Annotated in this window: 107 protein-coding genes, 1 tRNA gene and 1 pseudogene (2 of these 109 only partly in view); 40 read left to right on the top strand and 69 right to left on the bottom strand. The window is 74.8% G+C overall.

The genetic code is table 11. The annotated features are described in order from the left end of the window. The 5 genes from BMY88_RS14360 to purS all read right to left on the bottom strand — a co-directional run. Positions 1 to 41, bottom strand: the start of a protein-coding gene (locus tag BMY88_RS14360) for an acyl-CoA thioesterase domain-containing protein (RefSeq protein ID WP_091944557.1). 733 nt of this gene lie to the left of the window's left edge; 41 of the gene's 774 nt are visible here — the first part of the coding sequence; its start codon is at positions 39 to 41; the stop codon falls past the left edge of the window. A gap of 161 nt (positions 42 to 202) precedes the next feature. After that, complete coding sequence (locus tag BMY88_RS14355) at positions 203 to 592, bottom strand: sterol carrier family protein (RefSeq protein ID WP_091944554.1); 390 nt, start codon at positions 590 to 592, stop codon at positions 203 to 205. Further along, positions 592 to 2895 carry a phosphoribosylformylglycinamidine synthase subunit PurL gene (gene purL / locus BMY88_RS14350; protein ID WP_091944550.1) on the bottom strand — a complete coding sequence of 768 codons (2304 nt, stop codon included), beginning with the start codon at positions 2893 to 2895 and terminating at the stop codon, positions 592 to 594. The genes BMY88_RS14355 and purL overlap by 1 nt, the downstream gene beginning before the upstream one ends. Continuing rightward, the gene (gene purQ, locus BMY88_RS14345) at positions 2892 to 3563 is read right to left on the bottom strand and encodes a phosphoribosylformylglycinamidine synthase subunit PurQ (RefSeq protein WP_091944546.1); all 672 of its coding nucleotides are present in this window, start codon (positions 3561 to 3563) and stop codon (positions 2892 to 2894) included. Before purQ ends, purL begins: the two co-directional genes overlap by 4 nt. Positions 3564 to 3574: 11 nt before the next feature. Continuing rightward, positions 3575 to 3814, bottom strand: coding sequence for a phosphoribosylformylglycinamidine synthase subunit PurS (gene purS, locus BMY88_RS14340; protein ID WP_091944543.1), 240 nt, complete (start codon positions 3812 to 3814; stop codon positions 3575 to 3577). Positions 3815 to 3956: 142 nt separating this feature from the next. Between purS and BMY88_RS14335 the strand changes: the two genes are divergently transcribed. Continuing rightward, entirely contained in the window at positions 3957 to 4616 is a 660-nt protein-coding gene (locus BMY88_RS14335) for a flagellar brake protein (RefSeq protein WP_091944540.1), read from the top strand. A 101-nt stretch (positions 4617 to 4717) separates the two neighbouring features. On the opposite strand, the gene BMY88_RS14330 is transcribed toward BMY88_RS14335, so the two are convergent. From BMY88_RS14330 to purB, 3 genes are all read right to left on the bottom strand, one after another. Next, complete coding sequence (locus BMY88_RS14330; RefSeq protein ID WP_170861113.1) at positions 4718 to 5593, bottom strand: DUF559 domain-containing protein; 876 nt, start codon at positions 5591 to 5593, stop codon at positions 4718 to 4720. A gap of 164 nt (positions 5594 to 5757) precedes the next feature. After that, positions 5758 to 6618, bottom strand: coding sequence for a phosphoribosylaminoimidazolesuccinocarboxamide synthase (locus tag BMY88_RS14325; protein ID WP_170861112.1), 861 nt, complete (start codon positions 6616 to 6618; stop codon positions 5758 to 5760). After that, entirely contained in the window at positions 6618 to 7925 is a 1308-nt protein-coding gene (purB, locus tag BMY88_RS14320) for an adenylosuccinate lyase (RefSeq protein WP_091944533.1), read from the bottom strand. The genes BMY88_RS14325 and purB overlap by 1 nt, the downstream gene beginning before the upstream one ends. 106 nt (positions 7926 to 8031) lie before the next feature. Between purB and BMY88_RS14315 the strand changes: the two genes are divergently transcribed. Then, positions 8032 to 9435 (top strand): AI-2E family transporter, encoded by a 1404-nt coding sequence (locus tag BMY88_RS14315; protein ID WP_091944532.1) that lies wholly within the window; start codon positions 8032 to 8034, stop codon positions 9433 to 9435. 121 nt (positions 9436 to 9556) lie between these two features. On the opposite strand, the gene purD is transcribed toward BMY88_RS14315, so the two are convergent. Continuing rightward, the gene (gene purD, locus BMY88_RS14310; protein ID WP_091944530.1) at positions 9557 to 10828 is read right to left on the bottom strand and encodes a phosphoribosylamine--glycine ligase; all 1272 of its coding nucleotides are present in this window, start codon (positions 10826 to 10828) and stop codon (positions 9557 to 9559) included. Positions 10829 to 10876: 48 nt separating this feature from the next. Beyond that, positions 10877 to 11899, bottom strand: a complete 1023-nt coding sequence (gene rsgA, locus BMY88_RS14305; protein WP_091944526.1) for a ribosome small subunit-dependent GTPase A — start codon at positions 11897 to 11899, stop codon at positions 10877 to 10879. A gap of 254 nt (positions 11900 to 12153) precedes the next feature. Between rsgA and BMY88_RS14300 the strand changes: the two genes are divergently transcribed. Then, positions 12154 to 13185, top strand: coding sequence for a glycerophosphodiester phosphodiesterase family protein (locus tag BMY88_RS14300; protein WP_091944523.1), 1032 nt, complete (start codon positions 12154 to 12156; stop codon positions 13183 to 13185). A 43-nt stretch (positions 13186 to 13228) separates the two neighbouring features. Here BMY88_RS14300 and BMY88_RS14295 read toward each other — a convergent pair whose 3' ends face one another. Further along, positions 13229 to 14518, bottom strand: a complete 1290-nt coding sequence (locus tag BMY88_RS14295; RefSeq protein WP_091944520.1) for an adenylosuccinate synthase — start codon at positions 14516 to 14518, stop codon at positions 13229 to 13231. Between the two features lie 67 nt (positions 14519 to 14585). Here BMY88_RS14295 and BMY88_RS14290 point away from each other — a divergent pair, with 67 nt between their 5' ends. The 3 genes from BMY88_RS14290 to BMY88_RS14280 all read left to right on the top strand — a co-directional run bounded on the left by BMY88_RS14290 (position 14586) and on the right by BMY88_RS14280 (position 17231). Next, positions 14586 to 15203 (top strand): hypothetical protein, encoded by a 618-nt coding sequence (locus tag BMY88_RS14290; protein WP_091944516.1) that lies wholly within the window; start codon positions 14586 to 14588, stop codon positions 15201 to 15203. 130 nt (positions 15204 to 15333) lie between these two features. Further along, positions 15334 to 16392 (top strand): ABC transporter permease, encoded by a 1059-nt coding sequence (locus tag BMY88_RS14285; RefSeq protein ID WP_211435656.1) that lies wholly within the window; start codon positions 15334 to 15336, stop codon positions 16390 to 16392. Next, on the top strand, positions 16389 to 17231 hold the full coding sequence (locus tag BMY88_RS14280) for an ATP-binding cassette domain-containing protein (RefSeq protein WP_091944513.1): 843 nt from the start codon (positions 16389 to 16391) through the stop codon (positions 17229 to 17231). The genes BMY88_RS14285 and BMY88_RS14280 overlap by 4 nt, the downstream gene beginning before the upstream one ends. 54 nt (positions 17232 to 17285) lie before the next feature. Here the strand turns inward: BMY88_RS14280 and BMY88_RS23880 are convergent, their stop codons facing one another. From BMY88_RS23880 to clpB, 10 genes are all read right to left on the bottom strand, one after another. Next, entirely contained in the window at positions 17286 to 17432 is a 147-nt protein-coding gene (locus BMY88_RS23880; protein WP_170861110.1) for a GPGG-motif small membrane protein, read from the bottom strand. A 103-nt stretch (positions 17433 to 17535) separates the two neighbouring features. Beyond that, positions 17536 to 17943, bottom strand: coding sequence for a DUF3151 domain-containing protein (locus BMY88_RS14270; RefSeq protein WP_091944507.1), 408 nt, complete (start codon positions 17941 to 17943; stop codon positions 17536 to 17538). Next, positions 17940 to 18974, bottom strand: a complete 1035-nt coding sequence (fbaA, locus tag BMY88_RS14265; RefSeq protein ID WP_091944505.1) for a class II fructose-bisphosphate aldolase — start codon at positions 18972 to 18974, stop codon at positions 17940 to 17942. The genes BMY88_RS14270 and fbaA overlap by 4 nt, the downstream gene beginning before the upstream one ends. Positions 18975 to 19132: 158 nt before the next feature. Next, complete coding sequence (locus tag BMY88_RS14260; protein ID WP_091944503.1) at positions 19133 to 20479, bottom strand: FAD-dependent oxidoreductase; 1347 nt, start codon at positions 20477 to 20479, stop codon at positions 19133 to 19135. A 13-nt stretch (positions 20480 to 20492) separates the two neighbouring features. Beyond that, positions 20493 to 21887, bottom strand: a complete 1395-nt coding sequence (locus BMY88_RS14255) for an FAD-binding oxidoreductase (protein ID WP_170861109.1) — start codon at positions 21885 to 21887, stop codon at positions 20493 to 20495. Between the two features lie 118 nt (positions 21888 to 22005). Beyond that, positions 22006 to 22563, bottom strand: coding sequence for an orotate phosphoribosyltransferase (gene pyrE / locus BMY88_RS14250; protein WP_211435655.1), 558 nt, complete (start codon positions 22561 to 22563; stop codon positions 22006 to 22008). 109 nt (positions 22564 to 22672) lie between these two features. Then, positions 22673 to 23344, bottom strand: a complete 672-nt coding sequence (locus BMY88_RS14245; protein ID WP_211435654.1) for a fasciclin domain-containing protein — start codon at positions 23342 to 23344, stop codon at positions 22673 to 22675. Positions 23345 to 23497: 153 nt separating this feature from the next. Then, positions 23498 to 25198: a molybdopterin-dependent oxidoreductase gene (locus BMY88_RS14240; RefSeq protein WP_211435653.1), complete on the bottom strand. Its 1701-nt coding sequence runs from the start codon at positions 25196 to 25198 to the stop codon at positions 23498 to 23500. Between the two features lie 81 nt (positions 25199 to 25279). Further along, positions 25280 to 25843 carry a hypothetical protein gene (locus BMY88_RS14235; RefSeq protein ID WP_139220477.1) on the bottom strand — a complete coding sequence of 188 codons (564 nt, stop codon included), beginning with the start codon at positions 25841 to 25843 and terminating at the stop codon, positions 25280 to 25282. Between the two features lie 93 nt (positions 25844 to 25936). Next, positions 25937 to 28525, bottom strand: coding sequence for an ATP-dependent chaperone ClpB (gene clpB / locus BMY88_RS14230; protein ID WP_091944493.1), 2589 nt, complete (start codon positions 28523 to 28525; stop codon positions 25937 to 25939). Between the two features lie 214 nt (positions 28526 to 28739). On the opposite strand from clpB, the gene BMY88_RS14225 reads away from it, so the two are divergent. Then, positions 28740 to 29198: a MarR family winged helix-turn-helix transcriptional regulator gene (locus BMY88_RS14225; protein WP_091944490.1), complete on the top strand. Its 459-nt coding sequence runs from the start codon at positions 28740 to 28742 to the stop codon at positions 29196 to 29198. 54 nt (positions 29199 to 29252) lie between these two features. After that, entirely contained in the window at positions 29253 to 29693 is a 441-nt protein-coding gene (locus BMY88_RS14220; RefSeq protein ID WP_091944486.1) for an OsmC family peroxiredoxin, read from the top strand. Between the two features lie 66 nt (positions 29694 to 29759). Here the strand turns inward: BMY88_RS14220 and BMY88_RS14215 are convergent, their stop codons facing one another. The 7 genes from BMY88_RS14215 to dnaK form a co-directional block, all read right to left on the bottom strand. Next, on the bottom strand, positions 29760 to 31355 hold the full coding sequence (locus tag BMY88_RS14215; RefSeq protein WP_244524692.1) for an MFS transporter: 1596 nt from the start codon (positions 31353 to 31355) through the stop codon (positions 29760 to 29762). Between the two features lie 47 nt (positions 31356 to 31402). Continuing rightward, complete coding sequence (locus BMY88_RS14210; protein WP_091944483.1) at positions 31403 to 31888, bottom strand: MarR family winged helix-turn-helix transcriptional regulator; 486 nt, start codon at positions 31886 to 31888, stop codon at positions 31403 to 31405. Positions 31889 to 32077: 189 nt separating this feature from the next. Further along, complete coding sequence (locus BMY88_RS14205; RefSeq protein ID WP_091944480.1) at positions 32078 to 32563, bottom strand: MarR family winged helix-turn-helix transcriptional regulator; 486 nt, start codon at positions 32561 to 32563, stop codon at positions 32078 to 32080. Further along, on the bottom strand, positions 32560 to 33036 hold the full coding sequence (locus tag BMY88_RS14200; protein WP_091944477.1) for a heat shock protein transcriptional repressor HspR: 477 nt from the start codon (positions 33034 to 33036) through the stop codon (positions 32560 to 32562). The genes BMY88_RS14205 and BMY88_RS14200 overlap by 4 nt, the downstream gene beginning before the upstream one ends. Continuing rightward, on the bottom strand, positions 33033 to 34250 hold the full coding sequence (gene dnaJ / locus BMY88_RS14195) for a molecular chaperone DnaJ (protein ID WP_091944474.1): 1218 nt from the start codon (positions 34248 to 34250) through the stop codon (positions 33033 to 33035). Before dnaJ ends, BMY88_RS14200 begins: the two co-directional genes overlap by 4 nt. A gap of 19 nt (positions 34251 to 34269) precedes the next feature. Then, positions 34270 to 34986 (bottom strand): nucleotide exchange factor GrpE, encoded by a 717-nt coding sequence (gene grpE / locus BMY88_RS14190; RefSeq protein WP_091944470.1) that lies wholly within the window; start codon positions 34984 to 34986, stop codon positions 34270 to 34272. Then, the gene (gene dnaK, locus BMY88_RS14185; protein WP_091944467.1) at positions 34983 to 36845 is read right to left on the bottom strand and encodes a molecular chaperone DnaK; all 1863 of its coding nucleotides are present in this window, start codon (positions 36843 to 36845) and stop codon (positions 34983 to 34985) included. The genes grpE and dnaK overlap by 4 nt, the downstream gene beginning before the upstream one ends. A 326-nt stretch (positions 36846 to 37171) precedes the next feature. Here dnaK and BMY88_RS24455 point away from each other — a divergent pair. The 4 genes and pseudogenes from BMY88_RS24455 to BMY88_RS14170 form a co-directional block, all read left to right on the top strand. Next, positions 37172 to 37372: pseudogene (locus tag BMY88_RS24455) on the top strand (type IV toxin-antitoxin system AbiEi family antitoxin domain-containing protein); the annotation flags it as partial. A 219-nt stretch (positions 37373 to 37591) separates the two neighbouring features. Further along, a complete protein-coding gene (locus tag BMY88_RS24450; RefSeq protein WP_244524695.1) occupies positions 37592 to 38230 on the top strand; it encodes a hypothetical protein in 639 nt (212 codons plus the stop codon). 364 nt (positions 38231 to 38594) lie between these two features. Further along, complete coding sequence (locus tag BMY88_RS14175; protein WP_091944464.1) at positions 38595 to 40880, top strand: (Fe-S)-binding protein; 2286 nt, start codon at positions 38595 to 38597, stop codon at positions 40878 to 40880. Positions 40881 to 41057: 177 nt separating this feature from the next. Next, the gene (locus tag BMY88_RS14170) at positions 41058 to 42386 is read left to right on the top strand and encodes a CynX/NimT family MFS transporter (RefSeq protein ID WP_091944460.1); all 1329 of its coding nucleotides are present in this window, start codon (positions 41058 to 41060) and stop codon (positions 42384 to 42386) included. Here the strand turns inward: BMY88_RS14170 and dcd are convergent. Further along, positions 42352 to 42942, bottom strand: a complete 591-nt coding sequence (gene dcd, locus BMY88_RS14165; protein ID WP_091944457.1) for a dCTP deaminase — start codon at positions 42940 to 42942, stop codon at positions 42352 to 42354. The two genes, BMY88_RS14170 and dcd, sit on opposite strands and share 35 nt — an antisense overlap. Before the next feature lie 154 nt (positions 42943 to 43096). Between dcd and BMY88_RS14160 the strand changes: the two genes are divergently transcribed. The 8 genes from BMY88_RS14160 to BMY88_RS14125 all read left to right on the top strand — a co-directional run bounded on the left by BMY88_RS14160 (position 43097) and on the right by BMY88_RS14125 (position 53566). Continuing rightward, a complete protein-coding gene (locus BMY88_RS14160; protein WP_091944454.1) occupies positions 43097 to 45853 on the top strand; it encodes a S8 family serine peptidase in 2757 nt (918 codons plus the stop codon). 160 nt (positions 45854 to 46013) lie between these two features. Next, on the top strand, positions 46014 to 46592 hold the full coding sequence (locus tag BMY88_RS14155; RefSeq protein ID WP_091944451.1) for a PAS domain-containing protein: 579 nt from the start codon (positions 46014 to 46016) through the stop codon (positions 46590 to 46592). Position 46593: 1 nt separating this feature from the next. Continuing rightward, positions 46594 to 47550: a methyl-accepting chemotaxis protein gene (locus BMY88_RS24680; protein WP_280138721.1), complete on the top strand. Its 957-nt coding sequence runs from the start codon at positions 46594 to 46596 to the stop codon at positions 47548 to 47550. A gap of 185 nt (positions 47551 to 47735) precedes the next feature. Beyond that, the gene (locus tag BMY88_RS14145) at positions 47736 to 50396 is read left to right on the top strand and encodes an ATP-binding protein (RefSeq protein ID WP_244524691.1); all 2661 of its coding nucleotides are present in this window, start codon (positions 47736 to 47738) and stop codon (positions 50394 to 50396) included. 46 nt (positions 50397 to 50442) lie between these two features. Continuing rightward, a tRNA-Gly gene (locus BMY88_RS14140) sits at positions 50443 to 50513 on the top strand. A gap of 41 nt (positions 50514 to 50554) precedes the next feature. Further along, complete coding sequence (locus BMY88_RS14135; protein WP_091944446.1) at positions 50555 to 51340, top strand: putative protein N(5)-glutamine methyltransferase; 786 nt, start codon at positions 50555 to 50557, stop codon at positions 51338 to 51340. Positions 51341 to 51456: 116 nt separating this feature from the next. Then, the gene (locus tag BMY88_RS14130; protein ID WP_139220476.1) at positions 51457 to 51879 is read left to right on the top strand and encodes a universal stress protein; all 423 of its coding nucleotides are present in this window, start codon (positions 51457 to 51459) and stop codon (positions 51877 to 51879) included. A gap of 43 nt (positions 51880 to 51922) precedes the next feature. Further along, on the top strand, positions 51923 to 53566 hold the full coding sequence (locus BMY88_RS14125; protein ID WP_170861108.1) for a sensor histidine kinase: 1644 nt from the start codon (positions 51923 to 51925) through the stop codon (positions 53564 to 53566). A gap of 6 nt (positions 53567 to 53572) precedes the next feature. Here BMY88_RS14125 and BMY88_RS14120 read toward each other — a convergent pair whose 3' ends face one another. The 4 genes from BMY88_RS14120 to BMY88_RS14105 form a co-directional block, all read right to left on the bottom strand. Then, positions 53573 to 54220: a response regulator transcription factor gene (locus tag BMY88_RS14120; RefSeq protein WP_091944751.1), complete on the bottom strand. Its 648-nt coding sequence runs from the start codon at positions 54218 to 54220 to the stop codon at positions 53573 to 53575. Positions 54221 to 54310: 90 nt separating this feature from the next. After that, entirely contained in the window at positions 54311 to 55339 is a 1029-nt protein-coding gene (locus BMY88_RS14115) for a type III polyketide synthase (RefSeq protein ID WP_091944438.1), read from the bottom strand. A 40-nt stretch (positions 55340 to 55379) separates the two neighbouring features. Continuing rightward, entirely contained in the window at positions 55380 to 56156 is a 777-nt protein-coding gene (locus BMY88_RS14110; protein ID WP_091944435.1) for a methyltransferase domain-containing protein, read from the bottom strand. Positions 56157 to 56162: 6 nt separating this feature from the next. Further along, positions 56163 to 56504, bottom strand: coding sequence for a DUF3140 domain-containing protein (locus tag BMY88_RS14105; RefSeq protein ID WP_091944431.1), 342 nt, complete (start codon positions 56502 to 56504; stop codon positions 56163 to 56165). Positions 56505 to 56596: 92 nt separating this feature from the next. On the opposite strand from BMY88_RS14105, the gene BMY88_RS14100 reads away from it, so the two are divergent. From BMY88_RS14100 to BMY88_RS14090, 3 genes are all read left to right on the top strand, one after another. Further along, complete coding sequence (locus BMY88_RS14100; protein ID WP_091944748.1) at positions 56597 to 57157, top strand: DUF6328 family protein; 561 nt, start codon at positions 56597 to 56599, stop codon at positions 57155 to 57157. A 280-nt stretch (positions 57158 to 57437) separates the two neighbouring features. Continuing rightward, the gene (locus BMY88_RS14095; protein WP_091944428.1) at positions 57438 to 58517 is read left to right on the top strand and encodes a TauD/TfdA family dioxygenase; all 1080 of its coding nucleotides are present in this window, start codon (positions 57438 to 57440) and stop codon (positions 58515 to 58517) included. A 104-nt stretch (positions 58518 to 58621) separates the two neighbouring features. Beyond that, positions 58622 to 59563: a ribokinase gene (locus BMY88_RS14090; RefSeq protein WP_091944425.1), complete on the top strand. Its 942-nt coding sequence runs from the start codon at positions 58622 to 58624 to the stop codon at positions 59561 to 59563. 46 nt (positions 59564 to 59609) lie between these two features. Here BMY88_RS14090 and BMY88_RS14085 read toward each other — a convergent pair whose 3' ends face one another. The 4 genes from BMY88_RS14085 to BMY88_RS14070 are packed head-to-tail and all read right to left on the bottom strand — an operon-like array spanning position 59610 to position 64063. Further along, positions 59610 to 60881: a zinc-binding metallopeptidase family protein gene (locus BMY88_RS14085; protein ID WP_091944422.1), complete on the bottom strand. Its 1272-nt coding sequence runs from the start codon at positions 60879 to 60881 to the stop codon at positions 59610 to 59612. Between the two features lie 8 nt (positions 60882 to 60889). Further along, positions 60890 to 62095 (bottom strand): Dabb family protein, encoded by a 1206-nt coding sequence (locus tag BMY88_RS14080; protein WP_091944419.1) that lies wholly within the window; start codon positions 62093 to 62095, stop codon positions 60890 to 60892. A 10-nt stretch (positions 62096 to 62105) separates the two neighbouring features. Further along, a complete protein-coding gene (locus BMY88_RS14075; RefSeq protein ID WP_091944416.1) occupies positions 62106 to 62633 on the bottom strand; it encodes an aromatic-ring-hydroxylating dioxygenase subunit beta in 528 nt (175 codons plus the stop codon). Then, entirely contained in the window at positions 62630 to 64063 is a 1434-nt protein-coding gene (locus BMY88_RS14070) for an aromatic ring-hydroxylating oxygenase subunit alpha (RefSeq protein ID WP_091944413.1), read from the bottom strand. The genes BMY88_RS14075 and BMY88_RS14070 overlap by 4 nt, the downstream gene beginning before the upstream one ends. 272 nt (positions 64064 to 64335) lie before the next feature. Between BMY88_RS14070 and BMY88_RS14065 the strand changes: the two genes are divergently transcribed. Next, complete coding sequence (locus tag BMY88_RS14065) at positions 64336 to 65121, top strand: IclR family transcriptional regulator (RefSeq protein WP_091944410.1); 786 nt, start codon at positions 64336 to 64338, stop codon at positions 65119 to 65121. A gap of 53 nt (positions 65122 to 65174) precedes the next feature. Here BMY88_RS14065 and BMY88_RS14060 read toward each other — a convergent pair whose 3' ends face one another. From BMY88_RS14060 to BMY88_RS13970, 19 genes are all read right to left on the bottom strand, one after another. Next, a complete protein-coding gene (locus BMY88_RS14060; RefSeq protein WP_091944407.1) occupies positions 65175 to 65582 on the bottom strand; it encodes an AraC family ligand binding domain-containing protein in 408 nt (135 codons plus the stop codon). Continuing rightward, positions 65582 to 66370 carry an aldolase/citrate lyase family protein gene (locus BMY88_RS14055; protein WP_091944403.1) on the bottom strand — a complete coding sequence of 263 codons (789 nt, stop codon included), beginning with the start codon at positions 66368 to 66370 and terminating at the stop codon, positions 65582 to 65584. The genes BMY88_RS14060 and BMY88_RS14055 overlap by 1 nt, the downstream gene beginning before the upstream one ends. 52 nt (positions 66371 to 66422) lie before the next feature. Beyond that, the gene (locus BMY88_RS14050) at positions 66423 to 67607 is read right to left on the bottom strand and encodes a hypothetical protein (RefSeq protein ID WP_091944400.1); all 1185 of its coding nucleotides are present in this window, start codon (positions 67605 to 67607) and stop codon (positions 66423 to 66425) included. 46 nt (positions 67608 to 67653) lie between these two features. Next, positions 67654 to 68526: a fumarylacetoacetate hydrolase family protein gene (locus tag BMY88_RS14045; protein ID WP_091944397.1), complete on the bottom strand. Its 873-nt coding sequence runs from the start codon at positions 68524 to 68526 to the stop codon at positions 67654 to 67656. Positions 68527 to 68606: 80 nt separating this feature from the next. Next, on the bottom strand, positions 68607 to 69494 hold the full coding sequence (locus tag BMY88_RS14040; protein ID WP_091944394.1) for an aldo/keto reductase: 888 nt from the start codon (positions 69492 to 69494) through the stop codon (positions 68607 to 68609). A gap of 288 nt (positions 69495 to 69782) precedes the next feature. After that, complete coding sequence (locus BMY88_RS14035) at positions 69783 to 70250, bottom strand: VOC family protein (protein WP_211435652.1); 468 nt, start codon at positions 70248 to 70250, stop codon at positions 69783 to 69785. Positions 70251 to 70279: 29 nt separating this feature from the next. Next, the gene (locus BMY88_RS14030) at positions 70280 to 71692 is read right to left on the bottom strand and encodes an amidohydrolase family protein (protein ID WP_091944391.1); all 1413 of its coding nucleotides are present in this window, start codon (positions 71690 to 71692) and stop codon (positions 70280 to 70282) included. A 2-nt stretch (positions 71693 to 71694) separates the two neighbouring features. Further along, the gene (locus BMY88_RS14025) at positions 71695 to 72783 is read right to left on the bottom strand and encodes a class I SAM-dependent methyltransferase (protein ID WP_091944388.1); all 1089 of its coding nucleotides are present in this window, start codon (positions 72781 to 72783) and stop codon (positions 71695 to 71697) included. Beyond that, on the bottom strand, positions 72780 to 73826 hold the full coding sequence (locus BMY88_RS14020; RefSeq protein WP_211435651.1) for a zinc-binding dehydrogenase: 1047 nt from the start codon (positions 73824 to 73826) through the stop codon (positions 72780 to 72782). The genes BMY88_RS14025 and BMY88_RS14020 overlap by 4 nt, the downstream gene beginning before the upstream one ends. A 180-nt stretch (positions 73827 to 74006) precedes the next feature. Continuing rightward, positions 74007 to 74396, bottom strand: a complete 390-nt coding sequence (locus BMY88_RS14015) for a nuclear transport factor 2 family protein (protein ID WP_091944384.1) — start codon at positions 74394 to 74396, stop codon at positions 74007 to 74009. Between the two features lie 13 nt (positions 74397 to 74409). Beyond that, positions 74410 to 74868: a VOC family protein gene (locus BMY88_RS14010; protein WP_091944381.1), complete on the bottom strand. Its 459-nt coding sequence runs from the start codon at positions 74866 to 74868 to the stop codon at positions 74410 to 74412. A 64-nt stretch (positions 74869 to 74932) separates the two neighbouring features. Next, positions 74933 to 75841 carry an ABC transporter permease gene (locus BMY88_RS14005; RefSeq protein ID WP_091944378.1) on the bottom strand — a complete coding sequence of 303 codons (909 nt, stop codon included), beginning with the start codon at positions 75839 to 75841 and terminating at the stop codon, positions 74933 to 74935. Then, positions 75841 to 77043 (bottom strand): ABC transporter permease, encoded by a 1203-nt coding sequence (locus BMY88_RS14000; protein WP_091944375.1) that lies wholly within the window; start codon positions 77041 to 77043, stop codon positions 75841 to 75843. The genes BMY88_RS14005 and BMY88_RS14000 overlap by 1 nt, the downstream gene beginning before the upstream one ends. Then, entirely contained in the window at positions 77040 to 78668 is a 1629-nt protein-coding gene (locus BMY88_RS13995) for an ABC transporter ATP-binding protein (RefSeq protein WP_091944372.1), read from the bottom strand. The genes BMY88_RS14000 and BMY88_RS13995 overlap by 4 nt, the downstream gene beginning before the upstream one ends. A gap of 3 nt (positions 78669 to 78671) precedes the next feature. Next, complete coding sequence (locus BMY88_RS13990; protein ID WP_091944369.1) at positions 78672 to 79763, bottom strand: BMP family lipoprotein; 1092 nt, start codon at positions 79761 to 79763, stop codon at positions 78672 to 78674. Positions 79764 to 79846: 83 nt separating this feature from the next. Further along, positions 79847 to 80521 (bottom strand): flavin reductase family protein, encoded by a 675-nt coding sequence (locus tag BMY88_RS13985; RefSeq protein WP_091944366.1) that lies wholly within the window; start codon positions 80519 to 80521, stop codon positions 79847 to 79849. After that, on the bottom strand, positions 80518 to 81918 hold the full coding sequence (locus tag BMY88_RS13980; protein WP_211435650.1) for an amidohydrolase family protein: 1401 nt from the start codon (positions 81916 to 81918) through the stop codon (positions 80518 to 80520). The genes BMY88_RS13985 and BMY88_RS13980 overlap by 4 nt, the downstream gene beginning before the upstream one ends. Continuing rightward, entirely contained in the window at positions 81915 to 82943 is a 1029-nt protein-coding gene (locus BMY88_RS13975; protein ID WP_211435649.1) for a zinc-binding dehydrogenase, read from the bottom strand. The genes BMY88_RS13980 and BMY88_RS13975 overlap by 4 nt, the downstream gene beginning before the upstream one ends. Positions 82944 to 83166: 223 nt before the next feature. Then, entirely contained in the window at positions 83167 to 84273 is a 1107-nt protein-coding gene (locus BMY88_RS13970) for an NAD(P)-dependent alcohol dehydrogenase (protein ID WP_091944363.1), read from the bottom strand. A 60-nt stretch (positions 84274 to 84333) separates the two neighbouring features. On the opposite strand from BMY88_RS13970, the gene BMY88_RS13965 reads away from it, so the two are divergent. Together BMY88_RS13965 and BMY88_RS13960 are read left to right on the top strand one after the other, a co-directional pair. Next, positions 84334 to 85794 (top strand): aldehyde dehydrogenase family protein, encoded by a 1461-nt coding sequence (locus BMY88_RS13965; RefSeq protein WP_091944360.1) that lies wholly within the window; start codon positions 84334 to 84336, stop codon positions 85792 to 85794. A 69-nt stretch (positions 85795 to 85863) separates the two neighbouring features. Next, on the top strand, positions 85864 to 88077 hold the full coding sequence (locus tag BMY88_RS13960) for a cytochrome P450/oxidoreductase (RefSeq protein WP_091944357.1): 2214 nt from the start codon (positions 85864 to 85866) through the stop codon (positions 88075 to 88077). 109 nt (positions 88078 to 88186) lie between these two features. On the opposite strand, the gene BMY88_RS13955 is transcribed toward BMY88_RS13960, so the two are convergent. Further along, on the bottom strand, positions 88187 to 89296 hold the full coding sequence (locus tag BMY88_RS13955; RefSeq protein ID WP_091944354.1) for an acetamidase/formamidase family protein: 1110 nt from the start codon (positions 89294 to 89296) through the stop codon (positions 88187 to 88189). Positions 89297 to 89467: 171 nt separating this feature from the next. Here BMY88_RS13955 and BMY88_RS13950 point away from each other — a divergent pair, with 171 nt between their 5' ends. From BMY88_RS13950 to BMY88_RS13910, 10 genes are all read left to right on the top strand, one after another. Further along, positions 89468 to 90391 carry a metal ABC transporter solute-binding protein, Zn/Mn family gene (locus tag BMY88_RS13950; protein WP_211435648.1) on the top strand — a complete coding sequence of 308 codons (924 nt, stop codon included), beginning with the start codon at positions 89468 to 89470 and terminating at the stop codon, positions 90389 to 90391. Beyond that, on the top strand, positions 90388 to 91182 hold the full coding sequence (locus tag BMY88_RS13945) for a metal ABC transporter ATP-binding protein (protein ID WP_091944351.1): 795 nt from the start codon (positions 90388 to 90390) through the stop codon (positions 91180 to 91182). The genes BMY88_RS13950 and BMY88_RS13945 overlap by 4 nt, the downstream gene beginning before the upstream one ends. After that, positions 91179 to 92105, top strand: a complete 927-nt coding sequence (locus BMY88_RS13940) for a metal ABC transporter permease (RefSeq protein WP_211435647.1) — start codon at positions 91179 to 91181, stop codon at positions 92103 to 92105. The genes BMY88_RS13945 and BMY88_RS13940 overlap by 4 nt, the downstream gene beginning before the upstream one ends. A 79-nt stretch (positions 92106 to 92184) precedes the next feature. Continuing rightward, the gene (locus BMY88_RS23875) at positions 92185 to 92325 is read left to right on the top strand and encodes a hypothetical protein (protein WP_170861107.1); all 141 of its coding nucleotides are present in this window, start codon (positions 92185 to 92187) and stop codon (positions 92323 to 92325) included. A gap of 203 nt (positions 92326 to 92528) precedes the next feature. Further along, positions 92529 to 93176, top strand: a complete 648-nt coding sequence (locus BMY88_RS13935; RefSeq protein WP_091944348.1) for a TetR/AcrR family transcriptional regulator — start codon at positions 92529 to 92531, stop codon at positions 93174 to 93176. A gap of 57 nt (positions 93177 to 93233) precedes the next feature. Further along, complete coding sequence (locus BMY88_RS13930) at positions 93234 to 93659, top strand: hypothetical protein (RefSeq protein WP_091944345.1); 426 nt, start codon at positions 93234 to 93236, stop codon at positions 93657 to 93659. A 165-nt stretch (positions 93660 to 93824) separates the two neighbouring features. Beyond that, complete coding sequence (locus BMY88_RS13925) at positions 93825 to 94190, top strand: LapA family protein (protein WP_244524690.1); 366 nt, start codon at positions 93825 to 93827, stop codon at positions 94188 to 94190. Between the two features lie 283 nt (positions 94191 to 94473). Further along, positions 94474 to 96318, top strand: coding sequence for an acyl-CoA dehydrogenase (locus BMY88_RS13920; protein WP_091944339.1), 1845 nt, complete (start codon positions 94474 to 94476; stop codon positions 96316 to 96318). Positions 96319 to 96434: 116 nt separating this feature from the next. Further along, a complete protein-coding gene (locus BMY88_RS13915) occupies positions 96435 to 96620 on the top strand; it encodes a hypothetical protein (RefSeq protein WP_091944333.1) in 186 nt (61 codons plus the stop codon). Positions 96621 to 96715: 95 nt separating this feature from the next. Further along, entirely contained in the window at positions 96716 to 97600 is an 885-nt protein-coding gene (locus BMY88_RS13910) for a 3-methyladenine DNA glycosylase (protein WP_091944331.1), read from the top strand. A 42-nt stretch (positions 97601 to 97642) separates the two neighbouring features. On the opposite strand, the gene BMY88_RS13905 is transcribed toward BMY88_RS13910, so the two are convergent. Continuing rightward, positions 97643 to 100738: a glycosyltransferase family 2 protein gene (locus tag BMY88_RS13905; protein ID WP_091944328.1), complete on the bottom strand. Its 3096-nt coding sequence runs from the start codon at positions 100736 to 100738 to the stop codon at positions 97643 to 97645. Between the two features lie 238 nt (positions 100739 to 100976). Here BMY88_RS13905 and BMY88_RS13900 point away from each other — a divergent pair, with 238 nt between their 5' ends. Both BMY88_RS13900 and BMY88_RS13895 read left to right on the top strand, forming a co-directional pair. After that, a complete protein-coding gene (locus BMY88_RS13900; RefSeq protein WP_170861106.1) occupies positions 100977 to 102557 on the top strand; it encodes a chitinase in 1581 nt (526 codons plus the stop codon). A 68-nt stretch (positions 102558 to 102625) separates the two neighbouring features. Beyond that, positions 102626 to 103459, top strand: a complete 834-nt coding sequence (locus BMY88_RS13895; protein WP_091944322.1) for a tyrosine-protein phosphatase — start codon at positions 102626 to 102628, stop codon at positions 103457 to 103459. Between the two features lie 80 nt (positions 103460 to 103539). On the opposite strand, the gene BMY88_RS13890 is transcribed toward BMY88_RS13895, so the two are convergent. The 7 genes from BMY88_RS13890 to pdhA all read right to left on the bottom strand — a co-directional run bounded on the left by BMY88_RS13890 (position 103540) and on the right by pdhA (position 110801). Further along, on the bottom strand, positions 103540 to 105030 hold the full coding sequence (locus BMY88_RS13890) for a sensor domain-containing diguanylate cyclase (protein WP_139220474.1): 1491 nt from the start codon (positions 105028 to 105030) through the stop codon (positions 103540 to 103542). 193 nt (positions 105031 to 105223) lie between these two features. Then, the gene (locus BMY88_RS24675; protein ID WP_280138720.1) at positions 105224 to 105355 is read right to left on the bottom strand and encodes a hypothetical protein; all 132 of its coding nucleotides are present in this window, start codon (positions 105353 to 105355) and stop codon (positions 105224 to 105226) included. Between the two features lie 235 nt (positions 105356 to 105590). Then, positions 105591 to 106058, bottom strand: coding sequence for an SRPBCC family protein (locus tag BMY88_RS13885; protein ID WP_091944316.1), 468 nt, complete (start codon positions 106056 to 106058; stop codon positions 105591 to 105593). Between the two features lie 80 nt (positions 106059 to 106138). Beyond that, positions 106139 to 107335, bottom strand: a complete 1197-nt coding sequence (locus BMY88_RS13880; protein WP_091944313.1) for an AGE family epimerase/isomerase — start codon at positions 107333 to 107335, stop codon at positions 106139 to 106141. A gap of 6 nt (positions 107336 to 107341) precedes the next feature. Continuing rightward, on the bottom strand, positions 107342 to 108688 hold the full coding sequence (locus tag BMY88_RS13875; RefSeq protein WP_091944309.1) for a dihydrolipoamide acetyltransferase family protein: 1347 nt from the start codon (positions 108686 to 108688) through the stop codon (positions 107342 to 107344). Beyond that, positions 108688 to 109668 (bottom strand): alpha-ketoacid dehydrogenase subunit beta, encoded by a 981-nt coding sequence (locus BMY88_RS13870; RefSeq protein ID WP_091944305.1) that lies wholly within the window; start codon positions 109666 to 109668, stop codon positions 108688 to 108690. Before BMY88_RS13870 ends, BMY88_RS13875 begins: the two co-directional genes overlap by 1 nt. Continuing rightward, positions 109665 to 110801, bottom strand: coding sequence for a pyruvate dehydrogenase (acetyl-transferring) E1 component subunit alpha (pdhA, locus tag BMY88_RS13865; RefSeq protein WP_091944302.1), 1137 nt, complete (start codon positions 110799 to 110801; stop codon positions 109665 to 109667). The genes BMY88_RS13870 and pdhA overlap by 4 nt, the downstream gene beginning before the upstream one ends. Positions 110802 to 111018: 217 nt before the next feature. On the opposite strand from pdhA, the gene BMY88_RS13860 reads away from it, so the two are divergent. Then, positions 111019 to 111525 carry an Lrp/AsnC family transcriptional regulator gene (locus BMY88_RS13860; RefSeq protein ID WP_211435646.1) on the top strand — a complete coding sequence of 169 codons (507 nt, stop codon included), beginning with the start codon at positions 111019 to 111021 and terminating at the stop codon, positions 111523 to 111525. Positions 111526 to 111557: 32 nt separating this feature from the next. On the opposite strand, the gene BMY88_RS13855 is transcribed toward BMY88_RS13860, so the two are convergent. The 3 genes from BMY88_RS13855 to BMY88_RS13845 are packed head-to-tail and all read right to left on the bottom strand — an operon-like array spanning position 111558 to position 113553. Continuing rightward, positions 111558 to 111869, bottom strand: a complete 312-nt coding sequence (locus BMY88_RS13855; RefSeq protein ID WP_091944722.1) for a DUF3253 domain-containing protein — start codon at positions 111867 to 111869, stop codon at positions 111558 to 111560. Continuing rightward, the gene (locus BMY88_RS13850; protein WP_091944297.1) at positions 111869 to 113197 is read right to left on the bottom strand and encodes a serine hydrolase domain-containing protein; all 1329 of its coding nucleotides are present in this window, start codon (positions 113195 to 113197) and stop codon (positions 111869 to 111871) included. Before BMY88_RS13850 ends, BMY88_RS13855 begins: the two co-directional genes overlap by 1 nt. A 38-nt stretch (positions 113198 to 113235) precedes the next feature. Further along, the gene (locus tag BMY88_RS13845) at positions 113236 to 113553 is read right to left on the bottom strand and encodes a DUF3817 domain-containing protein (RefSeq protein ID WP_091944294.1); all 318 of its coding nucleotides are present in this window, start codon (positions 113551 to 113553) and stop codon (positions 113236 to 113238) included. A 110-nt stretch (positions 113554 to 113663) separates the two neighbouring features. Between BMY88_RS13845 and BMY88_RS13840 the strand changes: the two genes are divergently transcribed. Continuing rightward, the gene (locus BMY88_RS13840; protein ID WP_211435645.1) at positions 113664 to 114194 is read left to right on the top strand and encodes a hypothetical protein; all 531 of its coding nucleotides are present in this window, start codon (positions 113664 to 113666) and stop codon (positions 114192 to 114194) included. 21 nt (positions 114195 to 114215) lie between these two features. On the opposite strand, the gene BMY88_RS13835 is transcribed toward BMY88_RS13840, so the two are convergent. After that, positions 114216 to 114245, bottom strand: the end of a protein-coding gene (locus BMY88_RS13835; protein ID WP_091944289.1) for a C40 family peptidase. The gene runs 1074 nt beyond the window's last position; 30 of the gene's 1104 nt are visible here — the last part of the coding sequence; its start codon lies off the right edge, out of view — the gene reads right to left on this strand; its stop codon occupies positions 114216 to 114218.

The raw sequence follows: 114245 nt of genomic DNA, 5'->3' as shown, positions 1-114245 counted from the left end.
GGCACCAGCGCGTCGCCGTCCGCCGTGAACGACGGTTCCATGACACCTCCGAGGGGGACGACCCGGGCAATTCCGCACTTCTGCCCCGGGCAACTCCGCACTATTGCGCGGCGCAATTCCGCACTTCTGCCCCGGGCAACTCCGCACTATTGCGCGGCGCGGTTCCGCACTGTCGCGCGGGGCAGGTTCGCGCTCCTGGCCGTCAGGGGCGGGTCAGGGGGCGCAGGGGGAGGAACTCGCCGAGGTCGGCGCGGTTGCCGCTTGCCGAGACCCGCCCCTCGGCAACGGCGTCGGCCCAGCTCACGGCACCGGTCGCCAGCCGCAACCAGGTGGCCGCGTCAGTCTCGACGACGTTGGGCGGGGTGCCGCGGGTGTGCCGCGGCCCCGGCACCAGCTGGACGGCGACGTGCGGGGGCACCCGCAGCTCCACGGACCGGCCGGGCACCTGCTGGGCCAGCCAGCGCGTGCTGGTCTTCACCGCCGCGCCCAGCACCGCCCGCGGGGGCTGCTCGGCGGCGCCGTCCAGCCAGGGGCGCACCGCGTCGACGGCGGCGCGCAGCTCCTCGGCGGGGATCGGCGCCGTGCCGGCCATCAGCTGGTGGGGACGGTCCCCGCGGGAACGACGCCGGCCGCCCGGCCGGTGAGGTCCTCCGGGTGCCCGAACAGCGCCGGCAGGGTCGCCTCCCACACCGCGCGGACCTCGGCCAGCGGCAGCTCCGGCAGACCGTCGACGGCGAGGGACTCCCCGCCCGTCGTGCCCAGCGCGGTCACCGGCACGCCGGCCCGCTCCGCCGCGGCACGCACCGCGTCGGGGTCGGTCGTCGTCACCACCGCGCGGGCCGCCGACTCGCTGAACAGGGCTACGAACGCGTCGCCGTCCACCGTCAGCCGCGCGCCGACGCCGTACCGCAGCGCCGACTCGGTCACGGCCTGCGCGAGGCCGCCGTCGGCCAGGTCGTGGGCGCTGGTGACCCGTCCCTCCCGCGACAGCGCGGCCAGGAGCTCGCCCAGCGCCCGCTCGGCCGCCAGGTCGACCACCGGCGGCCGCCCGCCCAGGTGGCCGTGGACGACGCTCGCCCACGCCGACCCGCCGAGCTCCTCGCGGGTGGTGCCGAACAGCAGCACCGTCTCCCTCGCGGCACGCCAGCCCGCGGGCACCCGGCGGCGGACGTCGTCGTGCACGCCGAGCACGCCGATGACCGGCGTCGGGTTGATCGCGACGTCCCCGGTCTGGTTGTAGAGGCTGACGTTGCCCCCGGTGACCGGCAGCCCGAGCTCCCGGCAGCCGTCGGCCAGACCGCGCACGGCCTCCGCGAACTGCCACATGACCTCGGGGTTCTCCGGGGAGCCGAAGTTCAGGCAGTTGGTGACCGCCAGTGGCGTCGCGCCGGAGACGGCGACGTTGCGGTAGGCCTCGGCCAGGTTCAGCTGCGCCCCGGCGTAGGGGTCGAGCCGCGCGAAGCGGGCGTTGCCGTCGAGCGCGAGGGCGATCCCGCGGTGGGACTCCTCGTCGATGCGGATGACGCCGGCGTCCTCGGGCTGGGCCAGCACGGTGTTGCCGCGCACGTAGCGGTCGTACTGCTCGGTGACCCAGCTCTTGTCGGCGCCGTCGGGACTAGCGACCACGGCCAGCCAGTGCGCCTGCAGCTCCGCGGGCGTCGAGGGCCGGGGCAGCCGGGCAGCGTCGTCGGCCTGCAGCCCGTCCAGGTCGGCCGGGCGGGCCATCGGCCGCTCGTAGACCGGCCCCTCGTGGGCGACCGTGCGCGGCGGGACGTCGACGATCCGCTCGCCGTGCCAGTCCACCGTCAGCCGCTCGCCGTCGGTGACCTCACCGATGACGGCGGCGAGCACGTCCCACTTGCGGCAGACGGCGAGGAAGGCGTCGACCTTGGCCGGCTCGACGATCGCGCACATGCGCTCCTGCGACTCGCTCATCAGGATCTCGGCCGGGGTGAGCGTGCTGTCGCGCAGCGGCACCCGCTCGAGGTCGACGTGCATGCCGCCGGCGCCGGCGCTCGCCAGCTCGCTGGTGGCGCAGGACAGGCCCGCTCCGCCGAGGTCCTGGATGCCGGTGACCAGGTCGGCCGCGAACAGTTCCAGGCAGGCCTCGATGAGCAGCTTCTCCATGAACGGGTCGCCGACCTGCACCGCGGGGCGCTTGGCCGGGCCGGTCTCGTCGAAGGTCTCGCTGGCGAGCACGCTGACGCCGCCGATGCCGTCCCCGCCGGTGCGGGCGCCGAACAGGACGACCTTGTTGCCGACGCCCTCGGCCTTGGCCAGGTGCACGTCCTCGTGCCGCATCACGCCCACGCACAACGCGTTGACCAGGGGGTTCCCGGCGTAGCAGTCGTCGAAGAGCAGCTCGCCGCCGATGTTGGGCAGGCCGAGGCAGTTGCCGTAGCCGCCGACCCCGGCGACGACGCCCGGCAGCAGCCGCGCGGTGTCGGGGGCATCGGCGCGGCCGAAGCGCAGCGAGTCCATGACCGCGACCGGGCGGGCGCCCATCGTGAGGATGTCGCGGACGATCCCGCCCACGCCGGTGGCCGCGCCCTGGTAGGGCTCGACGTAGCTGGGGTGGTTGTGCGACTCGACCTTGAAGGTGACCGCGTAGCCGTCGCCGACGTCGACCACGCCGGCGTTCTCGCCGATGCCCACCAGCACGGCCTCGCTGGGCGGCAGGTCGCCGAACCGGCGCAGGTGCACCTTCGAGCTCTTGTAGGAGCAGTGCTCGCTCCACATCACCGAGTACATGGCCAGCTCGGCGGTGGTGGGCCGCCGGCCGAGGATCTCGCGGATCCGGGCGTACTCGTCGGCCTTGAGGCCGAGCTCGGCGTACGGCTGAGCGTCGTCCGGCGTCCGGCCGGCGAGCTCGACGGTGTCGACCCTCGTCGTCACGCGGCCACGACCGCCGTCAGGACGCTGGTGAAGAAGCCCAGCCCGTCGGTGCTCGGGCCCGTGAGGGCCTCCACGGCGTGCTCGGGGTGCGGCATCAGGCCCACGATCCGACCGTTCTCGCTGGTCACGCCGGCGATGTCGTTGAGGCTGCCGTTGGGATTGCCGCCGACGTAGCGGACCGCGACCCGCCCCTCGCCCTCGATCCGCTCGAGGTCCGCCGGCGCTGCCACGTACCGGCCCTCGCCGTTCTTGACCGGGACGGTGATCACCTGACCGCCCTCGTAGGACGACGTCCAGGTGGTGTCGGCGCGCTCGACCCGCAACTGCTGGTCGCGGTTGCGGAAGTGCAGGTGCGCGTTGCGGTGCAGGGCACCCGGGAGGAGGCCGGCCTCGCACAGCACCTGGAAGCCGTTGCAGATGCCGAGCACGGGCAGCCCGGTTCCCGCGGCCGCGACGACGTCCTGCATCAGGGGCGAGCGGGCCGCGATCGCGCCGGCGCGCAGGTAGTCGCCGTAGGAGAAGCCGCCGGGCAGGACGACCGCGTCGACGCCCCGGAGGTCGTGGTCGCCGTGCCAGAGGGCGACGGCCTCGCCGCCGGCCAGGCGGACCGCGCGGGCGGCGTCGACGTCGTCCAGGGAGCCCGGGAAGGTGATGACACCGATGCGCAAGGGGGACTTCCTCAGTCGGTCGGGAGGTGCAGCTCGACGTCCTCGATGACGGGGTTGGCCAGCAGCGTCTCGGCGATCTGCTGCAGCTCCGCCTCGTTCGGCGTCCCGTCCACCTCGAGGACGAAGTGCTTGCCCTGGCGGACGCTGGTCACCCCGATGTGACCCAGGCGGCCGAGCGCCCCGAGCACCGCCTGCCCCTGGGGGTCGGAGATCTCCGGCTTGAGGACGACGTCGACGACCACCTGCGGCACCCGCCCAGCCTACCGACCCCGGATCTGGGCGTGTCGGCGCGGTCCCGAGGTGACTCCTCCCACTATCTTGCCTGCGAAACCGATCGGACTCGTTATCGAAACGAGTTCGGCCGTCAGCGTTCCGCGCGAGAGGTGGATCCCCATGGGTGCTGGCCAGGTCCTCGAGTTCCCGACGGTCCGGGAGATCGTCGACGTGCAGGCCGAGGGGGTGGACGAGGGCGCGACGGCAACGGTCCTCGACGTGGCCGGGGGGACCGTGCACGTCACGGTCGCCCGGACCATGTCCGGCCGGCCCATCCGGCTCGAGCCGGGCGCGCGGCTGCGCTTCACCTGGCGCGACGGCCGCACGATGGTCGCCGCCCCGGGCGAGCTGGTCGCCGTCGAGCTCGGCGAGGAACCCCGGTGGGAGGTGCGCGTCCTCGGCCCGGTCGAGCAGACCCAGCGCCGCAACGCCGTCCGCGCCGACCTCCGCCTGCCCGTCATCGTGACCACGGGCGGCATCGAGCGGACCGGGACGACCCTGGACCTCAGCGAGGGCGGCGCACGCCTGCTGCTGGAGGAGGAGCCGGCGGATCGGGACGGCCGGCCCGTCCGAGCGTCCGGCGACGCCATGCGGCTGGCCCTGGACCTCGACGGCGAGACCATGACCGACGAGGTCCGGCTCGTCCGCCGCTATCCGCGCGAGGACGGCCGATGGGAGGCGTCGGTGCGCTTCACCGCGCTGACCGAGCGCCAGGAGGACGCGGTCCGGCGCCGGGTGTTCGCCGAGCTCCGGGCCCAGGCGGCCAGCGGCGTGAGCTGACACCCACTCGCGGCCGGGCCCCCACCCTGCGCCTCGACTCATGCGAACTCGTGGCCATCACCGCCTGATCGCCACGAGTTCGTACGACTCGCGCGGGCGCGTCACAGGCCGAGCGCGGTGCGGATCGCCGCGACGACCTCCCCGGGGCGCCCCACGACATCGGCCGAGCTGAACCGCAGGATCGTCCAGCCGGCCAGGACCAGGCCGTTCTGCCGACGCAGGTCCCGCACGAACACCTCCCGTTCTCGGTGGACCTCGCCGTCGAACTCGACGAGGACCCGCTGGTCGGGCCAGGCCATGTCCACCCTGCCGAGGAAGCCGGAACCGTCCCGGACGACCTGCTGCAGGACGGGACTCGGCAGGTCTGCCTCGTGCAGCAACCAGCGGAGCACCGATTCCATGGGTGAACCCGCGAGCGGATCGGCCAGCGGGAGCACCGCGCGCGCCGTCCGCACGCCCCGTCGCCCGTCGGCCTCTCCGAGCAGCCGGAGCAGCCAGCTGCGGGGATACCTCCGGCGCAGCATCTGGTCGGTCACCGCGAGCAGAGCGGCGGGCTCGAGGCATGCCGCCAGGTCGAGCCACGTCCGCCCGGGCGAGGTGACCGGGAGGCCGGAGATGCCGAACACCTGCGCCGGCGGGACCGCCGAGACGTGGATCCGCCGGTCGGCACGGTGCCGCACCCGCGTGGGCGGCGGAGCGGTGAGGTGGATCCGCGGGTCCGGCCGCTGCAGGGGGATCTCCAGCTCCCACAGGTCCGCGGCCGTCCAGTGGCTCAGCACGGCACCCGACGGGGCCCCGAGCAGCACGGCGGCGGCCCGGCCGCGTACGTCGCCCGTCGCGTCCCGCGGCAGGTAGGTGTCCCGTGACGTCCGGACCACGTCCCGGTGGCGCAGTTGCCAGTCGCTGACGCCGGCGTCACGAGCGCTGCGCCGGGTACTGGGACGGCGGATCCGGGCCGGGACGGGCGGCGTGGGCACCGGCAGAGGCTGGACCAGATCCGCGGAGCTCGCTGCCGCCGTCCACAGCCGCCCCGAGTCCTGCGACGTCGTGGCCATCGGGCCGCGATGGCCACGCGTTCGCAGGACTCGGCGAGGAAGGGCGCAGCCGCGCCTGGGGACGGCGGGACGACGGGCAGCCGGGCTCAGGCGAAGCGGCGGCCGGTCAGCTGCTCGTAGGCCGTCACGTAGCGCTCGCGGGTGGCGGCGACCACGTCGTCGGGCAGCTCCGGCGGCGGGGAGACGCGGTCCCAGCCGGACGACGTCAGCCAGTCCCGCACGTACTGCTTGTCGTACGACGGCTGGGCCGCGCCCGGCGACCAGGTCACGGCCGGCCAGAAGCGCGAGGAGTCCGGGGTGAGCACCTCGTCGCCGAGGGTCAGCCGACCCTCGGTCGAGAGGCCGAACTCGACCTTGGTGTCGGCGAGCACGATGCCCGCGTCGAGCGCGATCTCCGCCCCGCGCCGGTACAGCGCGAGGGTGAGCTCCCGCAGCTCCTCGGCCCGGGCCTGCCCGACCAGCCCGACGACGGCGGCGAAGTCGATCGCCTCGTCGTGCTCGCCGACCTCGGCCTTGGTGGACGGCGTGAACACCGGCTCGGGCAGCCGCGAGCCCTCGACCAGCCCGGCGGGCAGCGGGACGTCGCGGATCGAGCCGGTCCGCGAGTACTCCACCGTGCCCGAGCCGGACAGGTAGCCACGGGCCACGCACTCGACGGGCAGCATCGTCAGCCGCCGGACCAGCATCGCCCGGCCGGCCACCTCCGCGGGCACGTCCGTGACCGAGAGCAGGTGGTGCCCCGCGCCGAACTCGTCCAGCACCGGGGTGAGCTGCTCGAACCACCACACGCTCAGCGCGGTGAGCACCCGCCCCTTGTCCGGGATGGGCGTGGGGAGCACGTGGTCGTAGGCCGAGATCCGGTCGGACGCCACGAGCAGCAGCCGGTCGGCGCCGGCGTCGTAGACCTCGCGCACCTTGCCCCGGGCGACGAGTGGGAGATCCAACATCAGGTCAGCGCCGCGACGCGGTCGAACAGCGGGCCGAGCTGCTCGACGTACCGCTCCGGCCGGCAGATCTCGTCCAGCCGGGCCTCGTCGAGGGTCACCCCGGCGGCCGCGGCGCGGGACCGCAGGGTCTGCCGGAACGGCGTCCCGGTGTTCCAGGTCTCCATCGCCGCGCCCTGCACCAGCGCGTAGGCGTCCTCACGGGAGAGCCCGCTCTCCACGACCTCCAGCAGCACCGACGAGGTGTAGATCAGCCCGCCGGTCAGGTCCAGGTTCGCCCGCATCCGCTCGACGTCGACGACGAGGTTCTCCACCAGCCCGGTGGTCAGGTGCAGCAGGTAGTCGGTCGTGATCGCCGCGTCGGGCAGGAACACCCGCTCGGTCGAGGAGTGCGAGATGTCCCGCTCGTGCCACAGCGGGATGCCCTCCATGACCGGGACGACGGCGGCGCGCACCACCCGCGCGAGCCCCGCGATCCGCTCCGAGCGGATGGGGTTCTTCTTGTGCGGCATCGCGCTGGAGCCCTTCTGGCCCGAGCCGAACGCCTCCGACAGCTCCCGCACCTCGGTGCGCTGCCCGTGCCGCACCTCGAGGGCCACCGTCTCGCAGACCGTCGCGATGATCGCCAGCGCCGCGATCCACTCGCTGATCGAGTCGCGCAGCACCACCTGGGTGGACGCGTCGGCCGCCGTCAGCCCCAGCGCCTCGGCGACCGTCCGCTCCACGGCCGGGTCGATGAGGGAGTAGGTGCCGACGGCGCCCGAGATCGCCACCACCCCGACCCGCTCGCGGGCGGCGCGCAGCCGGTCGCGCGAGCGCGCGGCGGCGAAGGCGAGGTCGGCGACCCGGTGGCCCCACACGTCGGGTTCGGCGTGCACGCCGTGGGTGCGCCCGACCTTGATCGTGGCCCGGTGGGCCAGCGCGTGGTCGCGCAGGACGGCGACGAACCGGTCCATGCGGGCCAGCAGCAGGTCGGTGGCCTCGGTCAGCTGCACCGCGAGCGAGGTGTCGAGCAGGTCCGAGGACGTCATGCCGTGGTGCACGTAGGCCGCTGCCGAGCGCGGCTCGGTGTTGTCGGCCCAGGCGGAGAGGAACGCGATGACGTCGTGCTGGGTCGTCTCCTCGATCTCGGCGACCCGCTGCGCCGTGGGCGGCGGAGCGTCGCGGACCGGCGCCACGACGTCGGCCGGCACGCGCCCGGCCGCGGCGTGCGCCTCGAGCACGAGGGTCTCCACGCGGCACCAGAGCTCGTACTTGTGCTCGTCGCTCCAGACCCGCCCCATCTCCGGCAGCGTGTAACGGTCGATCATGCGGGTACCCGGGCGATCCGGTCAGCTCGTCGCAGCACGGCACCAGTCTCCCGCAGCGCTAGCGTGATCATGGACGCCGCCCCCCAACGCCCGACGGGAGAACTCGATGCTCCGACGCGCCGGCGTGCTGGTGGGCCGCGCCCGCGAGCGGATCCGCGCCGCCGCGGAGGCCGATCCGCACGGCTGGCACGCCCGGGACGAGGACCGCTCCATCCTGGTCCGGGACGACGAGCCCACCCCGGCGCCCGCGGTGGCCCCGGACGCCACAGCCGCCGGCTCGACCGCTCCGCCGCTGGGCAGCCCCGAGCCCGGTGCGCCGGACCTGGACGGCGCGACGGGCCCGGCCGGGGTGAGCGGTCCGCCGGCGCCGGGTGGCGCTCCGCACCGGCGCTCCCCGCGCCGGCCGGTCGGCGACGCGAGCGTGCCCACCGGCCTGCAGACCGCCGCGGCGTGGTCCTGGCGGCTGATCGTGGTGCTGGTCGGCGGGTACGTGCTGATCACGGCCGCGGCCTCTGTCGCGGTCGTCATCGTCCCCGTCATCATCGCGCTGATGCTGGCCGCGCTCCTGCAACCCGGCGCCGCGGCCCTGGTGCGGCGCGGCTGGCCGCGGTCGCTGGGCGCCATCGCGATGCTCCTGGTGGGCCTGGGCGTCGTCGCCGGGATCATCACGCTGGTCGTCGAGCGGTTCATCGCCGGCTTCGAGGACCTGTCCGAACAGGTCAGCGCGGGCCTGGAGCAGGTCCGCGACTACATCGTCGACACGTTCCCGGTGACCGAGAGCCAGCTCGACCAGGCCCTCGAGCAGGCCCAGGACTTCTTCGCCGGCAACTCCGAGCAGATCGCCTCGGGCGCGATCGACACGGCCGCCACGGTCGGCGAGGTGTTCACCGGGTTCGTCCTCGCGCTGTTCACGCTGTTCTTCTTCCTCAAGGACGGCCGCTCCATCTGGCTGTGGCTGGTCGGCCTGCTGCCCACCGATGCCCGGGCCTTCACCGACGAGGCCGCCCGCCGCGCGTGGCGCACGCTCATCTCCTACACGCGCGCCACGGTGATCGTCGCGCTGGTCGACGCGGTCGGCATCGGCATCGGGCTGGCGATCCTCCAGGTGCCCCTGGTCATCCCGCTGGCCGCGCTGGTGTTCCTCGGCGCGTTCATCCCGATCATCGGCTCGTTCCTGGCCGGCTCGGTGGCGGTGCTGGTCGCGCTGGTCGCGGTGGGGCCGGTCAAGGCGCTCATCGCGCTCGCGATCGTCGTGCTGGTCATGCAGGTGGAGGGGCACATCCTGCAGCCGCTCCTGCTGGGCCGCGCCGTGCACGTGCACCCGCTGGCCGTCGTCCTCGCCATCGCTGCGGGCCTGCTCATCGCCGGCATCTTCGGCGCGCTCATCGCCGTCCCGGTGGTCGCCTGCGCGAACGTCGCCGGCACCTACCTCGCCCGCCGGCACGACGGTCCCCGGCCGCCCGAGCCACGGCCCGAACGCGGCAAGCCGGCGGTCGGCGTCCGCGGCTGAGCCCGTCGGGGATCAGGGAACCTGATCCCGCGGCGTCCTCCCCCGCGGTGTGCGGTGAGGGAGGACGCGCTGCGGTGAGGGAGGACGGCGGCCCCGCAGGCCCCTCAGCCCCGGACCATGACTAGGGGACGGCGATGCGGCCCTCGACGGCGGCCAGGCCGATGTCGGTGCGCCAGTGCGCGCCGGCCAGCCGCACGGCGGCGACCCGCTCGTACGCCGTCCGCCGGGCCGCGGCGAGGTCCGCGCCGGTCGCGGTGACCGCCAGAACCCGGCCGCCCGCCGACCGCACCGTGCCGTCGGCGGACACGGCCGTGCCGGCGTGCAGCACGCCCTCACCGTCGGCCCCGGCGACCGGGTCCCCGGTGCGCGGCCGTTCGGGGTAGCCCTCGGCGGCGACGACGACGGTCACCGCGGCGCCCTCCCGCCACTGCAGCGGCGGGTGGTCGGCGAGCATGCCGGTGGCGGCGGCGTGCAGCAGCCCACCCAGCGGCGTGGCGAGCAGCGGCAGCACGACCTGCGTCTCCGGATCGCCGAAGCGGGCGTTGAACTCGACGACGCGCACGCCGCGCGAGGTCAGCGCCAGCCCGGCGTAGAGCAACCCGGAGAACGGCTCCCCGCGGCGGGCCATCTCGTCGACCGTCGGCTGCAGCACCGAGGCCAGCACCTCGTCGACGAGGCCGGCCGGCGCCCACGGCAGCGGCGCGTAGGCACCCATGCCACCGGTGTTGGGGCCGGCGTCGCCGTCGTCGCGGCGCTTGTGGTCCTGGGCCGGCACCAGCGGCAGCACCGTCGTCCCGTCGGTGACGGCGAACAGCGACACCTCCGGGCCGTCGAGGTACTCCTCGACGAGGACGGCGCCACCGGCCTCGAGCACCCCGGTGCCGTGGGCGAGCGCGGCCGCCCGGTCCGGGGTGACGACGACGCCCTTGCCCGCGGCCAGCCCGTCGTCCTTGACCACGTACGGGACGCCGGGGGCGAGCGCGGCCACCTCGTCGAGGGCGGTCCGCAGCTCCGCCGGCCCCCCGACCGCCCAGGCGCGGGCCGTGGGCACCCCGGCGGCGGCCATGACGTGCTTGGCGAAGGACTTGCTGCCCTCGAGCTGCGCGGCCTGCGCCGACGGGCCGAAGCAGGCGATGCCGGCGTCGCGGACGGCGTCGGCGACCCCGGCGACCAGCGGCACCTCGGGCCCGATCACCACCAGGTCGGCGCCCCAGCCGGTGGCCAGCGCGGCGACCGCGACCGGATCGGCGGGGTCGACCGCCGCCGGCTCGGCGATCCGCCGGGTGCCCGCGTTGCCCGGCGCGCAGGCCAGGGCGGTCACCGCGGGGTCGGACTGCAGAGCGACGCACAGGGCGTGCTCCCGGGCACCGGAGCCGATCACGAGCACGCGCACGGACGGCGACCCTACCGATGGGGCCCGGGGCGGCGGCCCGGGTGGCGGCTAGCGCATCCGGTTCGGCTGCGAGCGCATCGCCTTGTGCAGCGCGCGCACCCGGGCGTGCTCCGCGGCGCGGGCGCGGGCGTCCGAGCGCAGCGCCTGCCGGTGCGCCTCGGCCTGCAGCTTGCGCCACCCGGCGAGCCGGCCCAGGTCGAGCGTGCCCGCGGCGATCGCGGCGGTGACCGCGCAGCCCGGCTCCGTGCGGTGCCCGCAGTCGCGGAAGCGGCAGGCGGCGGCCAGGTCCGCGACGTCGGCGTAGGCGACGTCGATGCCCTCGTCGTCGGCCAGGGCGAGCTCCCGCATGCCCGGGGTGTCGACCAGCAGTCCCCCGCCGGGCAGCCGGTGCAGCTCGCGGGCGGTCGTGGTGTGCCGGCCCCGGCCGTCGACCTCGCGCACCGGCCCGGTCGCCACCAGCGGCTCCCCGAGCAGGGCGTTGACCAGGCTGGACTTGCCGACGCCGGAGGGGCCGACCAGCGCGGCCGTCCGGCCGGGTCCCAGCCGGGCCGACAGCTCGTCCAGGCCCTCCTCCGTCACCGCGCTCACCGCGACGACGTCCACCCCGAGCAGCGCCTCGGCCACCTCGGCGGCGGTCGCCGGGGCGTCGTCGCAGAGGTCGGCCTTGGTGAGCACGACGACCGGCGTGGCCCCGCTGCTCCAGGCCACGGCCAGGTATCGCTCCACCCGGCGCAACCGCACCGGCCCGCCGAGCGCGTCGACCACCAGCACCGTGTCGAGATTCGCCGCGACCACCTGCTCCGCCGAGCCCCGGCCGGCCGCCGTCCGCACGAACGCCGTCCGCCGGGGCAGCAGCGACACCGCCAGGTCCCCGCGCAGCGCCACCCAGTCGCCCACCGCCGGGCCGGTGCCCCCGTGCAGCGCCGGCGCGGGGTGCACCCGGCGTTCCCCGTCGGAGGCGAGGACGGTCAGCAGGCCCCGGTCGACCCGTCCGATCCGCGCGGGCGCGGTGCCGGCCGGGAGCTCGGGCGCCCGCTCGTCGTCCCAGCCGAGCAGTGCGAGGTCGTCCACGCCGACGATGGTGGCGCCGCACGGCAGGACTGTCGCCCGAGTTTTCGCGCCCGCGGACTCAAGATCGACACCCGCCCGGCCGATCCAGGGATATGCCGCGCCGCCGGGCCACGCCGCCCCGGTCCACCTCCGAAGGCGATTTCCGCCACAGCGGACACAGCTGTGGCCCGATGACCTGCACGTCTGCCGAATTGTGCGCAACGCGCCGTTCGGCGTTCGCGTCATGGACACCCGGTCACGGTGTTGTAGGGGACATGCAGGCCATCCTGTCGCCGGCGGTGCCCCGGGCGAGCCGCCTCCCCCGTCCCGTGATCGTCGGTCACCGCGGCGCCCCGGCCTACCGGCCCGAGCACACCGCCGCGAGCTACGACCTCGCCATCGACCTCGGCGCCGACCTCGTCGAGCCCGACGTGGTGGTCACCCGCGACGGCGCCCTCGTCGTCCGGCACGAGAACGAGCTCTCCCGGACCACGGACGTCGCCGCGCGGCCCGAGTTCGCCGGCCGGCGCACCACCCGGGTCGTGGGCGGCAAGGAGCGCACCGGCTGGTTCGCCGAGGACCTCACCCTGGCCGAGATCCGGACGCTGCGGGCGATCGAGCGCATGCCCGAGCTGCGCCCGCTCAACACCGCCTACGACGGCACGTTCGAGATCCTCACCCTCGCCGAGGTCGTCGAGCTGGCCCGCCGGCGGTCGACCCCCGAGCGCCCGATCCGCGTGCTCGCCGAGTTGAAGAAGCCGAGCTGGTCGGCCGAGCACGGCCTGCCCATGGCCGAGCTCGTGGCCGCGGAGCTGCATCGGCTGGACGCCGTCTCCCCGGACGGAACCGTCGTCGTGCAGTCCTTCGACGCCGCGGGCCTGCAGGAGCTGCGTGGCCTGGTCGGCGACGGCGGCCCGACGATGTTCCAGCTCGTCGACGACGCCCCCGAGGACGACCCGCTGCTCACCAACGCGGGCCTGCGCGGCATCTCCACCTACGCGCAGGGCATCGCGCCCAGCCGGCACCGGATCCTGCCGCGCAACGCCGGCGGCCAGCTGACCGGCCCGACCGACCTGGTCACCCGCGCCCACCACGCCGGACTGAGCGTCGTCCCGTGGACGCTGCGCGCCGAGAACGCCTTCCTTCCCCGGCACCTGCAGATCGGCGACGACCCGAGCGCCCTCGGCGACGCCGCCGGGGAGGCCCGCCTGCTGCTCGGCCTCGGGGTGGACGGCCTGATCACCGATCACCCCGAGATCGCCGTCTCCGTGCGCGAGGAGTTCGCCCCGGTCTGCGCCGCGGCATGACAGGTCTGCGGTCCGCCGGACCGCACCCGGAACCGCCGAGCGTCTAGCCCAGCAGGTCGTGCAGGACCACGTTCTCGTCGCGGCCCGGGCCCACCCCGATCACGCTGACCCGCGCGCCGGCCAGCTGCTCCAGCCGCCGCACGTAGGCCTGGGCGTTGGCCGGCAGCTCGTCGAAGGACCGGCAGTGCCGGATGTCTTCGAACCAGCCCGGCATCTCCTCGTAGATCGGCGTCGCGTGGTGGAAGTCGGTCTGCGTCATCGGCATCTCGTCGTGCCGGACGCCGTCGATCTCGTAGGCCACGCAGATCGGCACCGTCGCGAGCCCCGAGAGGACGTCGAGCTTGGTGAGGAAGTAGTCGGTGATGCCGTTGACCCGGCTGGCGTAGCGCGCGATGACCGCGTCGAACCAGCCGCAGCGGCGGTCGCGACCCGTGGTCACGCCCACCTCGCCGCCGTGCTTGCGCAGGTACTCGCCGTTGGCGTCGTGCAGCTCGGTCGGGAAGGGCCCCGAGCCCACCCGGGTCGTGTAGGCCTTCAGGATGCCGATCACCCGCGTGATGCGGGTCGGGCCGATACCGCTGCCCACCGCGGCGCCGCCCGCGGTCGGGTTGGACGACGTCACGAACGGATACGTGCCGTGGTCGACGTCGAGCAGCGTGCCCTGCGACCCCTCCAGCAGCACGTACTCGCCGGCGTCGAGGGCGTTGCCCAGCAGCAGCCGGGTGTCGGCGATCCGGGCCTTGAGGACCTCCGCGTACCCCGCGTACTCCTCCACGACCTCGTCGACGTCGATCGCCTTGCGGTTGTAGACCTTGACGAGGACCTGGTTCTTCTCCTGCAGCGTGCCCTCGAGCTTCTGGCGCAGGATCGACAGGTCGAGCAGGTCGGCCACGCGGATGCCGGTGCGGGCCACCTTGTCGCCGTAGGCGGGGCCGATGCCGCGACCGGTCGTGCCGATCTTCCGCGTGCCCAGGAACCGCTCGGTGACCTTATCCAGGGCCCGGTGGTGCGGCATGATCAGGTGCGCGTCGGCGGAGATGACCAGCCGCGAGGTGTCGACGCCGCGCTCCTCCAGCCCCGTCAGCTCGCGGATGAGGACCTCGGGGTCCACCACCACACCGTTGCCGATGACCGGGGTGCAGCCGGGCGTGAGGATGCCCGACGGGATCAGGTGCAGCGCGTACCGCTCGCCGTCGGGCGTGATCACCGTGTGCCCGGCGTTGTTCCCGCCCTGGTAACGGACCACGTAGGGCACGCGGCCACCGAGCAGGTCGGTCGCCTTGCCCTTGCCCTCGTCGCCCCACTGGGCACCGATCAGCACCACAGCCGGCATCGCTCGTCAGATCCCCTCGCGCATCGACACCGGTGATGACCGGCCTGCCAGGTGGCAGGGTAATCGCATGCCCCTGCTCGAGGTGGACCTACGCGGCCTCGCCCCGGATCAGGCACCGACCCCCGACGCCGTGGCCGGCGCCGGTGAGGGGTCCTCGGTGCTGGTCCGGGGCCCGGTTCCCGCGCTCGCCGGCGTGCTCGCCGCCCTCAACCGCGCGTCCCGCACCGCCGACGTCGCCGTCTCCTGGGAGCCGGCCGACGACAAGCTCTCCCGCGGGCTGGCCCGCGACCTCGGCATCGGCGGCGGCGCCGAGCGCGAGATGACGCTGGTGCGCGACGACCACGGCGGGGTCCTGCTGCACACCGGCCGCGTCGAGCCCGCCGCCGACGGCATCCGCCCCCGGCTCGCCCGGCGGTTCGGCGCCCAGGCCCACCACGACGACGTCAAGGTCGCCGACGGGCTGATCAGCCGCATCACCGCCCGGCCGGAGTGGCGCGCCGTGGACACCCTCCGCGTCGTCGTGTCGGTCCTGCCCATGCGGCCGCCGCGGCTGTCCACCGGCCGGGCGCTGCAGATCGCCTGCGACCCGGCCCGGGTGACCCGCGACGGCGTCGTCCTCCCCCGCCTCGTGAGCCGCTGGACCTGGTACGCCGACGACCGGGTGCGCTGGCGCCTGCAGCCCTGACGGAGGCTCCCGACCGCCCCCGCGCCCGGCGCGGGACCCCGTCGGGAGGCCGGACGCGGGTCATGGACACTGACCCCCTCTCCCCAGCCGTCGAGGAGGCCCCCCTGCCGTCGTCCCCGAGCCGGCCCACGTGACCGCCGGCCAGCTGCCCGGGTCCCGGTCGGCCCTCGCCGGCCCGGTCCCCGGAGGTCGCCTCCTCGGCCGGACGCTGGTCCGTCCGAGCACGGCCGCCTGGATCGGGCTCGTGGTCGTCACGGTGTTCTTCGCGGTCGCGGCGCCCGCCCTGGTGAGCGCGGGCGGCCTGGCGGGCGTGCTGGACAGCGCCTCGCTGCTGGGCATCGGCGCGCTGGCGGTGGGCCTGCTCCTGATCGCCGGCCACATCGACCTCTCGATCGGCATGGTGGCGGCGTCCAGTTCCCTGCTCACCGGGCTCCTGGTCGCCGAGGCGGGCTGGGGCATCTGGCCGGCGCTGGCCGTCTCGCTGGCCGCCTCCCTCGTCGTCGGCCTGCTCAACGGCTGGCTCGTCGTCCGCACCGGGCTGCCCAGCTTCCTGGTGACCCTCGCCGCGCACCTCGTGCTGCAGGGCACCTCCCTCGCGCTGACCCGCGCGATCGCCGGGACGACGGTGTTGCAGAACCTCGACGAGGCGCCCGGATGGTCCTCGGCGCGCACGGTCTTCCAGTCCACCGCGGAGTGGGGCGAGGGCGTCTTCAGCATCTCGATCGTGTGGTGGCTCGGGTTGACGGCCTGGGCGGCGTGGCTGCTGTGGCGCACCCCGTTCGGCAACGGCGTCCTCGCCGTCGGCGGGGCCCGGCGCGCCGCCCGCGAGCTCGGCGTCCCGGTCCGGCGGACCACGCTGACCCTGTTCTGCTGCACCGCTGCTGCCGGGTGGCTGATCGGCACCCTGGTGCTGGTCCGGCTGGGCACCGCGGAGGGCGGCTCGACGCTGATGCCGTCGATCGACTTCCTCGTCGCCGCGGTCATCGGCGGTTGCCTGCTCACCGGCGGCTACGGCTCCGCGGTGGGCGCGGCGGTCGGCGCCCTGATCTACGCCGTCGCCCAGTTCGGGATCACGCTGGCGGGCTGGGACTCGCTGTGGTTCCAGGCGTTCCTCGGCGTGCTGCTGATCGTCGCGCTGCTCGCCAGCGGCGTGGTGCGCAGCCGGCTGCGGGAGGTGCCCCGGTCGTGAGCGCCGACGACGTCCCCGGCGGGCCCGGCCCCGTCGTCCCCGGTCCGCCCCCGGTGCTGGCGCTGGGCCAGGTGACGGTGCGCCACGGCAGCGTGGCGGCGCTGTCCCGGGTGTCCGCGGAGTTCGCGCCCGGCACGATCACCTGCGTCCTCGGCGAGAACGGTTCCGGCAAGTCGACGCTGGTGTCGGTGCTCTCGGGGCTGACCCGGCCGGACGAGGGGAGCCTGCTCCTCGACGGCCGCCCGGCACGGTTCCGGTCAGCCCGGGACGCGCGCGCGGCCGGCATCGCCACCGTCTGGAACGACCTCTCCGTGGCCCCGCTGATGTCGGTGTGGCGGAACTTCTGCCTCGGCGCCGAGCCCACGGCCGGGATGTGGCCGCTGCGCCGGGTGGACCTGGCCGCGGCGCGCGAGCTCACGGCGCGCGAACTGGCGAAGGTCGGCATGGCCGGCGTGGACCCCGACCAGCCGGCCAGCGGGCTGCGCCCCGGGGAGCGGCAGAGCCTGGCGATCGCCCGCGCGCTGCACTTCGGGTCGCGGGCCCTGCTCGTCGACGAGCCGATCGCGCCGCGCAGCGTCGCCGGGGCCACCCAGGCGGGGCAGGCGCTGCTCGCGGCCCGGGCGCGCGGGCTCGCCGTCGTCGTCGTGACCGCCAACCCGCGCTACGCCCACCTGATCGGCGACCGGTTCCTGCTCCTGGCCGGCGGCCAGGTCGCGGGCCGGCTCACCCGGGAGGACGTCGACGCCGACAGCCTGACCCGGCTGATGGCGGGCGACGACGAGCTCACGGCGCTCACCGACGAGATCGAGCGGACGCACCCGGACTGGAACGCGCGCTGACGGGAACGCCGGAGCCCTCCCGGCGGGGTGTGGTCCACCCGCCGGGAGGGCCGGTCAGACGTTGAAGATGCTCACTCCGCCCGGGCCCACGAGCAGCCCGACCACGATGAGCACGATGCCCCACAGCAGCTGACGGCGGACGATCGCGACGATGCCGGCGATCACCAGGACGACGGCGATGATCCAGAGCAGTGTTGCCATGACCGCACCCCACTTCGTGTCGCGGTGCCCGAACGGCACCGTGGAACACGCAGTGTGAGCGAGGACCGGCCGTTCCGCCTGCCGAGATGACCGAGGGTGAGCGTCAGGCCCCGAGGCTGGGGTCGCAGTCGCGCAGCAGCTGGGTGCAGCGTTCCTGCTCGGCGGTCTCGCCGATCGCCTCGGCGGCCCGCGCCAGCACCGTGACGCAGCGCAGGAAGCCGCGGTTGGGCTCGTGCGACCACGGCACCGGACCGAAGCCCTTCCAGCCGTTGCGGCGCAGCGCGTCCAGCCCGCGGTGGTAGCCGGTGCGGGCGTAGGCGTAGGCCTCGATCACCCGGCCACCCTCGACGGCCTCCTCTGCCAGCGCCGCCCAGGCCGCGCTGTACGTGGGGTGGTGTGCCGCCACCTCCGCGGCGGCGACGCCCTCGGCGAGCTCTCGCTCGGCCTCCGGGGACGGCGGGAGGAGGGTGGCCGGCGGCTCGCCCAGCAGGTTCCCGTGCGAGTGCGTCATGCGCTCGTGGACTGGCCGGCCGACAGCAGGTCCTCGCAGGCCTGCACGACGCGCGCCGCCATGCTCGTCTCGGCGGCCTTGAGGTAGCTGCGCGGGTCGTAGGCCTTCTTGTTGCCCACCTCGCCGTCGATCTTCAGCACGCCGTCGTAGTTGCCGAACATGTGCCCGGCGATCGGCCGGGTGAAGGCGTACTGGGTGTCGGTGTCGACGTTCATCTTCACCACGCCGTAGGACAGCGCCTCGCGGATCTCCGACTGCAGCGAGCCCGAGCCGCCGTGGAAGACGAAGTTGAACGGCTTGCTGCCCTCGGGCAGGCCCAGCTCGGCGGTGACGACCTCCTGGCCCTGCTTGAGGATCTCCGGCCGCAGCTGGACGTTGCCGGGCTTGTAGACGCCGTGCACGTTGCCGAACGTCGCGGCGAGCAGGTAGACGCCCTTCTCGCCCAGGCCGAGCGCCTTGGCGGTGGCGATGTAGTCACCGGGGGCGGTGTAGAGCTTGTCGTTGATGTCGTGGCTGACGCCGTCCTCCTCGCCGCCGACGACGCCGATCTCGATCTCCAGCACGATCTTCGCGGCGGAACACCGGGCGATGAGCTCCTCGGCGATCTGCAGGTTCTCGTCGAGGTCGACGGCCGAGCCGTCCCACATGTGCGACTGGAACAGCGGCGCCTGGCCGGCGTCCACGCGGTCCTGGGAGACGGCGATCAGCGGCCGGACGTAGGAGTCCAGCTTGTCCTTGGGGCAGTGGTCGGTGTGCAGCGCCACGTTGACCGGGTACTTCTCGGCGACGACGTGGGCGAACTCCGCCAGCGCGACCGCCCCGGTGACCATGTCCTTGACCTTGGTGCCGGAGCCGAACTCCGCGCCGCCGGTGGAGAACTGGATGATGCCGTCGCTGCCCGCATCGGCGAACCCGCGCAGCGCCGCGTTGATCGTCTCCGAGGAGGTGCAGTTGATCGCCGGGTAGGCGAAGCCGCCCTCCTTCGCCCGGCTGATCATGTCGGCGTAGACCTCGGGGGTCGCGATGGGCATGCGGGGCACTCCTGTCGTCGGCGACTGCGCGCTGGTCGGGCCCCAGTATCCCGCCTCGATGCCGCGGTGACGCACCCCGCTCCCCCGTCGGGTGACGTTCTCGACCCCGGCGCGGGGGCCTCCGCCGTGCCGAGCGCCATGGGGAGGGCGGCGGGTCCCTATCCCTGCTCGATCCGGCTGGACACCCGGGCTGCCACCAGCACCGGGTCGTAGGTGGGCGAGAACGGGGGCGCGTAGGAGAGGTCGGAGCCGGCGAGCTCCTCGGCGGTGAGCCCCGCCCAGATCGCGGTGGCGAACACGTCGATCCGCTTGCCGCTGCCCGGGCCGCCGACGATCTGCGCGCCCAGCAGCGCACCGGACCCGCGCTCGCTGATCAGCTTGACCGTGATCTCCTCCGCGCCCGGGTAGTAGCCGGCGCGCGTGGTGGCGGAGATGGTCTCCGCCCGGCACGCGTACCCCGCCTCCTCCGCGGCCGCCGAGCTCAGCCCGGTGAGCGCGACCTCGGTGTCGCCGACCTTGGTGAGCGCCGTCCCCAGGACGCCGGCGAAGCGGGCCGGCGTGCCGGCGATGACCGAGCCGGCCACGCGGCCCTGCTTGTTGGCGTGCGTGCCGAGCGCGACGTGCATCGCCGCGCCGGTGATCCGCGACCAGGTCTGCGAGCAGTCCCCGGCGGCGGAGACCTCGGGATGGGAGACGCTGCGCTGGGTGCGGTCCACCTCGACCGCCCCGGTGCTGCCCAGCTGCAGGCCCGCGTCTGCGGCCAGCGCCGCCTCCGGCCCCATGCCCAGGCCCAGCACCACGAGGTCGGCCTCGTAGGCCCCCGCGTCGGTGCGGACGGCCCGGGCGACGCCGTCGGCGTCGGTCTCGACCTCGCGCACGGGCTCGCCGGGCCGGACGTCGATGCCCATGGCGCCCATCGCCGCGCAGACCCGCTCCCCCATGTCCGGATCCAGCTGCGCCATGGGCAGCGGGTCGGCGAGGACGACGGTCACCTCCAGACCACGGGCGCGCAGGACCTCGGCCATCTCCAGCCCGATGTAGCCGCCGCCGAGCACGACCGCGCGCTTCGCCCCCGCGGCGATGGCGGCGCGCATGTCGGCGCCGTCGGCCAGCCGATGGACCCCGTGCACGCCCTCGGCGTCCAGCCCCGGCACCGGCGGGCGGGCGGGACGGCCCCCCGTGGCGACGACGAGCCGGTCGTAGCCCAGCGTCTCGCCGGTTCCCGTGCGCACCGTGCCCGCGCCGAGGTCGATGCCCTCGGCGCGGGTGCCCGTCCGCACGTCGATGTCCTGGGCGGCGAACTGCGCGGGCGTGCGGGCGATGAGCAGGTCGCGGTCGGCGACGACGCCGCCGACCCAGTAGGGGATGCCACAGGCGGAGAAGGAGACGTCGGGGCCCTGCTCCAGCACGGTGATCCGCATCTCCGGGCGGAGGCGGCGGGCCTGCGCCGCGGCGGACATTCCGGCGGCGTCGCCGCCGATGACGAGCAGCCGGTCGCGTCCCATGCAGGTCAGCGTGTCAGCCGCGCCGGCGGAACACCTTTCCGGGGTTGAGCAGGCCCGCGGGATCCAAGGCGTCCTTGATCGAGCGGTGCACGTCCAGCGACACGGGACCGATCTCGCGCTCCAGCCAGTCGACCTTCAGCGAGCCGACGCCGTGCTCCCCGGTGATGGTGCCGCCGAGGGACAGGCCCAGCTCGAGGATGTCGTCGAACGCGGCGAAGGCGCGTTCCCGCTGGCCGGGGTCGGCCGGGTCGAAGCAGATCGTCGGGTGCATGTTGCCGTCACCGACGTGCCCGAGGACGCCGATGGTCAGCTCCCGGCGGGCGGCGATGGCGTCGCAGCCGTCCAGGAACCTGGCGATCGCCGAGCGGGGGACGGCGACGTCGTCGAGCAGCGTCGCGCCCAGCTGCGCGAGCGCGGGGATCGCCATCCGCCGCGCGGCCAGCAGCAGGTCGCCCTCGGCCGGGTCGTCGGTGGTGTGCACCAGGTCCGCGCCGGCCTCCCGGCAGAGCGCGGCCAGCGCCTCGATCTCGGCGAGCGCCGCGGCGCCCCCGGCGTCGGACTGCGCGACGAGCAGGGCGGAGGCGCTGCGGTCCAGGTCGGCGTGCAGCAGGTCGTCGACGGCGCAGATGCAGGTGTTGTCGATGACCTCGAGCAGGCTGGGCACCAGCCCGGTGGTGACCACCCGCTCGGCCACCTGCCCGGTCTGCGCGGTGGTACCGAAGGTCGCGACCAGCGTCACCGGCCGCTGCGGCGCCGGCCGCAGCGCGAGGGTCGCCTCGGTGATGACGCCGAGCGTCCCCTCCGAGCCGACGAACAGCCGGGCCAGGTCGTAGCCCGCGACGCCCTTCACGGTCCGCCGGCCGGTCCGCAGCACCCGCCCGTCGGCGAGCACCACCTCGAGGCCGAGCACGTAGTCGGTGGTGACGCCGTACTTGACGCAGCACAGCCCGCCGGAGTTGGTGGACAGGTTGCCGCCGATCGTGCACCAGTCGTAGCTGGAGGGGTCCGGCGGATAGAACAGCCCGTGCGCGGCGACGGCGTCGCGCAGCTGCTTGTTCACCACGCCGGGCTGGACGACGGCGAGCCGGTCGGCCGGTGACACCTCCAGGACGGCGTCCATGCGGGTCGTCACCAGGGTGATGGCGCCGTCCAAGGCGTTGCTGCCCCCCGCCAGCCCGGACCCGGCGCCGCGCGGGACCACCGGGACGCCGTGCCGGTGCGCGACCTTCATCACCGCCACGACGTCGGTGGTGCTCCGCGGGAGCACCACGGCGGCCGGCGTGCCGGCCCCGGCGAGCATCGCCTCGTCGCGCGCGTAGGAGGCGGTGACGTCCGGGTCGACCAGGACGCCGCCTGTCCCCAACGCGTCGACGAGCTCGGCCACCCACGCGGTCGTCACCGTGGTCACCGCTCCACCGTACGGCCGCCCGTGGGCAGTTCCGCGCGACTGCACCGCGCAGAAGCGCGAAGTTGCCCCCGGGCAGAAGCGCGGAATTGCACCGCGCAGAAGCGCGAAGTTGCCCCGATCAGGCCAGGTCGAGGTCCGCCAGCGTGTACGCGGCGCGGTACTCCAGGCCCGCGGCCTCCACCGCGGCCCGGCCGCCGCGGTCGACGATCACCGCGACCGCGACCGGCTCCGCTCCGGCCTCGCGCAATGCCTCGACCGCGGTGAGCGGGCTGCCACCGGTCGTGGAGACGTCCTCGACGACGAGGACCGCGCGGCCCTCGACGTCCGGTCCCTCGATCCGCCGCTGCAGCCCGTGCGCCTTGCCCGCCTTGCGGACGACGCAGGCGTCGAGGAACCCCTGCCCCTGCGCGGCGGCGTGCAGCATCGCCGTGGCGACGGGGTCCGCGCCGAGGGTCAGCCCGCCGACGACGTCGTAGCGCAGGTCGCCGGTGAGCTGCCGCATCACGCGGCCGACCAGCGGGGCGCCCTCGTGGTGCAGGGTCAGCCGCCGCATGTCGATGTACCAGTCGGCCTCGCGGCCGGAGGAGAGCGTCACCTTCCCGTGGACGACGGCGAGCTCGACGATCAGCTCCAGCAGGCGTTCACGGTCGGGCAGGCCGGCGGCGGGCGACTCCATGAGGGCGACCCTACGCAGCACGGCGGCCCGACTCCGCGGGGAGCCGGGCCGCACGGCCCCCGTCCCGAGGCTCGCGCCGCGCGGGGCGTGCGCCTCGGGACGGGCCTCCTCAGCCCGCGGCCGGGGCCAGCACCTGGTCGATGATGTAGACGGTGGCGTTGGCGGTCTGGACGTTGCCGCAGATGACCGACGCCTGGACCTCGGTGAGGGTGCCGTCGACGGTGAACGCCTCGCCCGAGCCCTCGATCGTGACCTGGTCGCCGTTGAGCGTGGTGTGCGTGCCGGCCAGCTCGTCGGGCGCGAGCCGCCCGTCGATGACGTGGTGGGTCAGGATCGTGGTCAGCTGGGGCACGTCGGCGAGCACGGCGTTCAGGGCGTCGGCCGGCACGGCCTCGAACGCGGGGTTCGCCGGGGCGAGGACGGTGATCTCCTCCTGGCCGTTCAGCGTGTCGACCAGGTTCGCGGCGGTCACGGCCTGCACCAGGGTGGACAGCGCCGGGTTGTTGCTGGCCGCGGTCGCCACCGGGTCGTCGGTCATGCCGGTGAAGCTGCCCTCGCCGTCGGCCGGGACGGCGGCGCAGCCGGCTCCGAACGGCTCCTCGGTCATCGAGTCGCCCGAGGCGGGGGCGCTGCTCTCCATGCCGGAGTCCGAGGTGCTGCTGCTCGACGACCCGCTGTCCGACGCGGTGTCGTCGGAGTCGTCCGAGCCGCAGGCGCTCAGGGTCACGGCCAGCACGGAGGCCGCCGCCAGCATCACGCCACGGGTCAGGGTGCTCTTCACGAAGTGCTCCATCTCTCTTACGTGCGGCGCCGGGGTCACGGGCGCCGCGGGTGTGGGGTGGTGCTGTCCCGACCGGTGCAGGCGTCGGGACACGCGCCTGCGGCCGGGTGGCCGAGACGGGTCTGGGGGTCCGCCCGGTGCGGGCGGGATCCGCTAGGTGGCGATCACCCGGATCGAGTGCAGGCCGGACGCTCCGTCGGGTATCGGTCTGGCCCGCTCGGCGGTCTGGACCTCGCCGTCGGCGGTGGTCGCGCGCACGGTCACCTGGTGGCTGCCTGCCGCGAAGTCGTGGGGCAGCACCCACTGCCGCCAGATGTCGGCGTCCACCTCGGGGCCGAGGTCGGCGTCCAGCCACTCGCCCTCGTCGATCTGCACCTCGACCCGGCCGATGCCCCGGGTCTGCGCCCAGGCCACGCCGGCGATCGCCCGGCGGCCGGCGGGGAACTCCCGCAGCGGAGCCGGGGTGTCGATGCGCGAGGCGACCTTGATCGGCCCCTCCTGCGCCCAGCCGCGCTGGGCCCAGAAGGCGTCGTAGGCGTCGAACGTCGTGGCCTCGATGCCGACGAGCCACTTGCACGCGGACACGTAGCCGTACAGCCCGGGGATGATCATCCGGACCGGGAAGCCGTGCTCGATCGGCAGGGGCTCGCCGTTCATGGCGACCGCGAGCATGGCGTCCTCGACCTGCAGGGCCGAGCGGGTGGGCGCTCCGATCGTCATCCCGTCACCGGAGCGGCAGACCAGCTGGGTGGAGCCGGAGGCGACGCCGTTCTCCCGGAGGAAGGTCCCGAGCGGGACGCCGATCCACCGGGCGGTGCCGGCGAGCTTCCCGCCGACCTCGTTGGAGACGCAGGTGAGCGTGATGTCCCGCTCGATGAGGTCGGACCGGCCGTAGAGGTCGTCGAGGGAGTGCGACGACGGGGAGTCGAACGAGCCGGTGAGCTCCAGCCGGTAGGACCCGGGCTGGATCTGCGGAACGGTGATCGCCGTGTCCACCCGGTAGAAGTCCCGGTTGCGGGTGAACAGGGGGGTGAGCCCGTCGACGCGCTCGGCGAGGTCCGCGCCGGCCGGCAGTGCCGGGGCGCGCGACGCGGGGGTGGGCAGCGTCAGGGCGGCGCGCTCGTCGCTGACGTCGAAGCGGCGCTGGAGCAGGTACCCGCCTCCGCCGGTGACCGCGGCGACGCCCACCGCGACCCCGCCGGCGACGAAGAAGCCGCGCCGATCCAGCCCCTTGCGGTCCCCGGTGGCGCCCAGCGCGGCGCGCAGGCGGTCGACGGCGCCCTCGTCGGCGGGCGGGACCGCGTGCCGGCCCACCGCCGCGGTCGCGTCGGCCGGTGGCCGGGAGCGCGGCAGCACCGGGGTCCCCGTCAACGGGCGCAGGAGGAACAGCAGCGCCACGACACCCGCGGCCGCGCCCACCACGGACGGCAGCCAGGCGAGCTGCTCGGCGGCCGGGCGGGAGGTCGCGGCCAGCGCGCCGAGGACGCCGAACAGCGCGATGCCGACGACCCCGACCGCACGCCACCGCAGCGCCAGCACCCCGATGACGAGGGCGAAGACCCCGACGAGCACCAGCGTGCCGGCGACCAGGGCGATCTTGTCGTTCTCGCCGAAGTTCCGGATCGCGAACTGCTTGACGCCCTCGGGGACCAGCGTGATCACGGTGTCGCCGACGGCGACCACCGGCGCGGAGGAGGGCCCGGTCAGCGCCGACACGAGCTGGGCGACCCCGAGGGCGACGGCGGCGGCGAGCAGGCCACCGAGCGCCGCGAGCAGGCGCCGGACCAGCCGCCCACCGCGCCGCCCGGGAGCGGCGTCGGCGGCGGGCGCGGGGGCCTGCTCGGTGGTGGTCACGGAAGGTCTTCGTGCCGGAGGGCCCTGTTGGATCGTCACGGTTGGGTCACGATGCCGGGGCGGCGTCGTCCGGGCCAGGCCTCAGCGCACGGCGGCGCGCCGTCGTCCCTCGTTCTGGTACCACTCGGCCGAGGGCCGCAGGGCCAGCGCGACGACCCCGGCCAGGGTCGCGGCCAGGGTGAACGCCGACATCGAGGTGAGGAAGCCGGAGCCGGTGGTGGGGGCGCCCGCCCCCGACACCCCCGCCAGTCCGCTCACCGCGGCCAGGACCCCCAGGATCAGCAGCACCGTGCGGGCCCAGCCCCGCCCCGTCCAGGCGAACCAGATCACCAGCGCCTGCACCGCGTACAGCGCCAGGGTGAGGGCCAGCACGACGGTGAACAGCGTGCGGGCGGTGTCCTCGGAGAGGTTGTCGTCCATCGCCCGCAGTTCGTCGACGACGGCGTCGGGGTCGGCGAACTGGACGCCGAGGGCGATCAGCCCGAGGACCAGCGTCGCCACGAAGGCGCCGAGCCCGATCCGCACGCTCAGCGGCCGCTCCGTCGGCTCCGGCGGGGCGCCCTGCCCCGGCGGTGGGGGCGCGGGTGCGTAGCCGTACGGCTGGGGCGGGCCCTGCTGGTCGGGGCCACCCTGTGCTGCCGTCATGTCCACTCCCTGTCGCGCCGTGAGGCCACGATCATGACGGACGGCCGGGACGACGGATCACCGTCGTCCCGGCCCCGCGGCCGGCGTCCCTCGTCACGCGCGGCGGACGACCAGCCCCTCGACGGAGAGGTCCTCCGGCGCATCGACCAGCACCTGGTCACCGTCGCGGATGTCGCCGGACAGCAGCGCGCGGGCCAGCTGGTCGCCGATCGCAGACTGCACCAGCCGGCGCAGCGGGCGGGCCCCGTAGACCGGGTCGAACCCGTTGAGCGCCAGCCAGTCCCGGGCGGCGTCGGTGACGGTGAGCGTCAGCCGCCGGGCGGCCAGGCGCCGCGCCAGGACGTCGACCTGGATGTCGACGATGCCGGTCAGCTCCTCGCTGCCCAGGGCGCGGAACACGACGACGTCGTCCAGGCGGTTGAGGAACTCGGGCTTGAAGTGCCCGCGCACGACCTGCATCACCGCCTCCCGCCGGCGGTCCTCGGGCACCGACTGGTCGGCGATCAACTGGGAGCCGAGGTTCGACGTCAGGATCAGGATGGTGTTCCGGAAGTCGACCGTGCGGCCCTGCCCGTCGGTGAGGCGGCCGTCGTCGAGCACCTGCAGCAGCACGTCGAAGACGTCGGGGTGCGCCTTCTCCACCTCGTCGAGCAGGACGACCGTGTAGGGGCGCCGCCGGACCGCCTCGGTGAGCTGGCCGCCGGCCTCGTAGCCGACGTAGCCGGGCGGGGCGCCGACGAGGCGGGCGACCGAGTGCTTCTCGGAGTACTCGCTCATGTCGACGCGGACCATCGCCCGCTCGTCGTCGAACAGGAACTCCGCGAGCGCCTTGGCCAGCTCGGTCTTGCCGACGCCGGTGGGGCCGAGGAAGAGGAAGGAACCGGTGGGCCGGTCGGGGTCCGCGACGCCCGAGCGGGCCCGGCGGACGGCGTCGGACACCGCCCTGACCGCATCCGGCTGCCCGACGACGCGGCCCGCGAGCCCGTCCTCCATCCGCAGCAGCTTCTGGGTCTCGCCCTCGAGCAGCCGGCCGGCGGGGATCCCGGTCCAGGCCTGCACGACCTCGGCGATGTCGTCCGGGCCCACCTCCTCCTTGAGCATCGAGTCGCCGGTCTCCACCGACGTCTCCGCCTCGGTCAGCGCCTTCTCCAGCTGCGGGATGCGGCCGTAGCGCAGCTCCGCGACGTGGGCGAGGTCGCCGTCGCGCTCGGCGCGCTCGGCGTCGGTCCGCAGCCGCTCGAGCTCCTCCTTGATCTGCTGGATGCGGACGATGGCGCCCTTGTCCTGCTGCCAGCGAGCGGTCAGCTCGTCGAGCTCCTGGCGCCGGTCGGCGAGGTCGGCTCGGAGGGCCGCCAGTCGCTCCATCGAGGAGGGGTCGTCCTCCTTGGCGAGGGCCATCTCCTCGATCTCCAGCCGGCGGACGGCGCGCTCGACCTCGTCGACCTCGACCGGCCGGCTGTCGATCTCCATGCGCAGCCGGCTGGCCGCCTCGTCGATCAGGTCGATCGCCTTGTCCGGGAGGAAGCGGGCCGTGACGTACCGGTCCGACAGCGTGGCGGCGGCGACGATCGCGGTGTCGGTGATGCGGACGCCGTGGTGCACCTCGTAGCGCTCCTTGAGCCCGCGGAGGATGCCGATGGTGTCCTCGACCGAGGGCTCGCCGACCAGCACCTGCTGGAAGCGCCGCTCCAGCGCCGGGTCCTTCTCGATGTGCTCGCGGTACTCGTCCAGCGTCGTCGCGCCGACCATGCGCAGCTCACCGCGGGCGAGCATCGGCTTGATCATGTTGCCGGCGTCCATCGCGGACTCGCCGGTCGCGCCCGCACCCACGATGGTGTGCAGCTCGTCGATGAAGGTGATGACCTGGCCCTCGGCCTCGGTGATCTCCTGCAGCACGGCCTTGAGCCGCTCCTCGAACTCGCCGCGGTACTTGGCGCCCGCGACCATCGCGGCCAGGTCCAGCGCCATCAGCCGCTTGCCCTTGAGGCTCTCGGGGACGTCGCCGGCGACGATCCGCTGGGCCAGGCCCTCGACGATCGCCGTCTTGCCGACGCCGGGCTCGCCGATGAGCACGGGGTTGTTCTTGGTCCGGCGGGAGAGCACCTGGACGACGCGGCGGATCTCGGTGTCACGGCCGATGACCGGGTCCATCTTCCCGTCGCGGGCGCGCTCGGTGAGGTCGACCGCGAACTTCTCCAGCGCCTGGAAGGTGCTCTCGGGGTCGGCCGTCGTGACCTTCCGGTTGCCGCGGACGGTGCGGAAGGCGGCGAGCAGGGCGTCGCGGGTGGCGCCGGCGCTGGTCAGCACGGTGGCCGCCTCGCCGTCGGACGCGGCGAGGCCCACGAGCAGGTGCTCGGTGGAGACGAACTCGTCCCCGAGCGCCCCCGCCTGCTCGCCGGCGGCGTTGAGGGCGCGGAGGAACTCCCGCGACGGCGAGGGGGCGGACACGGTGGCGCCGCTGACGCTGGGCAGCCGCTTCACGGCGGCCTCGGCCTTGGCCCGGACGTCGGCGGGGTCGGCGCCGGTGGCCTTCAGCAGCGGCACCGCGATGCCGTCGGACTGCTCGAGGAGCGCGACCAGGAGGTGCAGGGGCTCGAGCGCGGCCTGGCCGCGGTCGACGGCCAGCCGCTGCGCGGCGGTCACGGCCTCCTGCGAACGGGTGGTGAGCTTGCTCTGCGCCATCGGTGGCGGGGCTCCCTCTTCGGTGTGGGGCCGGTGGGTCCCGGCCGGTCGATCGATCCAACGTGCCTGAGGTTGAGTCTGTTCCACTCAACCCTGGTGCGTCCACCTGCCGCACCCGTCCCGTCGATCGGACGCGAGCGACCCCTCACCCGGCTACCGCATCCGGTCCCGACCTCCGGGACGAAGTGCTCTTTTGCGCCCGTAGACTCCGGGCATGACGCGCCTGCCGGCCCCGAGCGTCCTCCTGGAGGACCAGCTCTGCTTCGCGCTGTACGCCGCGTCCCGCGCCCTCACCGCGCGCTACCGGCCGCAGCTCGACGAGATCGGGCTGACCTATCCGCAGTACCTGGTCATGATGCTGCTCTGGGAGCAGGACAACCAGACGGTCGGCCAGCTCGGCGCGCGGCTCAACCTCGACAGCGGCACCCTCTCCCCGCTGCTCAAGCGGCTCACCGCGGCGGGCCTGGTGAGCCGGCACCGCCGGGTGGAGGACGAGCGGTCGGTCGCCATCGCGCTCACCGAGGAGGGCCGCGCGCTCCGCGGGCGCGGGCTGGCCATCTCCGAGGACATGATCTGCGCGCTGCAGCTCGACGTCGCCGACTTCGACAGCCTCAAGTCCCAGCTCGAGACGCTCATCCAGCGGGTGGGCGCGGTCGAGCAGCCGCGCGGCTGAAGGGCCCGCCACGGATCGTCGTCCGCCCGTCCCCCCGTCGAACAGGAGCACCCCATGCCCTCCCGCACCGCACGTACGGCCTGGAACGGCACCCTGCAGGAAGGGTCCGGACAGGTCGAGCTGTCCAGCTCGAAGGTCGGCACCTTCGAGGTCAGCTTCCCCAAGCGGACCGCCGACGAGGCCGCCGGCACCACCAGCCCGGAGGAGCTCATCGCGGCGGCGCACTCGTCGTGCTTCGCGATGGCGCTGTCCAGCCAGATCGGCAAGGCCGGCGGCACGCCCCAGTCGCTGGAGATCAGCGCCGACGTGACGCTCGGCCAGGTCGACGGCGCCCCGACCATCACCGCGATCCACCTCACCGTGCGCGGCGAGGTCGAGGGGCTCGACGCGGCCGGCTTCGAGCAGGCCGCCCAGGCGGCGAAGGCCGGCTGCCCGGTCAGCAAGGCCCTCGCCGGCGTCGGTGAGATCACGCTGGACGCCGCGCTCGAGAGCTGAGGCCGCACGCGACGGTGGCCCAGGACCCGACGGGTCCTGGGCCACTCGCGTCCGGCGGTCGGCCGATCAGCGGCGGGCGAGCACCGGCTCCCCGGCCTTCGCGGCCGCCTCGGAGCGCAGCCGCTCCTCGCCGCTCTCGCCGCTCAGGGCGACCTCCCGGATGAAGGCGATGGCGACGACCGCGGCCACCGCCACGAGGCCGGAGATCAGGAAGACGCGCCCGGTCCCGTCCCCGTAGGAGACGGTGATCAGCTCCCGGATCGCCGGCGGGGCGTCGGCGAGGTCGGCCAGGCCGACGCTGCCGGAGCCGGAGGACGCCGCCCCCGCGGGGAGACCGGCGGTGATCAGCGTGCCGACCCGGGCGCTGAGGACGGCGCCCAGGACCGAGACGCCGACCGTGCCGCCGAGGCTGCGGAAGAAGGCCACCGCGGAGCTCGCCGCACCCAGGTCCTGAGCCGCGACCGTGTTCTGCACGGCCAGGACCAGGTTCTGCATGGTCATGCCGATGCCGGTGCCGAGCACGAAGAGGAAGACGCCCAGGAGGGGCATCGGCGTCTCGTGGTCGATGGTGGAGAGCAGCCCGAACCCGACGACGACGGCCAGCGAGCCGCCCACCAGGAAGGCCTTCCACCGGCCGTACCGGCTGATCAGGATGCCGGAGGCGGTGGAGGAGACGAGCAGCCCGGCCACCATGGGGACGGTGAGCAGGCCGGCCGCCGTCGGCGAGTAGCCGCGGGAGATCTGCAGGTACTGACCGAGGAAGACCGAGGCCCCGAACATCGCCACACCGATCGCGATGCTGGCGATGATCGCCAGGGTCGTCGTCCGGTCGCGGAACAGCCGCAGCGGCACGATCGGCTCCTTCGCGCGGGTCTCGGTGACCAGGAAGGCGATCACCGACAGGCCGCCCCCGGCGAGGAACAGCGCCGACTCCGTCGACGACCAGGCGAAGGTGTTCCCGGCCAGGGTCACCCAGATCAGCAGCGACGAGACGGCGGCGGCCAGGAACGCGACGCCGAGGTAGTCGATGTGCACGTCCCGCTTGGTCACCGGCAGGTGGAGGGTGCGCTGGAGCAGCACGAGCGCGACCGCGGCGAAGGGGACGCCGACGTAGAAGCACCAGCGCCAGCCCAGCCAGCTCGTGTCGACCAGGAGGCCACCGAGCAGCGGCCCGCCGACCGTGGCGACGGCCATGACGCCGCCGAGCAGGCCGGAGTACCGGCCACGCTCGCGGGGGCTGATCATCGCGGCCATGGCGATCTGCACGAGCGCCTGCAGGCCACCGAGGCCCAGGCCCTGGAGCACGCGCCAGGCGATCAGTGTCTCGACCGACTGGGAGAGCCCGGCGAGCATCGAGCCGGCGATGAAGATGACGATCGACAGCTGGATGAGCAGCTTCTTGCTGAACAGGTCGGCGAGCTTGCCCCAGACGGGCGTGGAGGCGGTCGAGGCGAGCAGCGTCGCGGTGATCACCCACGTGTACTGGCTCTGGGAGCCGCGCAGGTCGGTGATGATCGTCGGCAGGGCGTTGGAGACGACGGTCGAGGACAGCATCGCCACGAACATCGCCAGCAACATGCCGGAGAGCGCCTCGAGGATCTGGCGGTGACTCATCCCGCCCTGCTGCTCCACGGGCGCGGGTGCGTCGACTGTGGTGGTCACGGTTCTCCTGGTCGGTGCGGAGGGCGAGGGGCGCTCGGACGCGGCGGTCACGAGGCGGCCCGGGTGGAGGCGAGACGACCGGGGTCGCGGACGGCGGCCTCCAGGTCGTCGAGGAGGCGTTCGACGAGCTCGGACAGGCGGACGGCGTCGTCCTCGTCCCATCCGGCGAGTGCAGAGGCGGCCCAGTCGTTGCGGAGCGCGCGGGTCGTGGCCAGCGCGCCCGCGCCGGCCTCGGTCAGCCGCAGCAGGCTGGCGCGCCCGTCGCGGGGATCGGCACGGCGCTCGAGGTAGCCCGCCCGCTCGAGCGCGCCGACCTGCCGGCTGGCGACGGAGACGTCGATGCCCGCCGTCGCGGCCAGCTCGCTGCACCGCTGCTCGCCGCCTCGCTGGAGGGGGACGAGCAGGGCCCAGGCGTAGGAGGGCAGGTCGCCGTAGAGCACGTCCGCGGCGCGGGCCCCCAGGTGGCGACCGGTGCGCAGCAGCCGGGAGAGGCCGGCGGTGAGCCGGTCACGGGTGTCGCGGGTGGTGGGCATGGCGTCCTCGGCAGATCATGTGCTTGCAGACGCCAACCATATATCCGGTTGGTTGGAGTCTGCAACGACATCTGCCGTGGTGTCCGCCACTCGCCCGGACGCCGTCGATCATCGGCGGGTGGCTGCCCGCCACGCCGGTGGGAGCAGCCACCCGCCGATGATCAACAGGGGACGGGGCGGCCGGGTGCCTCAGCCGGTGGGGGCGGCCGTCCCGCGGATCTGGGCCTCGCCGAGCCGGTTGAACCGGCCGAGCAGCTCACCGAGCCGGGCGACGTCGGCCACCGGCCAGTGCGACAGGTCCTCCTCCCAGCGCGCCCGCCGGGCCTCGCGGATGGCGGTCAGCTGCCGGGCCCCCTCGGCCGAGGGGGTGAGCACCTGGGCGCGCCCGTCGGTGGGGTCGGCCTCGCGGCTGACCAGCCCGAGGTCGACCAGGGAGGACACCTGGCGGCTGACCGTGCTCTTGTCCAGCCCCAGCCGCACGACCAGGTCGGTGGCGCGCAGCGGGCCGGCGTCGGCGAGCAGTGCCAGCAGGCCGTAGGCGGCGCCGTCCAGGTCCGGGTGGAGCTCGCGGGCCAGCCGGGTGGACATCGCCCGCGATCGGCGCAGCAGCAGCCCGATCTCGCGCTCGACGACGACGTAGGCCTCGTGCGTGTCGATCGGCCGGTCCACGCTCATCGGCTGTCCCGCGGGCGCCAGACGACCAGCGCCGAGGTGGAGGGCCGCAGCGGCACCAGTGCGCTGCCGTAGCGGGGATGGCCGCCGTAGCCCGCGCGCGCGGCCGACTCCGCGGCGATCCGGCCCCGCTCGGCGACCTCGAGCTCGTCGAGGAGCTCGCGCACCCGGTGCTGCAGCGCCTCGACCTGCGACTCGAGCTCGATGATCCGCTTGATCCCGGCGAGGTTGACGCCGTCCTCCTGGGACAGCCGCTGGACCTCCCGCAGCAGGGCGACGTCGCGCGGGCTGTAGCGGCGCCCCCCGCCCGCCGTCCGGCCGGGCCGCACCAGGCCGAGCCGGTCGTACTGGCGCAGGGTCTGGGCGTGCATGCCCGCGAGCTCGGCGGCCACGGAGATCACGAAGACGGGCGCGTCCTCGGCAACGGCGCGGCCGGCGTCCGCCCGGCCGCGGTCGCCGTGGATCGGGGCACTCATCGCCCGCCCCCGGCGGAGACGGCCGCGGTGATCGACGGCCGCGGGTCGCCGAGCTCGGCCTCGAGCGCCTTGATGGCCTGCTCCGCGGCCGGCGACACCCGCTTGGGCACGGCGACCTCGACGGTGACCAGCAGGTCACCGGCCCGGCTCTTGCCCGGGACGCCGCGCCCGCGCACCCGCAGCGTCTGACCGCTGGCGGTCCCGGCGGGCACCCGCAGCGACACGTTGCCGTCGAGCGTCGGCACGGTCAGCGTCGTGCCGAGCGTCGCCTCGCCGAAGGTGATCGGCACCGTCAGGGTGAGGTCGCTCCCCGTACGCCCGAACAGCTCGTGCGGCGAGACGTGGACGACGACGAACAGATCGCCGGCCGGTCCGCCCCGCCGTCCCGGCGCGCCCTTGCCGGCGAGCCGGATGCGCTGACCGTCCTTGACACCGGCGGGGATGCGCACGGTGATCGTCCGGGTCTGCGTGGTCACGCCGCTGCCCGTGCAGGTCGGGCAGGGGTCGTCGACCACCGATCCGCTGCCCCGGCAGTTGCGGCAGGGCTCGGAGAAGGCGAACGCCCCCTGGCTGCGACTGGTCACCCCGGCGCCGGAGCACACGGGGCAGGTGTGCGGGGAGGTCCCGGGCCGCGCCCCGCTGCCGGCGCAGGTCGGGCAGGTGCCCGGGCTCTGCATGCGCAGCGGCACGGTCACGCCGAGGACGGCCTCCTCGAAGGAGAGGGTCGCCTCGGTCTCGACGTCCTGGCCGCGGGCCGGCCCGGAGGCCGCCTGGCTGCGCGCGCGGGCGCTCCCCGGGGCCGCCCCGCCGCCGAAGAGGCCGCCGAGCAGGTCACCGAGGCCGCCGGCGCCGGACGCCCGGCCACCCCCGGGCGCGCCCGCCGCGCCGAAGAGGTCGCCGAGGTCGAAGGGCTGGCCGGTGCCGGCGTTGTTCGGGAAGCCGCCGGGGAAGCCGGCCCGCGCGCCCGCACCGCCGGCGCCGAACAGGCGCCGGGCCTCGTCGTACTCGGCCCGGCGCTTGGGGTCGGACAGGACGTCGTAGGCCTCGGAGACGTCCTTGAACCGGGCCTCCGCCTCCGCGTTGCCCGGGTTCTTGTCCGGGTGCAGGTCGCGGGCGAGCTGGCGGTAGGCCTTCTTGATCGCCGCCGCGTCGGCGTCCTGGGCGACGCCCAGCGCGGCGTAGTAGTCCTTCTCGATGAAGTCCCTGGTGCTCATCGGACGCCCCCTCTCCCGCTCAGTCGGACGCCGGGAAGCCGGGAGCCGGCTCCTCCGCCGTCGCCGCGGCCTGCTCGCTCCCGGCCGGCGGGGGGTTCTCGGGATCGGTGACGGCGACCATCGCCGTGCGCAGCACCCGGTCGCCGCGGCGGAAGCCCTGCCGCAGCACCGTGGTCGCGGTCGGCTCGCTCACCTCGGGAGAGGTGTCGTGCATGACCGCCTCGTGCAGCGCCGGGTCGAAGGGGTCGCCGGGCGCCCCGAACGCCTCCACGCCCAGGCCGTCGAGCACGCCGAGGACCCGGTCGGCGACGACCTTGAACGCCCCGGTCAGGTCGCCGTGGTCCCGTGCCCGCTCGATGTCGTCGACGATCGGGAAGAGGCCGGTGGCGAACCGCTCCGCGGCCTGGTCGACGACCAGCGTGCGGTCGCGGTCGACCCGACGGCGGTAGTTGGCGTACTCGGCGGTGACCCGCTGGAGGTCCTCGGTGCGCTCGGCCAGCCGACTGTCCAGGTCGCCGTCCCCGGACCGGACGTCCCCGGCCTGCTCCGGCGCCGGCCGCGCCGCGTCCGCCGTCTCGTTCTCGCTCATCTGCTCCCCTGCTCGACGACTCGTGGAGGCGCCCGGCGGGGAGCCGGCCGGCTGCTCGCCGGCCGGCTCCCGCACCGCGCCGCTGGTGGGGTCGATCCGCCGCTTGTCACGGATCACGACCCGCGGCTGCTCGTCCCCCGTACTCATCGGCGGGTGTCGTCCTCGTCGACGATCTCCGCGTCGACGACGTCGTCGTCCGCCGCCGTGGCACCGCCCGGGGCCCCGGCCTCGGGGCCGGCCTCGGCACCCGCGGCACCGCCCTCGGCCTGCTGGGCGTAGAGCGCGCCGCCGACCTCCTGCGAGACGCGGGCGACCTTCTCCTGCGCGGCCTTGATGGCGGCGATGTCGGAGCCGCCGAGGGAGGACCGCAGCTCGGAGAGCGCCTCGCCGAGCTCCTCCTTCTTGTCGGCCGGGATCCGCTCGCCGTTCTCGGCCAGGAACTTCTCGGTCTGGTACTGCAGCGACTCGGCCAGGTTGCGGGTCTCGGCCTCGTCCCGGCGCTTCTTGTCCTCCTCGGCGTGCGCCTCGGCGTCCTTCATCATCCGCTCGATGTCCTCCTTCGGGAGGGCCGAGCCGCCGGTGATGGTCATCGACTGCTCCTTGCCCGTGCCGAGGTCCTTGGCGTGGACGTGGACGATGCCGTTGGCGTCGATGTCGAAGGCGACCTCGATCTGGGGGACGCCGCGGGGCGCCGGCGGCAGACCGGTCAGCTCGAACATGCCGAGCTTCTTGTTGTACATCGCCATCTCGCGCTCGCCCTGGAAGACCTGGATCTGCACGGACGGCTGGTTGTCGTCGGCCGTCGTGAAGATCTCCGAGCGCTTGGTCGGGATCGTGGTGTTCCGCTCGATGAGCTTCGTCATGATCCCGCCCTTGGTCTCGATGCCGAGGGACAGCGGGGTGACGTCGAGGAGCAGGACGTCCTTGACCTCGCCCTTGAGGACGCCGGCCTGCAGCGCGGCGCCGATGGCGACGACCTCGTCGGGGTTGACGCCCTTGTTGGGCTCCTTGCCGCCGGTCAGCTCCTTGACGAGCTCGGTGACGGCGGGCATGCGGGTCGAGCCACCGACCAGGACGACGTGGTCGATCTGGCCGACGGAGATGCCGGCGTCCCGGATCGCCTGGTTGAACGGCGCGCGGGCCCGGTCGAGCAGGTCCTGCGTCAGCCGCTGGAACTCCGCGCGGGTGATGGTCACGTCCAGGTGCAGCGGGCCGTCGGCACCGGCGGTGATGTAGGGCAGGTTGACGTTGGCCGACTGGGCGCCCGACAGCTCGATCTTGGCCTTCTCCGCGGCCTCGCGGAGCCGCTGCATGGCCAGCTTGTCCTTCGACAGGTCGATGCCGTTCTGGGCGTTGAAGGTGCGGACCAGGTGGTCCATGACCTTCTCGTCCCAGTCGTCGCCACCGAGGTGGTTGTCACCCGCGGTCGCCTTCACCTCGATGACGCCCTCGCCGATCTCCAGCAGGGACACGTCGAACGTGCCGCCGCCGAGGTCGAAGACGAGGATCGTCTGCTCGGTCTCGCCCTTGTCCAGGCCGTAGGCCAGCGCGGCCGCCGTCGGCTCGTTGACGATCCGCAGGACGTTGAGGCCGGCGATCTCACCGGCCTCCTTGGTGGCCTGGCGCTGCGCGTCCTCGAAGTAGGCAGGAACGGTGATGACGGCGTCGGTCACCGGCTCGCCCAGGTAGGTCTCGGCGTCCCGCTTGAGCTTCTGGAGCGTGCGGGCACTGATCTCCTGCGCGGTGTACTTCTTGCCGTCGATCTCGTCGGTGGTCCATGTCGTGCCCATGTGGCGCTTGACCGACCGGATGGTGCGGTCGACGTTGGTGACGGCCTGGTTCTTCGCCGACTGGCCGACGAGGACCTCGCCGTTCTTGGCGAAGGCCACGACCGAGGGGGTGGTGCGTGATCCCTCGGAGTTGGCGATGACCGTCGGCTCGCCACCCTCGAGGACGGTCACGACGGAGTTGGTGGTGCCGAGGTCGATGCCGACAGCTCGTGCCATGGGGAGGCCTCTCTTCCGGAGTGCGGGTGTGGTGCTGGTCCGTGTGGTGCTGCGTGCTTGTCTGTCGCGTGCTGGTCTGTCGTGTGCTGGTCTCAGGAGGGAGCCGGCGGACGCCCCCGACCATCTTGCGTCGGGTCCGCTCAACTTTCCTGCCCAGCGTAACGGCACCCCGCCGCGCGGTGTTCCCGGGGGCGTGAACTCGCACCCTCGCCCGCGTTCTCCCCCGCCCGCGGACGCGCGGATCGCGATCGGCGCCGTCCGGTCGCCACCCTCGGCGTGCGCCGTGGGGACCGCGCCCCTGCGGCGAGGACGGCGATCAACAGAAGATGCCCCTGTCCACAGGACAGCCGCGAGCAGTGACGACCGTCGCCGCCCCCACCACCGTCGGGCGCGTGCACCCACTCCTCCGCGCCGCGAGCGAGCGGCAACTCGGCCTCGTCACCGCCGCCGACGCCGGGCGAGCCGGCTACGACACCTCCGAGATCAGGCACCTGTGCCGGTCCGGCCGTTGGGTTCGCCTCCGCCGCGGCGTCTACGTGCCCCAGGAAATCCTGACCGCGCACGAGGCCTCCGGTCGCCGCCACCAGGTCGACTGCCTGGCCGTACTCCTCGGCCTGGGCCGCCCGACAGCCACCCTCAGCCACGGCACGGCCGTGCGGCTCCGCGGCTTCCCGGTGCCGCGCGACGCGCCACCGGTCGTGCGCCTCACCGACCCTCACCAATGGCGACGGGGCAGGGACTGGGCGATGACCGCCGCCCCGCTCGAACCACCGGACGTCGAGACCTCCGGCCCGTTCCGCCTCACCTCGGCCGCGCGCAGCCTCGTCGACGCGGCACGCGAGTGGTCCCTGGAGGACGCCGTCGTCGCCATGGACGCGGCGCTGCTCAGGAAGCGGACGACGCCCGCACAGCTGGCCCGCGTCGCCGAGTACCAGCACCACTGGCCGGGCGCCCCGAGGGCGCAGCGGGCCATCTCCCTTGCGGACGGCCGAGCCGAGTCGCCACTGGAGACCCGCGGGCGGCTGCGGATCCTCGGCTCCGGGCTGCCCACCCCCGAGCTGCAGGTGGAGATCCACTCCGGCGGCCGCATGCTCGCCGTGGCGGACGCCTGGTTCGACGAGGCCGCCGTCGCGATCGAGTTCGACGGTCGGGTCAAGTACACGAAACCCTGGCGCGACCCGGGCCGCGTGCTGTGGGAGGAGAAGCGCCGGGAGGACGACGTCCGTGCGCTGGACGTCCGCGTCCTCCGGGTGGCCGACCCCGACCTCGGTCCCCGCTGGCCCCGCACCGCCGAGCGACTACGGGACTGGCTGTCGACCCCCGGCCCCGCGGTGCGCCGGTTCACCACCGTTCGCCGCGCCCACGGCACCTATCGCGGCGGCTGACTCCGCGGACGGACCGCAGGGAAGATCGCCGTCCTCACGGGATCGTCGCCGTCCGCACGTCCGATCGCGAGGCCGGCGGTCGCAGCGCGGAGTTCGCGATCATCGGCTCGGGCGGCGGACGGCGGACGGCGGCCGGCGGGCGGTGAGCCGGGTCACCCGGGACATCTCGGACCGGCGGCGGTTGCGGTTACCCACGAGTAGCCTGAGCCCGCGCCGGTTATCGTGCGCAGGCGCGGGCAGCGGTGCCCGTAGCGGTCCGCCGCCGGCCCTCCGGCCGGTGCGCGGCGACGAGGGCGCACCTCCCGTCGCCGGGTGGGCCGGAGATCGTCCGACGCCGCCGGGCGTCCGGGAGGGAAGCACTCTGATGACAGGCCCGCTGCAGATCGTCATGGGGACGATCAGCGTCCTGTTCCTGATCGTCGCGTCCGTGCTCGCCTACCGGGCGGTCCGCGCGATGATCAGGATCATCACGACCGGCCAGCCGGACGGCAGTCGCAACGGCCCGGTCGGTCCACGCCTCAAGACCCTCGTGGTCGAGTCGCTCGGGCACACCCGGATGCTCAAGTGGTCGGCCATCGGTGCCGCGCACTGGTTCGTCTTCCTCGGGTTCTACGGCCTGTTCCTCACCCTGGTCGAGGCGTTCGGGGAGGTCTGGAACCCCGAGTGGCACCTGCCGCTCATCGGTGAGTGGAGCCTCTGGAACCTCTTCGCCGACATCATCGGCACCGGCACGATCCTCGGGATCCTGTACCTGATCTACCGGCGACAGAAGGACCACCCCCGCCGCCAGGGCCGCACGAGCCGCTTCGCCGGGTCGAACGAGGGGCGCGGCTACTTCGTCGAGGCCGTCGTCCTCACCGTCGGCGTCTGCATCCTGCTGATCCGCGCGCTCAAGGTCTCCTCCGACCTGACCGACGCCCCCGGCTGGTCGCACCCGATCTCCGGCGCCCTGGGGAGCGTGCTGCCCGACAGCCCCGACCTGCTGTCCGTGGTCGCGTTCATCAAGATCCTGGTCTCGCTGACCTGGCTCGTGGTGATCAGCCGGATCCTCAACATGGGCGTCGCCTGGCACCGGTTCAGCGCCTTCTTCAACATCTACTTCAAGCGGAACGACGACGGCACCGTCGCCCTCGGCCCGCTGCAGCCGATGACCTCGAACGGCAAGCCGATCGACTTCGAGGATCCCGGTGAGGACGACGTCTTCGGTCGCGGCAAGATCGAGGACTTCACCTGGAAGGGCATGCTCGACTTCACCACCTGCACGGAGTGCGGCCGGTGCCAGAGCCAGTGCCCGGCGTGGAACACCGGCAAGCCGCTGTCGCCGAAGATGGTCGTGATGGACCTGCGGGACCACCTCTACGCGAAGGCCCCGTACCTGCTGGGGGAGAAGACCGCCGCCGAGACCGCGCCGGACTACGACGTCCTCAAGCCCAGCGACGAGCAGGTGTGGGCCTCGGGCTACGCGCGCATCGAGGGCACCAACGACGCCCAGGCGCACCGCCCTCTGGTCGGCACCCTCGAGGAGGGCGGGGTCATCGACCCCGACGTCCTGTGGAGCTGCACCAACTGCGGCGCCTGCGTCGAGCAGTGCCCGGTCGACATCGAGCACGTCGACCACATCATGGACATGCGCCGCTACCAGGTGCTCATCGAGTCCAGCTTCCCCTCCGAGGCCGGCGTGATGATGCGCAACCTGGAGAACCGCGGCAACCCGTGGGGCGTCAGCCCGAGCACCCGCGGCGAGTGGATCCGCGAGATGGACTTCGAGGTCGAGGTCGCCGACGGCCCCCTGGACTACGACGTCGAGTACCTGTTCTGGGTCGGCTGCGCCGGCGCCATCGACGACCGCGCCAAGAAGGTCACCAAGGCCGTGGCGGAGCTGCTGCACACCGCCGGCGTCCGGTTCGCCGTCCTCGGCGAGGGCGAGACCTGCTCGGGCGACCCGGCCCGGCGCATGGGCAACGAGTTCCTGTTCCAGATGCTGGCCCAGGAGAACGTCGCCACCCTCGACGGCGTCTTCGAGGGCCGCGTGCCGGGCATGCGCAAGATCGTCGTGACCTGCCCGCACTGCTTCAACTCGCTCGGCCGGGAGTACCCGCAGGTCGAGGGCCACTACGAGGTCGTGCACCACACCCAGCTGCTCAGCCAGCTCCTCGAGGAGGGCCGGCTCACCCCGGTCACGCCGATCGACCGCAAGATCACCTACCACGACCCGTGCTTCCTCGGTCGACACAACAAGGTCTACACGCCGCCCCGGGAGATCCTGGACTCCGTGCCGGGCCTGTCCACCCAGGAGATGCACCGCTGCAAGGACCGCGGCTTCTGCTGCGGCGCCGGCGGGGCGCGCATGTGGATGGAGGAGAAGATCGGCAAGCGGATCAACGTGGAGCGCACGGAGGAGGCCCTCGGCCTCGACCCCGACGTCATCTCCACCGCCTGCCCGTTCTGCATCACGATGCTCTCGGACGCCCTCACGTCCAAGAAGCAGAGCGGCGAGGCCGCCGAGCACGTCGAGGTGCTCGACGTCAGCCAGATCCTGCTCCGCTCGATGGCGCCGGTCGGCGCCCCCGGGACCGAGGCGGGGGCCGAGGTCGGCACCGCGCGGGACGACGTCGCCGGCACCGGCTCGGCCGCGACGGAGCACGAGTAAGGACCCCGTCCTCCTCATCCCTCGCACGCTCGGGACGAGCCTCTGGACGGGGCCGGGAACGACGACGGCGCGTGTCCCCTCGGGGGCACGCGCCGTCGTGCGTGTGCGGCCGCCACTCGTTAGCGGCGCGAAGGACCCGGTCGGCACCCCCGCGACCGGGCGGAGCACCATGCTCCGGTGAGCAGCACCCCCGACGCACCGCCGGCGCACCGCACCCAGCCCGGGCGCCGGGTCCTGTGGCTGGTGGCGACGGCGATCGTGCTCACGGCGCTCAACCTGCGCACGGCGGTCAACAGCGTGGGCCCGGTGCTCGAGGAGCTGGAGAACGGCCTCGGCATCTCCAGCGGCGCCGCGGGCCTGATCACCACGATGCCGGTGCTCTGCTTCGCCGTCATCGGCTTCGCCGGGCCGCCGCTGGCCGCGCGCTACCGGGACGGCCACGTCCTCGCCGGGGCGCTGCTGGCGATGGCGGCCGGCCTGGTGGTGCGCGCGGTCGCCGGCTCGTTCGCGCTCTTCCTCGTCGGGACCGTGCTGGCCATGGTCGGCGGGGCGCTGGGCAACGTGCTGCTGCCCAGCCTGGTCAAGCGCTACTTCCCGAGCCGCACCGGCCTCCTCGTGGGCGCCTACAGCGCCGCGATGGCGGTCGGCGGCGCGATCGCGTCGGTGAGCGCGGCGCCCCTCGCCGAGGCGACGGGTGCCGACGGGTGGCGCTGGGCCCTGGGCATCTGGGCCGCCCTGGCGATGGTGGCCGTGCTGCCGTGGCTGGCCGTCCCCGCCCGGCCCGGCTCCTCGCGCGAGAGCCACGCGGCCGTCCGCATGCGCTCGCTGGCCCGCAGCCCCATGGCGATCGCGATGGCGCTGTTCTTCGGCCTCCAGGCCATGCAGGCCTACATCGTCGTCGGCTGGAGCGCCCAGTACCTGCGCGACTCGGGTCTCTCGGCCGCCTCGGCGGGGCTCCTGCTGGGACTGAACACCGCGGTGGTGATCCCCATCAACGCCATCGCCCCCGCGCTGACCGTGCGGCCGCACCTGCAGCGGCCGCTGCTCCTCACGTTCATGGGCTGCTACGTCGTCGGCTGGCTGGGGTTGTGGCAGGCACCCGGGACCGCGCCCTGGCTGTGGATGTCGCTGCTGGCCGTCGGCCTGGGGACCTTCGCCATGGCCCTCACGCTCATGGGGTTGCGCGCCCGGACGCCGGAGACGACCGCCGCGCTGTCCACGGTCGCCCAGGGATGGGGATACCTGCTCGCCGGCGTCGGCCCGCTGCTCGTGGGGGTGCTCCGCGGCAGCAGCGGCGGCTACACGGGCATGTTCGTGGTCGCCCTGGTGGGAGTGTCCGGCCTGACCGCCACCGGGTGGCTCGTCACCCGCCAGCGCTACGTGGACGACGACGTGCCCGGCTGGTCACCGGCCGGGCCCCGGGACGACGTCGTGGAGGTGGCCGGCACCGAGCCTCCCGTCGCCGTGCACGTCAGGGAGCCGGGCGGCGGGTCTCCGCGCGGCTGAAGTTGCGGTAGGACCGGGACGGCGTCGGGCCGCGCTGGTCCTGGTAGCGGGAGCCGTAGACCGCCGAGCCGTACGGGTGCTCGGACGCGCTGGTCAGCCGGAACAGGCACAGCTGGCCGATCTTCATGCCCGGCCACAGCGTGATGGGCAGGTTGGCCACGTTCGACAGCTCGAGGGTGATGTGCCCGGAGAACCCGGGGTCGACGAACCCGGCCGTCGAGTGGGTGAGCAGCCCCAGCCGGCCCAGCGAGCTCTTGCCCTCGAGCCGCGCGGCCAGGTCGTCGGGGATCGAGACGACCTCGAGCGTGGAGCCGAGCACGAACTCCCCGGGGTGCAGCACGAAGGGCTCCTCGCCCTCGGGCTCGACCAGCGTGGTCAGGTCGTCCTGCTGCTGCGCCGGGTCGATGTGGGTGTACCGGGCGTTGTTGAAGACGCGGAAGAACCGGTCCAGCCGGACGTCGATGCTCGACGGTTGCACCAGGCCGGCGTCGTAGGGCTCGATGCCCAGGCGTCCCTCGGCGATCGCGGCCGTGATGTCGCGGTCGGACAGCAGCATGGGCGGAGTCTAGGGACGTCGCCCCTCACCCCTTCGGGCCGACGTCCGCCCCGGGCCCTCAAGAGCCGCCCGCCCGGCGCCGATCCGCTCTGGCTGGTCCGTCTCCGGGCCGGCCGTCGCCGGGGAGCACCCGGCCCCGGGGGGAGATCCACTCGTGCCACAGCTGACCAGGCGGGCCCAGGCCCTCGTCCTCGTGACGGCGGCGGTCGTCGGCTACGCGGGTGCTGCCGCGTACACCGCCCTCGCCGCCCCGGGGCTGCCGGAGGTCGCGGTCGCCACCGACTTCGGTCCCGGCGACGGGCTGACCCGGTACGTCGTCACCGCCACGGCCGGGGACACCGCTCCCCTGCTGGGCGCCCTGCAGGGGGTCCCGGGCGTCGCGAACGCCCAGCGGCTCACCGATGGCAGCGCCGTGGTCGCCACCACCGACGTCCTCCCCGACGCGCTGCGCGCGGTCGCCGGGGTCGCCGACGTCGCGCCCTCGCCGGCGGTCCCCGTGCTGGGCACCGTGACCGACCCGTACTGGTCGGCCTACGGCTGGAACCTGGAGAACTCCGGCCGCAACGCCTACCAGCAGCGCGCCGTGGCCGACGCCGACGCCGACGCCTCCGCGGGCTGGGACACCTCCACGGGCGGCGGGGTCGTCGTCGCCGTCGTCGACACCGGGTACGACTCCGACCACCCGGACCTCGCCGGGGCGCTGTGGACCAACCCGGCCCAGCCCTGCGGTTCCGTCGACACCGACGGCGACGGCCGGGCCGGCGACTGCCACGGCTGGAACTTCACGACCAACTCGCCGGACGTCGACAACGGCGCCAACGGCACGCACGGCGCCAGCGTGGCCGGAGCCGTGGGCGCCCGCGCCGGCAACGGCCTCGGGACGGCGGGCATCGCGCCCGGCGTGACGATCATGCCGCTGGTGATCGGCAGCGGCAGCGGCGTCGACGTGATGCTCGGCGCCGAGGCCATCCGGTACGCCGCGGACCACGGCGCCGACGTCGTCAACGCCTCCTGGGGCGGCCCGATCAGCGGCTACCCGCTGACGGCGCTGCGCTCGGCGGTGGCGTACGCGGCCACCAAGGGCACGCTGGTCGTGGCCGCGGCCGGGAACGACGCCACGAACCGCGACGCCGTGCCGATGTACCCCGCGAGCCTCACCGAGGACACGGTGGTGACCGTCGGCGCCACCACGGCCGCGGACACGCTCAGCGACTTCTCCGCGTTCGGCGCCACCTCGGTGGACGTCTTCGCGCCCGGCACGCTGGTGTTCAGCACCTGGAACGACGGCGGCTACCGGCTGACCAGCGGCACGTCGATCGCCGCGCCGCAGGTCGCCGGCGCCCTCGCCCTGTACCGCGCGGCGATGCCGGGGGCCACCCCGCAGCAGGTCCGCCAGGCCCTGCTGGACGACGCCCAGCGCGTGCCGGCGCTCGCCGGCCGCGCGGTCACCGGCGGTCGGCTCACCCTCGAGGGGCTGGCCGCAGCCGGCACGGGCGTGGTGCGCTACGCCTTCGCGTCGCTCAGCGCGCCGTCCGCCGGGGCGGTGTCGCCCACCGTCTCGGTCACGGGGACGACCGCGCCGGGCAGCTTCACCGTCACCCTCGGCCTGGGCATGGCCCACGACGGCCAGATCTGGGCCGTTGCCGACGAACCCGTCACGCTGAACGGCGCGACGCTGACCACCGACGACGCCGGCGAGGTCACGTTCACGCTCGGCAGCCGTGCGGGCATCGACGGGCTGGTCCTCGCCCCCGGCCTGGACCTCGGGGAGGGCCGGTACGTCCTCACCGTGCAGCTGCGCCGGGACGGCGACACCCTGGGCCGCACCACCGCGGCGCCGGTCCTCGTCGGCCAGGCGGCCACCCAGCCGCCGGCCGGGCCGGGCAGCGGCGGCACCGCTCCCGACGGCGGCAGCACCCCCGGCACGGGCGGCGGGACCACCCCCGGCGGCGGTACCTCACCCGGTGGCGGCGCCACCCCCGGCGGCGGGACCACCCCGGGCGGCGGGACCACCCCGGGCGGCGGGACAACTCCCGACACCGGCGGCGGGACCACGCCCGGTGACGACACCTCCCCCGGCGGCGGCACCACGCCCGGCGACGGCTCCCCCGACACCGGCGGCGGCACCACCCCTGGAGACGGCAGCACTCCCGACGGCGGCGGCTCCCCCGACACCGGCGGCGGCTCCCCCGACACCGGCGGCGGGACCACGCCCGGCGGGGACACCACGCCCGGCGACGGCACGCCCGGCACCGGCGGCGGCACCACCCCTGGAGACGGCAGCACTCCCGACGGCGGCAGCACCCCCGGCACGGGCGGCGGGACCTCCCCCGGCGGGACGACCCCGGGCGGCGGGACCACCCCCGGCGGCGGCGTGATCACCTATCCGGAGGAGGGCGTCTTCCGGGTCACCTCGATCAGCCCCACGCGGGTGGGCGAGGCCGGAGGGACCACCGTGACGGTCACCGGGCTCGCGCTGCCCGTGGGTGCGCGGGTGCGCGTCGGCGACACCGCGGCGGCGACCGTCGTGAGTTCCTCGGCCACCCGCCTGGTGTTCCGGACCCCCGCCCGGGTCGCCGGCAGCTACGACGTCCACCTGTTCGCACCCGCGGGCGGCACCACCCAGGTGCTGTCCGGTGCGCTGCAGTACGTGGCCGCCGGGAGCGAGGGCACCGGTGGGGCGCCCGCGCCCGGCGTCACGCCCGCGCCCGGTGCCCCGGCGCCCGGCACGCCCGCGCCCGGTGCCCCGGCGCCCGGCGGCACGCCTCCGGGCGGCTCGGCCGGCTCCGGCGCCGCGGAGGCCACCGGCCCCTCCGGCGAGCGGCTGGTCCGCTCGGCCCGGTTCGCCCGCCTGGGCGTGTCGTTCTGGACGATGGACTGCTCGTCGTCCTGCCCCGGCACGGTGCTCTGACCCGCCGGGACGTCCCCGGCAGGCACCCGCAGCGCCCTCCCGTCGCACCGGGAGGGCGCTGCGGCGTCCCGGGTCGTCCGGCTCCCGGGGGTCGCGGCGGGCCTCCGGGCTGCCGATAGCGGAACAGACCGATCCGCCGCGCCCTGGAGTGCCCGTACCCGTGCCCGTTTCCCCAGCACCCCCGCGCGCGGCCCGGACCGCGCACCCCGTCGTCCGGCCCACCGGCGAGGAGCGCACGTTCGCCGCCGACGAGCTCATCGTCTCCAAGACCGATCGCCGCGGCGTGATCACCTACGCCAACGACGTGTTCCTCCGCGTCTCGGCCTACGCACGCGACGAGGTCGTCGGGCAGCCGCACAACCTCATCCGCCACCCGGAGATGCCGCGGGCGGTCTTCGCGCTGCTGTGGGAGACCCTGGCCGCGGGCCGCGAGCTCTTCGCCTACATCGACAACCTGGCCGCGGACGGCGCCTCCTACTGGGTGCTCGCGCACGTCACGCCCTCCTACGGCCCGGACGGCGCCGTCGTCGGCTACCACTCCAGCCGGCGCCGGCCCGCCCCGCGCGCGGTGGAGCGCCTGCGGCCGCTGTACCGGCAGCTGCTGGCCGAGGAGCGGCGCCATCCGAACGCCCGCGCCGCCGTGGACGCCTCGTCGGCCCTGCTCACCGAGCTGGTCGCGGCGCAGGCGGGCTCCTACGACGAGTTCATCTGGTCGGTCATCGACGCCGAGGAGCGCTGACGTGGGCATCCGCAGGGACGGACGGCGCAGCGACGCCGAGGAGCTGGCCGTCTACCGGGCCTTCGTGACCCGGATGACGGCGGTCTGCTCCGCGGCGGCGCACGGGGACCTCGAGGCCCGGGCGAGCTCGGTGCCGGGCTCGGACGAGGTGCCCGAGCTCGTGGCGCTGCAGGACGAGCTCAATCGCGCGCTCGACGTCAGCGACGCCTTCGTGCGGGAGTCGCGGGCGGCGCTCACGGCCGCCGCCGAGGGCCGCTACCACCGCAAGGTGCTGCTCACGGGGCTGGCCGGGGCGTACCGGCAGTCGGCCACGGACATCAACGCCGCCCGCGACGCCATGCGGAACACCGGCGGCCGGGTCGCGGAGGCCCAGGCGGCACGGCTGCGCCTGGCCGACGGCTTCGAGTCGGTCGTCCTCGCGATGTCGGAGCAGGTGGCCGCGGCGGCCACCGAGCTGAGCGCGACCGCGTCGGGGCTCACCTCGGCAGGGACCGCGGCGACCACGGAGGTCGAGCACGCGCGGGACACCATCTCCTCACTCACCCGCTCCTCGGCCGAGATCGTCGAGATCATCGCGCTGATCGACGCGATCGCCGCGCAGACCCGGTTGCTGGCGCTCAACGCCACGATCGAGGCCGCCCGGGCCGGCGAGGCCGGGAAGGGCTTCGCCGTCGTCGCCTCCGAGGTCAAGGAGCTGGCCGACCAGACCGGCCGGGCGACCGAGCGGGTCGCCGCGCAGGTGGAGCAGATCAGCCGGGCGTGCGAGGACGTCGCCTCGGTCATGAGCGGCGTCGGCACCACGGTGGGCGAGATGAACGGGCTCGGCGGCGGGATCGCCGAGGCCGTCGACGGGACCCTGTCCGCCGGCCTGGCCGGCGCGGAGGGTGCGGGCCTCTCGCGGATGGCCGAGCAGCTGCGCGCGGAGGCCATCTCCTTCCTCGAGGAGATGCGGCGGTAGGGCCCGGCATCCCCGGGCCCCCGAGGGCGGGAGCCGGGCGGGGCTCCGGGCCTCCCCGGACCCCCAGGAACCGCATGTACCGTGCTGGGATCACGGGGCGGCCCACCCCTGGGCCCATCACCGATCGGCGCGTGTCCCGTTCCGCGCCCGTCATCGATGGTCCGTCGGGAGCGTGGGAGGAATGCGTGGGCGTTGAGGGGCCGTCGGTCTCCGCGGGGACCGACCTCTTCTCCGGGAACAGCTCGACCGGCCGGCTGATGGCCGCCCTGGACTGGTCCCACACCCCCATCGGGCCGGTGGCCGGCTGGCCGGCCAGCCTGCGCTTCGCCGTCCGCACGGTGCTGGCCTCGCGCTTCCCGATGATCCTGACCTGGGGTGCGGAGTACACCCAGATCTACAACGACGCCTACGCCGAGCTCATCGGGGCCAAGCACCCCGGGGCCATCGGCGACGACCTGCGGGTCACCCTCGCCGAGGGCTGGTCGGCCCTGCAGGGGCCGGTCGAGCACGCCATCGCCACTCGCGAGCCGAGCTGGATCCCGCAACTGCTGCTCCCCCTCGAGCGGGCCGGCTACCGGGAGGAGGCGTACTTCACCGTCTCGCACGCCCCCGCGTTCGGCGACGACGGCGAGGTGGCCGGCATGCACGCCGTCTGCACCGAGGTCACCCGCCAGGTGCTCGCCGAGCGGCGGCAGGACCTGCTGCGCCGGGTGGCCGGCGCCCGCGGCCCGCTGGACGACGACGCGGCGGCGGTCCGGGCCATGTGCGCGGCGATCGCGGCGGACCCGGCCGACGTGCCCTTCGCCGCCGCGTGGCTGGCCGGGGCCGACGGCGGCCTCGGCCTGGTGGCCTCCTGCGGGTGCGACGAGCCGGGGCTCCCCGCCCGCGCCGGCTCGGTCGCGGAGCTGGCCGGCCTCCCGGTGCCGCCGCTGGCCGTGCGCGGCGGCCCCCTGGGCGATCCCGTCACCGAGGCCGTCCTGCTGCCGCTGACCGGGGGCGCCGGCGGCGACCTCGTCGGCGCGCTGCTCGTCGGCGTCAACCCCAACCGGGCGCTGGACGCCGAGTACCGGTCCTTCCACGAGCTGCTCGCCGGCCAGGTCGCCGCCGCGGTGGTCGACGCCCGCGCCTACGCCGCCGAGCGCTCGCGCGCCGAGGCACTGGCCGAGCTGGACCGGGCCAAGACGGCCTTCTTCTCCGACGTCAGCCACGAGCTCCGCACCCCGGTGACGCTGCTGCTCGGCCCGATCGCCGACGTCCTCGCCGACAGCGGTGACCGGCTGCCCGAGGACGTGCGCGAGCGGCTCTCGCTCGCCCAGCGCAACGGGCAGCGGCTGCGCCGGCTCGTCGACGACCTGCTGGAGTTCGCCAGCATCGAGGCCGGGCGGAGCACCGCCGTCCGGGTCGCCACCGACGTCGCCGCGCTCACCGCCGAGCTGGCCGGGGTGCTGCGGGCCGCTGCCGAGCGGGCGGGGCTGCGGCTGACGGTGGACTGTCCGCCGCTGCCGCGCACCGCCCACGTCGATCCGCGGATGTGGGAGAAGATCGTCCTCAACCTGGTCGGCAACGCGGTCAAGTACACCTTCGTCGGCGGCATCGCGGTCGCGCTGCGGGGCGAGGACGACCGCTGGACCCTCCGCGTGAGCGACACCGGCGTCGGCATCCCGGCCGACGAGCTGCCGCAGGTGTTCGAGCGCTTCCACCGCGGCGCCGACCGCCGCGCCCGCAGCCGGGAGGGCACCGGCCTGGGCCTGGCGCTGGTCGCGGAACTGGTGGACCTGCACGGCGGCTCGGTGACCGTGACCAGCGAGCCGGGCGCGGGCAGCACCTTCACGGTGGACCTGCCCTACGGCGAGCCCGACGCCGGGTCGCCCGGGACGACGACGCCCTCGGACGCCGCGACGCCCGCCGCGCTCACCCCCTGGGTGGAGGTCCCGGTCGCGTCCGCCGCCCCGGAGCCGCACCCCGCCGGCGACACCCGCACCAGCGTGCTCGTCGTCGACGACAACGCCGACATGCGGGCCTACCTCACCCGCCTGCTCGCCCCGCACCACGCCGTCCGCACGGCCCGCGACGGGCAGGAGGCGCTGGAGGAGATCGGGCGCGGCCACCCCGACCTGGTGCTGACCGACGTGATGATGCCCGTCGTCGACGGGTTCGACCTGCTCCGCGCGCTGCGCGGCGACGAGGCCACCCGCGGCATCCCGGTGGTGATGCTGACCGCCCGTGCGGGGCAGGAGGCCGCGGTGGAGGGGCTGGAGGCCGGTGCCGACGACTACCTGCCCAAGCCGTTCGAGTCCGCGGAGCTCCTCGCCCGGGTGCGCGCGGTGCTCGACCGGACGGCCGGCGGCGGAGCAGGCACCCGGCACGAGCCGGCCGGCAGCCCGCCGCCGCCCGTCGACACGGTGCCCGTCCCCACGACCGCACCGCGGCCCCGGGACCCGCTGACCCCGCGGGCGACGTCGCCGGCCGCGGCCGCCCACTCCCAGCGGTGGCGCCTGCCGTCGACCGGCGCGTCGATCCCGGCGCTGCGGCGCCGGCTGCGGGCGCTGTTCGCCGACGCCGGTCTGGACGAGGACCTGGCCTACGACCTGCTGCTGGCCGCGTGCGAGGCCGCGACGAACGCCGTCGAGCACGCTCAGGAGCCCAGCGAGCCGTTCGTCGACGTGACCGTCGAGGTCGGCCCGGACGAGGTCGTCGTGGCCGTGCGCGATCACGGGCACTGGCGCGAGCGCGTGCCGAGCATGGACCGCGGCCGCGGGTCGATGCTCATGAGCGCCTTCGCCGCCGTGACGGCGACGCCCAGCGCGGAGGGGACGACGGTGGTGATCCGGGCCCCGCGGGCCTGATCGGCGCCGCGGCTTGCTAGTCTGTCTGCCGTGGCTCGTGCCGCACGCGGGTGTAGTTCAATGGTAGAACATCAGCTTCCCAAGCTGACAGTGCGAGTTCGATTCTCGTCACCCGCTCTCCGCTCCTGACCAGCACGAACGGCGGGCAAGTTCCCCGAATGACCGCGCCGGATCCTGCCGCGATCACCGCCGCCCTCCGCGCCGCCGGGTGCGTGTTCGCCGAGGACGAGGCGGCCGTCCTGCTCGAGTCCGCGGGCTCCACTGTGGCGCTGGCCGCGCTCGTCGCCCGTCGCGTCGCCGGCGAGCCGCTGGAGCAGGTGGTGGGCTGGGCGCAGTTCGGCGCCGTGCGCGTTCCGGTCGAGCCGGGGGTGTTCGTCCCGCGGCAGCGCACCCGGTTGCTGGTCGACCTCGCCGTCGCCGCCGTCCCCACCGCGCGCACCGTCGTGGACCTGTGCTGCGGCAGCGGGGCGCTGGGGGCCGCCGTCGCGACCGCCCTGCCCGGCCCCCTGGACCTGCACGCCGCCGACCTGGATCCGGCCGCCGTCCGGTGCGCCGGCCGCACGCTCGCGCCGTTCGGCGGGCAGGTCCACCGCGGCGATCTGTACGCCGCACTCCCCCGGCGGCTGCGCGGAAGGGTGGACCTGCTCCTGGTCAACGCGCCCTACGTGCCGACGGCGGCCATCGCGCTCATGCCGCCGGAGGCGCGCGTGCACGAGCCCCGGACGGCGCTGGACGGCGGGGCCGACGGGTTGGACCTGCACCGCCTGGTCGCCGCGGGCGCGCCGGACTGGCTGGCGCCGGGCGGGGTGCTGGTGCTGGAGACCAGCGACGCACAGGCCGCGGGGACCGTCGCGGCGCTGCGCTCGGCCGGCCTGGTCGCCACCGTGCACCGGTCCGAGGACCTCGACGCGACCGCCGTCGTCGGCTCCGCGACGGCGGCGTAACGAGGCGTCACGACACGCCCTATCGAGTTCCGGAACATCGTCGCCTTGAGGAACCCGCAGGTCAGCGGGGCCCTAGGTCCCTGTACCCACGGTCGCGGCGCGGTGACGATGTGACCATGACGGACGTCGAACCGATCCGGCTCGCACACCTTCGGCCACGACGCCAGCCGCCGGCGCTCCTCGTGGACGTCGACGGTTCCCCCTCCGCCTACCGCTCCCTCGTCTGGGCCCTGCACGAAGCCGCGCGGCGCGAGGCGACCGTCGTCGCCGCGTGCGTGCTGGACGACCGTGACGGCCTTCCGTCGGCAGCGGCCACGGCGGCGGCCCGCGCCCGCGTCGACGCCCAGGTGCTGCGGGCGATCGGCGAGACCGGCGTGCACGGGCGGGTCCGGACCGCGGCGCTCGAGCGCCCGGTGTTCGACGCCCTGTCCGGCGCCGCGCGCGGTGGCGACCTCGTCCTGGTCACCGGCACGGGCAAGCGCCTGCTGCGCCCCGCGGTGCCGCGCCCGCCGGCGCGGCGCCTGGCCCGCGGCGCCTGACGGCGGCCCCCCTCCCGTGCCGTCGCCCTCTGCCGATCGGGCCGTGTCCCCGCCCGATCCGGGGGAGCACGGCGTCATCACCTCGCTGACCGCCGGGGTGCGCGCCGCCGCGGCGGGGAACCGGCTGGAGGCCACGCTGTACGCGCTGGTCCGGGCGGCCACCGAGCACGCGGGCGCGCGGTACGGAGCCCTGGGGGTCCTCGCGCCCGACGGCGAGCATCTGGACCGGTTCGTCGTCGTGGGCACGACCGAGGAGGAGGCCGCGCGGATCGGCCGGCTGCCCACCGGCCGCGGGATCCTGCGCCTGCTCGTCGACGACCCCGTCCCGCTGCGCCTGGACGACCTCGGCGCGCACGCGGCGTCCGTCGGTCTTCCGCAGGGGCACCCGACGATGCGCTCGTTCCTCGGCGTCCCGGTGCGCGTCGGGGATGCGGTGTTCGGCCACCTCTACCTGACGGAGAAGCGGGACGGGGGTCCGTTCACCGAGGCCGACGAGGAGGCAGTCCTCGCCCTCGCGGCCGCGGCGGGGCTCGCCGTGGAGAACGCCCGGCTGGCCGAGTCGGCGGAGCGGCAGCGCGCGTGGGCCCAGGCCGGCACGGAGCTGATCACCTCGCTGCTGTCGGGCACCGTCCCCGAGCGGATCGTGCACGAGGTCGTGGAGCGGGTCGCGGCGCTCACCTCGGCGGACCTCTGCGGGGTGCTCGTCGCGCGGGGCGACGACCCGGACGCGTTCACCGTGGTGGCGGCCGCCGGGGACGGCGCCGACGCCGAGGGGGTGCGGCTGCCGCTGGCCGGCACCCGGCTGAACCTCGCGCACCGGCTCGGCAGGCCCGTGATCCTCGACGACATCACGGCGATCGCCGAGAGCCAGCCCTACGCGCCGGTCGTGCGCGAACTGGTCGCCGACGGCTTCGGCCCGGGCCTCGTCGTGCCGCTGCCCGGCCGGCCCGCGCCGGCGACGATCGTGGCCCTGCGGAAGGTGGGCCGGCCGCCGTTCTCCCCCGAGATCCTGGAGCTGGCGGCAGCGTTCGCCACGCAGCTCGGGATCGCCTCCGAGCTCGCCCGCAGCCAACGCCGGGAGCGGGAGCTCCGGTTGTCCGCCGAGCGGGACCGCATCGCCCGCGACCTGCACGACCACGTGGTGCAGCGCATCTACGCCACGGGCCTGGCGCTGGACCGGATCAGCCGGTCGCTGGAGCCCGACGCCCCCGGGGCGGCCGCCCGCATCGCCGAGCGGGTGGACGAGCTCGACGAGACCATCGTCCGGATCCGGACGGCGATCTTCGAGCTGCACGAGGCCGGCGCGGGATCGCCGACCGCGGTCCGGGCCCGACTCTCGGAGGTCGTGCGATCGGTGACGGAGGGCCACGGGCTGCGGGTGGACCTCCGGGTGCGGGACAGCTCGACGGAGCTCCCGGCCGACCTGGTGCACGACGTCGTGGCCACCGTGCGGGAGCTGGTGACCAACGTCGTGCGGCACGCCGCGGCCAGCCGGGTCACCGTCGAGGTGCTGTCCGACGGCGAGGTCGCCGTGGTGGTGACCGACGACGGGCGGGGCATGCCCCCGGTCATCGCGCGGAACGGGCTGGGCAACCTGGCCGACCGGGCCGAGCGGCGTGGCGGGCGGATGCAGGTCACCGCCGGCCCCCCGGGCACCTCCGTGCACTGGTCGGTCCCCCGCCCGTAGCCGGCGTCAGTGCTCGCGCAGCTCCGTGGCGAGGATCGCCGCCTGCGTCCGCCGCTCGAGGTTGAGCTTGGCGAGCAGGTGGCTGGTGTAGTTCTTGACCGTCTTCTCGGCCAGGCCCATGCGCTCGCCGATCTGGCGGTTCGTCAGCCCCTCCCCGATCAGCCGCAGCACGCTGCGCTCCTGCTCGGTGAGCGTGGCCAGCCGGCGGGCGCGGTCGGAGTCGCGCGGCCGCGGCGGCGCCATGGGCGGCGGCGCGACGCCGTAGTGCGTCCCGCCGGCGGCGACGGTCCGGACGGCGTGGACGAGCGCCGCCCCGCGCACCTGCTTGAGCACGTAGCCCGAGGCGCCGGCGGCGGTCGCCGCGGCCACCGCCTCGGCGTCCGCGTAGCTGGTCAGCACCAGGCAGCGCAGCCCGGGAACGCGCTCGCGCAGCCGCCGGCAGACCTCGGCGCCGTCGCCGTCGGGCAGGCGCATGTCGACGACCGTGACGTCCGGCCGGACGGCGGGCACCCGGGCCAGCGCTTCGGCCACCGAGCCCGCCTCGCCGACGACGGTGATGCCGGGGTCGTCCTCCAGCACCTCCGCGACGCCGCGCCGGACCACCTCGTGGTCGTCGACGAGGAAGACCCGCACGGTCGGCACTCTGCCGGGCACGCCCACCGCCTCTCCATGTGAGGCGCATCACAGATGCGTGTCACGCAGAGTAGTACCGGCAGGTCGGGCGCACACGTCGGCGCGCCCTCCTCATCCAGCGGGCAGCAGCAGCGCCGCGTACAGCGTCAGCCCGGGGCCGAAGGCCATCACGACGACGGGACCGTCCACGTCGGCCAGCTCGTCGAGGACCAGCAGCACGGTCGCCGAGGAGCAGTTGCCGTGCTCGGCCAGCACCCGGCGGGACGCAGCCAGCTGCTCCTCGGCCAGGCCGAGCTCGTCGCGGACCACGTCGAGGATGCGCGGGCCCCCGGGGTGCACCGCCCAGCCGGCGACGTCCCCGATCCGCAGGCCGGCCGCGGCGAGCAGCTCGTCGACCACCTCGCCCACGTGCCGGGAGAGCACGTCCGGCACCCGCGGGGAGAGGCCCATCCGGAAGCCGAGGTCGGTGACGTCCCAGGTCATGAGGTCGGCGGTCGAGCTGTCCGTCCGGGCGACCACGCCCGCCAGCCGGCGGCCCGTGCCGGCGCCGGGCTGCACGACGACCGCCGCGGCGGCGTCGGAGAACAGCGCGTGGGCGACCACCTGCTGGAGGTCCCGCTGCGCCGGCTGCACGTGCAGGCTGGTCAGCTCGCAGCACAGCAGCACGGCCGGCCGCCCCCGCGCGGTCACGAAGTCGCCGACCGCGGCGAGCCCCGGCAGTGCCGCGTAGCAGCCCATGTGCCCGATCAGCAGCCGCTGCAGCCCCGGCGGCATCCCGAGGTCGGCGGCCAGCCGGATGTCCAGCCCCGGCGTGGCGTACCCGGTGCACGTGGCGACGGCGAACAGGCCGACGTCCCCGGGAGCCAGCCCGGCGCTGTCCAGCGCGCCGGCGACCGCCTGCTTGCCCAGCGGCGGGGCCTCCTGCACGTACCGCTCCATCCGCGCCCCGGTGCTCCAGCCGCTGAGGTCCTCGTCCAGGGGGTTCGCGACCGCGTGCCGGGTGCGCACCCCGGCGCCGGCGAAGATGCGCCCGGCGGCCCGGACGCCCTCGTAGTGCCGGGCGAAGAACCCGTCCCAGGCGGCCTGCTGATCCAGCGACGCGGGGAGCGCGGACCCCGAGCCGGTGACGACCGCGGTCACCGCCGCGTTCCCGGGACGTCCGTGCTGCTCAGCGGGTCGCTCATCTCTCGACGGTAAGCGCGGACGACGATCCGTGCCGCCTCACCGGGTCGTGCGCATCCGGCCCGGGTGGGCGCTTCACCCCGTAGCCGGCGAAGAGCACCGACGTCAGCGGGATCCGCCGCATCCGCACGCCGTCCCGCCGCCCCCTCCGCCACGCCACCAGGTCGCGCACCGACGGGCGCAGCCCGACCAGCCGCAGGTCCAGGCCGAGCCGGTCCGCGGCCGCCAGCAGCCGGCGCCGGTCGACGAACAGCGCCGGATCGTGGATGCCGGGTGGCGGCCCCCCGGGGATCCGCTCGAACAGGTCGACGGCGACCCAGCCGGCCAGCCGGGTGTCGGCGATCGCGTCGATCACCAGCGTGCCTCCGGGGCGCAGCAGGCGGGCGCACTCGGCGAGGACCGCGACGTCGTCCTCGACGTGCTCGAGCACCTCCCCGGCGACCACCACGTCCGTGCACGCGTCGGCGAGCGGCACCGCCAGCACCGAGGCGCGCACCGGGAGCACCCCGTGCTCCCGCGCGGTCCGCAGGCCGGCGAGGTTGAGGTCGACCCCCACGTGCCGGTATCCGAGCCGCGCCGCGTGCGGGGCCATGAGCCCACCCCCGCAGGCCAGGTCGACGAGCACCGCGCCCGGCTCGACCGCCGGTGGGATGCGCTCGGCACGGGCGGCGGCCAGCCAGTGCAGCATGGCGAACCCGCCGGCCGGCTCCCACCACTGGTCGGCGAGCTCGTCGTACTGCGCCAGGTCGTTGCGCCGGGGATCGTCTCGCCGCATCGGGGCCTACCTCTTCTTCAGCGGGTCGTGACCCCAGTTCATCAGCGAGTACCGCCACCTCGAGGACTCCACGTCCTCCTTCGTGGGTTCCTGCGCGAGATGTCGCTGCACGTAGCCGTGCACCTTCCGCATGTGCGCGAGGTCGTCGTCGGTCAGGTCGGCCTTCGACGTGCGCAGCAGTTCCACGATCCGGCGGCCCGACTCGTGCCCGGTGGACTCCCCCGAGCCGCCCCCCTTCTGCCCGACCGACCGCGACTCGTCGCTCCGCAGCCACCGCTCCAGTTCCCCGGCGGTCATGTTCACCGCCTCGCCGAACTCGCGGCGGATGGTGTCCCTGTCCTCGGTCATGCGTCCTCCCGGGTCGTCGTCGCAGCGCCCCCTACCCGGGGCGCCGGGGCCGGGAACGGCGGGGTCGGCCCGGATCCGGCAGGGTGGACGGGATGGAGGACCCGCCGCCCGGCCGTTTCGACGGGTCGGCGGCGCGCCGCAGCGCCGACGCCCGCGGTGAGACGCTCGACCAGCTCCTGGACCGCAACCTGGCCGAGCTCCTGCAGGAGCTGCGGGTGGCGATCACCGGCGTCCAGGTGCTGTTCGCCTTCCTCCTCGGGCTGGCGTTCACCCAGCGCTTCGCGGAGATCGACGGTTTCGGCGTGACCGTCTACACGGTGACGCTGATGGCCACGGCGCTGGCGACCGTGCTGCTCATCGCCCCGGTCTCCTTCCACCGGCTGGTGTTCCGGCGGCGGCAGAAGGGAGCGCTGATCCACGTCGCCGACGTGATGCTCCGGGCGGGCCTGGCGATGCTGGTGGTCGCGATCAGCTGCGGCACGCTGCTCGTCCTCGACGTCGTCCTCGGCCGAGGTGCTGCCTTCGCCGGTGGCGGGCTGGTGCTGCTGACCGGGGCGGTCACCTGGTACGCGCTGCCGCTGTGGGCCCGCCGTCCCCACCCTCCAGGCGCGCCCGCGGCCCTGGTCGACGACGGCGACGAGCTCGTCTTGTGATCTCGCATTGCGGGACGTCGTCTCTCTTGACGCTCCGTGCGGGCGTGCCCTAGCGTCGTCGGCACCGCTCGCGCAGCAGATCCAGGGAGGCAGACCGTGACCGCAGCCGGCCCGCCCGCCCCGTCCCTGCGTCCGAGCATGCGCCCCGGCACCGCCGCCGGGGCCGTCCAGGTCCCCTTCTGACCTCCCGCCTCCGAGCCCGCCGACGTCCCCACGTCCGCGGGCCCGTGCCGCATCCCGCGCCCGCCGCCCGCACGTCCGTCCCGTGGAGGAACCCCCCATGACCAGCACTGTCTCGCTCTCCCCGGTCGAGGGACCCGCCGCCTGGCGCGGCGACGTCCTCTCCCAGGGCACCGAGTGGATCTACGAGCTCTCCGACGCCGAGCGCACCGAGCTCGAGGAGGTGGGGCGTCGGTTCGTCGCCGACGACCCCGACCTGCGCGCGGTGACCGCCGAGCAGTACCCCGTCCCGGCCAACGCCGCCCACCTGGAGGAGGTCGGCCGGCAGCTGGACAGCGGCCGCGGCTTCATCCTGGTCCGGGGCCTGCGCACCGAGGAGTACGGCGACGTCCTGGCCAGCGCGATCTTCTTCGTCCTGGGCCTGCACCTGGGCGTGCCGATGAAGCAGAACGAGGTCGGCGACCTGCTCGACCACGTCATCGCCACCTCGAACCTCACGATGGCCGACGGCGCGCTGCCCTCCCGCGTGCGCGACCGGCTGCCGTTCCACTCCGACAGCTCCGACGTCGTCGCCCTCATGTGCCTGCGCGCCGCGCGGTCCGGGGGCTCGAGCAGCCTGGTCAGCGGCGCGACGATCTACAACGAGGTCCTGCGGCGCCGCCCCGACCTCGCGCCGCTGCTGTTCGACACCTGGCACTGGGACTGGAAGGCGCAGGACAAGGACGCCCCGGCCGACTGGTACACCTCCCCCATCTGCAGCTGGGTGGACGGCGTCTTCTCCAGCTACGCCGGCAGCTCGATGATCGAGTCCGCGCAGCGCTTCCCCGACGTGCCGCGGCTGACCGAGGCGCAGCGGGAGGTGCTCGCCCTCTACGACGAGGTGTCGCAGTCGGAGGGGCTGCCCATCGACATGGACTTCCAGCCCGGCGACGTCCAGTGGCTGCTGAACTACGCCGCGCTGCACTCGCGGACCTCCTACGAGGACTTCCCCGAGGTGGAGCGCCGCCGTCACCTGCTGCGGCTGTGGCTCCGGCGCGACGTGGGCCGGCCGCTGGTCGAGGGCTTCGGCAAGAACTCCGTCGTCCAGGGCCGTGACGGCAACCGCAGCGGCAGCGAGGACGTGGAGCGCATCTCCCACATCGCGAACGCCGCCGCCCCGGACCTGACCTGGGGGCTGTGAGAAGGGACCGTCCTTCCCCCCGCGCCTCGCCCGCTCGGCGCGGGCCCCTGGAGGATGGCCCTGACCGAGGTCCCCAGTCCGTCCGAGCCCAGGAGGCCAGCTCCGTGTCCGTCACCGTCGTCGGCAGCCTCAACGAGGACGTGCTCATCACCGTCGACCGCCTCCCCGGCCGCGGGGAGACCGTCATCGGCTCCACGTCGGCCACCGCGCCCGGCGGCAAGGGCGCCAACCAGGCCGCCGCCGCCGGCCGGCTCGGCCCGGGCGTGCACATGATCGGCCGGGTGGGCGACGACCCCGCCGGCGCGCGCATGCAGGCGGCGCTCGCCGAGTGCCGGGTCAACGTGAGCCGCGTGCACCGCACGGCGGGGGTGCCCACCGGCTCCGCGACCATCCCGGTGGAGAGCGGCAGCGGGGAGAACCTGATCGTCGTCGTCCCGGGCGCCAACGCGGCGCTCACCCCCGAGGACGTCGACGTCGCGCCCGTGCACCGCGCCGACGTCCTGCTGCTCCAGCTCGAGGTGCCGATGGCGACCGTGACCGCTGCCGCGGGGGTCGCCGGCGGCATCGTGGTGCTCAACCCCGCCCCGCCGGCGCCGCTGCCCGCGGAGCTGCTGGAGCGGATCGACGTCCTCGTGCCCAACGAGCACGAGCTCGCCGCGCTTGCCGGCGTCCCGGACACCGAGCGGTCGCCGGCCGAGACCGCCGATCTGGCCCGCGGCCTCGCCGGCAGGCGGACCGCTGTCGTGGTGACCCTCGGCGCGCGCGGCGCCGTCGTCGTCCCCTCCGACGGCGGGCCGGCGCTGCTCCAGCCCCCGCCGCCCACGACCCCCGTGGACACCACCGGCGCCGGTGACTGCTTCTGCGGGGCGCTGTGCCAGGCGCTCTCCCGCGGGCAGTCGCTGCCGGACGCGGTCCGCTACGCGGTGACCGCCGCCGCCCTGTCGACGACCGGCGCCGGCGCCCGTGGCGCGCTGCCGGCCAACCGCGACGTGCAGGCGGCGCTGGGCACGACGCCGGCGGCCCGGCCCCTCACGGCCGAGGCATAGGAAGCTCTCCCCCTGTTCCGGCGCCCCGGACCCAGGGAAAAGCCTCCTATGCCTGCGGGGTGGCGAGGGTGACCGCGACGTCGGCGTAGAGGGCGGCGAACGAGCGCAGGTCGGCCAGCGACAGCCGGTCGCGGCGCGGATCGGCGGGGTCCGGCGAGGCCGCCGGGCCGCAGCGGGCGGTGTCCAGGCCCGCCGCCCGGAAGACGACGCCGTCGGTCGAGCCCGTCCAGCTCTCGACGGCGACCGGCGGCTCGGGCCGGTGCCGCCGCCACGCGGCCTCCGCGGCGCGCACGACGGGCGCGTCGGCCGGCGTGACCCCGGCCGGGTGCAGCGGCTCGGCCACCACCTCGACGGCGCAGCCGGCCAGGGGCGTTCGCGCCAGGTCCGCGCGCACCGCCGCGGCGAGCTCACCGGCGAGGGCGGCCAGGTCGTCACCGGGCACCGTGACCGCGTACAGCCGCAGGACGAGGGTCGCGGGCAGCAGGTCCGGCTTGTCCGGCCGCCCCCCGGACAGCGCCCCGAGGCCCAGCTCGCCGCCGAGACCGTCGGGCCGGCCACCGCGGGCCGTGCGGAACGCCACCCGCCACCGGCCGACCGCCTCGAGCACCGTTCCCGCGTGCACGAGCACCCCGCCGATCGGATCGGCCGACGCCGGGGCCAGCGCGGCCCCCATCCGGCCGGTGACCGTGAGCTCCAGGTAGCCCGCACCCGGCTCGGCGCGCAGCACCGCGGCCGGACCTCCCTTGGCCACGAGGACGGCGTCCGGGCGCGGCTGGGTGGCCAGGTGGGCCAGCGCGCCGGCGCCGGAGGAGGGGCGCACCGGGCCGGCGGGTACGGCGGAGGGGAGGGCGCTGCGGTGCGTGCCGGAGCCGGCGAGCAGCAGCTGCAGCGGCCGGTGCGGGACGCCGGCCAGCCGCTCGGCGGCCAGCGCGATCCCCGCCAGCGCCGCCGCGGCCGGTCCGCGGGCCACGCCGAGCCCGGGCCCGCTCACCTCGTCCCCGTCGATGTGCAGCGGCCCCGGATCGTCGGACCGGCCCGTGATCGGCGCGTCGTCCGCGGGCAGCCCGGACAGCGATGTGTCCAGGTGAGTGGCCAGCAGCAGCGCCGGGGCGCCGTCCCCCGGCACGGTGACGACCACGTTGGCCCCGGCCTCCCCCACGGGCGTGACGGACCAGTCCAGGCCCGGGAGCGCCGCGCGACCCCAGGCCGCGAGCGCCTCGGCGGCCGGCCGCTCGGCGCCGTGCGGGGCCGGAGTCGCCGCGAGCACGCCGAGGGCGGCGAGGACCAGGTCCCCGCCGCCACCCGCGGACGTCGGCACGCCGGGGGTCAGAAACGGCCCCAGTCGTCGCTCGCCGGCCGCCACACGTCGATGTTGCGCGGGTCGGCGGTCATCTTCCGGGCGCGGTGGGTCTCGTGCTCCTCGGGCGTGAACACCCGGTGCCGGTCGCACAGCTCGTAGCGCGGCCCGAACCTCGGGTCGTGCATGTAGAACGCGATCGACGTCGAGGCCGAGTGGTTGACCATGTCCGACACGATCGGCCGGTCCTTGTACAGCGCCCGCGCCCGCATCCGCATGACGTGGTCGAGGCTCTTCATCGCGAAGCAGAGGTGGCCGACGAAGGAGCCCTCCCCGCGGCTGCGCGAGATGGCCAGGCTGTGGTGGTAGCGGTCCTCGCAGCGGAAGAACGTCGTCGACCCGACCACGTGGTCGCTCGGGATGAAGCCCAGCACGCCCTGGTAGAAGGCGACCATCTCCTCGTACCGCTCGGTGATGAGGAACGGGTGCACGAGGTCGACCGGGCGGAGCTCGACGTGCGGCGGCTCGGCGTACTCGTGGAACTCGGTGAACAGCTCCACGACCAGCCCGTCGGGGTCGCGCACGGCGAAGCCCTCGTCGCACAGGCTCCGCTGGCGCTCCTCGAGCTCCAGCACCTCGAGGCCGGCGTCGACGACCCGCTTCTGCAGCCGGCCCAGCACCTCGGCGTCCTCCACGCTGTAGCCGACCGCCACGGTGTGCCCGACCTCGCGGTGCGGCGCGGCGATGAGCTCGACGCAGTGGTGCTCGATGTCCGACCGCAGGTAGGCGCGGTCGGCGGTGTGCTGCTCGAGCTGCAGGCCCACGTGGTAGACGAGGAACTCGATCGTCTCCTCGAGGTCGGGCACCTCGATGCGCGCGTACTCCAGGCCGAAGGGGCCGTGCTGGCGGGCGGGCTGCGGCATGGGGTCTCCTGCGCTGGGCGTGTACTCGTAGCTGACGATGGCCCGTTCGGCGACGACGGGGCGCCAGACCTCGGCGACGAAGCGCTCGTGCCGTTCGCTGGACAGGTAGGCGGCGAGCTCCGCCTCGGTGTCGAATTCGACGGAGAACGCGTGCGTGAACCGGTCGTCGCGGGTGCTGCGGTTCTCCCCCGACGACCAGCGCTGCATCGCCGGGTAGTGGGCGGGGAACGTGTCGAGCTCCGCGAGCAGGGCGTCGACCGTCGTGCGGTCGACCTCGGGCCGGAACCGGAACGCCACGGTGTGCCGGATCATCGGGGACCTCTCACAGGATGAAGGAGAGCCGGGCGCCGGCCTCGAGCTGCTCCAGCGCGAGCTCCGCGCGGCGCAGCCGGAAGCGCAGCCCGTCGTCGGTCACCTGGAGGCGGTGGACGTAGCGGCCGGGAAAGGCGTTGGTCCGGCCGTCGCGGGCCCGGTGCACGATGAAGTTCGCCGTGACGGCGAGCTCGTCGCCCTCGCGCTCCAGCAGGCGCACGTTGGCGATCATCCGGTGCACCAGGGACGGCGGGTTCTCCGCGTGCGCCTTGCGGCTGCGCAGCCGCTTCACCCGGGCGCGGAGCAGGTCCCAGTCGTCGCAGACGAAGTAGCCGCCCTGGCTGGCCGGGGTGGCGCCGGCGTCGGTGGTCGGCACCTCGTAGCGGCCGCCCTCGACGAACAGCGCCAGCCACTCGTCGTAGCGCTGGCGGTCCAGCAGCGCGGCCTCGGCGAAGAGGAAGTCCTCGACCTCGGCGCGGGTCACCGCGCGGTCGGAGCCGCGCACCGCGGCGCCGAGCTCGGCGTCCAGGGCGGTCATCGCGCCGCCACCTCCTCCTGACCCGCGGGGGTCTCGGTGCCGGCCAGGATCTCGTCGAGCCCGTGCGGGCGGCTGCTCGGCAGCGGGGTGGGCTCGGGCCGCGGCGGCGGGGGCGTGCCGATGTCCACCGGCCCGCCGGCGCCGACCGAGCGCACCCAGTGCCGCCAGAAGCCGCGCATGGCGCCCTCGTCGGTGGAGCGGCCGCGCTCGCCGGCGGCGTCGGCGGCCATCCCGCGGGACATGTCGCTGTAGTCCAGCTCGGCGCGGCCGTTCCCGGCGGTGGCCTCGATGCCGCGCTGCACGGCCTCGTAGGCCTCGATGTCGTCCGGCGTGGCCAGGCCGCCGGGGCCGACGAAGCTGACCATCGTGCGCATCCGCAGGTCGCGGACGGCGGGGTCCTCGCCGCGGGGGGCCAGCTGCCAGGCCCGGACGTCGGTGTTGCCCGGAGCGACCGGCTCCAGCTGACGGAGCGACAGGCCCTCGAGGTCGAACAGCAGCAGGTTGGGGAACACGAACAGGATGTGGCTCTCGTCGGCCACCAGGTGCGCGCGCTCGGAGCCCAGTCGCAGCTCCATCTCGCGGCGGTGCTCGGCGGTGCGGACCCGCTCGTCCTCGCCGAAGCGCGGCTCCCACAGCATGCTGATCCGCCCGCCGTGGCCGGTGAGGATGAGCAGCGAGTGGCCGTTGCCGAGGTTGTAGGCGTACTGGTCGTCGTCGGTGACGGCGAAGCCGCTCTCGCGCAGGTAGCCCACGAACGTGTTGTGCGTCGGGGAGAAGTGGTAGCCGTCCATCGCGTTCTCGACGGCGAGCTTCCAGTTGCCGCGCACGCTGTAGAGCTGCGTGCCGGGCAGGACCTCCATGCCGGCGACGTGCTGCTCGCCGATCATGCGGATGTAGTCGGCGGCGGCCCCGAGGTGGTCCAGCAGCGGGGGGACGTCGTCGGTGAAGGAGACGAAGACGAAGCCCTCGAACACCTCCAGCCGCGCGACCTCGCGCAGCCGCATGCTGGCCTTGTACTCCTCGTCGGCGTAGGCGGAGGGGTCCGGGATGGCGGCCACCTCGCCCGTGTTGTGGAACGCCCACGCGTGGTAGAAGCAGTTGAAGTGCTTGCTGGAGCCCTGCGTCTCGCGGCAGAGGACCGTTCCGCGGTGCGGGCAGCTGTTGAGGAACGCGTGCAGCTCGCCGGTGGAGTCGCGGGTGAAGATCAGCGGGCGGCCGCCCAGCGCGCGGACCTTGTAGTCGTTCGGGTTCGGCAGCTCGGTCTCGTGCCCGAGGTAGAGCCAGGTCCGGTCCCAGATCCGCGAGCGCTCCGCGGCGAACAGGGCGTCGTCGCGGTACGCGCGGCGATGCACGCGGAAGGCGAGGCGCTCCCAGTCCTGGACCACCAGCGGCGCGGCGTCCGGGTCGGGGGAGAGGCTGGGCGACGTCACGGTGACTCCCGTCTGCCCCGCCGGAGCGGAGGCTGCACGACGACTACGCGGTAACTCGGGTGAAACACATGCGAGACGGTGTCTCGCATCGCGGTATCGAGCATGTGCTCCCGCGCCGCGCGTGTCAACCGCCCGACCGCCCGCGGTAGTGCGGCGTCGCCCACGTCGCCCACCGTTGACCGTTCCTGTCTCGGAGGTCAGGATGCTGTCTCACGTCGGGAGACGGGCACGCCGTCCCCACCTCTGTTCCCACGCCTCCGAGGAGCACGCCCGTGTCCGAGCCTGCCAGCCGCCCGGCACGCGACGGCGACGCCGCTGCCCCCACGATCCAGACGGTGCAGCGGGCCGCGCTCATCCTCGACGCCTTCACCCCGGCCAAGCCCTACCTCAGCCTCAACGAGATCACCCAGCGCCTCGGCGCCAGCAAGGCCACCGCGCACCGCTACACCAAGGCCCTGCGCGCGGCGAAGCTGCTGCGCTACGACGAGCGGTCGGCGCTGTTCTCCCTCGGCCCGCAGGTGCTCACGCTCGGGGCCGCCGCACGTGCCGGCCTGCCCATCGTCAGCGCCGCCGAGCCGTTCATGGAGCGGCTGGTGCACCAGGTCGACGAGACCGTCGTGCTCTCGGTGTGGGACGGCGAGTCCCCGATCGTGGTGCGCTCGGTCGACAACACCGACCGGGTGATCCGGATCAGCGTCCGGGTGGGCTCGCGCCTGGACCCGGTGCAGTCGGCGCAGGGCCGGGTCTTCTGCGCCTGGCTGCGGCCCGAGGAGGTCGCCGGTCTGCCCCGGGCGCTCAAGCGCGACCCCGGGCTGCGCGCCGAGATCGAGGCCGTGCGCGCGGCAGGGGTCTCGGTGAACGTGCCGGCGGTGAACGGCGTGCGCACGCTGGCCGCCCCCGTGTTCCAGGGGCCGGCCCTGGTCGGGGCGGTGGGCATCGTCGGGACGACGGCCTCGATCGACCCCGACGTGCACAGCCCCATGGCGGCCGCGCTCGTGCAGACGGCCAAGGAGATCTCCGCCCACCTCGGCACCGAGGCCCCGACGCCCGCCGGCTGACCGGCCCCCGCTCCCCGCAGGCCTGCGGCGGGCACCTGCTGCGGGCCGGAAACTCAGGCTCCGGCGGGTCCGGCGGTCATCCAGGCGAGCGCGGAGGCGAAGTCCGCCCGCGGTGGCACGAAGAAGTCGATGTTCACGCAGGGGCCCTCGAGCGGCTCCACGAAGTGCTCGACGCCCGCCGGCACCAGCAGGAACGAGCCCGCCCGCATGCGGTGCGGCGTGCCGCCCACGTGGTAGTCGCACACCCCCGCGGAGATGTGCACGAGCTGGTCGAAGGCGGCGTGGGAGTGCGGGTTCAGCGTCATGCCGACGTCCAGGCTGTGCCAGGCGACCATGATCTCGTCGGTGCTGTAGACCTTGCGCCGCACGCCCGGCCGGACGGTCTCGGCCGGGATGTCGTCCCAGTTCACCACCCGCCCGTAGAGAGCGGGGTTGCGCGACGGGGTGGGCTCGCTGCTCATCACGACTCCGGGGACGGCGAGGGGGACGGCGACGGGGCGGCGGCGCGCAGCGCGGCGCCGAGGAACTGGAGGTCGGAGCCGACCACGAGGTAGCGGGACGACCCCAGGCCCAGCCCGTCGGCGGCGTCCGGGCGGGGCGCCCAGCCACCGAAGGCGACACCGGCCCCGCGGGCCGCCGCTGCCACCGCGTCGACCTCCGCCCGGATCGCGGCGGCGTCGGCCGGGTCCAGCCCGAGCGCCACGGTGAGGTCGGTGGTGCCCACGAAGGCGACGTCCAGCCCGCTGACGACGCGCTCCAGCGGGTCGGCGGTCCGGCACTCGATCTGGCCGACCAGGAGCGGCGGCGCGGCCCGCTCGGCGTCCAGGTAGCCGGTCAGGCCGGCGGCGCCGTACCCGGCACCGGCGTGGGCCAGGCTCACCGAGCGCCGCCCGACCGGCCCGTAGGCGACGGCGGCCTGCAACTGCTCGCGCTGCGCGACCGACGACAGCATCGACAGCTGGATCCCGACGGCGCCGGCCTCGAGGACCCGGTTGACCAGCGGCGCGTCCACCTGCGCGAGCCGGACGAGCGCGGGCAGGCCGAGCGCGTCGGCGTACCGCAGCAGGTCGATCGCGTCGCCGTCGGTGAGCGCGGAGTGCTCCAGGTCGACCACGACGAAGTCGAAGCCGGCCGCGGCGGCCAGCGCCAGCACGTCGGGGGACGGCAGCTTGACGAAGACCCCCGTGAGCCGCTCGCCGGAGGCGAGCGCGGCACGCAGCCGCGATCTCACCGCATGGACGTCGCTCACGTGGGCCTCCGTCGGTCGCTGCTTCTGGGCCCCTCCCGCGGGAGGGGGTCGGTCAGGCGCCGAGCCCCCGCCACGGCACGATGTCCACCGGCGCGCCCGCGTGCAGCACGGTCACCGGCTCGTAGCGCGGGGCGACGATCGAGTTGCCCGCGGCGTCGGGCAGCAGCTGCTCGCCGACCTCCTCGACCACCGTGACGTGGGCGGGGTTGCCGACCGTCAGGGCACCGTAGCCCTCGTCGGCGATGCCGAGCAGGCGGGCCGGGTCGATGGTGGCGCGCTTGATGATCTCCGGCAGCGGCGCCCCGAGGGCGACCAGCTTCGAGAGGCTGGTGAGCAGGTCGAAGACGGGCCCGCGCCAGTTGCGGCCGCTCGTGTCGGAGGAGGCGATGTCGGGGAGGAAGCCCTCCGCGATCGCCGGCCGGGCGACGTCGAAGCTGAGGTTGCTCTTGCCGTGCGCGGAGTCGAACAGCACACCGCGGGCGCGGGCCTCGGCGACGGCCGGCTGGACCTTGCCGTCGACCAGGATGTTGTAGGGCTTGCCCGTGTAGCAGTGGGCGATGATGTCGCCCGGCCGCAGGTAGGGCAGGACCTCGGTCAGCGGCTCGGGGGTCTCGCCGATGTGCACCATCAGCGGCAGGCCGGCCTGCTCGCCGATCGCCAGGGACTTCTCCAGCAGCGTGCGCCACTGGTCGGACGGGACGACGTCCTCCGACAGCCGGATCTTGAAGCCCTTGACGATCTCCGGGTTCTCCTCGGCGACCTGCAGCGCGTCCTCTGCCACCAGGGTGTCGGGGTTGAGGAGCTCGCCGAAGCGGAAGTCGATGAGGCCGAGCACCGAGACGTTGAGGAAGCTGAGGATCCGCATCCCGCTGGGCTCGACGACGAACTTCTTGAACGCGGCGAAGGTCGAGGCCCCGGCCGTGCCCGCGTCCGCGGCGGCGACCACGCCGCGGCGCAGGTGCGCCTCGACCGGGTTGGCGCCGACCTTCGAGACGTGCTCGAAGATGTGGGTGTGGCCCTCGACCAGGCCGGGCAGCACGAGCCGGCCGGTGCAGTCGATGCGCTCGGTCGCCGGGCCCTCGATCGAGGGGGCGACCGCGCTGATCCGGCCGTCGGTGACGGCGACGTCGTAGCGGCCGTCGATGCCGTTGGCGGGGTCGAGGACCCGCCCACCGGTCAGGACCAGGTCGTGGACGGCGCTCGCGGCGTCCGAGCGGGTGTCGGCGGGTGCGGACATGCGATGGGCTCCGGGGGGCTCGGGGACGGCGGGATCGGGTGGCGCGTCAGTGCGCCGGGAGGGCGTCCGCCCGCGCGACCGGGGCGACCGGCGTGGCGGCGGACGAGACGGTGGTGGTCAGCGGCGCGACACCGTCGACCTCGACGGTGACGACGTCGCCGGGCACGAGGTAGCGGCCGCGGTCCTGGCCGGTGCCAGCGGGCGTGCCGCTGAGGAACACGTCCCCGGGCTCGAGGGCGGCGTACCAGGAGATGCGGGCGAGCAGTTCGGGGATCGACCAGATCATGTCGGCGCTGCTGTCGTCCTGGTGGACGACGCCGTTGACCGAGCCGCGGACCCCGATCGAGCCGGCGTCGGCGAGCGTGCGCGCGTCCAGCACGGACGCGCCGAGCGGGGTGCAGCCCGGGAAGCTCTTGGCCAGCGCCGGGGTGCCCGTGGCCTTCATGACGTCGCGCGCGGTCAGGTCGTTGCCGGCGGTGACGCCGGCGACGGCGGCCCACGCCTCGCGCTCGCTCGCGCGGTACAGCCGACGGCCGAGGACGACGGCGATCTCGGCCTCGGCGTCGAGCTGGTCGGTCACCCCCGACGGGTGTGGCAGCAGCCCGTTCGGACCGGCCACCGAGGAGGCCGCGGAGACGTACAGGATCGGCTCAGCGGGGATCTCGCGGCCGGTCGCGCGCGCCTTGGAGCGGTAGTTCAGCCCGACGCCCCAGACCGTCCCGGGCGCCGGCAGCGGCGGCAGGGCGGTGGCCAGGGCCTCGGCCACGGGGACCCGGCGGAGGACCGTCGCGGTGGACGCCGCGGCCAGCGACCCGGTGTCGGCGACGAGCGCCCCGACGTCGCGGTGGGGCAGGTCGAGGACGGCGACCTCGTCGCCCTCGCGGCGCCCCAGGCCCCACGGCGTCGCGAGCAGGTCCATGGCAGCGATCCTTCGATGCGAGACGCCGTCTTGTCAAGCAATACGAGACGACGTTTCATCCAGCGAGACGGGCGGCGCCCTCAGTGGGCGAAGGTGACCGGCCGGGAGGGGGCCGCCGGGGCCCCGGTGATCCGCGCGAGATGCTCGGGGGCGAGCTCCAGGCCGGCCGCGGCGGCGCTGTCGCGGATGGACTCCGGCCGGCTGGACCCGGGGATCACCACGACGGCCGGCGATCGCGCCAGCAGCCAGGCCAGGGCCACCCGCTGGGGCGAGACGCCGAGCTCGGCGGCCACCGACCGGTTGGCCACCGCCCGCGGCCCGTCGCCCCCGACCCCGGCCAGCGGCGTGTACGGCAGGAACGCGAGCCCGAGCTCGTCGGCCCGCCGGAGCATCGCCTCGCCCCAGCGGTCCTCGACGGAGTACGGGTTCTGCACGCTGACCAGCCGGTCGCCCAGCACCTCCGCGGCCGTGTCCAGCTTCGCCACGTCCACGTTGCTCACGCCGACCGCGCGCACGATCCCGGCGTCGACGAGCTCGCCGAGGGCGCCCACCGACTCCGCGTACGGCACCGAGGGGTCGGGCCAGTGCAGCTGGTAGAGCCCGATCGCCTCCACCCCGAGCGCCCGCGCACTGGCCCGGGCGGCGGCGTGCAGGTGCTCGGGCGTGCCCCGGAAGTCCCAGCCGCCGCCCGGGCGCACGAGGCCGCCCTTGGTCGCGACCACGACGTCGTCCGCGCTCCCGGACCAGGCCCGCACCGCCGCGGCCACGAGCCGCTCGTTGTGGCCGATCTCGGTGTCGTCGAGGCAGTAGACGTCCGCGGTGTCGATCAGCGTCACCCCGGCGTCGAGCGCGGCGTGCACGGTCGCGGTCGCCCGCTCCGGATCGGGCCGGTCCGGCGAGCTCGAGAGGTGCATGGCGCCCAGGCCGACCGCACCGACCTGCTGGGATCCGATCCGACGAGTGTTCATGCGTCTCAACTTACGAGATGTCATCCCGTTCTGTGAACCGCTGGCGAGGCGCCCCGGCGCTCCGGCCGGCACATCCGGGCCGCGGCGTCCGGGCGCGTGCGTTGCCGGTGGTCCTCGCGCGTTGCCGGTCCTGCAGCACCCGCGACCCACGAGTTCGACCCGCGACGAGGCGTGGGAGGGCCGGCGGCCCAGCTCGACCCGCAACCGGTGCCCGGGCACGCCGGCGGCCCCGCTCGCCGCACGGGCGGGCGGGGTCGCCGGGCAGGCGGGGTCGCCGGTCGGGCCGGATCAGCCCCAGAGCTGCTGGATGGTCGCGAAGACCTTCTGGTTGTGGGAGAACTCCAGGACGTTGCCGTCGGGGTCCAGGACGGCGCAGATGTAGCCGATGTGCTCGGCCATCTGCGTCGGCTCCCACTGCAGCCGGCCGAGCTCCCGGGCCTTCGCGGCCACGTCGTCGACGTCCGAGCGGTTGGGCAGCTCGATCCCGATGTGCGCCCAGGGCGAGAACGTCGGGTCGGGCTTGCCGTCGACGATGCCGAAGCGGGCGCCGACCTCCGGGACGAACTCGCCGAGCACCAGCACGAACGGCGTCTGCACCTGCCCGGGGTTGGACAGCCAGGCGCTGCGGCCGCTCTCGTCGGCGTTCTGCTGGACCAGCACCAGCGGGGTGACGGACGTGTAGAACTCGATGGACCGGTCGATGTCGCGCACGGGGATGGCGACGTGGGTCCAGCGGGCCTCGGTCAGGGTGGACAAGGGTTCCTCCTCGGGGTGGGTGGGGGCGGTCAGTAGGTGGGCCACTTGGCCCGGTCGGGCAGGCCGGACCGGGCGACGACGCCCTCGCCGGCGGCCTGGGCGCGGCGCAGCAGGTCGTCCTCGTCGATCGTGGTGCAGCGGTAGTCCTCGACCACCCGCCGGCCACCGACGAAGACCGTGTGCACGCCGCGGCCGTCGGCGGACCAGACCAGCTGGTTGGCGACGTTGTGCAGCGGCCGCCACTCCGGCCGGTGGGTGTCGTGCAGCACCAGGTCGGCCTGCTTGCCGACCTCCAGGGAGCCGAGCTGGTCCTCGGCCTGGAGCGCCTTGGCGCCACTGCGGGTGGCCATGGCGAACGCGTCCTCGGCCGGGAAGATCGTCGCGTCCCGGCGGGCGTCCTTGAACAGGCCGGCCACGAGGTAGGTGGCCCGCATGAGGTCGTGGTAGTTCGACGCGTTGTTGCCGTCGGTGCCGATCGCCACGTTGACGCCGGCGGCCACCATCTCGGGGAACTTGCCGATCTGGGTGACGCCGTAGGAGACCTTCAGCGCCGTCGTCGGGCAGTGCGAGATCGAGGTGCCCGTCCGGGCCAGGGCGGCGATCTCGGCGTCGTCCACGTGCACGGCGTGGGTGAGGCACAGGTTCGGCCCCAGGACGCCGATCTCGTCGAGGTGGACCATCGGCCGCTGACCGAAGGTGGCGAGGAAGCCCTCGGGGTCCATGGGGGCCGGCGACATGTGCGCGCTCATCCCCGTGCCGCGCTCGGCCGACATCCGCTTGGCCGTCCGCCACAGCTCGTCGCTGCACGTGGTGTGCCCGATGACGATGGGCCACGCCTGCACCCGCCCGTCGGCGGCCGATCCGTAGTGGTCCATCGCGTAGGTCATCCGCCCGACGGCCTCGGCGGTCGTCATCCGCAGGGCCTCGGGCTCGGGCACGAGGTCCCAGGCCCAGGGGCCGACGCGCGCGCGGATGCCGATCTCGCCGAGCGCGTCGACGACGGGGTCGATGAACCGGACGGTGCCCGCCTCGAGGAAGGCCGTCGTCCCGGACTTGAGCATCTCCAGCGCGGCCAGCTGCGCGGAGATGTGCTCGTCCTCCTCGGAGTAGAAGGTGTGGATCGGCGTCAGCCACTCGAACACGTTCTCCAGGAACGGCGTGTCGTCGGGCACGAAGCCACGGGTCAGCGGCTCCCCGGTGATGTGCACGTGGGTGTTGATCAGGCCGGGGGTCACGACGAAGCGCTCGCCGGCCACGACGTCGTCGCTGGTCCAGCGGGCGGCGAGGTCGGCGGACTGCCCGACGTCCACGATCACGCCGTCGCGGACGGCGATCCCGCCGTCGCGGAACACCCGCCGCTCGTCGTCCATCGTCACGACGTGGGCGCCGAGCAGGAGCGTGTCGCAGCGCTCGCGGCTCGCCGGGGTGCGGTCCTCGGTCATGGTCACCTCTGGGTCTCGGTCGCGGTGGGCGGGACGGGGCGGATCAGGAAGACGGACTGGCGGGGGACCGGCTGCAGGACGTCGGTCAGCCGGGCGCCGCCGTCCCCGGCCCACGCCCGCAGGTCGGCGACGGTGACGCCGGAGCCGTCCGTGGCGGCGGCCATCGTCAGCGAGAGCAGCAGCTCGTGCCGGGCCCCCGCGAGGACGGCGCTCCGGTCGGGATCGGGCGCCGCGGCGGGGTCCGGGCGCGGGTAGTCGGCCACGACGACGACGCCGCCCGGGGCGAGCAGGTCGAGCGCGCGCAGCAGCAGCCGGCGGGCCCGCTCGGCCGGCTCGGCGCGGAGCACGTGCGCCAGGACGACGACGTCGGCCGCCCCGGCGGGCAGGTCCACCTCGAGGTAGTCGCCCGCGAGGAGGGACACCCGGGGGTCCAGGCCGGCCTCCGCGACCGTGTCGCGGGCGACCGGCAGGACGCCCGGCAGGTCCACGCCGACCGCAGTGGCCCCGGGCCGGTCCGCCAGCAGCGCGGCCAGCCAGGCCCCCGAACCGCAGCCCAGGTCGACGACGCGGGGGGCGGCCGGCCACAGTTCCCGCCCGGCCAGGGCGGCCGCCACTCCGGCGGCGACGGCCCGCTGGGTCGGCGCGGTGGCCCGGACCAGGTCCGGGTATCCGGCGGCCAGCTCGGCGCGGGTGCCGGCCGGAACGGCTCCGGTGCGGACGGTCGCCGCGAGCTGCTGCCAGCCCGACCACGGACCGGGCGAGAGCCGGCCGAGTGCCGCCATCGACGCCGGCGAGTCCGACACCAGGAAGTGCTCGGCCACCGGCGTCAGCGCGACCGCCCGCCCGTCCCCGGTGAGCAGCCCCAGCGACACGAGCACCTCGGCGAGCAGCTCGACCGCGCCGGCGTCGGACGCCGAGACCGCGGCGGCGAGCTCCTCGGGCGCCAGCCCGGGCTGCCCGGCCGCCGCGAGCGCGTCGAACAGCCCGAGCTCCAGTGCGGCGGAAAGGGCGCCGAAGGCGGCCAGACCGTTGACGACGTCCCAGACCGGGCCGGGCCCGGCCGGGGGCGCACCCGTGGGCGGGCCGCTCACGGCCGCAGCACGATCTTGCCGGTGGCCCGCCGCGACTCCATGTGCCGCTGCGCGTCGGCGGCCTCGGCCAGGGCGAACTCGCTGTCCACCGGCGTGCTGAACCCCGAGCTCCAGTAGCGGTCGAGCATCGGCCCGAACTCGCGCCGGTCGTAGGGGTCCGAGCCGAGGAAGCGCAGCCCGAAGTGGTAGGCGTAGACCAGGTCGAACGACGTCCGGTCGCCGGTGGTGTTGCCGAGGAAGACCATCCGCCCGCGCGGCGCCATGCTGTAGACCGACGCGTCCCAGACCGCGGGCCCGACGTGGTCGACGACGAGGTCGACCCCGCGGCCGTCGGTGAAGCCGCGGGCGGCGCCGACGAGGTCGGTGCGCGAGGTGTCGACCACCAGGTCGGCGCCGAGGCCCTCGGCGTAGGCGACCTTCTCCGCGGTGCTGACGCTCGCGACGACCCGCGCCCCGGCCGCCTTGGCCAGCTGGATCGCCGCCGTGCTCACCCCGCTGGCGCCGGCGTGCACCAGCACGGTCTCCCCGGCCGCCACGGCCGCGACCTCCACGAGGGCGTGCCAGGCCGTCATCCACACCGTCGGCACGATCGCCGCCTCGACCAGGTCGACGCCGTCGGGGACGAGGTGCACGTTCGCGGCCGGGACGACGACGTACTCGGCGTAGCCGCCGGCCACGTTGCCGCCGACCACGCGCGCCGTGGCGCAGAGCCCGTCGGCGCCGCTGCGGCAGGCCGGGCAGTCGTCGCAGGGGACGGCGGGGTTGACCACCACCCGCGCCCCCGTCCGGGCCGCGGGGTGCCGGGCCGGATCGACGTCCGGTCCGACCGCCTCGACCGTGCCGGCGACGTCCATGCCGGCCACGTGCGGCAGCTCGAACCCGGGGATCAGGGCCGGCCCGCGGCGCTGGAGGACGTCGAGGTGGTTGAGCCCGCAGGCGGCGACGGCGACGAGGACCTCGCCGGGCCCGGGCTCGGGGACGTCGGAGCGGGCGGCCTCGAGGACGCCGGCGTCGCCGTGGACGCGGTACAGGATGCTCAGCACTGGATGCTCCCGGGGGTGTGGACCGATGTGTGGTCCGACCGGGCGCTCCCTGGTTCCGTGGCACGCCCGATCGGCATGCAACGGCGGGATCCAGCGGGCGTCGTCGCCGCGCTCCCCCGTCCGGGCCTGTTGCCAGCCCGGGCGGGTCGTAGGGAAGGAACCAGGTCGGCCCCGAGGGCGTCAATCCCCCGGCGCGTCCACGGCAGCGGTCTGGGCGGCCACGACCTCGCCGTCCCAGTAGTCGGCGCGCGCGGCGACCAGGCCGTCGCGCACGCGGAAGCGGAAGACGCCGCGGACGTCGACGGGGACCGCAGGCGCACCGTCGCGCTGCATCCGCGCGGTCATGCGGTACGCCACCGCGGCCCGGTCCCCGTCGACCAGCAGGTCCTCGACCTCGTAGCGCAGGCCGGCGAACGCCGCCAGGAAGCCGGGCAGCCGCTCCCGGTAGGCGGCGCGGCCCGTCAGGCTCCGCCCTCGGGCACTGGTGTGCTCGTTGACGAAGTCCTCGGTCACGCAGGCCGCGATCGCGTCCGGCTCCCCCGTGTTCAGCGCGGCGAGGAACGCCTCCACGGCCGCGCGGGTGTCACTCAGCGCCGCCCCACTTTCCGCGCACGAGCTCGTACACCTTCTGGTTGTGCGAGATCTCGATGACGTTGCCGTCGGGGTCGTTGAGCGCGCAGATGTAGCCGACGACGCCGGGCATGTCCTTCGGCTCCCACTGCAGGTTCCCGGCCTCGCGGGCCTTGGCCGCGATCGCGTCGACGTCCTCGCGGTTCGGGACCTCGATGCCCAGGTGCGCGAAGGGCTTGAGCAGCCCCAGCTGCTCGCCCTTCGTGGAGTTGAACGACACGAGGACCAGCACGAAGGGCGAGTCGGCCTGCTTGTCGTTGGACAGCCAGGCGCTCTCGCCGGCCTCGTCGGCGAACCGCTCGACGACCACCAGCGGGGTCAGCGACGTGTAGAACTCGATCGACGCGTCCAGGTTTCCGCAGGGCAGCGCCACGTGCGTCCAGCGGGCCTCGGTCAGTCGGGTCTCGGTCACGGGTTCCTCTCCTCGTTCGCACCCGGCACCACGGTGGACCGGGCGGGTGGCTCCGCGGGGGCGGTCACACGAGCCCCCGCTCGAAGGGCTTGCTCAGCGCCCGGGGCTCGCGTTGCGACTTCGCCATGAGCACCATCACCGCCAGGGCGAGCAGGTAGGGGGCGGCCACGAGCAGCTGCGGGTTGAGCTCCACCCCCAGGGAGGGCAGCGCGAGCCGGAGGGCGTCGGCGGCCCCGAAGAGGAAGCAGCCGAGCAGGGTGCCCTTGAGCCGCCAGGCCCCGAAGATCACCGCCGCGATGACGATGAAGCCGCGGCCGGCGGTCATGTTGGTGTTGAACGATCCGACGAGGCCGACGGACAGGTAGGCCCCGCCCAGGCCCGACATGAGGCCGCACCACAGGACCGCCTGCCGGCGGCGCAGGTTGACCTTGATGCCGCTGACGTCGGCGGCCTGCGGGTTCTCGCCCACGGCCCGTAGCTCCAGCCCCCACCGGGTGCGGTTGACCAGGAACCAGGTCAGCGGGACGACGAGCAGGAGCAGGTAGAACGGCCACCGCTGCTCGAACACCACCCCGATCATCGGGATGTCCGCCAGGACGGGTATTCGCACCTGGCTCACCTGGCTGCGGGAGAACTCGGCGGTCTGCAGCAGGAAGCTGGTCAGGCCGAGGACGAGGGTGTTGATGACCAGCCCCACCACGAAGGTGTTGATCTGGATCCGGTGCGACAGGTTGGCGTGCACCAGGGCCACGAGCAGGCCGACCAGCGCGCCGGCGAACAGGCCGACCGTCGGGCTGCCGGTCGCGCTGCCGACGGCCACGGCGCCGAACGCGCCGGACAGCATCATCCCCTCGACCGAGATGTTGAGCGTGCCCGCCCGCTCGGCCAGGTACTCGCCACAGGCCGCGAAGGCCAGCGGGGCGGTGAGGCGCAGGGCGCTGGCGAGCACCGTCCCGCCGTCGTCGAGCCACATCAGACCTGCACCTCTTCCTTGGCGGGCGCGGCGGCGGTCGGCCGGGCGGGGGTGTCCGCGACGGGGGCGCGGTTGCGCAGCCGTCGCGCCCAGAGCGTGGACAGGACGGGCGGGACGACGAAGGCGAGGACCAGCAGCGCCTGGACGACGTCCACCAGGTAGTCCGGCACGCCCGTGGCGGCCAGGTAGCTGGAGCCCGAGCGCAGGGCGCCGAACAGCACGGCCACCGGCAGCGCCAGCCCGGGGCGGCTGCGGGCCACCAGGGCGACCAGCAGGCCGTCCCAGCCGAAGTTGTTGGAGATCGCAGGTTGGAGGCGGAAGACCGTGCCGAGCAGGATCACGCCGCCGGCCAGCCCGGCGAAGGCGCCCGACAGGACCAGGGCGGACCCGCCCAGACGGGAGGCGCGCACACCGGCGTGCCGGGCGGCCATGGGGTTGAGGCCGAGCATGGTCAGCCGGAAGCCCCATCGGCTGCGGGCCAGGAGCACGGCGAGGACGACGGTGGCGACGACGGCCACGATGACCCCGACGCCGATCGTGAGGTCCGGGTACTGACCGAAGCTCGCCAGCCGCAGGTAGTCGGGCACGGCGTCGGACTGCGGCCGCGCCGGGCCGCTGCCCATCCCCTCCTCCTGGAGCAGGGAGGGGCTGTTGACCGCGAACTGCACGACCTGGGCGGCGATGAAGGTCAGCAGCAGCGTGGTCACGACGACGTTCGTGCCGCGGGTGTAGTACATCGCCGCGCTGATCCCCGACCAGGCGCCTCCGCCGAACGCCGCGGCGACGAGGGCGACGGTGATGACGATCCAGCCCGGGCCCTGCAGACGCAGCGCCACGAAGCAGCCGACCATCGCGCCGATGAGCAGCTGGCCCTCCTGGCCGATGTTGAACACCCCGGCCCGGTTGGCGATGCACGCGCCGAGCGCGACGAGCAACAGCGGTGCCGCGTTGACCAGCGTCTGCGACCATCCGGCGGTGTCGGCGACGCTGCCGGTGAACAGGGCGTCGACGACCTCGACCGGCGACCCGTCGGCGAAGGTCACGAGGAGGGCGGCCAGGCCGACGGCGACCGCCACGCACAGGACGGTGATGCCGGCCGTCCGCCAGGCGTCGGCGCTCGGGCGGCGCAGCCCGACGCTGCCGACGATGTAGCCGGCGAGCGGCCGGCGCGGGGTGCCGGCCGGTCCGGAGACGGTGGTCATGCCGCCTCGCCTCCGACCAGCATGCCCAGGCGCTGCGGGGAGGCGTCCGCGACGTCGAGGACGCCGGTGATCCGGCCCGACGAGATGACGGCGATGCGGCTGGCCAAGGCCATGACCTCCTCCAGTTCGGTCGAGATGAGCAGGACGGCGACGCCCGAGGCCGCGGCCTCGCGCAGCCGGGCGTACATGTCCTCGATGGCGCCGACGTCCAGGCCGTGGGTGGGCTGGGCAGCGACCAGGACGACGGGGTTGGCGGAGAGCTCGCGGGCCAGGACGACCCGCTGCTGGTTGCCGCCCGAGAGGGTGCGCAGCGGCGCGTCGACCGACGGCGTCCGGATGGCGAACCGTTCCACCAGCTCCTCGGCCTGGGCGCGGATCTGCGCGCGGCGCATGAGCAGCCGCCCGCTGAAGCGGCGGAGGTCGGTCATGACGAGGTTGTCGGCCACGCTCATGTCGAGGACGACGCCGGAGCGGTGCCGGTCCTCGGGGATCACCCCGACCCCCGCGTGGTGCAGGGCGCCGGGGCGGTCCAGGGACACCGGGCGGCCGTCGACGCGGACCTCCCCGGCGTCGGGGGCCATCAGGCCGGAGAGCAGGTCCCCGAGCGTGGCCTGGCCGTTCCCCTCCACGCCGTACAGCGCGACGATCTCGCCGGTCGCCACCTCGAGGTCGAGGTGGTCGAGCAGGGTCCGGCCGTCGGGGCCGGCGACGCACAGCCCGTGCAGGGCGAGGGCCGCTGTGCCCGGCACGTCGGCGGACGCCTCGGGGGCGGGCGGCTCGGCCGGGACGGCGCCCAGGCCTCCGGCGAGCACCGGGGTGAGGTGCTTGGCCGGGTCGTCGGTGACCACGAGCCCGAGCGCGGCGCCCTCGGCCCGCAGGCTCACGTCGCGGCCGACCATCTGGCGGGCCAGTTCGGGCGCGGAGGTGTCGGCGGTACGGCAGTGGAAGGCGAGCCGGCCGCGCCGCAGCACCGACACCACGTCGGTGGCGGCGGTGATCTCGGCGAGCTTGTGGCTGATGAGGATGACGCCGCGGCCCTCCGCGGCGACCGCGGTGCGCAGCACCTCGAACAGGGCCGCGGACTCGGCGATGGTCAGCACCGAGGTCGGCTCGTCGAGGACGAGCACCTTCGGGTCCCGCCGCAGCGCCTTGATGAGCTCGACCCGCTGCCGCTCCCCGGCCGACAGCCGCTCCACCGTGGCGGTGGGGTCGACCGCCAGCCCGTAGCGCGCGCCGACGGCCTCGACGTCGGCGCAGATGGTGTTCCGGTCGACGCGGCCGGGCTCCCCGAGGGCCACGTTCTCCCACACGGTGAGCGGCTCGATGAGGCTGAAGTGCTGGTGCACCATGCCCAGCCCGAGCTCGGCGGCCTGCAGCGGGGTGTGCACCTCCACCCGGGCGCCGTCCCGGAGGATCTCGCCGGCGTCGGCGTGGACGAGCCCCAGGAGGACCTTCATCAGCGTCGACTTGCCGGCGCCGTTCTCCCCGAGCAGGCCGTGCACCTCACCGCGCTGGACGGTGAGGTCCACGGCGTCGCAGGCCACGACCGGCCCGTACCGCTTGCTGATGCCCCGCAGCTCGAGTGCGGGGGCGGGCCCGTCGGTACGGGCACGGTCGTGGCTCATGCGTCAGCTCCCCAGGCGCTCGACCTCGGCGGTGGGGTCGATCGTGCCGTCCCCGACCGAGGCGATGAAGTCCGCCAGCTGCTGCTCGTGCTCGGCGGTGGCGCCGCTGTCCTCGCAGAACTGGACGGTCGGCAGCGGGTCGACGCCCATCCGCCAGATGCGCGTCTCGCCGCCGACCAGCTCGCCCGCGGCGAAGTCCTCCAGAGCCGCGGCGAAGTACTCGCCCGGGTCGAAGATCACCGAGATCGCGTACCCGTCGCCGCAACGGTCGGTGCCCGGCGTCAGGACGGGGATGCCGGCCTCGAAGCCGAGCTCGGCCGCAGCGTCCGTCGCGCCACCCAGGTACGGGTAGAGACCGCCGATGCCCTGACCGATCTGGGCCTGCGTGGCCTCCACGGCCAGGCCCGAGTCGTCGAAGTCACCGGTGTAGGTGGTGACGACCTCGGCCTCGGGGATGAGCTGCCGGACGCCGGCCTGGAACGACTGCGCGGCGATGATGCTGAAGTCCAGCTCAGGGCCGGTGACGAAGCCCGCCGTCGTCGCACCGCTGTCCTGCATGAGCAGGCCCAGCGCGTAACCGGCGGCCAGCAGCGACTCCGACGCCGAGTCCTGCGAGAGGACGACGTTGTCGGCCAGCTCGTAGCCCTCGGTCTGCGACGGCAGGTACCAGATGGTGTCCGCGCAGACGTCCTCCTCGGCCGCCGGCAGGGCGTCGGCGAGCTCGGAGGCGGCCAGCGCGACCATGTCGACGCCCTGCCGGCACATGTTGCGCGCCTGCTCGAGGGCGTCGGCCGGGTTGATGGAGCCGACCTGGATCAGCTCCCAGCCGTCCTGCTGGTCGACGAACTCCTGCGCCTTGACGACGAAGGACTCGTAGTAGCCGTTGTCGTTCAGGTCGCCGGGGCTGAGGACGCCGATCGTGACGTCGCCGTCGCCGTTGACGTCCGGCTGCTCGCCGGAGGAGCTTCCGCCGCCGGAGGAACCGCCGTCGGAGCCTCCGTCCGAGTCGTCGGCGTTGTCGCCGCACGCGCTCAGCGCGACGACCGCGACGGCCGCCAGTGCTGCCGTGCGCCGCAGTGGCCTGATGGATGACATGTGCTGCCTCCCGGGGGGTTCTGGGGTGGAGCGGACGGTTGTCGGTGCTGTGGAGCCGGTGGTGCGGATGCTGCGCGACCGGCTCAGCCGGTGCTCTCGACCAGGTCGGCGTACGGGACGCGAACCTGTTCGAAGACGGCGTCGCCGGTGGCGGCGACGAAATAGGGGAAGCCCATGCGGCCGATGGCCTCCACCCGCGTGGGGTCGATGCGGGCCTCGCCGCCACCCGTGCCGCCGGAGGCGAGGAGGTCCTCCGAGACGCGGATGTTCACGACCTCGGCCAACACGATGTGCACGCCCGAGAAGCAGGACGCCGGGTCGCCCCGGTCGATCGTCTCCAGTACCCGGCACTCGAGGTGCGCGGGGCTCTCGGCCAGCGACGGCGCGGCGATGACCTCCGACGGGCGGGTGGTCCAGCCGACGAGCGCGGCCTCGTCCACGCCCGCCGGGTACTCGCGGCCGACGGTCTCGATGTGGTCGGCCATGGCCGTCGTGGTCAGGTTGACCACGAACTCGCCGGTGGCCTCGAGGTTCACCCAGGTGTCCTTGGGCTCCGGGGTGGCCTCGCGGACGGTGCCGACGGTGACCGCGATCGTGGGCGGCTGGCCGCAGACCGGCATGAAGTAGCTGAACGGCGCGACGTTGAGGCCGGCCGGCCCGATGGTGGTGATCATGGCGATCGGCCGCGGCACGACCAGCTGGGAGAGCAGGCCCTGCAGCTGCGCCGGTGACCGGCCGCCGAGGTCGATGGTCTTCACGCGGGCGCGCCTCCCGGAACGGGGGCCGGCCGGACCGGCCAGCTGGGGGTGGGGTCGATGCCGGCCCGGCGCAGCAGCGCGGTCCGCCGTCCGGCGGCCTCCTCGCGCAGCGCGGGCAGGTCGACCGTGGTGACGCGGCCGGCGCGGACGACGACACGGCCGTCGACGACGACGTCGCGGACCGTGCCGCTGGGGGCGCCCCACACCAGGTGCAGGGCCAGGTCGCCGCGCGGCGTCCAGGCGGGGGCCGTGCCGTCGTAGACGACCAGGTCCGCCCGCTTCCCCACCTCGATCGAGCCGACGACGTTCCCGAGGCCCAGTGCCTCCGCGCCGGCGCACGTGGCGGCGGCGAACGCGTCCGCGGCGGTGAGCGGCGGCGAGCCGCGGCCGGTGTCGCGGGAGATGCCGGCCAGCAGCCAGGCGGCGCGCAGCACGTCCGGGGTGTCCCCGGCGTTGTGCGCGTCGCAGCCGAGCGCCAGCCGGCCGCCCGCGCGGAGGAACTCTGCGTGCCGCGAGGCGGCGGCGTAGCCCTGGCCGAGCCGCATGTAGGCGGCGGGGCAGACCGCGACGGCCGTCCGCGTCTCCAGCAGCGCGGCCAGCTCGTCGTCGTCGAGGTGGACGGCGTGCCCGAGCACCAGGCGCGGCCCGAGGACGCCGAGGTCGGCCAGGTGGGTGACCGGGCGCTTCCCGCTGCGGGCGGCGTAGGCCACCCCGTCGTCCGCGCTGGGCGACAGGTGCCAGGTGACCTGGGTACCGGCCCGCTCGGCGAGCTCCGCGGCGCCGGCGAAGAGCTCGTCGCTGGCGAGGTCGTGGCCGACGAGGGTGACCCAGGCGCCGACCACGCCGCCGGGGGGGAGGTCGGCGAGCAGCTGCTCCTGCCGCGCCAGGACCTCGGCCGCGGGGGCGGACCAGGGCAGGCCGGGGGCGTCCCAGCCCCACGTGCCGACCCGGCCGCGGATCCCGGCCGCGGCCAGGCCGCGCGCGACGGACAGCGGGTGGGCCACGGTGCCGGGCTCGGCGATCGTGGTGACGCCGTTGACCAGCGCCTCGACGGCGGTGAGCGTCGCCGACACCTCGTCGTCGCCCGGCTCGTGCCCGGCGTGGACCGGCACGGCCCAGTCGAAGATCGCCTGCTGGGAGTCGATGTCGTCGGGGATCGTGCTGCGGATCAGCGGGTCGCCGGTGGTGTGCTGGTGGGCGTCGACGAGGCCGGGGGTGACCACGCAGCCCGCCGCGTCGATCTCCGCGGCGCCGGGGTGGGCGGCGCGCAGTTCCGCCGCGGGCCCCAGGGCGACGATCGCGCCGTCCCGGACGGCGACGGTGGTGCGCTCCAGGACCGCCCGGTCGGGGCCCATGGTCACGAGGTCGCCGTCGACGACCAGCAGCGTCGCGGTCACGGGATCACCAGCACCCGGCCGACGGTGCTCCGCTCGCAGAGCAGGTCCTGGGCGGCGCCGGCGTCGGCGAGCGGGAACGTGCCGGCGACCAGGGCCGTGCCGCCGTCGGCGAACAGTTGCAGCGCCGCGGCCATGTCGCTGGCCAGGTAGCCGCCGGCGCCGAGCAGCTCCAGGCCCCGGTGGAAGGCGTCGGAGAGGGAGAAGGAGACCTCGTCACCGGTGGTGTTGCCCAGGAAGACCAGGCGGCCGCCGATGCGCAGGGCCGCCATGGAGGTCGCCCAGGTGGCCGGGCCGAGGTACTCGAGGACGACGTCGACCCCGCGACCGGCGGTGACGTCGGCGACGAGGGCGGCCACGGCGTCGGGGGCGGCGACGTGCTCCACGCCCACCTTCGCCAGCGCGGCGGCCTTCTCCGGGCTGCCGACGGTGGCGACGACGTGGGCGCCGACCCGCTGGGCGATCTGCACCGCGGCCAGGCCCACCGAGCCGGCGGCGCCGTGCACCAGCAGCGTCTCCCCCGCGCGGAGCCGGCCCACGGTGACCACCGCGTGGAAGGCGGTGGCCCACGGGGTGGGCAGGCAGGCGGCGTCGGTCAGGTCGACGGCGTCGGGGACGACGTGCGCGGCCGAGGCGGGCGCCACGACGTACTCCGCGAGGCCGCCGTCGATCGTCGCGCCGAGGATCCGCAGGTTCGGGCAGTGGCCGCCGCGACCCTCGTGGCAGAGCGGGCAGGCGCCGCAGGGGACACTGGGGTCGAGGAGGACGCGGGCGCCGACCGGCACCGGGGAGTCCGCGCCGGCGGCCTCGACGACGCCCGCGACGTCCATCCCGGCGACGTGCGGCAGCTCGAGACCGGGCAGGCGCACGACCCCGCGGCGCTGCAGGACGTCGAGCTGGTTGAGGCCGCAGGCCACGACCCGGACCAGCACGTCGGCCGGGCCGGGGACGGGAACCGGGACGTCGGTGAGGCGCAGCACGTCGGGGCCGCCGAAGCCGGTCTGGACCATCGCTCGCACCTGCGCCACACCTCCTCGAGGACCTCGTTGCCGTCTCGCATCGTGATTCGGTGGATCGCGATGTGGACCGGTGCGGTCACTGTTGTCGGGCCGGTGCGGCGCTGTCAACGGTCCGGTGGAGCCCGTTACGGAATCAACGTGGTCGTAACACGGCAGAGCTCCGGAGTGGCGCCCGTCACGCACGCAGCGTGACGGCCGTCACGCGGCATGCGGCGCGCCACTCCGGACGAGCTCAGGCGTCGAAGGTCAGGACCGCCTTGCCCACCCGACCGGCACGGACGTCGTCCAGGGCGCGGTTGACCTCCGCGAACGGGTAGTGGGTGAGCAGCCCGTCCACGGGGAACCGCCCGGCCCGGTGCAGCTCCACCAGTCGGGGCAGGAACTCCTCCGGCACGCTGGCACCGGCGGTGATGCCGACGACCGACCGGCCGGTCGACAGGATCGAGCGCCACTCGAACGACATCTCGGCGCTGGCACCCACGCCGATCACGCCGCAGACGCCCAGCGGGGCCAGCGACTCGACCGCGGCGCGCAGCACGTCGGCCCGGCCGGTCGTGTCGAGGCTGTACTGCAGCCCGCCCGGGACCTCGGCGCGCACCCGCTCCGCCAGGTCCGGCTCGGCCGCCGACACGGCGTGCGTGGCCCCCAGCGCCCGGGCCTGCTCGAGCTTCGCGGGGTTCACGTCGACCGCGACGATCGTCGTGCAGCCCGCCTCGACGGCCCCGAGGATGGCAGCCGCGCCCACGGCGCCGGCACCGAAGACGGCGATCGAGCTGCCCGGCGCGGGGCGCAGCACGTTGAGCACCCCGCCCGCTCCGGTCTGGAACCCGCAGCCGAACGGCCCGACCACCCGCAGGTCGGTGCCCTCCGGGACCTTGACGACGCTGCCGCGGCGGGCGAGGACATGGGTGGCGAACGAGGACTGGCCGAGGAAGTGGCCATGCACCGGCTGCCCGTCCTGCGACAGGGCCGTGCTGCCGTCGGGCCGGGTGCCGATGAAGTTGTACTGCCAGAAGTTCTCGCAGTACGCCATCGCCTGCTGCGAGCAGGGACCGCACTCGCCGCAGAAGGCGAAGGTCAGGGCCACCGGGTCCCCGACCGCGAGGTCGGTCACGCCCTCGCCCACCTGCTCGACGATGCCGGCGCCCTCGTGCCCGAGCACGACGGGCGGGGTCATCATGGAGCGGAATTCCAGATCGGTGCCGCAGATGCCGGTGCTCACCAGGCGCACCACCACCTCGCCGGCCCGGGGTGGGGCGAGTTCGAGCTGGACGAGCTCCAGGGGCCCTGCGGGGTCGCGCAGGACGGCGGCGGTCACGGCAGTGGGTCGACCGGTCATGCGTGTCACGTTACGAGAGAGCGTCTTGACTGACGAGATGGTCGCGCCCACGATCTCGGCATGACGACGTCCGTGTTCGAGGGCCTCCAGTTCATCGACGGGGCCTGGACGCCCGCCGCCGACGGAGGCCGGCTCGACCTCGTCGACCCCGCCACCGGGCGGCCGTTCGCCGCGGTCGCCCGGGGCAGCGCCGCCGACGTGGACGCCGCGGTCGCCGCGGCCCGCCGCGCGGCGCCGGCCTGGGCGGCCACCAACCCGACCGACCGCGGCGCCCTGCTGTCCCGGTGGTCGCAGCTGGTCTTCGCCAACGCCGAGCGGCTGGCGGGCCTGGAGGCCCAGGACGTCGGCAAGCCGCTGTCGGGCGGGCGGACCAACGCCTTCATCGCCGGCGGCATCATCGGCTACTTCGGCGGCGCCGCCGACAAGCTGACCGGCGTCACGCTGCCGAGCCGGACGCCGGACTTCCACGGCTACACGCTGATGGAGCCGCTGGGCGTCTGCGCCGTCATCACCCCCTGGAACGTGCCCGCCGTCCTCACCGCGGCCAACGCCGCTCCCGCGCTGGCCGCGGGCAACGCCGTCGTCCTGAAGCCGTCCGAGGTCGCCCCCCTGGTCGTGCTGGCCCTCGCGGAGCTGGCCGCCGAGGCCGGGATCCCGGCCGGCGTCCTCAACGTCGTGACCGGCGGCCCCGAGGCGGGCGCGGCGCTGTCGGGGCACGCCGACGTCGACCACCTCAGCTTCGTGGGCTCGACCGCGACGGGCCGCGCCATCATGCGGGCGGCGGCCGAGAACCTGGTCCCGGTGAAGCTGGAGCTGGGCGGGAAGTCGCCGAACCTGCTGTTCGCCGACGCCGACCTGGACGCCGCGATCCCGGCGATCGTCGGCTCGATCACCGAGAACGCCGGGCAGAACTGCTACGCCGGCTCCCGGCTGGTCGTCGAGGAGTCCATCGCCGACGAGGTCCGCGAGCGGGTCGTCGCGGCGATGCGCGCGGTCCGGATCGGCGCCTGGGACGAGGACCTGGACATGGGCCCGCTGGTCAACGCCACCCAGCGCGACCGCGTCCTCGGCTTCCTCGCCGAGCTGCCGGCCTCGGGCGCCCGCGTGCTCACCGGCGGCGGCGTCCCCGCCGACCGCGACGCCGGCTGGTACGTCGAGCCGACCGTGGTCGACGGCGTCTCGCCCGGGGACCGCATCGTCCGCGAGGAGGTGTTCGGGCCGGTGCTGGCGCTGCAGACCTTCCGCGGCGAGGCCGCGGCCCTGGAGCTGGCCAACCGCACCGACTTCGGGCTGCTGTCGTGCATCTGGACCTCCGACGTCTCGCGGGCCCTGCGCCTGGCCGCCGGCGTGCGCAGCGGCCAGGTCGCCGTGAACCAGTTCCACGACGCCGGCGTCATCGGCTTCCCGTTCAACATGCAGAAGGACAGCGGCTTCAGCCGCGGCGGCGGCTACGCCGCGATGCGCGAGTACACGCAGGAGAAGGCCGTCGCCATCCGCCTCCTGCCTCCGCGCGCCGTCTAGGCTCCCTCTTCCCGGTGGCGCGGCCGGGCAACACCGCGCGCTCCGCCTCGAGCCCCTCCGGAGCACGAGTTGACCCTCACCCCTCCCCGTCCCGACCTCGACGCCGCGCCGTTCGACCACCACTCCCCCGAGGCCAACGCCGACCCGGTGGCCTACTACCGCCGCTTCCGCGAGCAGCGCCCGGTCGGCTGGACCGAGGCGCACGACGGCTTCTGGTTCACCACCCGCCACGCCGACGTCGTCCGGATCGCCCGGGACGACGCGACCTTCTCCTCCGAGCGCGCGCCGGCCGGTGACCGCGGCATCTCGTTCGTCATCCCCTTCGGCCCCGGCCTGGAGCAGTACCCGATCGAGCTCGACCCGCCGCGGTCGACGCCCTACCGGGAGCTGGTCAACCCGCTGCTGTCCGCCGAGGCGGTGGAGGCGCTGAAGCCGATGATCGCCCGGCACACCACCGCGGCGATCGACGCGTTCATCGAGTCCGGCTCGGCGGACTTCGTCCGCGACCTCACCAACCCGGTGCCGGCCGCGGTGACGCTGGACTGGCTGGGCTTCCCGACCGACGACTGGAAGAAGCTCGCCGGCCCGGTGCACGACATCTTCGCCAGCGTCCCCGGCACCGAGCGGGCCCTGCGCGGGGTCGAGGGGCTGATGTACCTGGAGAGCCGCATCCGCGAGCTCATCGCGGCCCGGCGGGCGCAGCCGCGCGAGGACGCCGTCTCCGTGCTCGTGCACGCCGAGCACCCCGAGGGCCGGCCGTTCACCGAGCAGGAACTCGTCTCGGTGATGTACCTGCTGGTCGCGGGCGGCGTGGACACCACGACGTCGCTGACCGGGTCCACCCTCGTGTGGCTGTCGGAGCACCCGGACCAGCGGCAGCGGCTCATCGACGACCCGGACCTGCTGGACGTCGCCGTCGAGGAGTTCCTGCGGGTGTTCGCGCCGTCGCAGTCGATGGCCCGCACGCTGCTGGCCGACGCCGAGATCGGCGGCTGCCCGATGAAGGCCGGCCAGCGGGTGCTCATCCCGTGGGTGGCGGCCAACCACGACCCCGAGGTCTTCCCCGACCCGGAGACCGTGGTGCTCGACCGCAACCCGCAGCGGCACCTGGCCTTCGGCATCGGCTCCCACCGCTGCGCGGGCGCGCACCTGGCCCGCGCCATGTTCGGCGAGATGATGCGCCAGGTCCTCACCCGGCTGCCGGACTACCGCGTCCTCCCCGAGTCGCTCGTCCCCTATCCGACGCGGGGCAACCAGACCGGCTGGGACGCCATCCCCGCGCTGTTCCCCCCGGGGCCGCGACTGGGCTCGGCACCGGCCCCCACCCCGGTGGTGTCGCGCGAGCTCGAGGTGACCGAGGTGGCGACCGTCGCCACCGACGTCGTCGCGGTGACCCTCGCCGACCCCTCGGGCGCCGGCCTGCCGGCATGGACGCCCGGGGCCCACCTCGAGGTGCGGCTGCCCTCGGGCCGGCTGCGGCAGTACTCGCTGTGCGGCGAGCCCGGCGCCGACACCTGGACCGTCGCCGTCCTCCGCGAGCCGGCCGGCCGTGGCGGGTCCGTGGAGCTGCACGAGCTGGCCCGCAGCGGTGCCCGGCTGACCGTCCGCGGCCCGCGCAACCACTTCCCCCTGGTCGAGGCGCCGGATCACCTGCTGATAGCCGGCGGCATCGGCATCACGCCGATCCTCGCGATGGCCCGCGAGCTCGTGGCCCGCGGCGCCTCCGTGCGCGTGCTCTACGGCGGGCGGACGGCGGCGTCGATGGCGTTCGCCGAGGACCTCGTCGCGCTGGCCGGCGACGCGGTCCAGCTGCTGCCGCAGGACGTGCACGGCGTTCCGGACCTGGCCGCCGCCGTGGCGGCCGTCGGCCCCGGCACCGCGGTCTACTGCTGCGGCCCGGCGCCCATGATCGCCGCGGCGGAGGCCGCCTGCGCCGCGGCCGGGATCGGCGACCGGCTGCACGTCGAGCGGTTCACCGCGCCGGCGGAGGAGCTCGTCGTCGACACCTCGCGCGACGTCGCGTTCGACGTGCACCTCGCCCGCACCGGGACGACGGTGACCGTGCCGGCCGACCGGCGGATCGTCGAGGTGCTGCGCGACGTCGTCCCCACGCTGTCCTCGGACTGCGAGCAGGGCTACTGCGGGGCCTGCGAGACCAGGGTGCTGGCCGGGGAGCCGGAGCACCGGGACTCGGTGCTGACCGAGGAGGAGCGCGCCGCGGGCCGGTCGATGATGGTCTGCGTGGGCCGCGCGCGGACGCCGTCGCTCACGCTCGACCTCTAGCCGGCTCGGCCGCCGTACAGGCATAGGAAGCGATACCCACGTCCTGAGCGCCAGGACGTGGGTATCGCTTCCTATGCCTCGAGGGTGCGGAGCGGGAGCTCGCGGGACCTCAGAGGAAGATGTCGCGCCGGATCCCGCAGTGCGCGCCGAGCGTGCCGTCGACGACCTGGGTCACGCCCATGTCCATCGCCACCGAGCACAGCGAGTAGGCGTCGTCGGCCGACAGCCCGACCCGCCACCGCAGCAGCGCGATCATCTCCTCCACGGCCATCCGGGCGGCGGCGTCGAGGTCGGCGCCGAAGCCGTGGGTGTACCAGTGGGTGTCGGTCTCCAGCATGGGGGCGCGGAGCTGGAGGTCCTCCACCGCGGCCAGCCGGACGGTGGCGTTCGCCGAGGCCTCGATGGCGGTGCCGCAGACCTCGCCGTCGCCCTGGGCGAAGTGCGGGTCGCCCCAGTAGACGCCGGCACCCTCCTGGAACACCGGGTAGAAGACGGTGGCGCCCGGGCCGAAGCGCCAGTTGTCGACGTTCCCGCCGAAGACTCCCGGCGGGATGCTGGACAGGACCTCGCCGCCGCCGGGCTGCACGCCCATCAGGCCGAAGTGCGGCCGGACCGGCACCCGCACCGGCCGGCTGAACGGCTCCTCGATCCGGGCCGACGCCGGCGTCCGCCATCCCGGGACGTCGTAGAGGGCACGCGAGGTGAAGTCGTAGCCGAACAGCGGGCGGGCGACCGTGGGGAACTCCGTGGCCGGGGTGCCGTCGGAGTGGTCGAGCTCGTAGACGGTGACCCGCTCCTTGCCGTACGTGTCGTAGAGCAGGCCCCAGTTCGCGGCGCAGTTCGAGCCGTAGGGCACCCGCGGCGCCATCGATCCGATGCGGACGGCGACCGCGCCGCCCGGCCGCGCCCCGGCGACCGCCACTGGTCCGGTCAGCACGTGCACCCCCGGCCCGCGCTCCCCCTCGGGGATCGCCGCCCAGATCGCGTCGAGCCCGGCGTCCATCATCAGCTCCGGCGCGTCGCCGGCGTGGTGGCTCACCGCCTCCAGCGCGACGGCGTCACCCGAGGCGACCTCCAGCACGGGCTCGGCGGTCGGGTCGATGGCCCCCCAGCGCACCGTCGCGGGCGTCGCCGGGAGCGCGTGCCGCGAGGCGGCCGGGGCGGAGAAGGTGCGCTCGGCCTGCGGCGAGAGCGCCAGGAGGGAGGTGGCAGTGGTCATGGGGCGATCGCACCGCGCGGGCGTTACCGCACCGTTTCCCGCGGGTGACATGTCGTATTGCATCGCGGGACGGCGTAGTCGCGATGCGGGACGCTCGTGCGGCACTGTCGGAGCCCCGCCCATGGGCCATACTGATGCGCGACTGAGAACCATTCCCGAGCCAGGAGTCCCGTGCCCCCCGCCCGCACCACCGTCATCGCCCTCGCCGTCCTGGCCGGACTGGCCGGCTGCTCGGGCGGGGACGCCGGGCCGGTCACCGAGACCGGCGACCCGGCGAACTGCCCCGGCGAGGTGCTCGACGTCGTGGTCTCGGTCGCCCAGTGGGGCTCGATCGTCGACCAGCTCGGCGGCGACTGCACCACCGTCACGACCGTGCTCGGCTCCGGCGCGGGCGACCCGCACGACCACGAGGCCAGCACCGGGGACATCGCGGCCTTCGAGGAGGCCGACCTGGTGGTCTACAACGGCGCCGGCTACGACGGGTGGGCCGCCGACGCCGCCGCCGGGGTGTCGCCCCGCCCGGTCGTCCTCGACGTCGCCGAGCTCGCCGGCGTCGGGACCGGCGAGGACCCCCACCTCTGGTACGAGCCCGAGCTCGTGCCCCGGTTCGCGGACGCGGTGACCGCCGAGCTCGCGGAGCTCTCGCCCGACGCCGCCCCCTACCTGCAGCAACAGCGCCAGCTGTTCACCACCGAGCTGCAGCCCTACGTGGAAGCGCTGGCCCGGCTGCGCGACCTGTCCGCCGGGCGCACCTACGGGGCGACGGAACCGGTGTTCGACCGGACCGCCGCCGCGGTCGGCCTCGGCGACGCGACCCCCGCCGGCTACCGCGACGCCGTCGGCAACGAGGGCGAGCCCGCCCCCGGCGACCTGGCCGCGTTCGAGACCGCCCTGACCGAGGGCCGGATCGACGTCCTCGTCTACAACACCCAGACCGCGGGCAGCCTCCCCGAGCAGCTGCGGGACGCGGCCGAGGCGGCCGGTGTCCCCGTCGTGGAGGTCACGGAATCGGCGCCGGACGACGAGGGTTCCTTCGTCGAGTGGCAGGTGGACCAGCTGGACCGACTCTCCGACGCGCTCGCGGAGAGCGAGTGACCGACCCCGGGCTCCCTCCACCGGTGCTCGTGCTCGAGGACGTCAGCGTCGAGCGCGGCGGACGGACCGTCTGGTCACAGGGCACCCTGGCCGTGCCCGCCGGCGCTGTCGTCGGCGTGATCGGGCCCAACGGCGCGGGCAAGACGACGCTGTTCCAGGTGGCCCTGGGCCTGCTGCCGGTCTCCGCCGGGCGGGTCCGGGTGCTGGGCGCCGAGCCCCGCCGCGGCGACCGCCGGATCGGCTACGTGCCGCAGAACTACACCGCCGCCCTCGGCGACGCCATCCGCTGCCGCGACCTGGTCACCCTCGGGGTCACCGGCCACCGATTCGGGCTGCGCCGCATCTCCGCCGCCGACCGCGCGCGGGTCGACGAGGCGCTGCGCCGCGTCGGCGCCCTGGACTACGCCGACCGGCGGATGTCGGAGCTCTCCGGCGGCCAGCAGCAGCGGGTGGCCATCGCGCAGGCGATCGTGGACGACGCCGAGCTGCTCCTGCTCGACGAGCCGCTGGCCAACCTCGACCTGCGCAACCAGCAGGAGATCGTGACCCTGCTGGGGGAGCTCCGCCGCGAGCGCGCCGTGACCATCATGGTGGTGGCGCACGACCTCAACCCCCTGCTGCCGGTGCTCACCGACGCCGTGTACCTGCTCGACGGGCACCCGCACCACGACCCCATCGGCGACGTCGTGCAGGAGGATCTGCTCACCCACCTGTACGGCACCACCGTGCGGGTGGTGCGGACCGCACAGGGCGACCTGTTCACCCGCGCCATCGGGCCGGAGCCGCTGTGAGCGCCCTCGCCGCCGCCGTCCAGTTCCAGCCCGACTGGTGGTCGGTCCTGCAGACCGACTTCATGCGCAACGCGCTGATCGGCGGCTCGCTGGTCGCCGTGGCCGCCGGGCTGCTCGGCTACTTCGTGGTCACCCGCAGCAACGCCTTCGCCGCGCACGCCCTGGCCCACATCGGCTTCCCCGGCGCCACCGGCGCCATCCTGGTCGGCGCCCCGATCACCCTCGGCCTGGCGGTGTTCTGCGTCGGCGGCGGGCTGCTGATCGGGCTGCTCGGCAGACGCGTCGCCGAGCGGGAGATCGCCACCGGCACGGTGCTGGCCTTCGCGACCGGCCTCGGCGTGCTGTTCGGCTCCCTGGCCAGCGCGAACGCCAGCACGACCACCTCGGTGCTGTTCGGCAACCTGCTCGCGGTGTCCGACGACGAGCTCGTCGTGTTCGCGCTGTTCACCGCCGCGGTCGCGCTCGTGCTCGCGGTGATCGCCCGGCCGCTGGTGTTCGCCTCCATCGACCCCGCCGTCGCCGAGGCGCGCGGCGTGCCGGTGCGGGCGCTGGGCGTCGCCTTCGTCGTCCTGCTGGCCCTCACGATCACGATGGCCGTGCAGGTGGTGGGCACGCTGCTGCTGTTCGCGCTCGTCGTCACCCCGGCGGCCACCGGTCTGCGGCTGACCGCCCGGCCGGGGCGCGTCGCCGCGATCGCCGTGGGCATCGCCCTGCTGTCGGTGTGGACCGGGCTGGTCCTCGCGGCGATGTTCGACCTCCCGCCCAGCTTCGTCATCGTCACCACCTCGGTGCTGATCTGGGTCGGCGTGCTCGCCGGGACCCGTCGTCCGCGGCGGGCACACCTGGCTCCCGCGCACCCCGGCGGGCACGACGGATCCGGCCGCGCGAGGACGCCCACGGCAGGCTCCGCACTCACCTTGTGAGCGAGATCTCAGGATCTCGACTGCATTCCACCCGCGTGGGGCTGTTTCCCGGCCACACCGGGCGGGGACGCTGTGGGGCATGCAGGACACGCAGAGCGATGCCCGAGTAGCAGCCGAGAACGTCGTGGAGCAGCTGGTCGACGAGGCCCAGGAGCAGCAGTCCTCCGCCGGCCCCGTCTCGCGGATGCTGGCCAACCCCCGCCGGGTCCGCCGCGCCTGACGGGCGCGCCCCACCCCGCGCACGCCAGGGCGCCGCAGCGTCCCCGCAGAGGGACGATGCGGCTACGCCGCGTCACACTCGCCCCACCGGCACCCGGAGCCCCGGCCCACCCGGGCGCCTCTCGTCACCCAGTGCAACCAACCTGGGGGTCGGCGCGGCGTGCCGCGAACTGCTCCGTCACGTCGCCGGGCACGATCCCGCATGTGACCGCAGCCGCTCTCTCCCTCGCCTCCGACGCCTCCGGCACCGACGGGTCCCCCGTCCGCCGCAGCCGTGCGGAGCGGCAGGCCATCGTCCTCGACACCGCCGAGCGGCTCTTCGCCGCCCGCAGCTCGCGCAGCGTCGGCATGGACGAACTGGTCCGGGAGACCGGCCTGGGCAAGATGACCGTCTACCGGCTCTTCAAGAGCAAGGACGAGCTCGTCGGCGCCTACCTCGCGCGCAAGGCGGCCACGGTCCTGGCCTCGGTCGACGCCGACCTCATGCGCCTCGAGGGTGACCCCCGCGCGGCACTGCTGGCCGTCGTCGACATCGTCGAGCGCGACGTCACCCGCGCCGGTTTCCGCGGCTGCCCGTTCACGAACGTCAGCAGTGAGTACGACGACCCGACGCACCCGGCCCGCAGCGCGGCCGCCGACTACAAGTTCGAGCTGCACGCCCGGCTCGAGCGCCTGGCGGACCGGCTCCTGCCGGGCACCGGCGAGGACCTGGCCGCGCAGATCCACCTGGTGATCGACGGCATGTATCTCTCCGGCGGCCTCCTCGGGCCCGACGGTCCGGCGTCGCACGGCCGCCAGCTCGCCGAGCGACTCATCGACGCCGCCCTGGTGGGGGCCCCCGTCCCCGCCTGATCCCCCGCGCCGCCGTCCGGACGAGCGATCGCGCCCGATCCGCCGCAGGATGCAGGGGTGGCCAGCGATCGCACCCGCCCCGACCTCGACGACACGACGGTGGAGGGCCTCGGCAAGCTCTCCGAGGCCCTGGAGACCATCGAGCAGGCGCGCGGCCAGCTGTACGCCTTCCACCAGCACTCCGGCAAGGCCGACCTCCTCCTGCAGGAGGCCGTGGAGCTGTTCCGCAAGGCCGGTCACACCGAGCTCGCCGACGACCTCGACCGCGACCTGGTGGGACGCAACGTCATCGCCGACCGCTGGACGTTCCAGATCGTCGAGGACTACGACGCGGACTACTGGTCCACCTTCCGCGCCTTCGACGAGCGCGCCCGCGGCGAGTTGTCCGACGGCGACCGGCACGTCTACGAGGCGCGGATGAAGCAGCGCGAGCGCACCGCGGGCCACCCGCGCCACGAGGCCGGACCCGCGCTGAGCGACTGACCGGCCGGTCCTCCGCGGGCACGCGTTGGCCCGAAGCCGGCCACATCGGCCGGCGGTGTGGCCGGTGGAGGGCCAGCGCCCGGGGGTGGAGACCGAGCCGGCGCCTCCCGGGCACCGCGCGTCCGCGGCCGTTTGACCTGGCGTCCGGCGGGCAGACTCGACGGCGTGACGACTCCTCCCCCGACCTCCGGCCCCTACCCGGGCGCGAGCCCCGGGGCGCCCCGGGCCCCGGGCATGCCGACGAGCGGCGGCCCGGCCCGGACGCCGGCGACGCCGACCGGCGGCCCGCCCGCACCCACCCACTCCACCGGCAGGACGATCGGCCGGACCCTCGCGCTGGCGCTGCTGGTCTTCGTGACGGTCGTGCTGGTGCTGTTCGTCGTCTTCAACACCGACAGCGTCGACTTCAGCCTGGTGTTCGCCGACGTCAACGCGCCACTGGTGCTCGGCCTGCTCATCGCCGCCGTCCTCGGGGCCCTCGTCTCCGCGCTGGCCGGCGCGGTGCTGCGCGCCCGGCGCCGCCACCGCTGACCCGCGACCCGCGGTCCCGCTGAACCGCGGACCCACCGACCGACCGACCGACCGACCCGCCGGCCCGGCCTCGGCGTCCGCGCCGAGGCCGCCCCCGCGCGCCGACGACCGCTGCCGGGCCGGTCAGCCCGCGCCCGCGCCCGCCTCCTCCCTCGTGGGGAGGGCGACCCCTCCGAGCGTGTCGGAATGCTCCGCCCTTGCCGTTGTTACCCACGAGTAATAGCGTTTGTTACCGGCGGGTACGGACCCGCCGACACGGCACGGAGTACGGGAGCCCACGAGCATGAGCCACTACACCGCGAACCTGCGGGACCTCGAGTTCAACCTCTTCGAGTTCCTCGACACCAAGGACCGGTTCGGCACCGGGCCGTTCGCCCAGATGGACGCGGAGACCGCGCGCGGCGTGCTCGCCGAGATCCGCCGGCTCGCCGAGGGTCCGATCGCGGAGTCGTTCACCGACGCCGACCGCAATCCCCCGGTCTTCGACCCCGCGACGAACTCCGTCGTCCTGCCCGAGTCGTTCAAGAAGTCCGTGCGGGCGCTGAACGACGGCGAGTGGTACCGCCTCGACCTGCCCGAGGAGCTCGGCGGCTTCGGCGCTCCCGTGCCGCTGCGCTGGGCGGCCTACGAGATGATCCTCGGCGCCAACCCGGCCGTCTTCATGTACGGCTCGGGCCCGAGCTTCGCCACGGTCCTCGACGAGGTGGGCAACGCGGAGCAGAAGAAGCTCGCGCAGCTGATGATCGACCGCCAGTGGGGCGCCACGATGGTGCTCACCGAGCCCGACGCCGGCTCCGACGTCGGCGCCGGCCGGACCAAGGCCGTGGAGCAGCCCGACGGCTCGTGGCACATCGAGGGCGTGAAGCGGTTCATCACCTCGGCCGAGCACGACCTCTCGGACAACATCATCCACCTGGTGCTGGCCCGCCCCGAGGGCGCGAAGCCGGGCACCAAGGGCCTGTCCCTGTTCGTCGTCCCCAAGTTCCACGTCGACGTCGAGACCGGCGAGCTGGGCGAGCGCAACGGCGTCTACGTGACCAACGTCGAGAAGAAGATGGGCCTGAAGGTCTCCACGACCTGCGAGGTCACGTTCGGCGACGGGCCGGTGCCCGCCAAGGGCTGGCTGGTCGGCGACGTGCACGACGGCATCGCCCAGATGTTCAAGATCATCGAGTACGCCCGCATGTTCGTCGGCACCAAGGCGATCGCCACCCTGTCGGCCGGCTACCAGGTCGCCCTCGACTACGCCAAGAACCGCGTGCAGGGCGCCGACCTGGCGGCCACCGCCAAGGACGCCCCCCGGGTGACCATCACCCACCACCCCGACGTCCGCCGCTCGCTGATGCTGCAGAAGTCCTACGCCGAGGGCATGCGGGCGTTGTACCTGTACGCGGCGAGCTTCCGCGACCAGGTCATGGAGGCCCAGGCCGCCGGCCAGGGCGACGGCGAGGAGGCGCAGCTCGCCGAGCGCGTCAACGACCTGCTGCTGCCGATCGTGAAGGGCTTCGGCTCCGAGCGGGCAACCCAGCTGCTCACCGCCGAGTCGCTGCAGACCCTCGGGGGCTCGGGCTTCCTGCAGGACTACCCGATCGAGCAGTACATCCGGGATTCCAAGATCGACACCCTCTACGAGGGGACGACGGCGATCCAGGGCCAGGACTTCTTCTTCCGCAAGATCGTCAAGGACGGCGGGGTCGCCCTGACCTGGCTGGCCGGCCAGATCCAGGCCACCATCGACGCGGAGACGGGCAACGGCCGGCTCAAGGAGGAGCGGGCCCACCTCAAGACCGCGCTCGGCGAGGTCCAGGCCATGCTCACGGCGATGTTCGGTCACCTGACCGCCTCCCAGGAGGACATGACCAACGTCTACAAGATCGGTCAGAACTCCTCCCGGCTGCTGCTGGCCGTCGGCGACCTGGTGACCGCCTGGCTGCTGATCCGGCAGTCCGAGGTGGCCCTGGCCGCCCTGGCCGGCGAGGTCGCCGAGCGCGACCGGCACTTCTACGAGGGCAAGCTGGCCGCCACGCGCTTCTTCGCCACCCAGGTGCTGCCGCACCTGTCCGGCGAGCGGGCCATCGTCGAGGCGACCGACAACTCCCTCATGGAGGTCGACGAGGCCGCCTTCTGAGGCGTCTCCAGCACGTCGCCGGCGGCCGTCTCCCCTCGCGGGGAGGCGGCCGCCGCCGTGTGTGCGGACTCCCGGGGCGGGCATGGACGGTCCAGCACCCCACAGGAGGAGACGACGTGAGCGAGTCCCCGAGCACCGGCTACGGCGAGTCCCCGGACACCGCCGACAGCAGCGAGAACCTGATCGACGGGAAGACCGGCGACAACCCGAGCGACCGCGGGGAGCGGGACACCACCCTGACCACCGACGACGAGGCGCAGCGCGACGAGTCGGTGGTCCGCGGGGGCAACGACGCGTCCTGATCCGCCCCGGTGATGTGCGCGGAAGGCGCGTCCGATCCCGAGGATCCCGCCGCCCGCGCACATCGCCCCGGCGCCGCGCTGCCTACGCTCGACCCGTGCCCGAATCCCTCCCGCCGGCCGAGTGGCGGCACCGCGCCGCGCGCCACGCCGACCGCGCCGACGCCCTCACCGCGGGCCACCGGGACCGCCGGGCCGGCGGCGAGAAGCACGCCGTCGAGGACTTCCTCTACACCTACTACGACACCCGCCCGGCGCTGCTGCGCCGCTGGCACCCGGGCGTGGGGGTGGCGCTGCTGCCCGACGCCGGGACGCCCGCCCCGCACGGCGGCGGCCGCTGGTACGCCGGCGCGCCGGACGGCACCGTGGCGCTGGACGCCTCCGCCTTCCTCGCCGACCGCGGCGACACCGTCCGCTTCGTCGCCGACCTGCTCGCCGCCACCGCGGGGCGGCCCGCGTTCACCGGCTGCTTCGGCCTGCACGAGTGGGCGATGGTCTACCGGGCCGACGACCGGCGCCACGCCCTGCCGCTGCGGCTCGGGCAGGCGGGCACGGACGCCGTCGTCGAGTCCCACCCCGTCCGGTGCAGCCACTACGACGCCTTCCGGTTCTTCACCCCCGCGGCGGCGGGGCGCAACGCGCTGCAGCCCACCCGGGCCACCCAGGTCGAGCTGGAGCAGCCAGGCTGCCTGCACGCCGGCATGGACCTGCACAAGTGGTCGCTGAAGCTGGGCCCCGCGGTGCCCGGCGAGCTGGCGCTGGACTGCTTCGCCCTCGCCCTCGACGTCCGGCTGCTGGACATGCAGGCGTCCCCGTACGACCTGAGTGCCTACGGCCGGCCGGCGGTGGCGGTCGAGACGCCGGAGGGCAAGGCCGAGTACGTGCGCAGGCAGCGGGCGCTCGCCGACCGGGCCGCGGGCCTGCGCGGGCGCCTGCTCGACGTCTGCGCCGGTCTGCTGGAGAGCCTGCCGACGCCGTCGTGACCGGCGGGGGCACCGGCGGGTGCGCGGGGCTCGCGCGGCGGATCAGCCGCCCGCCGGGGTGGCCTCCACGACCGGGCGGTTCCCGCTCGGCGCGGGGGCCGGGAGGCCGAGGAAGTACCCCTGCCCCAGGGGGACGCCACAGGACCGGAGGGCGTCCCGCTCGGACTCGGTCTCCACGCCGGAGGCGATCACCTGGCATCCGCGCTCCTCGGCGAACGACACGAGGGCGCTGAGGAGGGCCCGTCGTGCCGCGTCGTCCTCGATGCCGGCGGTCGTCTCCCGGCCGAGCTTGAGGAAGGCGGGCCGGTGCTCCTCGATCGCGCTGAAGCTCCCGTACCCGACCAGCGGGTCCTCGAGCGCCGCCCGCACGCCGACCGGCACGTCGGCGGGCGCGAGCCCGCGCCCCTCGGCCCACGGGCCGGACTCGAGCACCACCGGCGCGGTCGCCTGGCCGAGGATCGAGAACAGCATCCGCCGGGCGTCCCACAGGGCGCCCGACACGTTCACCGACACCCAGGCCCCCTCGGGCAGGGAGGCGGCCGCGGCGAGCGAGGCGCGCATCATCGCGCCGTCGAGGTCCACGCCGACCCCGCGGTAGGTGGCGGCGTCGAGCCGGTCCTGCGGCGACCGGCCGTCGGCGAACCGGCACAGCGCCTCGTAGCCCACCGGCTCGCCGTCCGCCAGGTCGACGATGGGCTGGAAGACGGTGAAGAAGATGAAATCGCGGAAGGTGGCCACGACGGCGCTGTCGTCGCGGGCCGGCAGCGCCGCCGCGGCGCGGTGCTGCCCGACGGCCGGGGTCGCGGCCGCGCCGTCCCCGTCACCGGTGCCGGTGCCGGTGCCGGTGCCGGTGCCGGGGAGGCCGTACTGCAGCACCGAGGCCCAGTCCGGCGCCGGGGCGGGTGCCGCCGCCCCGCTCACCACGGCCGCGCGCCGGCCCGAGGACCGCCGGGCCCGGCGGGTGCGCCGGGCACGCTGCGCGTCCACCGGGGGGAACAGCCAGTCGCGCAGGTGCACCCACAGGTCGACGGCGCTGTTGCCCAGCCCCACGAACGCGATCATGGCGTAGCTGGTCAGCACGCCGTTGAGCAGCGCGAAGACCAGGTGCGACCAGCGCTGGCCCTGGATGTCGACGACGACGGCGTAGACGCACAGCCCGATCAGCGCGAGCGGGGCGAGGATGAACACCGCCCCCGCCGTCGTCCGGTCGCGGATCTTCGGGGTGCGCTTGAAGGCGCTCTTCTCCCCGGTGATCAGCTGGAGCACCGAGGCGAAGGAGCCGGACAGGTTGACCGGGAGCAGGACCAGGTTGAACCCGTAGATCCGCAGCACGTCGGTCCGCCGGTAGCCGGTGGCGCGCAGGTCACCCGCCATCACCAGGAAGTACGGGATCGAGACGAGCAGCAGCAGCGGGTTGAGCAGCGCGGAGTTGAACGGGTAGACGAGCATCGTCAGCAGGCAGACCGAGCTCCACGCGATGGACGCCATGTAGTTGACGCGCAGGAAGAGCTCGCCGAAGCGGTTGCGCTCGCCGCGCGCCCGGCGGGCCCGCACCTGCTCGCGCAGCTTCGGCAGGATCAGCAGGCCGCCGTTGGCCCAGCGCTGGCGCTGGATGCACAGGGAGCCGAAGTCCGGCGGGGTCGCCGAGTAGGCCAGCCGCTCCGGGTAGTTGACCAGCTCCCAGCCGTGCACGCCCAGGTCGATCGTCGACTCGGTGTCCTCGATGACCGTGCGGTCCTGGATGTAGCGCCGGATCTCGAAGTCCCCGTCATAGTCGATCTCGACGATGTCGTCGAGCGCCTTCTTGCGCAGGACGGCGTTGGCACCGACCCAGAAGGTGGCGTCGTACTGGGTCATCCCCTGGTGGACGATGTGCTGCAGGTCGGTCGAGGCCCCCGAGATGCGCTCGAGGCGCGTCGCCGCTCCCGGGAACGAGCTGTACGGGGTCTGCGCGACGGCGACCCGCGCGTGCGCGCTCTGCTCGAGCAGGTGCACCATCCGCGCCGCGTACTCGGGCAGCAGCATGCTGTCGGCGTCCAGGGTGAGCACGAACGCCGGATCGGCGACCACCAGGTCGGCGGCGCGCACCGAGGACGGGACCAGCGCCCGCCCCATCGGCGTCTCCACCTCCTGGAAGCTGCCGCCCATGAGCCCCATGTAGCTGTTGAGGTTCATCGCCTTGTTCGGCTCGTGCGACAGCGACCGGTAGCGCTTGCGCTCGAAGCTCGTGACCCGGGCCGAGAAGGTGGACACCAGCCGGCGGTGGAGCTGCTGCAGGCGCTCGGCCGGCAGCACGATGCCCTCCTCGGCGCCGGCGGCCAGGGCCTCGCCGACGGTGGCGAGGTCCGCGGCCAGGGCGCCGAGCACGTGCTCGGTGAAGAAGACGTCGGTGTGGTCGATCACGACGTGGCGGGCGGCCAGGTCGTGCAGCCACTCCACCGCGAACCGGTAGTGGCCGGCCAGCTCGCGGATGTCCTCGGTCGTGGCGGCGCGCCCCGACCCGTCGTCGACCGCGCGCCGGAAGGCGTCCCGGGCGGCGCGGAAGCGGCTCGCCGGAACCGCCAGCTCGCGCTCGATGATGCCGGGGAGGGCCCGCGCGTCGGCCAGCAGCGAGCGGGCCCTCGCCGTCGTCGGGTCCTGCGGGTCGTCGATGAGCAGGACGACGTCCAGCTCGGGGTACTCCTGGAGCGCGGCGGACAGCAGCGTCGTCCGGATGACCCGCTCGTCCTCCTGGTACGAGGGGACCAGCACGGTCATCGGGGCGGCCGGGGAGTCGAAGAAGGCGTCGAGGACGACGCGGGGGGCCCGGGTGTGGGCGCGGCTGCGGTAGAAGAAGCCGATCCGGGTGATCAGGTAGGCCATCGCCGAGGTGGCCAGCCCGGTCACCAGCAGCAGGTAGACGATCGCCTCGATCACCAGGCGCGCGCTGTCGGCCTTGCCCTCGATGAACTGCTGCTCGATCGTGAAGGCGACGTAGACGGCCCACGTGGTGACGGTGAGCACGATCGCCATCCGGCCGATCGCCATCCGGCCGTCGGAGACCCGCGGCGGCACCAGCGGGAGCGGCTCACGGCGACGATCGCTGCCCCACTGCCGCCTCGTGGCCGGCCCGCGCAGGTCGGGGGTGTCGCGTCGCATCGGGATCCGCCTTCGTGTTCGCCGCATGGGAGGGCGGAAGGAAGCAGACCCGGCCCCGGACGACCTTCCGTCATCGCGGCGCCGTTCCCGAGCGCGCGGGACCGGCGATCACCCCTTGGAGGGAGACCGGGCCCCGGCCGGGGGCCACACCGGCCCGATCCCGGGCACTCTCCGGGGAGGGCTGCCTCGGTCATCCGCGGCCCGGACCCCGCTGCACCGACGGAAGCGAGTCCCTCGCATGGGCGCACCGCCCCCCACCCCGCCCGGCGATCCGGGTGCCGACGAGCCGTCGGTGGTCCGCCGGCTCTCGTGGCGCCGGCTGGGACTGCTCGTGGGGGTCGTCGGCCTGGCCACGACCGGCGCGGTGGTCTCCCTCGACCGCACCCCGGCCGCCGGGGACACCGCGTCGACGTCCTGGAGCGTCCCCTACGTCGACGTGACCCTGACCCCGACGTTCCCGTTCCAGGACCCCGCGGCCAACCCGGCGCGCACGGTGGCGCTGGCGTTCGTCGTCGCCGACCCCGCGGACGGCTGCGCGCCGAGCTGGGGCGGCTACTACTCCCTGGAGGAGGCCGGCACCGATCTCGAGCTCGACCGCCGGATCGCGCAGCTGCGGTCCGCCGGCGGCGACGTCATGGTCAGTCTCGGGGGCCAGGCGAACGAGGAGCTCGCGGTGGCCTGCGCCGACGTCGACGACCTCACCGCCGCCTACCGCGAGGTCGTCGAGCGCTACGACCTCTCCGCGGTCGACCTGGACATCGAGGGGACCGCCCTGGCCGACCAGGCCGCCGCGGCGCGCCGCGCCACCGCCCTGGCCGCCGTGCAGCGCGAGCGGGCGGACGCCGGGTCGCCGCTCGACGTCTGGCTCACCCTGCCCGTCGCCCCCGGCGGCCTGACCGCCGACGCCGTCGACCTCGTGCGGACCACCCTGGCCGGGGACCTGGAGCTGACCGGCGTCAACGTGATGACGATGGACTACGGCGCGGCCAAGCCCGCGACGCAGACGATGCTCGACGCCACGGAGCAGGCCGTCACGGCCACGGTGGGGCAGGTGACGGAGCTGTACGCCGAGCGGGGCACCACCCTCGGGGCCGGCGAGGCCTGGGCCCGCGTCGGCGCGACGCCCATGATCGGCCAGAACGACGTCCCCGGTGAGGTCTTCGGCCTCGCCGACGCCGAGGGGCTGGCCTCCTTCGCCCGCGCCCACGGCCTCGGCCGGATCTCGCTGTGGTCCCTGAACCGGGACACCGCGTGCAGCGCGAGCTTCGCCTCCGTCGCGGTCCTCTCCAACACCTGCAGCGGCGTCGACCAGGAGCCGCTGGCCTTCGTGGCCGCGTTCGCCGGCCTGGGCGACGACGGGACCGACGTCCGGATCAGCGACGTGGACCCCGAGCCCGTCCGGGGCACCGTCGTCGACGACCCGGCCACGAGCCCCTACCCGGTCTGGCGGCCCGAGGGCCGGTACCCGACGGGCTACAAGGTGGTCTGGCGCGGCCACGTCTACGAGGCCCGCTGGTACGCCACCGGGGTGGACCCGTCCACGCCCGGCGTCACCGGCACCCCGTCTCCCTGGACGCTGCTCGGCGCCGTGACCACCTCCGAGGCGGCGCCGGCGCCGGTGCCGACCGTTTCCGACGTCACCACCCCGTGGAGCCCGGACGTCCTCTACCAGCGCGGCGACCGCGTGCTCCTCGACGGTCTGCCGTACGAGGCGCGGTGGGCCAGCCGGGGCCAGGCCCCCGGAACGCTGTTCCCGGTCGGGCCCGACGAGGCCTGGGCCCCGCTGTTCACCATCCCGGGGGAGCCGGCCGGCACCTGAGCGACGGCTTCGCCCGCACGGTGCCGCGCGCCTGCCGGGATGTCATCTCCCCGCCGTACCGTCGGGGCGTGACCTCCCGCTCCGTGCAAACCGACCGCTGGCTGACCCTCGAGGGGACCACCAACACCCGCGACCTGGGCGGGCTGCCCACCACCGACGGCGGGACGACGCGGCCAGGGCGCGTCCTGCGCAGCGACAACCTGCAGACTCTCAGCGCGACCGACGTCCACCGGCTGGTGCAGCAGGTCGGGCTGCGCGAGGTCATCGACCTGCGCAGCATCGCCGAGGTGCTGATGGAGGGGCGTGGCCCCCTGCGCGACCTGTCCGAGGTCACCCACCGGCACTTCAGCCTGCTGCCCGAGCGCGGCCACCACACCGACGTCTTCGCCGCCGAGGAGGCCGAGCTGCCCGAGGTGCCGGGCGGCTGGCTGGAGTCGCTGCTGCCGCGCCAGGTGGGGGGCGCCGACCAGGGGGAGCCGCCGGCCGTCCGCTCCTACCTCGGCTACCTCGAGCACCGGCCGGAGAACGTCGTCGGGGCGCTGCGGGCCCTCGCGGCCGCGGACGGCGCCTCGGTCGTGCACTGCGCGGCCGGCAAGGACCGCACCGGCGTCATCGTGGCCTTCTCCCTGGCGGTGGCCGGCGTGCCGCACGAGGAGATCGTGGCCGACTACGCGATGACGGCCGAGGTCATCGACGCCCTCGTGGCCAAGCTCGCCGCCTCGTCCACCTACGCCGAGGACATGGAGCGGCGGGACGTCGCCTCGCACACCCCCCGCGCCGAGACGATGGAGCGGGTGCTCGCCCTGCTCGACGAGCGGTACGGCGGCCCGGTCGGCTGGCTGACGGCGAACGGCTTCGGGCCCGGGGAGCAGGCGGCGCTGCGGGCCCGCCTACGGGACTGAGGGGAGCGTCGGACGGCCCCGGGCCCGGGGCCGGAGGCCCGCCCGGGGGCTGCGCGGGGTTGCGGGGCCGGGGTCCTGCCTCAGCGGCGGTCGGCGCGGGCGGCGCGGAGCAGGTCGTCGGCCACACCCCACTCCCCCGAGTGCACGGCCACCCCGACGGCGCAGCCGACCGGAACGGGGCGGCGGGCCAGGCGGAAGGGCTCGGTGAAGCACGCCCGGACCCGGGCCAGCACGGCCTCGACGTCCGCGGCGGCGCCCAGCCCCGGCAGGACGACGGCGAACTCGTCGGCGCCCAGCCGGGCGATGGTGTCCCCGGGACGGACGGCGGCGCGCAGCCGCGCGGCCACCTGCCGCAGGAGCTCGTCGCCGGCCTGCCCACCGTGCTCGTCGTTGACCGCGGCGAAGCCGTCGAGGTCGCAGCAGAGGACGCCGACGTGCTGATCGGCGCGGACCGTCGTCAGCGCCGACTCCAGCCGCTGGCGCAGCAACTCCCGGTTGGGCAGGCCCGTCAGGGGGTCGTGGGTGGCCTGGTGGTGGAGGCTGTCGGCCAGCCGGAGCCGGTCCAGCGCGACGGCGACCTGGTCGGCCGCACCCCGGAGCCGGTCGAGCTGCTCGCCCTCCGGCGCGGCGGGCGCGCTGCCGGCCGGCCAGGCGGCCGTGACGACGCCGAGGAAGGCCCCGCCGGCCATGAGGGGGACGGCGAGCGCGTCGGTGACCCCGCCGGCGCCGAGCAGGTCCCGCATCGCGGGGCTGCACGTCTCCCAGCGCAGCACCCGGGGACGGCGGTCGGTGAGCATGCCCACCAGCTCCGGCGTCTCCTCCGCGTAGAGCTCCAGCGGCAGCCCCTCGGGCGAGGTCTGGCCCGCCACGGCGCGCAGCCGGCCGGCGCCGGTCTCCCACAGCAGGAGCCCGATCCGGTCGCAGCCGACGACGGCGGGGAGCGCCTCGGCCGCCGCGGCGCAGACCGCGGTGGCATTGGGCGCGGCGGCCAGGGCGGCCGCCAGGGTCAGCAGGGTCTCGGCGCGGGCGGCCTCGCGGCGCGCCTCCTCGCCGGCGGTCCAGCGCTCGAGCACGGCGGCGACCAGCCCGGCATAGGCGGCCAGCACGCCGCCGGCGCCGGCGAGCGGGTCGGGGTCGGCGTCCGGACCGGCCTCCGCCGAGGCGGCCGCCGTCGCGGCCGGACCGGGCAGGGCTGCCACGCGGCCGTGCCAGCGACGGCCGGAGACGACGTCGACGACGACGGCCCCCGCCGCGGGAGCGCTGCCGGACACGAGGACGGCGGCCAGGCCGGCCACCTGCTCCTCCGGCAGGCCGACCGCCCGTGACAGCACGGCCTCGCCCCCGGCCGGGGTGACCGCGAGCAGCAGGGCGGCGCCGGGGAGCGCCCGGGCGGCGTGCGCCAGGAGGTCGGTCAGGGCGACGGCCGGCTCCGCGCCGGAGGAGAGCCCCGCGGCCGCCGCCTCGAGTGCGGTCAGGCGCTGCGCCGTCGTGCCCGCGGGCGCGGGGGCCGACGGGGGAGTGCTGCGCCGACGCCCCGGCCGGAGCCGTCCGCCGCGGTCGGGTGTCCTCACCCGTTCCCCATCGGCACGCCCGCCCCCGCGGTTGAGCCCGACCGACCCCTGCGGGGGAGGCCGACGGGGTGACGCCACCGGCCGGCCGGCGCGCGCCTTGTCCACCCCTGGGGGGTGAGACGGCGCGGACCCGAAGCCGCGGCCGCCCTGTCGTCCACGCGATGCACCGACGCCCCCGCGAGGGGGCGGGGCGTCAGCGCCCGTTCGCGATGGTCAGCAACTCGTCCCGCAGGCCGGGGCCGGGGGCCCGGAAGAGGGCGCGCTCGAGGGCTCGGCGGGTGCGCGAGGCCTGCCGGCGCTGTCGCCAGGTGGACACGGTGCTCATGCTGCTCTCCGGGGTCGTGCGGCTGATACACCCATAGTAAAGCAGCTCAGCACTGGTTCATTCCTATGGATCGCAGGTGTGTTCCATTGCAGGCCTACGGATGTTCATCTCTCGGGCGGTCTCGACCCCTATGGGCGTAAACCGCGACCGGGGGACGACGACGGCGCCCGCCCCCGGTGCGGGGAGCGGGCGCCGTCGTCGGTCCGGCCCCTCGCGGGGCCGATCGGGCTCGGACTCAGGCCTGGTCGGGCCGGGAGACGTCGCCGCGCCAGGCACCGGTCTCAGTGCCGCGGCTCTCGATGAACTCCTTGAACCGCTTGGCGTCGGCCTTGATCTGCCGGTCGTCGAAGCCGAGTGCGGCGCCGGCCTTCTCCACCAGGCCCTCGGGCTCCCAGTCGATCTGGATCATGACGCGCGTCTTCGTGTCGTCGAGGCGGTGGAACGTGACCACGCCGGCGTGCTTGGCCTCACCGCCGGTGCTGGTCCAGGCCACGCGCTCCTCGGGGTGCTGCTCGGTGATCTCGGCGTCGAACTCCCGCTTCACCCCGTCGATCTTGGTGACCCAGTGGGTGTGGGTGTCGTCGGTCTGGGTGATGCGCTCGACACCTCCCATGAACTGGGGGAAGGACTCGAACTGCGTCCACTGGTCGTAGGCGACCCGGATAGGGACGTCGACGTCGACGGACTCCTGCACGCTGGCCACGGACGGCCTCCTCGGTTCTCGGGATATCGGTCGTGTGGCACCTACCCGCCCCGAGCGGCCCGGACACACGGATCTGCAGGTCAGCGGAGCGCCTCCGCGAGGCTGCCCCGAACCGGGCGGCCGGCGAGCAGCAGCATCTGCGCCAGGTGGTAGGCGTCGGGCTGGCCGGACCACACGGACTCCGCGGGCGCTCCGCCCGGGGTCAGCTCGTGGCGCCAGTTCCCCGTGGCCGGATCGGCGAAGCGCTCCTCCCCGTGCGCACGCCAGACCCGGGCGAGATCGCCGTACCGCGCCTCGCCGGTCACGGCGGAGAGCACCGTGGCGGCGGCGATCGCCTCGCAGAGCACCCAGTGCATGCGCGCGCCGACGACGGGCCGGTCGTCCCAGTCGAGCGTGTACGGAAAGCCCGGATGCCCGTCGGCCGCCCAGCCCCGCCCGGCGGCCGCCTCGAACAGCGCGACGGCGTCCTCCAGCAGCCACCCCGGGACTCTCGCGCGCGACCTGCTCCCGGCCTCCTCGGCGAGGGCGGCCCGCAGGTGCAGGCACAACCGGGCCCACTCGAACTGGTGCCCGACCGTGACGCCGAAGGGCCGGAACGGATCGGCCGGGCGGTCGCGGCCGTACTCCGGCAGCGGTGCCCAGTCGGCGGTGAAGTGCTCCGGCAGCCGCCAGCGTCGCTCGCGCGCCCAGCCGTGCACCACCCGCTCGGTGGCACGCAGCGCCCGCACGCGCAGCCCGGCGGCGGCCTCCGGCTGCTCCCCCGCCAGCGCATCGGCCGCGGCCAGCGTGGCCTCGACGCCGTGCATGTTGGCGTTGATCCCGCGGTAGTCGCTGCAAGCGGCCCAGTCGCGGGTCCACTCCTCGACGGCCAGGCCCGCGGCGTCGTCCCGGAAGTGGCCGTCCCACACCGCGAGCGCCTGCCCGAGCAGCCGTCGGCCGCCGTCGATGCCGGCGGTGGTCGCCGTCGCGCCGGCCAGGACGACGAAGGCGTGCATGTAGGCGGTCTTGCGGTCGTCGTCCCCCGCCGACCGCCAGCCGCCGTGCTCGGCGTCGTGCAGCGGCCCGTCGAGCAGCGCGGTCACCCCGTGCCGGGCCAGGTCCGCCGCGCCCGGGCGGCCGAGCAGGTGCGCGAGGCCGAACACATGCGTCATCCGCGCGACGACGTAGGTCTGCTGCGGCCGGTCGAGCAGGGCACCGTCGGCACCGAGGAGGCCGAAGCCGCCGTCGGGTACCCGGGAGCGGGCGGCGAACGCCAGCAACCTCGCGAGCTCGGTCACGGCCCGTCAGTACGCGAGGGCCGCCGCCGGGTCGTGCAGCACCGCGCCCACGTCGGCGAGGAACCGGCTGCCGAGCTCGCCGTCGACCACCCGGTGGTCGAACGACAGGGCCAGCGTGGTGACCTGGCGCGGTCGCACCTTGCCCTTGTGCACCCAGGGCATCGGCCGCACCGCGCCGAAGGCGAGGATCGCCGACTCGCCGGGATTGAGGATGGGTGTGCCGGTGTCGACCCCGAAGACGCCGACGTTGGTGATCGTGATGGTGCCGCCGGCCATGTCGGCCGGCGAGGTCCGCCCGGCGCGGGCGGTCTCGGTGAGCTCGGCGAGGGCGCGCGCCAGGTCGGGCAGGGACAGCCGGTCGGCCTCCTTCACGTTCGGCACCAGCAACCCGCGCGGCGTGGCCGCCGCGATGCCGAGGTGCACGTGCCCGGGGACGACGATCTCCCGGGTCTCCTCCTCCCAGCGGGCGTTCACCATCGGATGCCGGCGGACCGCGAGCAGCAGCGCCTTCGCGACGAACAGCAGCGGGCTGACCTTGATGCCGGCGAACTCCGGCCGGGCGGCCAGCCGGCCGCGCAGCTTCATCGTGCGGGTGACGTCGACGGTGAGGAACTCGGTCACGTGCGGAGCGGTGAACGCGCTGGCCACCATCGCCGCGGCGGTGTGCTTGCGGACGCCCGTCACGGGGATCCGCTGCTCGGCCGCGCCGGCCGCCGGGGCGGCCGACAGCGCCGGGGCGGTGTCCGCCGCCGCGGTCTCGACGTCCGCCCGCGTGATGACCCCGCCCGGACCGCTGCCGGCCAGCAGCGTCAGGTCGACGCCGAGGTCGCGGGCGAGCTTGCGCACCGGCGGCTTGGCCAGGGGCCGCGGCCGGCCGGTGCGGTGCGGCGCCGGCCGGGCGGGGACGGCGGCGTGCACCGGGGCGGCCGCCGGGACGGCGGCGTGCACCGGGGCGGCGGGCGCGGCGGTGGGCGCGCTCGCGAGCGCGGCGACGGCTCCCGCGCCGCGCCGCGGCCGGCGGCGCGCCTCGGTGGTCCGCGGCCCGTAGCCGACCAGGTTGGCGGTCCGCTCGGGCGCGTCCGCGGCGCCCCCGCCGTCCGCGGCCTCGCCGCCGACGTCGATGGTGACGATCGGCGAGCCGACGTCCACCGTGGCGCCCGCCTCGTGCAGCAGCTCGGTGACCGTGCCGGCGTACGGCGAGGGGAGCTCGACGGCGGCCTTGGCGGTCTCCACCTCGCACAGCGGCTGGTTGACCGTCACCTCGTCGCCGACGGCGACCAGCCACTGCAGGATCTCGCCCTCGGTGAGGCCCTCGCCGACGTCGGGGAGCGCGAACTGCCGGAGCGCGCCCATCAGAAGGCCATCGCGCGGTCGACGGCGTCGAGCACCCGGTCCAGGTCGGGCAGGTACTCCTCCTCCATCCGGGCCGGCGGGTAGGGCACGTCCCAGCCGCCGACCCGCAGCACCGGCGCCTCCAGGGAGTGGAAGCACGCCTCGGTGACCCGGGCCGCGATCTCCGCGCCCATGCCCAGGGTCACCTGCGCCTCGTGGACGACGACGCAGCGACCGGTGCGCCGGACCGACGCCACCACCGGGTCCAGGTCGAGCGGGGAGAGCGTGCGCAGGTCCACGACCTCGAGGGATCGGCCCTCCTCCGCCGCGGCCTCCGCGGCCTGCAGCGCCGTCTTCACCATGGGGCCGTAGGCGAGCACGGTGACGTCGTCCCCGCGGCGGACCACCCGCGAGCCGAACAGCGGCTCCGGGGTGGCGTCGAGGTCGACCTCGGCCTTCTCCCAGTAGCGGCGCTTGGGCTCCAGGAAGATCACCGGGTCGGGCGCCGCGATCGCCTGCTGGATGCCCCAGTACGCGTCGACCGGATTGCTGACGGCGACGACCTTCAGCCCCGGGGTGTGCGCGAAGTAGGCCTCCGGGCTCTCGCTGTGGTGCTCCACCGCGCCGATGCCGCCGCCGAAGGGGATGCGGACGACGACCGGCATCGACAGCCGGCCGCGGGTGCGGGCGTGCATCTTGGCCACCTGGGTGACCAGCTGGTTGAAGGCGGGGAAGACGAAGCCGTCGAACTGGATCTCGCACACCGGCCGGTAGCCGCGCATCGCCAGCCCCACCGCGGTGCCGATGATCCCGGCCTCGGACAGCGGGGTGTCGACGACACGGGCCTCGCCGAAGTCCTTCTGCAGGCCGTCGGTGATCCGGAAGACGCCGCCGAGGCGGCCGATGTCCTCGCCCATGAGCACGACCTTGGCGTCGTCCTCCATCGCCCGGCGCAGCCCGAGGTTCAGCGCCTTGCCCATCGTGAGCGTCTCGGTGCTCATTCCTGCCCCGCCCCCTCGAACGTGGACCGGTAGGCCTCGAACTCCGCCCGCTGGGCCGCCAGGGGCGCGGTCTGCTCGGCGTAGACGGCGTCGAACATGCTCACCGCCGGGGGCGGCTCCATCGAGATCGTCCCGCTGCGGATCCGGGCAGCGAGGTCGTCGGCCTCGGCGTCCACCCCGGCGAGGAACGCCTCGTCGGCCAGCCCCTCCTCCGCGAGGTGGAGCCGCAGGCGGACGATCGGATCGCGCAGCGCCCACTCCTCGAGCTCGTCGGCCAGCCGGTAGCGGGTGGGGTCGTCGGAGGTGGTGTGCGCGCCCATGCGGTAGGTGAACGCCTCGACGAGCGTCGGGCCCTGGCCTTCGCGGGCCGCGGCCAGGGCCGCCCGGGTCACGGCCAGGACGGCGAGCACGTCGTTGCCGTCGACCCGCACGCCGGGAAAGCCGAAGCCGGCCGCCCGCTGGTACAGCGGCACCCGCGACTGCCGCTCGGTCGGCGCGCTGATCGCGTACTGGTTGTTCTGGCAGAAGAAGACGACCGGCGCCGCGAAGGAGGCGGCCCAGATCATCGCCTCGTTGACCTCGCCCTGGCTGCTCGCCCCGTCGCCGAAGAACGCCAGGACGGCGGACTCGGCGCCGTCGCGCTGCACGCCCATCGCGTAGCCCGTCGCGTGCAGCGTCTGCGCGGGGATGACGATCGTGTACAGGTGGAAGCCGGTCGCCACCGGGTCCCAGCCGCCGTTGTCCACGCCGCGGAACAGGCTCATCACGTGCAGCGGGTCGACCCCGCGCACCCAGGCGACGCCGTGCTCCCGGTAGGTGGGGAAGGCCATGTCGCCGGCCGCGAGCGCGTGCCCGGCGCCGACCTGGGCCGCCTCCTGGCCCAGCAGCGAGGCCCACAGGCCCAGCTCACCCTGCCGCTGCAGCGCGGTCGCCTCGGTGTCCCAGCGGCGGACCAGCACGAGGTCGCGGTACAGGCCGCGCAGCTCGTCCGGCGAGACGTCGATCGCGTAGCCGGGGTGCTCGACGCGCCGGCCCTCGGGCGTCAGCAACTGCACGAGGTCGGGTTGCCGGGGCGGATGCGGCGCGCCGGCTCCGGGTACGGGGCCGGCCACCTCGCGGGGCAGCGTGGGCATGGGGCATCTCCTCGTCGTCTCCCGCGGGCCCGGGGTCGCCGGACGGCGCGATCGGTGGACGTGCGTGGCGCCGGGGTGTGGCGCCACTCACACCATGGTGACACGACGCGTCCCGCTGCGGAGCAGATCACTCGCGCCGACACGTGCGCAAGGATGCTTGGACGTCCTACGCAGATCGCGCAGTACTTGGACGTCCAGCCATGTCAGACTGCGCAGCGTGACCTCCCTGGACCCCACCGACGCCCGGCTGCTGCAGGCGCTCGACGTGGACCCCCGCGCCTCGATGATGGCCCTGTCCCAGCGGCTCGGGCTGGCGCGCAACACCGTGCAGGCGCGGCTGGCCCGCCTCGAGGCCGGCGAAGCCCTCGCCCCGTTCACCGCACGGGTCCGGCCGGCGGCGCTGGGCCTCCCCCTGGAGGCCTATCTGACCGTGCAGGTGGTGCAGCGCAGCCTGAGCGACGTCGGGGCCGCGCTCGCCGACGTCCCCGAGGTCCTGGAGGTGACCGCGCTCTCCGGGGCGGCCGACCTGCTGGTCCGGGTCGCGGCGGTCGACGCCGACGACCTGTGGCGGATCACCGAGCGGGTGCTGGCGCTGCCGGGCGTGGAGCGCACCGACACGGCGCTGGCCCTGCGCCGGCTGGTCGAGCACCGGGTGACGCCGCTGCTGGAGCGCGCGGCCGGCGGGCCGGACGGCACGCTCCCGGACGGTCCCGGCGACGACTGACGCGGCCCCACCCGCCGGGCCGCCGGGGCCGCTCAGCGGGGACGGCGGACGCGCACCGGGCCGCGGGCGGTGCCGACGTCGACCACCGCACCGCCCTGGGTCACCTCGACCTCCCCGGCCGCCGCCAGCCGGCCGGCGGCCGCCCGCGCGGCGGGCATGAGGTCGCGCCAGCCGGTCGGGTCCACCGCCCGCGCCGCCTCCGAGGGGCAGATGGAGGCGCCCGCCGCCCGCGCGTCGAGCAGCGCGACGATCCGCCGCTCGAGTTCGGCGTCGAGCCGATCACGGCCCCCCTGCAGGGGCCCGCCGCGAGCCTGCGAGTGGTGGGGGGCAGCGGGGTCCGTCATCAGCACCAGCCTCGCTCGTCGACGCCGCCGGGCACCGGGGCCTCGGGGTCGTAGGGCGTGCGGGTGAACACGAACGTGCCCAGGTCGAGGTGGTCCGGGGCGATCCGCAGGATCTCGCCGGCGTGGTAGCCGTCCAGGCCGAGCCAGGTGCCGTCCGCGCGCGGGGCGAAGCGGCTGGCCCGCCCCGTCCGGCCGGCCATCGGCGCCAGGTCCAGCAGCCCACCGGCGACGGCGCGGAGCACGTAGGGCGCCGGCCCCCAGAACCAGACGCCGAGCACCTCCAGGTCCACCGGGGCCGGCGACGGCCGCCACTCCGCCACCACCGCGGGCTCGGCGGCCCGCAGGTCGGCGAGGAGGTCGGGCCACAGCGGGGGCATGCCGCTGGTGGTGTTGGCCAGCGTGACGGCGCCCGCGCCCTCCTCGCGGTCGACGAACACCCCGGCCAGGAAGCCGGGCATCGAGCCGCCGTGGCCGGTGTAGGTGCGGCCGTCCAGCCGGAGGACCTGCAGCCCGAGGCCGTAGGCCGACCAGCCCGGCGCGGAGGCGTCGACCCCGGCCGGGACCGCCATCTCCTCCAGGGTCGCCGGGCGCAGCACGTCGCCGGTGTCGCCGAGCAGGAAGGCGGCGAACCGGGCCAGGTCGGCCAGGGACGCCCACAGCTGCCCCGCGGCGGCCATCACGCCGGCGTCGTGCTCGGGCTCGGCGAGGACGACGTCGGCCCACGGGTGCACCGCGGTGCCCTGGGCGGCCGGCTGCCGGGGGCGTGGGGTGGTGCGGCCCATCCCGAGGGGGGCGAGCACCTCGTCGCGGACGACGTCGGCCCACGGCCGGCCGCGGTGCCGGGCCACGAGCTCACCGAGCAGCCCGAACCCGAGGTTGGAGTAGTGGAACCGCCGGGCCGCGCCGAGCACGACCTGCTCCTCGCGCAGCCGCAGCTCCGCCAGGGAGCCGCCGGGCACCCGCTCCCACCAGCCGCCCGGGCTCTCCGCGGAGGCGCCGGCGAGGTGGGAGAGCAGCTGCCCGACCGTGCGGTCGCCCAGCGGGGTGCCCGGCACGTGCCGCTCCAGCGGGTCGTCCAGGCCGAGCCGGCCCTCGTCGCGCAGCCGCATCACGGCCACGGCGGTGACGGTCTTGCTGATCGAGCCGAGCCGGTACTGGACGTCGGTCACCGGCCCGGGCACCTCGCCGCGACCGGCCGACCAGGCCAGCCCGCCGCCCCGCACCACGCCGGCGACCAGGCCCGGGACGCGGCCGTCGCGCTGGGCGCGGGCGGTCCGCGCCAGCAGGGCGCGGGCGGTCGACGGCAGCACGGGCTCGGGCGCGGGCATGACGGCGACCGTAGGGCAGCGCCGGGGCGCCCCCGAGGTCAGGCCGTCTCGGCGGCGCGGAGCCGGCCGGTGCGGCGGGCCCACTCCTCGAAGACCACGGTGGCGAACGGGGGGATCGACGCGGCCAGCGCGAGCAGCGCCGTCCCCGGCGACCAGCGCAGCCGGCGCGCCGTCAGCAGGGTGACCGCCACGTAGAGGACGAACACCGCCCCGTGCAGCGGGCCGAAGATCTTCACGCCGAGCTCGGAGGTCTCCGGCACGTACTTGACGTACATGCCGGCCAGCAGGCCCACCCAGGTCAGCGCCTCGGCGACGGCGACGGTGCGGAACAGCTGGACGGCGGTGCGCGGGGTCATCGGCTCCCTCTCGACGGCGGCCCCCGGGGATCAGGGCCATCTCCCCAACGGCCGGCCGCGCCGCGGGGTCCCCGCCGGCGGGTGTGACGTGCGTGGCAGGGTCTGCCCGCGTGCGGGGACTGGCGCGGCGGGAGTTCTGCCTGGTCCTCCTGCGCCGCATGGCCGACGTCCGTCCCGACCTCGTCCAGCAGGCCCTGCCCAAGCTCGGCGCGACCCGCGGCCAGGCGAACGCCGCGTACAGCCGGTGGGAGGCGCTGCACCACAGCCGCCGGGCACCGCGCGGGCTCGCCCTGCGGACGGCGGTGCTCGGCCCGCCCGACACCTGCGTTCCGCGCCCGCAGGGCGACCTGATGCTGGAGCTCCGCCAGTGGCCGCTGCCGCTGTGGCCGCAGCTTCGCTGGCGGGTGGTCAGCGGTCCGGGCGGCGAGGTGCTGGACGAGCAGCTGGTCCGCGGGCCGGACTCGGGGATCCCGGCCGCCGGCCCGGACCGCCTGCTGGTCTGGCAGCACGTGGTGGACGACGTCGCGGCCGTGCCGGGCGCGCGGCACGTCGGGGCCGACACCCCCGCGCACTGGGAGGTCGCGCTGCCCGACGGCCGCCGCGCCCGCTTCGTGTGGGGCCTGCTGCAGCGGGTGGCCTGAGCCCGTGGCCCGGGTCGGTGCCTACCCGGCGATGCGGCGGGCGCCGGCGTA

This window comes from Trujillonella endophytica, from assembly GCF_900110555.1.
GTDB classification, from domain to species: domain Bacteria; phylum Actinomycetota; class Actinomycetes; order Mycobacteriales; family Geodermatophilaceae; genus Trujillonella; species Trujillonella endophytica.
This window is presented reverse-complemented; position numbering and strand designations above follow the sequence as displayed.

Coding starts and splice junctions, on each gene's coding strand:
- BMY88_RS14355 (WP_091944554.1), bottom strand. CDS start 592: ATGGCCGGCACGGCGCCGATCCCCGCCGAGGAGCTGCGCGCCGCCGTC.
- BMY88_RS14335 (WP_091944540.1), top strand. CDS start 3,957: ATGGGTGCTGGCCAGGTCCTCGAGTTCCCGACGGTCCGGGAGATCGTC.
- BMY88_RS14325 (WP_170861112.1), bottom strand. CDS start 6,618: ATGTTGGATCTCCCACTCGTCGCCCGGGGCAAGGTGCGCGAGGTCTAC.
- purB (WP_091944533.1), bottom strand. CDS start 7,925: ATGATCGACCGTTACACGCTGCCGGAGATGGGGCGGGTCTGGAGCGAC.
- BMY88_RS14315 (WP_091944532.1), top strand. CDS start 8,032: ATGCTCCGACGCGCCGGCGTGCTGGTGGGCCGCGCCCGCGAGCGGATC.
- BMY88_RS14300 (WP_091944523.1), top strand. CDS start 12,154: ATGCAGGCCATCCTGTCGCCGGCGGTGCCCCGGGCGAGCCGCCTCCCC.
- BMY88_RS14295 (WP_091944520.1), bottom strand. CDS start 14,518: ATGCCGGCTGTGGTGCTGATCGGTGCCCAGTGGGGCGACGAGGGCAAG.
- BMY88_RS14290 (WP_091944516.1), top strand. CDS start 14,586: ATGCCCCTGCTCGAGGTGGACCTACGCGGCCTCGCCCCGGATCAGGCA.
- BMY88_RS23880 (WP_170861110.1), bottom strand. CDS start 17,432: ATGGCAACACTGCTCTGGATCATCGCCGTCGTCCTGGTGATCGCCGGC.
- BMY88_RS14270 (WP_091944507.1), bottom strand. CDS start 17,943: ATGACGCACTCGCACGGGAACCTGCTGGGCGAGCCGCCGGCCACCCTC.
- fbaA (WP_091944505.1), bottom strand. CDS start 18,974: ATGCCCATCGCGACCCCCGAGGTCTACGCCGACATGATCAGCCGGGCG.
- BMY88_RS14260 (WP_091944503.1), bottom strand. CDS start 20,479: ATGGGACGCGACCGGCTGCTCGTCATCGGCGGCGACGCCGCCGGAATG.
- pyrE (WP_211435655.1), bottom strand. CDS start 22,563: ATGGAGTCGCCCGCCGCCGGCCTGCCCGACCGTGAACGCCTGCTGGAG.
- BMY88_RS14235 (WP_139220477.1), bottom strand. CDS start 25,843: ATGACGGCAGCACAGGGTGGCCCCGACCAGCAGGGCCCGCCCCAGCCG.
- clpB (WP_091944493.1), bottom strand. CDS start 28,525: ATGGCGCAGAGCAAGCTCACCACCCGTTCGCAGGAGGCCGTGACCGCC.
- BMY88_RS14225 (WP_091944490.1), top strand. CDS start 28,740: ATGACGCGCCTGCCGGCCCCGAGCGTCCTCCTGGAGGACCAGCTCTGC.
- BMY88_RS14220 (WP_091944486.1), top strand. CDS start 29,253: ATGCCCTCCCGCACCGCACGTACGGCCTGGAACGGCACCCTGCAGGAA.
- BMY88_RS14210 (WP_091944483.1), bottom strand. CDS start 31,888: ATGCCCACCACCCGCGACACCCGTGACCGGCTCACCGCCGGCCTCTCC.
- BMY88_RS14205 (WP_091944480.1), bottom strand. CDS start 32,563: ATGAGCGTGGACCGGCCGATCGACACGCACGAGGCCTACGTCGTCGTC.
- BMY88_RS14200 (WP_091944477.1), bottom strand. CDS start 33,036: ATGAGTGCCCCGATCCACGGCGACCGCGGCCGGGCGGACGCCGGCCGC.
- dnaJ (WP_091944474.1), bottom strand. CDS start 34,250: ATGAGCACCAGGGACTTCATCGAGAAGGACTACTACGCCGCGCTGGGC.
- grpE (WP_091944470.1), bottom strand. CDS start 34,986: ATGAGTACGGGGGACGAGCAGCCGCGGGTCGTGATCCGTGACAAGCGG.
- dnaK (WP_091944467.1), bottom strand. CDS start 36,845: ATGGCACGAGCTGTCGGCATCGACCTCGGCACCACCAACTCCGTCGTG.
- BMY88_RS24450 (WP_244524695.1), top strand. CDS start 37,592: ATGACCGCCGCCCCGCTCGAACCACCGGACGTCGAGACCTCCGGCCCG.
- BMY88_RS14175 (WP_091944464.1), top strand. CDS start 38,595: ATGACAGGCCCGCTGCAGATCGTCATGGGGACGATCAGCGTCCTGTTC.
- dcd (WP_091944457.1), bottom strand. CDS start 42,942: ATGCTGCTGTCCGACCGCGACATCACGGCCGCGATCGCCGAGGGACGC.
- BMY88_RS14135 (WP_091944446.1), top strand. CDS start 50,555: ATGACCGCGCCGGATCCTGCCGCGATCACCGCCGCCCTCCGCGCCGCC.
- BMY88_RS14130 (WP_139220476.1), top strand. CDS start 51,457: ATGACGGACGTCGAACCGATCCGGCTCGCACACCTTCGGCCACGACGC.
- BMY88_RS14110 (WP_091944435.1), bottom strand. CDS start 56,156: ATGCGGCGAGACGATCCCCGGCGCAACGACCTGGCGCAGTACGACGAG.
- BMY88_RS14105 (WP_091944431.1), bottom strand. CDS start 56,504: ATGACCGAGGACAGGGACACCATCCGCCGCGAGTTCGGCGAGGCGGTG.
- BMY88_RS14100 (WP_091944748.1), top strand. CDS start 56,597: ATGGAGGACCCGCCGCCCGGCCGTTTCGACGGGTCGGCGGCGCGCCGC.
- BMY88_RS14095 (WP_091944428.1), top strand. CDS start 57,438: ATGACCAGCACTGTCTCGCTCTCCCCGGTCGAGGGACCCGCCGCCTGG.
- BMY88_RS14080 (WP_091944419.1), bottom strand. CDS start 62,095: ATGATCCGGCACACCGTGGCGTTCCGGTTCCGGCCCGAGGTCGACCGC.
- BMY88_RS14075 (WP_091944416.1), bottom strand. CDS start 62,633: ATGACCGCCCTGGACGCCGAGCTCGGCGCCGCGGTGCGCGGCTCCGAC.
- BMY88_RS14060 (WP_091944407.1), bottom strand. CDS start 65,582: ATGAGCAGCGAGCCCACCCCGTCGCGCAACCCCGCTCTCTACGGGCGG.
- BMY88_RS14050 (WP_091944400.1), bottom strand. CDS start 67,607: ATGTCCGCACCCGCCGACACCCGCTCGGACGCCGCGAGCGCCGTCCAC.
- BMY88_RS14045 (WP_091944397.1), bottom strand. CDS start 68,526: ATGGACCTGCTCGCGACGCCGTGGGGCCTGGGGCGCCGCGAGGGCGAC.
- BMY88_RS14040 (WP_091944394.1), bottom strand. CDS start 69,494: ATGAACACTCGTCGGATCGGATCCCAGCAGGTCGGTGCGGTCGGCCTG.
- BMY88_RS14030 (WP_091944391.1), bottom strand. CDS start 71,692: ATGACCGAGGACCGCACCCCGGCGAGCCGCGAGCGCTGCGACACGCTC.
- BMY88_RS14005 (WP_091944378.1), bottom strand. CDS start 75,841: ATGTGGCTCGACGACGGCGGGACGGTGCTCGCCAGCGCCCTGCGCCTC.
- BMY88_RS14000 (WP_091944375.1), bottom strand. CDS start 77,043: ATGACCACCGTCTCCGGACCGGCCGGCACCCCGCGCCGGCCGCTCGCC.
- BMY88_RS13995 (WP_091944372.1), bottom strand. CDS start 78,668: ATGAGCCACGACCGTGCCCGTACCGACGGGCCCGCCCCCGCACTCGAG.
- BMY88_RS13990 (WP_091944369.1), bottom strand. CDS start 79,763: ATGTCATCCATCAGGCCACTGCGGCGCACGGCAGCACTGGCGGCCGTC.
- BMY88_RS13970 (WP_091944363.1), bottom strand. CDS start 84,273: ATGACCGGTCGACCCACTGCCGTGACCGCCGCCGTCCTGCGCGACCCC.
- BMY88_RS13965 (WP_091944360.1), top strand. CDS start 84,334: ATGACGACGTCCGTGTTCGAGGGCCTCCAGTTCATCGACGGGGCCTGG.
- BMY88_RS13955 (WP_091944354.1), bottom strand. CDS start 89,296: ATGACCACTGCCACCTCCCTCCTGGCGCTCTCGCCGCAGGCCGAGCGC.
- BMY88_RS23875 (WP_170861107.1), top strand. CDS start 92,185: ATGCAGGACACGCAGAGCGATGCCCGAGTAGCAGCCGAGAACGTCGTG.
- BMY88_RS13920 (WP_091944339.1), top strand. CDS start 94,474: ATGAGCCACTACACCGCGAACCTGCGGGACCTCGAGTTCAACCTCTTC.
- BMY88_RS13905 (WP_091944328.1), bottom strand. CDS start 100,738: ATGCGACGCGACACCCCCGACCTGCGCGGGCCGGCCACGAGGCGGCAG.
- BMY88_RS13900 (WP_170861106.1), top strand. CDS start 100,977: ATGGGCGCACCGCCCCCCACCCCGCCCGGCGATCCGGGTGCCGACGAG.
- BMY88_RS24675 (WP_280138720.1), bottom strand. CDS start 105,355: ATGAGCACCGTGTCCACCTGGCGACAGCGCCGGCAGGCCTCGCGCACC.
- BMY88_RS13875 (WP_091944309.1), bottom strand. CDS start 108,688: ATGGGCGCGCTCCGGCAGTTCGCGCTCCCCGACGTCGGCGAGGGCCTC.
- BMY88_RS13870 (WP_091944305.1), bottom strand. CDS start 109,668: ATGAGCACCGAGACGCTCACGATGGGCAAGGCGCTGAACCTCGGGCTG.
- pdhA (WP_091944302.1), bottom strand. CDS start 110,801: ATGCCCACGCTGCCCCGCGAGGTGGCCGGCCCCGTACCCGGAGCCGGC.
- BMY88_RS13855 (WP_091944722.1), bottom strand. CDS start 111,869: ATGACGGACCCCGCTGCCCCCCACCACTCGCAGGCTCGCGGCGGGCCC.
- BMY88_RS13850 (WP_091944297.1), bottom strand. CDS start 113,197: ATGCCCGCGCCCGAGCCCGTGCTGCCGTCGACCGCCCGCGCCCTGCTG.
- BMY88_RS13845 (WP_091944294.1), bottom strand. CDS start 113,553: ATGACCCCGCGCACCGCCGTCCAGCTGTTCCGCACCGTCGCCGTCGCC.